Annotated in this window: 122 protein-coding genes and 1 tRNA gene (1 of these 123 running past the window's edge); 69 read left to right on the forward strand and 54 right to left on the reverse strand. The window is 56.6% G+C overall.

Translation table 11 applies throughout. From position 1 onward, the window contains the following. Nucleotides 1-340 precede the first annotated feature (340 nt). Nucleotides 341-1,255, reverse strand: coding sequence for a PRC-barrel domain-containing protein (locus RBB44_RS18715; protein ID WP_306156138.1), 915 nt, complete (start codon nt 1,253-1,255; stop codon nt 341-343). Between the two features lie 109 nt (nt 1,256-1,364). Then, nucleotides 1,365-1,550, reverse strand: a complete 186-nt coding sequence (locus RBB44_RS18720; protein ID WP_306156139.1) for a PLDc N-terminal domain-containing protein — start codon at nt 1,548-1,550, stop codon at nt 1,365-1,367. Between the two features lie 184 nt (nt 1,551-1,734). Here RBB44_RS18720 and RBB44_RS18725 point away from each other — a divergent pair, with 184 nt between their 5' ends. After that, nucleotides 1,735-1,905 (forward strand): DUF1328 domain-containing protein, encoded by a 171-nt coding sequence (locus tag RBB44_RS18725; RefSeq protein WP_306150585.1) that lies wholly within the window; start codon nt 1,735-1,737, stop codon nt 1,903-1,905. Between the two features lie 45 nt (nt 1,906-1,950). Here the strand turns inward: RBB44_RS18725 and RBB44_RS18730 are convergent, their stop codons facing one another. Genes RBB44_RS18730 through RBB44_RS18745 form a run of 4 tightly spaced genes read right to left on the reverse strand, consistent with a single transcriptional unit; the run spans nt 1,951 to nt 4,980 of the window. Next, nucleotides 1,951-3,255: a DUF2254 domain-containing protein gene (locus RBB44_RS18730; RefSeq protein ID WP_306150584.1), complete on the reverse strand. Its 1,305-nt coding sequence runs from the start codon at nt 3,253-3,255 to the stop codon at nt 1,951-1,953. A 17-nt stretch (nt 3,256-3,272) separates the two neighbouring features. Beyond that, nucleotides 3,273-4,154: a formate/nitrite transporter family protein gene (locus RBB44_RS18735; RefSeq protein ID WP_306150583.1), complete on the reverse strand. Its 882-nt coding sequence runs from the start codon at nt 4,152-4,154 to the stop codon at nt 3,273-3,275. Nucleotides 4,155-4,201: 47 nt separating this feature from the next. Next, nucleotides 4,202-4,762, reverse strand: a complete 561-nt coding sequence (locus RBB44_RS18740; RefSeq protein ID WP_306150582.1) for a sigma-70 family RNA polymerase sigma factor — start codon at nt 4,760-4,762, stop codon at nt 4,202-4,204. Next, nucleotides 4,759-4,980, reverse strand: a complete 222-nt coding sequence (locus RBB44_RS18745; protein ID WP_306150581.1) for a NepR family anti-sigma factor — start codon at nt 4,978-4,980, stop codon at nt 4,759-4,761. Before RBB44_RS18745 ends, RBB44_RS18740 begins: the two co-directional genes overlap by 4 nt. 179 nt (nt 4,981-5,159) lie before the next feature. Here RBB44_RS18745 and RBB44_RS18750 point away from each other — a divergent pair, with 179 nt between their 5' ends. Further along, a complete protein-coding gene (locus RBB44_RS18750; protein WP_306150580.1) occupies nt 5,160-5,963 on the forward strand; it encodes a response regulator in 804 nt (267 codons plus the stop codon). A gap of 53 nt (nt 5,964-6,016) precedes the next feature. Here the strand turns inward: RBB44_RS18750 and RBB44_RS18755 are convergent, their stop codons facing one another. Next, nucleotides 6,017-6,214 (reverse strand): CsbD family protein, encoded by a 198-nt coding sequence (locus tag RBB44_RS18755; protein WP_306150579.1) that lies wholly within the window; start codon nt 6,212-6,214, stop codon nt 6,017-6,019. 172 nt (nt 6,215-6,386) lie between these two features. On the opposite strand from RBB44_RS18755, the gene RBB44_RS18760 reads away from it, so the two are divergent. Then, complete coding sequence (locus RBB44_RS18760) at nt 6,387-8,189, forward strand: sensor histidine kinase (protein WP_306150578.1); 1,803 nt, start codon at nt 6,387-6,389, stop codon at nt 8,187-8,189. Between the two features lie 50 nt (nt 8,190-8,239). Here RBB44_RS18760 and RBB44_RS18765 read toward each other — a convergent pair whose 3' ends face one another. From RBB44_RS18765 to RBB44_RS18775, 3 genes are all read right to left on the reverse strand, one after another. Then, complete coding sequence (locus RBB44_RS18765; RefSeq protein ID WP_209180753.1) at nt 8,240-8,446, reverse strand: hypothetical protein; 207 nt, start codon at nt 8,444-8,446, stop codon at nt 8,240-8,242. Between the two features lie 98 nt (nt 8,447-8,544). Further along, nucleotides 8,545-9,054 (reverse strand): Dps family protein, encoded by a 510-nt coding sequence (locus RBB44_RS18770; RefSeq protein WP_306150577.1) that lies wholly within the window; start codon nt 9,052-9,054, stop codon nt 8,545-8,547. 53 nt (nt 9,055-9,107) lie between these two features. Further along, the gene (locus RBB44_RS18775; protein WP_306150576.1) at nt 9,108-9,293 is read right to left on the reverse strand and encodes a hypothetical protein; all 186 of its coding nucleotides are present in this window, start codon (nt 9,291-9,293) and stop codon (nt 9,108-9,110) included. Nucleotides 9,294-9,536: 243 nt separating this feature from the next. On the opposite strand from RBB44_RS18775, the gene gdhA reads away from it, so the two are divergent. The 7 genes from gdhA to RBB44_RS18810 all read left to right on the forward strand — a co-directional run bounded on the left by gdhA (nt 9,537) and on the right by RBB44_RS18810 (nt 14,343). Beyond that, on the forward strand, nt 9,537-10,868 hold the full coding sequence (gene gdhA / locus RBB44_RS18780) for an NADP-specific glutamate dehydrogenase (protein WP_306150575.1): 1,332 nt from the start codon (nt 9,537-9,539) through the stop codon (nt 10,866-10,868). A 34-nt stretch (nt 10,869-10,902) separates the two neighbouring features. Further along, nucleotides 10,903-11,148: a DUF2945 domain-containing protein gene (locus RBB44_RS18785; protein ID WP_306150574.1), complete on the forward strand. Its 246-nt coding sequence runs from the start codon at nt 10,903-10,905 to the stop codon at nt 11,146-11,148. Beyond that, nucleotides 11,145-11,405 (forward strand): Rho termination factor N-terminal domain-containing protein, encoded by a 261-nt coding sequence (locus tag RBB44_RS18790; protein ID WP_306150573.1) that lies wholly within the window; start codon nt 11,145-11,147, stop codon nt 11,403-11,405. The genes RBB44_RS18785 and RBB44_RS18790 overlap by 4 nt, the downstream gene beginning before the upstream one ends. Nucleotides 11,406-11,586: 181 nt before the next feature. Continuing rightward, nucleotides 11,587-11,931, forward strand: a complete 345-nt coding sequence (locus RBB44_RS18795) for a DUF883 family protein (protein ID WP_209176286.1) — start codon at nt 11,587-11,589, stop codon at nt 11,929-11,931. Between the two features lie 2 nt (nt 11,932-11,933). Next, nucleotides 11,934-12,353 (forward strand): hypothetical protein, encoded by a 420-nt coding sequence (locus tag RBB44_RS18800; RefSeq protein WP_306156140.1) that lies wholly within the window; start codon nt 11,934-11,936, stop codon nt 12,351-12,353. Further along, entirely contained in the window at nt 12,340-13,425 is a 1,086-nt protein-coding gene (locus tag RBB44_RS18805) for an AI-2E family transporter (protein WP_306156141.1), read from the forward strand. The genes RBB44_RS18800 and RBB44_RS18805 overlap by 14 nt, the downstream gene beginning before the upstream one ends. 549 nt (nt 13,426-13,974) lie before the next feature. Continuing rightward, entirely contained in the window at nt 13,975-14,343 is a 369-nt protein-coding gene (locus RBB44_RS18810; protein WP_306149358.1) for a response regulator, read from the forward strand. A gap of 23 nt (nt 14,344-14,366) precedes the next feature. On the opposite strand, the gene RBB44_RS18815 is transcribed toward RBB44_RS18810, so the two are convergent. Continuing rightward, nucleotides 14,367-15,113 carry a Crp/Fnr family transcriptional regulator gene (locus RBB44_RS18815; protein ID WP_306149357.1) on the reverse strand — a complete coding sequence of 249 codons (747 nt, stop codon included), beginning with the start codon at nt 15,111-15,113 and terminating at the stop codon, nt 14,367-14,369. Nucleotides 15,114-15,369: 256 nt separating this feature from the next. Here RBB44_RS18815 and RBB44_RS18820 point away from each other — a divergent pair, with 256 nt between their 5' ends. The 3 genes from RBB44_RS18820 to RBB44_RS18830 all read left to right on the forward strand — a co-directional run bounded on the left by RBB44_RS18820 (nt 15,370) and on the right by RBB44_RS18830 (nt 17,786). Further along, nucleotides 15,370-16,332: an amidoligase family protein gene (locus tag RBB44_RS18820; protein WP_306149356.1), complete on the forward strand. Its 963-nt coding sequence runs from the start codon at nt 15,370-15,372 to the stop codon at nt 16,330-16,332. Next, entirely contained in the window at nt 16,329-17,027 is a 699-nt protein-coding gene (locus RBB44_RS18825) for a gamma-glutamyl-gamma-aminobutyrate hydrolase family protein (RefSeq protein ID WP_306149355.1), read from the forward strand. The genes RBB44_RS18820 and RBB44_RS18825 overlap by 4 nt, the downstream gene beginning before the upstream one ends. Nucleotides 17,028-17,120: 93 nt before the next feature. Then, a complete protein-coding gene (locus RBB44_RS18830) occupies nt 17,121-17,786 on the forward strand; it encodes an FAD-binding oxidoreductase (RefSeq protein ID WP_306149354.1) in 666 nt (221 codons plus the stop codon). A 151-nt stretch (nt 17,787-17,937) separates the two neighbouring features. Here RBB44_RS18830 and RBB44_RS18835 read toward each other — a convergent pair whose 3' ends face one another. Together RBB44_RS18835 and RBB44_RS18840 are read right to left on the reverse strand one after the other, a co-directional pair. After that, a complete protein-coding gene (locus tag RBB44_RS18835; protein WP_306149353.1) occupies nt 17,938-19,947 on the reverse strand; it encodes an alkaline phosphatase family protein in 2,010 nt (669 codons plus the stop codon). A gap of 135 nt (nt 19,948-20,082) precedes the next feature. Continuing rightward, nucleotides 20,083-21,069 carry a LacI family DNA-binding transcriptional regulator gene (locus RBB44_RS18840; protein ID WP_306149352.1) on the reverse strand — a complete coding sequence of 329 codons (987 nt, stop codon included), beginning with the start codon at nt 21,067-21,069 and terminating at the stop codon, nt 20,083-20,085. A gap of 185 nt (nt 21,070-21,254) precedes the next feature. On the opposite strand from RBB44_RS18840, the gene RBB44_RS18845 reads away from it, so the two are divergent. The 12 genes from RBB44_RS18845 (at nt 21,255) to RBB44_RS18900 (ending at nt 31,450) form a co-directional block, all read left to right on the forward strand. Beyond that, nucleotides 21,255-21,422: a hypothetical protein gene (locus RBB44_RS18845; RefSeq protein ID WP_166672832.1), complete on the forward strand. Its 168-nt coding sequence runs from the start codon at nt 21,255-21,257 to the stop codon at nt 21,420-21,422. A 42-nt stretch (nt 21,423-21,464) separates the two neighbouring features. Further along, on the forward strand, nt 21,465-22,607 hold the full coding sequence (locus tag RBB44_RS18850; RefSeq protein ID WP_209176297.1) for a TRAP transporter substrate-binding protein: 1,143 nt from the start codon (nt 21,465-21,467) through the stop codon (nt 22,605-22,607). A gap of 123 nt (nt 22,608-22,730) precedes the next feature. After that, nucleotides 22,731-23,246 carry a TRAP transporter small permease gene (locus RBB44_RS18855; protein WP_306149351.1) on the forward strand — a complete coding sequence of 172 codons (516 nt, stop codon included), beginning with the start codon at nt 22,731-22,733 and terminating at the stop codon, nt 23,244-23,246. Between the two features lie 11 nt (nt 23,247-23,257). Further along, nucleotides 23,258-24,589 (forward strand): TRAP transporter large permease, encoded by a 1,332-nt coding sequence (locus tag RBB44_RS18860; protein WP_133952539.1) that lies wholly within the window; start codon nt 23,258-23,260, stop codon nt 24,587-24,589. An 8-nt stretch (nt 24,590-24,597) separates the two neighbouring features. After that, nucleotides 24,598-25,911, forward strand: coding sequence for a histidinol dehydrogenase (hisD, locus tag RBB44_RS18865; RefSeq protein WP_306149350.1), 1,314 nt, complete (start codon nt 24,598-24,600; stop codon nt 25,909-25,911). A 4-nt stretch (nt 25,912-25,915) separates the two neighbouring features. Beyond that, nucleotides 25,916-26,668 carry an SDR family NAD(P)-dependent oxidoreductase gene (locus RBB44_RS18870; RefSeq protein ID WP_306149349.1) on the forward strand — a complete coding sequence of 251 codons (753 nt, stop codon included), beginning with the start codon at nt 25,916-25,918 and terminating at the stop codon, nt 26,666-26,668. Further along, nucleotides 26,665-27,660 carry a zinc-binding dehydrogenase gene (locus RBB44_RS18875; protein WP_306149348.1) on the forward strand — a complete coding sequence of 332 codons (996 nt, stop codon included), beginning with the start codon at nt 26,665-26,667 and terminating at the stop codon, nt 27,658-27,660. Before RBB44_RS18870 ends, RBB44_RS18875 begins: the two co-directional genes overlap by 4 nt. Before the next feature lie 10 nt (nt 27,661-27,670). After that, a complete protein-coding gene (locus tag RBB44_RS18880) occupies nt 27,671-27,961 on the forward strand; it encodes a UxaA family hydrolase (protein ID WP_133952543.1) in 291 nt (96 codons plus the stop codon). Between the two features lie 13 nt (nt 27,962-27,974). Next, a complete protein-coding gene (locus RBB44_RS18885; RefSeq protein WP_306149347.1) occupies nt 27,975-29,156 on the forward strand; it encodes a UxaA family hydrolase in 1,182 nt (393 codons plus the stop codon). A 125-nt stretch (nt 29,157-29,281) separates the two neighbouring features. Next, nucleotides 29,282-30,292 (forward strand): Ldh family oxidoreductase, encoded by a 1,011-nt coding sequence (locus RBB44_RS18890; RefSeq protein WP_371932294.1) that lies wholly within the window; start codon nt 29,282-29,284, stop codon nt 30,290-30,292. 63 nt (nt 30,293-30,355) lie between these two features. After that, nucleotides 30,356-30,766, forward strand: coding sequence for a universal stress protein (locus RBB44_RS18895; protein ID WP_306149345.1), 411 nt, complete (start codon nt 30,356-30,358; stop codon nt 30,764-30,766). 93 nt (nt 30,767-30,859) lie between these two features. Further along, the gene (locus tag RBB44_RS18900; RefSeq protein ID WP_306149344.1) at nt 30,860-31,450 is read left to right on the forward strand and encodes a glutathione peroxidase; all 591 of its coding nucleotides are present in this window, start codon (nt 30,860-30,862) and stop codon (nt 31,448-31,450) included. Between the two features lie 7 nt (nt 31,451-31,457). Here RBB44_RS18900 and RBB44_RS18905 read toward each other — a convergent pair whose 3' ends face one another. The 3 genes from RBB44_RS18905 to RBB44_RS18915 all read right to left on the reverse strand — a co-directional run bounded on the left by RBB44_RS18905 (nt 31,458) and on the right by RBB44_RS18915 (nt 33,717). Further along, entirely contained in the window at nt 31,458-31,826 is a 369-nt protein-coding gene (locus RBB44_RS18905) for a thiol-disulfide oxidoreductase DCC family protein (RefSeq protein WP_209002587.1), read from the reverse strand. A gap of 95 nt (nt 31,827-31,921) precedes the next feature. After that, nucleotides 31,922-32,887, reverse strand: coding sequence for an isopenicillin N synthase family oxygenase (locus RBB44_RS18910; RefSeq protein ID WP_306149343.1), 966 nt, complete (start codon nt 32,885-32,887; stop codon nt 31,922-31,924). Nucleotides 32,888-32,979: 92 nt separating this feature from the next. After that, complete coding sequence (locus RBB44_RS18915) at nt 32,980-33,717, reverse strand: FadR/GntR family transcriptional regulator (protein WP_306149342.1); 738 nt, start codon at nt 33,715-33,717, stop codon at nt 32,980-32,982. A 162-nt stretch (nt 33,718-33,879) separates the two neighbouring features. On the opposite strand from RBB44_RS18915, the gene RBB44_RS18920 reads away from it, so the two are divergent. Genes RBB44_RS18920 through RBB44_RS18940 form a run of 5 tightly spaced genes read left to right on the forward strand, consistent with a single transcriptional unit; the run spans nt 33,880 to nt 39,083 of the window. Further along, nucleotides 33,880-34,668, forward strand: coding sequence for a DUF2182 domain-containing protein (locus RBB44_RS18920; RefSeq protein WP_306149341.1), 789 nt, complete (start codon nt 33,880-33,882; stop codon nt 34,666-34,668). Between the two features lie 11 nt (nt 34,669-34,679). Further along, nucleotides 34,680-35,306, forward strand: coding sequence for a DUF1326 domain-containing protein (locus RBB44_RS18925; protein ID WP_306149340.1), 627 nt, complete (start codon nt 34,680-34,682; stop codon nt 35,304-35,306). Nucleotides 35,307-35,318: 12 nt separating this feature from the next. Then, entirely contained in the window at nt 35,319-36,440 is a 1,122-nt protein-coding gene (locus RBB44_RS18930; RefSeq protein ID WP_306149339.1) for a dimethylsulfoniopropionate demethylase, read from the forward strand. Nucleotide 36,441: 1 nt separating this feature from the next. Continuing rightward, nucleotides 36,442-38,076, forward strand: a complete 1,635-nt coding sequence (locus tag RBB44_RS18935) for an acyl-CoA synthetase (protein ID WP_306149338.1) — start codon at nt 36,442-36,444, stop codon at nt 38,074-38,076. Between the two features lie 14 nt (nt 38,077-38,090). Further along, entirely contained in the window at nt 38,091-39,083 is a 993-nt protein-coding gene (locus tag RBB44_RS18940) for an MDR family oxidoreductase (RefSeq protein ID WP_133952553.1), read from the forward strand. A 14-nt stretch (nt 39,084-39,097) separates the two neighbouring features. On the opposite strand, the gene RBB44_RS18945 is transcribed toward RBB44_RS18940, so the two are convergent. After that, entirely contained in the window at nt 39,098-40,003 is a 906-nt protein-coding gene (locus tag RBB44_RS18945; RefSeq protein ID WP_306149337.1) for a LysR family transcriptional regulator, read from the reverse strand. Between the two features lie 98 nt (nt 40,004-40,101). Between RBB44_RS18945 and RBB44_RS18950 the strand changes: the two genes are divergently transcribed. Beyond that, complete coding sequence (locus RBB44_RS18950; RefSeq protein ID WP_306149336.1) at nt 40,102-40,587, forward strand: FMN-dependent NADH-azoreductase; 486 nt, start codon at nt 40,102-40,104, stop codon at nt 40,585-40,587. A gap of 241 nt (nt 40,588-40,828) precedes the next feature. Here the strand turns inward: RBB44_RS18950 and RBB44_RS18955 are convergent, their stop codons facing one another. Further along, nucleotides 40,829-41,458, reverse strand: coding sequence for a hypothetical protein (locus RBB44_RS18955; protein WP_306149335.1), 630 nt, complete (start codon nt 41,456-41,458; stop codon nt 40,829-40,831). Between the two features lie 472 nt (nt 41,459-41,930). Here RBB44_RS18955 and rpmI point away from each other — a divergent pair, with 472 nt between their 5' ends. Both rpmI and rplT read left to right on the forward strand, forming a co-directional pair. Continuing rightward, nucleotides 41,931-42,128 carry a 50S ribosomal protein L35 gene (gene rpmI, locus RBB44_RS18960; RefSeq protein ID WP_023002610.1) on the forward strand — a complete coding sequence of 66 codons (198 nt, stop codon included), beginning with the start codon at nt 41,931-41,933 and terminating at the stop codon, nt 42,126-42,128. A 27-nt stretch (nt 42,129-42,155) separates the two neighbouring features. Continuing rightward, a complete protein-coding gene (gene rplT, locus RBB44_RS18965) occupies nt 42,156-42,515 on the forward strand; it encodes a 50S ribosomal protein L20 (protein WP_133952557.1) in 360 nt (119 codons plus the stop codon). A gap of 178 nt (nt 42,516-42,693) precedes the next feature. Here the strand turns inward: rplT and cysK are convergent, their stop codons facing one another. The 3 genes from cysK to dut all read right to left on the reverse strand — a co-directional run bounded on the left by cysK (nt 42,694) and on the right by dut (nt 44,929). Further along, a complete protein-coding gene (gene cysK / locus RBB44_RS18970) occupies nt 42,694-43,653 on the reverse strand; it encodes a cysteine synthase A (RefSeq protein ID WP_306149334.1) in 960 nt (319 codons plus the stop codon). Nucleotides 43,654-43,795: 142 nt separating this feature from the next. Beyond that, on the reverse strand, nt 43,796-44,455 hold the full coding sequence (locus RBB44_RS18975; protein WP_306149333.1) for an HAD family phosphatase: 660 nt from the start codon (nt 44,453-44,455) through the stop codon (nt 43,796-43,798). 24 nt (nt 44,456-44,479) lie between these two features. After that, nucleotides 44,480-44,929 (reverse strand): dUTP diphosphatase, encoded by a 450-nt coding sequence (gene dut / locus RBB44_RS18980; RefSeq protein ID WP_306149332.1) that lies wholly within the window; start codon nt 44,927-44,929, stop codon nt 44,480-44,482. Between the two features lie 173 nt (nt 44,930-45,102). Between dut and RBB44_RS18985 the strand changes: the two genes are divergently transcribed. From RBB44_RS18985 to RBB44_RS18995, 3 genes are all read left to right on the forward strand, one after another. Then, the gene (locus RBB44_RS18985; protein WP_306149331.1) at nt 45,103-45,522 is read left to right on the forward strand and encodes a hypothetical protein; all 420 of its coding nucleotides are present in this window, start codon (nt 45,103-45,105) and stop codon (nt 45,520-45,522) included. 21 nt (nt 45,523-45,543) lie between these two features. Beyond that, nucleotides 45,544-46,125, forward strand: a complete 582-nt coding sequence (locus RBB44_RS18990; protein WP_306149330.1) for an OmpA family protein — start codon at nt 45,544-45,546, stop codon at nt 46,123-46,125. Between the two features lie 203 nt (nt 46,126-46,328). Next, nucleotides 46,329-47,114 (forward strand): class III extradiol ring-cleavage dioxygenase, encoded by a 786-nt coding sequence (locus RBB44_RS18995; protein WP_306149329.1) that lies wholly within the window; start codon nt 46,329-46,331, stop codon nt 47,112-47,114. Between the two features lie 44 nt (nt 47,115-47,158). On the opposite strand, the gene coaBC is transcribed toward RBB44_RS18995, so the two are convergent. Together coaBC and RBB44_RS19005 are read right to left on the reverse strand one after the other, a co-directional pair. Beyond that, on the reverse strand, nt 47,159-48,391 hold the full coding sequence (gene coaBC, locus RBB44_RS19000) for a bifunctional phosphopantothenoylcysteine decarboxylase/phosphopantothenate--cysteine ligase CoaBC (RefSeq protein WP_306149328.1): 1,233 nt from the start codon (nt 48,389-48,391) through the stop codon (nt 47,159-47,161). Between the two features lie 30 nt (nt 48,392-48,421). Next, a complete protein-coding gene (locus tag RBB44_RS19005; RefSeq protein WP_306149327.1) occupies nt 48,422-49,639 on the reverse strand; it encodes a penicillin-binding protein activator in 1,218 nt (405 codons plus the stop codon). Nucleotides 49,640-49,830: 191 nt separating this feature from the next. On the opposite strand from RBB44_RS19005, the gene rsmI reads away from it, so the two are divergent. The 4 genes from rsmI to RBB44_RS19025 all read left to right on the forward strand — a co-directional run bounded on the left by rsmI (nt 49,831) and on the right by RBB44_RS19025 (nt 53,496). After that, a complete protein-coding gene (gene rsmI / locus RBB44_RS19010) occupies nt 49,831-50,742 on the forward strand; it encodes a 16S rRNA (cytidine(1402)-2'-O)-methyltransferase (protein ID WP_306149326.1) in 912 nt (303 codons plus the stop codon). A 2-nt stretch (nt 50,743-50,744) separates the two neighbouring features. Continuing rightward, nucleotides 50,745-51,131 carry a YraN family protein gene (locus RBB44_RS19015; protein WP_306149325.1) on the forward strand — a complete coding sequence of 129 codons (387 nt, stop codon included), beginning with the start codon at nt 50,745-50,747 and terminating at the stop codon, nt 51,129-51,131. Nucleotides 51,132-51,239: 108 nt separating this feature from the next. Continuing rightward, on the forward strand, nt 51,240-52,184 hold the full coding sequence (gene gshB, locus RBB44_RS19020) for a glutathione synthase (protein WP_306149324.1): 945 nt from the start codon (nt 51,240-51,242) through the stop codon (nt 52,182-52,184). Between the two features lie 505 nt (nt 52,185-52,689). Next, a complete protein-coding gene (locus tag RBB44_RS19025) occupies nt 52,690-53,496 on the forward strand; it encodes an outer membrane protein (RefSeq protein WP_306149323.1) in 807 nt (268 codons plus the stop codon). A gap of 68 nt (nt 53,497-53,564) precedes the next feature. Here RBB44_RS19025 and hppD read toward each other — a convergent pair whose 3' ends face one another. Beyond that, a complete protein-coding gene (gene hppD, locus RBB44_RS19030; protein WP_209180290.1) occupies nt 53,565-54,677 on the reverse strand; it encodes a 4-hydroxyphenylpyruvate dioxygenase in 1,113 nt (370 codons plus the stop codon). 127 nt (nt 54,678-54,804) lie between these two features. Between hppD and RBB44_RS19035 the strand changes: the two genes are divergently transcribed. Next, nucleotides 54,805-55,272 (forward strand): Lrp/AsnC family transcriptional regulator, encoded by a 468-nt coding sequence (locus tag RBB44_RS19035; RefSeq protein WP_306149322.1) that lies wholly within the window; start codon nt 54,805-54,807, stop codon nt 55,270-55,272. A gap of 135 nt (nt 55,273-55,407) precedes the next feature. After that, nucleotides 55,408-56,163, forward strand: coding sequence for a tellurite resistance TerB family protein (locus RBB44_RS19040; RefSeq protein ID WP_306149321.1), 756 nt, complete (start codon nt 55,408-55,410; stop codon nt 56,161-56,163). A 30-nt stretch (nt 56,164-56,193) separates the two neighbouring features. On the opposite strand, the gene RBB44_RS19045 is transcribed toward RBB44_RS19040, so the two are convergent. The 3 genes from RBB44_RS19045 to gloB form a co-directional block, all read right to left on the reverse strand. Next, the gene (locus RBB44_RS19045; protein WP_306149320.1) at nt 56,194-56,637 is read right to left on the reverse strand and encodes a cupin domain-containing protein; all 444 of its coding nucleotides are present in this window, start codon (nt 56,635-56,637) and stop codon (nt 56,194-56,196) included. Between the two features lie 90 nt (nt 56,638-56,727). After that, complete coding sequence (locus tag RBB44_RS19050; RefSeq protein WP_133952573.1) at nt 56,728-56,946, reverse strand: hypothetical protein; 219 nt, start codon at nt 56,944-56,946, stop codon at nt 56,728-56,730. A gap of 140 nt (nt 56,947-57,086) precedes the next feature. Next, nucleotides 57,087-57,869, reverse strand: a complete 783-nt coding sequence (gene gloB, locus RBB44_RS19055; RefSeq protein ID WP_306149319.1) for a hydroxyacylglutathione hydrolase — start codon at nt 57,867-57,869, stop codon at nt 57,087-57,089. On the opposite strand from gloB, the gene RBB44_RS19060 reads away from it, so the two are divergent. The 4 genes from RBB44_RS19060 (at nt 57,868) to RBB44_RS19075 (ending at nt 61,836) form a co-directional block, all read left to right on the forward strand. Continuing rightward, nucleotides 57,868-58,797, forward strand: coding sequence for a class I SAM-dependent methyltransferase (locus RBB44_RS19060; protein WP_306149318.1), 930 nt, complete (start codon nt 57,868-57,870; stop codon nt 58,795-58,797). The genes gloB and RBB44_RS19060 overlap by 2 nt on opposite strands. 88 nt (nt 58,798-58,885) lie before the next feature. Further along, the gene (locus tag RBB44_RS19065; RefSeq protein ID WP_306149317.1) at nt 58,886-59,758 is read left to right on the forward strand and encodes a chorismate mutase; all 873 of its coding nucleotides are present in this window, start codon (nt 58,886-58,888) and stop codon (nt 59,756-59,758) included. Beyond that, nucleotides 59,755-60,897 (forward strand): histidinol-phosphate transaminase, encoded by a 1,143-nt coding sequence (hisC, locus tag RBB44_RS19070; RefSeq protein ID WP_306149316.1) that lies wholly within the window; start codon nt 59,755-59,757, stop codon nt 60,895-60,897. The genes RBB44_RS19065 and hisC overlap by 4 nt, the downstream gene beginning before the upstream one ends. 15 nt (nt 60,898-60,912) lie before the next feature. Next, a complete protein-coding gene (locus RBB44_RS19075) occupies nt 60,913-61,836 on the forward strand; it encodes a prephenate/arogenate dehydrogenase family protein (protein ID WP_306149315.1) in 924 nt (307 codons plus the stop codon). Between the two features lie 23 nt (nt 61,837-61,859). On the opposite strand, the gene RBB44_RS19080 is transcribed toward RBB44_RS19075, so the two are convergent. After that, nucleotides 61,860-62,765 carry a polyprenyl synthetase family protein gene (locus RBB44_RS19080; protein WP_306149314.1) on the reverse strand — a complete coding sequence of 302 codons (906 nt, stop codon included), beginning with the start codon at nt 62,763-62,765 and terminating at the stop codon, nt 61,860-61,862. 144 nt (nt 62,766-62,909) lie between these two features. Between RBB44_RS19080 and RBB44_RS19085 the strand changes: the two genes are divergently transcribed. The 4 genes from RBB44_RS19085 to RBB44_RS19100 all read left to right on the forward strand — a co-directional run bounded on the left by RBB44_RS19085 (nt 62,910) and on the right by RBB44_RS19100 (nt 65,859). Then, nucleotides 62,910-64,130 carry a cyclopropane-fatty-acyl-phospholipid synthase family protein gene (locus tag RBB44_RS19085; RefSeq protein WP_306149313.1) on the forward strand — a complete coding sequence of 407 codons (1,221 nt, stop codon included), beginning with the start codon at nt 62,910-62,912 and terminating at the stop codon, nt 64,128-64,130. Next, nucleotides 64,117-64,848: a monofunctional biosynthetic peptidoglycan transglycosylase gene (mtgA, locus tag RBB44_RS19090; protein WP_306149312.1), complete on the forward strand. Its 732-nt coding sequence runs from the start codon at nt 64,117-64,119 to the stop codon at nt 64,846-64,848. Before RBB44_RS19085 ends, mtgA begins: the two co-directional genes overlap by 14 nt. 181 nt (nt 64,849-65,029) lie before the next feature. Then, nucleotides 65,030-65,215 carry a 50S ribosomal protein L32 gene (gene rpmF, locus RBB44_RS19095; RefSeq protein WP_008193743.1) on the forward strand — a complete coding sequence of 62 codons (186 nt, stop codon included), beginning with the start codon at nt 65,030-65,032 and terminating at the stop codon, nt 65,213-65,215. 221 nt (nt 65,216-65,436) lie between these two features. Next, a complete protein-coding gene (locus tag RBB44_RS19100) occupies nt 65,437-65,859 on the forward strand; it encodes a hypothetical protein (protein WP_306149311.1) in 423 nt (140 codons plus the stop codon). A gap of 36 nt (nt 65,860-65,895) precedes the next feature. Here RBB44_RS19100 and RBB44_RS19105 read toward each other — a convergent pair whose 3' ends face one another. Both RBB44_RS19105 and RBB44_RS19110 read right to left on the reverse strand, forming a co-directional pair. Then, complete coding sequence (locus RBB44_RS19105) at nt 65,896-66,537, reverse strand: septation protein A (RefSeq protein ID WP_306149310.1); 642 nt, start codon at nt 66,535-66,537, stop codon at nt 65,896-65,898. A gap of 106 nt (nt 66,538-66,643) precedes the next feature. Further along, on the reverse strand, nt 66,644-67,468 hold the full coding sequence (locus RBB44_RS19110; RefSeq protein WP_306149309.1) for a methyltransferase domain-containing protein: 825 nt from the start codon (nt 67,466-67,468) through the stop codon (nt 66,644-66,646). Nucleotides 67,469-67,543: 75 nt separating this feature from the next. Between RBB44_RS19110 and RBB44_RS19115 the strand changes: the two genes are divergently transcribed. Beyond that, nucleotides 67,544-68,287, forward strand: a complete 744-nt coding sequence (locus tag RBB44_RS19115; protein ID WP_306149308.1) for a DUF3299 domain-containing protein — start codon at nt 67,544-67,546, stop codon at nt 68,285-68,287. Nucleotides 68,288-68,344: 57 nt separating this feature from the next. On the opposite strand, the gene phbB is transcribed toward RBB44_RS19115, so the two are convergent. Together phbB and RBB44_RS19125 are read right to left on the reverse strand one after the other, a co-directional pair. After that, complete coding sequence (gene phbB / locus RBB44_RS19120) at nt 68,345-69,067, reverse strand: acetoacetyl-CoA reductase (protein WP_055671741.1); 723 nt, start codon at nt 69,065-69,067, stop codon at nt 68,345-68,347. Nucleotides 69,068-69,224: 157 nt separating this feature from the next. After that, on the reverse strand, nt 69,225-70,406 hold the full coding sequence (locus tag RBB44_RS19125) for an acetyl-CoA C-acetyltransferase (protein WP_306149307.1): 1,182 nt from the start codon (nt 70,404-70,406) through the stop codon (nt 69,225-69,227). 314 nt (nt 70,407-70,720) lie between these two features. Between RBB44_RS19125 and phaR the strand changes: the two genes are divergently transcribed. Further along, nucleotides 70,721-71,305, forward strand: a complete 585-nt coding sequence (phaR, locus tag RBB44_RS19130) for a polyhydroxyalkanoate synthesis repressor PhaR (RefSeq protein ID WP_133952586.1) — start codon at nt 70,721-70,723, stop codon at nt 71,303-71,305. 63 nt (nt 71,306-71,368) lie between these two features. On the opposite strand, the gene RBB44_RS19135 is transcribed toward phaR, so the two are convergent. Beyond that, on the reverse strand, nt 71,369-71,800 hold the full coding sequence (locus RBB44_RS19135; RefSeq protein WP_306149306.1) for a heme-binding protein: 432 nt from the start codon (nt 71,798-71,800) through the stop codon (nt 71,369-71,371). A 136-nt stretch (nt 71,801-71,936) separates the two neighbouring features. Here RBB44_RS19135 and ggt (RBB44_RS19140) point away from each other — a divergent pair, with 136 nt between their 5' ends. Together ggt (RBB44_RS19140) and RBB44_RS19145 are read left to right on the forward strand one after the other, a co-directional pair. After that, entirely contained in the window at nt 71,937-73,532 is a 1,596-nt protein-coding gene (ggt, locus tag RBB44_RS19140) for a gamma-glutamyltransferase (protein ID WP_306149305.1), read from the forward strand. Nucleotides 73,533-73,640: 108 nt separating this feature from the next. Further along, a complete protein-coding gene (locus RBB44_RS19145) occupies nt 73,641-75,026 on the forward strand; it encodes a multicopper oxidase family protein (protein ID WP_306149304.1) in 1,386 nt (461 codons plus the stop codon). 12 nt (nt 75,027-75,038) lie between these two features. Here the strand turns inward: RBB44_RS19145 and RBB44_RS19150 are convergent, their stop codons facing one another. The 3 genes from RBB44_RS19150 to RBB44_RS19160 all read right to left on the reverse strand — a co-directional run bounded on the left by RBB44_RS19150 (nt 75,039) and on the right by RBB44_RS19160 (nt 77,182). Further along, the gene (locus tag RBB44_RS19150) at nt 75,039-75,353 is read right to left on the reverse strand and encodes a hypothetical protein (protein WP_306149303.1); all 315 of its coding nucleotides are present in this window, start codon (nt 75,351-75,353) and stop codon (nt 75,039-75,041) included. Nucleotides 75,354-75,578: 225 nt separating this feature from the next. Further along, on the reverse strand, nt 75,579-75,911 hold the full coding sequence (locus RBB44_RS19155; RefSeq protein ID WP_209002602.1) for a hypothetical protein: 333 nt from the start codon (nt 75,909-75,911) through the stop codon (nt 75,579-75,581). Nucleotides 75,912-76,225: 314 nt separating this feature from the next. Continuing rightward, nucleotides 76,226-77,182 carry a GlxA family transcriptional regulator gene (locus tag RBB44_RS19160; RefSeq protein WP_306149302.1) on the reverse strand — a complete coding sequence of 319 codons (957 nt, stop codon included), beginning with the start codon at nt 77,180-77,182 and terminating at the stop codon, nt 76,226-76,228. A 79-nt stretch (nt 77,183-77,261) separates the two neighbouring features. Here RBB44_RS19160 and RBB44_RS19165 point away from each other — a divergent pair, with 79 nt between their 5' ends. Then, complete coding sequence (locus tag RBB44_RS19165) at nt 77,262-77,930, forward strand: DJ-1/PfpI family protein (protein ID WP_306149301.1); 669 nt, start codon at nt 77,262-77,264, stop codon at nt 77,928-77,930. A 547-nt stretch (nt 77,931-78,477) separates the two neighbouring features. Then, nucleotides 78,478-79,305, forward strand: a complete 828-nt coding sequence (locus RBB44_RS19170) for a lytic murein transglycosylase (protein WP_306149300.1) — start codon at nt 78,478-78,480, stop codon at nt 79,303-79,305. Nucleotides 79,306-79,424: 119 nt separating this feature from the next. Here RBB44_RS19170 and acnA read toward each other — a convergent pair whose 3' ends face one another. Together acnA and trmD are read right to left on the reverse strand one after the other, a co-directional pair. After that, on the reverse strand, nt 79,425-82,169 hold the full coding sequence (gene acnA / locus RBB44_RS19175) for an aconitate hydratase AcnA (protein ID WP_306149299.1): 2,745 nt from the start codon (nt 82,167-82,169) through the stop codon (nt 79,425-79,427). 394 nt (nt 82,170-82,563) lie between these two features. Beyond that, complete coding sequence (gene trmD, locus RBB44_RS19180) at nt 82,564-83,274, reverse strand: tRNA (guanosine(37)-N1)-methyltransferase TrmD (RefSeq protein ID WP_306149298.1); 711 nt, start codon at nt 83,272-83,274, stop codon at nt 82,564-82,566. Nucleotides 83,275-83,448: 174 nt separating this feature from the next. On the opposite strand from trmD, the gene RBB44_RS19185 reads away from it, so the two are divergent. Then, complete coding sequence (locus RBB44_RS19185) at nt 83,449-83,973, forward strand: antibiotic resistance protein VanZ (RefSeq protein WP_133952595.1); 525 nt, start codon at nt 83,449-83,451, stop codon at nt 83,971-83,973. On the opposite strand, the gene rimM is transcribed toward RBB44_RS19185, so the two are convergent. From rimM to rplS, 5 genes are all read right to left on the reverse strand, one after another. Continuing rightward, nucleotides 83,916-84,476, reverse strand: coding sequence for a ribosome maturation factor RimM (gene rimM, locus RBB44_RS19190; protein WP_209176348.1), 561 nt, complete (start codon nt 84,474-84,476; stop codon nt 83,916-83,918). The two genes, RBB44_RS19185 and rimM, sit on opposite strands and share 58 nt — an antisense overlap. A gap of 44 nt (nt 84,477-84,520) precedes the next feature. After that, nucleotides 84,521-84,907, reverse strand: a complete 387-nt coding sequence (gene rpsP / locus RBB44_RS19195) for a 30S ribosomal protein S16 (protein WP_133952597.1) — start codon at nt 84,905-84,907, stop codon at nt 84,521-84,523. 19 nt (nt 84,908-84,926) lie between these two features. Next, entirely contained in the window at nt 84,927-85,250 is a 324-nt protein-coding gene (locus RBB44_RS19200; RefSeq protein WP_166672833.1) for a chorismate mutase, read from the reverse strand. Further along, complete coding sequence (gene ffh / locus RBB44_RS19205; RefSeq protein ID WP_306149297.1) at nt 85,247-86,779, reverse strand: signal recognition particle protein; 1,533 nt, start codon at nt 86,777-86,779, stop codon at nt 85,247-85,249. Before ffh ends, RBB44_RS19200 begins: the two co-directional genes overlap by 4 nt. 412 nt (nt 86,780-87,191) lie before the next feature. Continuing rightward, a complete protein-coding gene (gene rplS, locus RBB44_RS19210) occupies nt 87,192-87,668 on the reverse strand; it encodes a 50S ribosomal protein L19 (protein WP_306149296.1) in 477 nt (158 codons plus the stop codon). 526 nt (nt 87,669-88,194) lie between these two features. On the opposite strand from rplS, the gene RBB44_RS19215 reads away from it, so the two are divergent. From RBB44_RS19215 to RBB44_RS19225, 3 genes are read left to right on the forward strand one after another with little or no spacing between them, the layout of a single operon-like run. Then, nucleotides 88,195-89,184: an ImuA family protein gene (locus RBB44_RS19215; protein WP_306149295.1), complete on the forward strand. Its 990-nt coding sequence runs from the start codon at nt 88,195-88,197 to the stop codon at nt 89,182-89,184. Beyond that, a complete protein-coding gene (locus RBB44_RS19220; RefSeq protein ID WP_306149294.1) occupies nt 89,066-90,772 on the forward strand; it encodes a DNA polymerase Y family protein in 1,707 nt (568 codons plus the stop codon). The genes RBB44_RS19215 and RBB44_RS19220 overlap by 119 nt, the downstream gene beginning before the upstream one ends. Further along, complete coding sequence (locus RBB44_RS19225; protein WP_306149293.1) at nt 90,769-94,161, forward strand: error-prone DNA polymerase; 3,393 nt, start codon at nt 90,769-90,771, stop codon at nt 94,159-94,161. The genes RBB44_RS19220 and RBB44_RS19225 overlap by 4 nt, the downstream gene beginning before the upstream one ends. A 1-nt stretch (nt 94,162) precedes the next feature. On the opposite strand, the gene RBB44_RS19230 is transcribed toward RBB44_RS19225, so the two are convergent. The 3 genes from RBB44_RS19230 to RBB44_RS19240 form a co-directional block, all read right to left on the reverse strand. After that, on the reverse strand, nt 94,163-97,306 hold the full coding sequence (locus tag RBB44_RS19230; protein WP_306149292.1) for an efflux RND transporter permease subunit: 3,144 nt from the start codon (nt 97,304-97,306) through the stop codon (nt 94,163-94,165). Nucleotides 97,307-97,320: 14 nt separating this feature from the next. Further along, nucleotides 97,321-98,415, reverse strand: coding sequence for an efflux RND transporter periplasmic adaptor subunit (locus RBB44_RS19235; RefSeq protein ID WP_306149291.1), 1,095 nt, complete (start codon nt 98,413-98,415; stop codon nt 97,321-97,323). Nucleotides 98,416-98,539: 124 nt separating this feature from the next. Continuing rightward, entirely contained in the window at nt 98,540-99,103 is a 564-nt protein-coding gene (locus RBB44_RS19240; RefSeq protein WP_306149290.1) for a TetR/AcrR family transcriptional regulator, read from the reverse strand. Between the two features lie 115 nt (nt 99,104-99,218). Here RBB44_RS19240 and RBB44_RS19245 point away from each other — a divergent pair, with 115 nt between their 5' ends. After that, on the forward strand, nt 99,219-99,986 hold the full coding sequence (locus tag RBB44_RS19245) for an SDR family NAD(P)-dependent oxidoreductase (RefSeq protein WP_306149289.1): 768 nt from the start codon (nt 99,219-99,221) through the stop codon (nt 99,984-99,986). A gap of 47 nt (nt 99,987-100,033) precedes the next feature. On the opposite strand, the gene RBB44_RS19250 is transcribed toward RBB44_RS19245, so the two are convergent. Then, nucleotides 100,034-100,426 carry a YchJ family protein gene (locus tag RBB44_RS19250; protein ID WP_306149288.1) on the reverse strand — a complete coding sequence of 131 codons (393 nt, stop codon included), beginning with the start codon at nt 100,424-100,426 and terminating at the stop codon, nt 100,034-100,036. A gap of 105 nt (nt 100,427-100,531) precedes the next feature. Here RBB44_RS19250 and RBB44_RS19255 point away from each other — a divergent pair, with 105 nt between their 5' ends. Continuing rightward, a complete protein-coding gene (locus RBB44_RS19255) occupies nt 100,532-101,506 on the forward strand; it encodes an endonuclease/exonuclease/phosphatase family protein (RefSeq protein ID WP_306149287.1) in 975 nt (324 codons plus the stop codon). Between the two features lie 9 nt (nt 101,507-101,515). Here the strand turns inward: RBB44_RS19255 and RBB44_RS19260 are convergent, their stop codons facing one another. After that, nucleotides 101,516-101,863, reverse strand: a complete 348-nt coding sequence (locus RBB44_RS19260; RefSeq protein WP_306149286.1) for a c-type cytochrome — start codon at nt 101,861-101,863, stop codon at nt 101,516-101,518. A gap of 183 nt (nt 101,864-102,046) precedes the next feature. On the opposite strand from RBB44_RS19260, the gene ggt (RBB44_RS19265) reads away from it, so the two are divergent. Then, on the forward strand, nt 102,047-103,795 hold the full coding sequence (gene ggt / locus RBB44_RS19265; protein WP_306149285.1) for a gamma-glutamyltransferase: 1,749 nt from the start codon (nt 102,047-102,049) through the stop codon (nt 103,793-103,795). 69 nt (nt 103,796-103,864) lie between these two features. On the opposite strand, the gene RBB44_RS19270 is transcribed toward ggt (RBB44_RS19265), so the two are convergent. The 4 genes from RBB44_RS19270 to RBB44_RS19285 all read right to left on the reverse strand — a co-directional run bounded on the left by RBB44_RS19270 (nt 103,865) and on the right by RBB44_RS19285 (nt 105,858). Next, a complete protein-coding gene (locus RBB44_RS19270) occupies nt 103,865-104,374 on the reverse strand; it encodes a hypothetical protein (protein WP_306149284.1) in 510 nt (169 codons plus the stop codon). A 131-nt stretch (nt 104,375-104,505) separates the two neighbouring features. Then, nucleotides 104,506-105,066: a TetR/AcrR family transcriptional regulator gene (locus RBB44_RS19275; protein ID WP_306149283.1), complete on the reverse strand. Its 561-nt coding sequence runs from the start codon at nt 105,064-105,066 to the stop codon at nt 104,506-104,508. Further along, entirely contained in the window at nt 105,063-105,434 is a 372-nt protein-coding gene (locus RBB44_RS19280) for a hypothetical protein (protein WP_133952611.1), read from the reverse strand. The genes RBB44_RS19275 and RBB44_RS19280 overlap by 4 nt, the downstream gene beginning before the upstream one ends. 349 nt (nt 105,435-105,783) lie before the next feature. Next, a tRNA-Gly gene (locus RBB44_RS19285) sits at nt 105,784-105,858 on the reverse strand. Nucleotides 105,859-106,099: 241 nt separating this feature from the next. Here RBB44_RS19285 and RBB44_RS19290 point away from each other — a divergent pair. The 4 genes from RBB44_RS19290 to RBB44_RS19305 all read left to right on the forward strand — a co-directional run bounded on the left by RBB44_RS19290 (nt 106,100) and on the right by RBB44_RS19305 (nt 108,715). Beyond that, nucleotides 106,100-106,627: a prolyl-tRNA synthetase associated domain-containing protein gene (locus tag RBB44_RS19290; protein WP_306149282.1), complete on the forward strand. Its 528-nt coding sequence runs from the start codon at nt 106,100-106,102 to the stop codon at nt 106,625-106,627. A gap of 161 nt (nt 106,628-106,788) precedes the next feature. Next, nucleotides 106,789-107,733 (forward strand): thioredoxin, encoded by a 945-nt coding sequence (trxA, locus tag RBB44_RS19295; RefSeq protein ID WP_306149367.1) that lies wholly within the window; start codon nt 106,789-106,791, stop codon nt 107,731-107,733. An 88-nt stretch (nt 107,734-107,821) separates the two neighbouring features. Further along, nucleotides 107,822-108,499 carry an LON peptidase substrate-binding domain-containing protein gene (locus RBB44_RS19300; RefSeq protein ID WP_133952614.1) on the forward strand — a complete coding sequence of 226 codons (678 nt, stop codon included), beginning with the start codon at nt 107,822-107,824 and terminating at the stop codon, nt 108,497-108,499. Between the two features lie 24 nt (nt 108,500-108,523). Then, nucleotides 108,524-108,715 (forward strand): Trm112 family protein, encoded by a 192-nt coding sequence (locus RBB44_RS19305; protein WP_306149281.1) that lies wholly within the window; start codon nt 108,524-108,526, stop codon nt 108,713-108,715. A 43-nt stretch (nt 108,716-108,758) separates the two neighbouring features. Here the strand turns inward: RBB44_RS19305 and RBB44_RS19310 are convergent, their stop codons facing one another. Then, the gene (locus tag RBB44_RS19310; RefSeq protein ID WP_133952616.1) at nt 108,759-109,055 is read right to left on the reverse strand and encodes a YggT family protein; all 297 of its coding nucleotides are present in this window, start codon (nt 109,053-109,055) and stop codon (nt 108,759-108,761) included. Nucleotides 109,056-109,282: 227 nt separating this feature from the next. Here RBB44_RS19310 and RBB44_RS19315 point away from each other — a divergent pair, with 227 nt between their 5' ends. Both RBB44_RS19315 and RBB44_RS19320 read left to right on the forward strand, forming a co-directional pair. Then, entirely contained in the window at nt 109,283-110,086 is an 804-nt protein-coding gene (locus RBB44_RS19315; protein WP_306149280.1) for a MipA/OmpV family protein, read from the forward strand. Nucleotides 110,087-110,311: 225 nt separating this feature from the next. After that, entirely contained in the window at nt 110,312-110,593 is a 282-nt protein-coding gene (locus tag RBB44_RS19320; protein WP_306149279.1) for an SCP2 sterol-binding domain-containing protein, read from the forward strand. Nucleotides 110,594-110,693: 100 nt separating this feature from the next. Here the strand turns inward: RBB44_RS19320 and RBB44_RS19325 are convergent, their stop codons facing one another. Continuing rightward, nucleotides 110,694-110,930 carry the 3' portion of an MSMEG_1061 family FMN-dependent PPOX-type flavoprotein gene (locus RBB44_RS19325; protein WP_306149278.1) on the reverse strand. Its footprint extends 411 nt past the window's final position, so the window shows 237 of its 648 coding nt (coding positions 412-648); its start codon lies beyond the right edge, outside the window; its stop codon occupies nt 110,694-110,696.

Here is a 110,930-nt window from a genome sequence, read left to right on the forward strand (position 1 = left end):
AAATCAACCAACACGATGAGCCAATCTCTCCGTTAAATCACACGGCTATCTGTTCCAAATACCCTGACGACGGACACGTTCTCGAATGCGTTGGCTATGGCGTTCAGATAGGCTCTATGGCTGTCCGGTGGGCATTATACCTCCTATTCTTTACGCTAACAATACAGGAGTTCGTGGCGATATTCGACACCCTGTCAATGAGGGAGGGTTACATACTGAGACACTACCTGGTCTGCATACTCCTTGGAAGTAATGCTCAATAGAGTTTTCGAAGGTATGTTGAGGAACGGAAACGAAAAACGGGCCGCTTTGCGGCCCGCTCTTTCGCTAGTAATCTTGGTTATCCGTTCAGCGTTACAGCGTCGGGATTTTTCTTATAGGCGGCGGGTTCAAAAACCTTGGCCTTCTCAAGCTCAGATTTGGTGAACGGTGCCACGACCAAAAGCGCGCCGTTTTCAGTTTCATACATCTGAAGGCTGTCATAAGACACGGCAACAGGTTTCTCGTTGAACCCCAGAAAGCCACCAACGTCGATAACAACAGCGTCAGCCTTGCCGTCTTCGTTCAAAAGCACCTGCGATATCTCACCGATGTTCGCGTCTGCGCTGGAATGAACAGAGGATCCGATCAAGGCTTCAGATGACACCGTGGCGCTCTGGACACGGGTCTTTTCAGCCGTCCATGATGCAATCGTTTCGTTGAGACGTTTTTTCGCCGGATCAATCGCTTCGGTCCGGACCGTTTCATAGGTCTGTTTTGCGCTCTCGGAAATTTTGTCGATCTCGGTCTGAACCGCGGAAACCGTCATCCAGTCCGGAACGTAGTCCGGGCGCTCAAACCCATCGGCGTTCTCCAGTTCTGCGCGGGTTACGTCACTGACAACGTCAAACTCACCGTCTGATTTTGCTGTGAAAGACAGGCGATCATAGTCGATCGCGACATCTTTTTCGCCGAGACCGAGAAACCCGCCAACGCCGACAATTGCCGCGCGGATCGAACCATCACGGCTCAAGACCAGGTCGTTCACGGCGCCAATTTCAATCGCCTTACCAGTGGAGGTGTTCAAGACCGATTTACCAATCATGTTGGAGGCGAGAAAGCCTGTTGTCGTGTCCAGCTTCACTGTCGACACGTCAAATTCATAGATAACGCGATCGTTTTGAAAATCCTTTGAAGTAGTACCGGAGTCCTGAGCCAATGCTGGCGTAGTCAGAACGGCCAGAACAGCTGTAGAGGAAAGAAGGTTGCGGATCATAGTCTTCTCCTTCACTTGTAATAATGAGGTGGCCGTGATTAGCACCTCGTAAACATCATCAGTTGGGAATGGTTCCAAAAAAAACGCGCCGGTAAGGCGCGTTTTCTAATTAAGCAAGCTGTCCGCTGCCCCGGGGCCCTGCAAGCAGCCAGACAATGAAACCCACCACAGGGAAGATAAGGATGCCCAGGATCCAAAGGATCTTTGCGCCGGTAAAAGCGCCGCTCTGGATAATTTTTATGATCGCATAAATGTTCGCGATCAGGACCAGCAAACCGAGAAGACCATATTCCATGACTGAAACTCCTTGTTCTATTAAGTTGGAAACGGTCCGATAGAGGTTTTGGTTCCATTACACCTGTTGTTGGAAAGGAATCTCCGAAGCGGTTTGAGCAAGATGGGAACAAATTTCGAAAGAAGAAATGGAACTGAAGTCATTCCCGAACGTTGAAAAACTGTTACTCAAACAGGAGGATACAATGCTTTCTTGGGCACTTATGTTTCTCGTCGTTGCACTTGTTGCAGCAGTACTTGGCTTCGGCGGTATTGCCGGTACTGCGGTATCAATTGCAAAACTAATTTTCTTTGTCGCAATCGCACTATTTTTGATCTCCGCGATCATGCACATGGTTCGCGGAAGAAGCGCATAAGCAGAAACTGGGCGCCAATGGCGCCCTTTTTTGTGCCATTTATGATCATCGTGAAACACTCTGACTGAGCTGCTGTGCTCGCCAGAGGCTGGTTGCAATCTGGGATCTGTCGGCAGGGCTGTTCAACTCAAGATTTGCATCCCGGGCAATATCATAGAGTTGGCGTTTGATCAGAGCCTTGTGCTCTGGACGGCAGACGATTGCCATTTTCCCAAGCGCTGAAATGAGATGGTCCAGTACCAGGACGTTGGATCTTGCGCATTGGCGCAGCGGGGCCATCGCAGTGTGCAGGATGTCCTTCACGGAAATCAGATCCAACCACACACGCGGAGCGCCATCCTTATCGCACAAAAGGGAACTTGGCGCACCGCGTTGCAAGATACGCGCAAAACTCGCCGACAAGTGGTCGATCGCGCTGATTGCCGTGTAGGAATCATTGATGCCGGGAGACAACGCCCTGAGGCCAATTTCCACCAACAAATGAACTGAGAACTGAATATCTCCCTCCGGGGCCCGGGCTTTGGCGAATTGAAACGCCAAAAGAACGGGATCGGTGTCACAGACGTCCTCCTGACATCTCACCTCGGCGATCGGCATGCCCTCGATCACAAATGCTCCGGGCGTCACAAGCACCTCAATGAACCCGTCGTAATGCTTGGCTGTTTCGATCAGATAATCGATGTCAATCGCAGTCACATAACCGCTTCGTTTGCCGTGCACCTTGGTCACCGGCAAGTCCGGGATTTCCTGACGGTCTGACGGTTTTTCAGGTGGCTCATGGGCAAGAAGAGCGTCAATGGACTGGCGCAACGACGTTTGAATACGCCCAATCTCGGCATCCACCCGGATGCGGCCCGCTACGTCGTTTACAAAGTAAACCAGCCAAAAAAAGCTCGCCGCCGCCAGGAAAATTGACACACCAACTGAAAATCGAACTTCTTTCCCGTCCTCGACAACGAATAGTACAAGCAAGGCGTACAAAAAGGTGGCGCCCAAAAGACCGATGGTGATCTGGGTTGTGCGGTTGCTGGCAAAGGTCTCCAGCAAACGGGGGGCAATGTTGCCGGCCGCCAAAGTGAAGACCACCAGGGTCAGCGAATAGACCAAGCTGATGACCGACATCATCGCGCCGGCAATCGTCGAAAGAACGCTCCGCGCACCTTCGACACTCAGTGTATTGTACCGGAGACTATCGAACACTTTGGCAAGCAGTTCGTTATCATCGATAAACAAGGTAATTGGGGCAAGCACTGCGCCAAGAAGCGCAATGCAGACCGGTATGAAAAGAAACCCTTTGATCAGGCGGTAAAGCGCCTGCTCCTTCGCGTTGTTCTGGTAGGCAAGCGCCAAGCGATGTGCTCCTGATGTCAGATTTCTTTTCGGACCTGCGCATGCGCAATCAAAGCAAAGAGCGCTGTTCCACCAACGATGTTACCCAAGAGCGTCGGGATCAGGAAAGCTGCAACATCCAAAACACTTGAATGACCGATCCAGACGGTAAACACCGCCTCCACCGATCCGGCGACCACGTGTGTGAGATCAAGAGCTGCGATCAGCCAGGCCATGAGAAGGATGATGGCGACCTGCGAGTTTTCAGCGCTTGGCAGCAACCAGACCAAGGTTGCGACAATCCACCCGGCCAGTATGCCGCGCAGGAACATTTCATGGTGCGGGATTTCCATCATGTGTATGGAAAGAGATTCAACCGCATCATAAACTTGGGGCGGCAGAAAAAAGCCGCTTGCGATCGCGGAGCCGAAAACAAAAGTCCCGATCATATTCGCACAGAAAACGATGGCCCAAAGGCGGGCAACGCACAGATAGGTATGACGTTTGCCTGTGCTGATTGCCGGCAAAACCGCCGTTAGCGTGTTCTCGGTAAAGAGTTGCTGTCTGGCGAGGATAACGATCAGAAATCCAACCCCATACCCGAGATTTTCGACCAAATGGCGCCAAGGAGAATCAGGTAGATAGGCCCGGAACAATGCTTCGCCGAGCACGGAAAACCCGATCGAGAGACCGGCTGCAATGCCCGACCACCACAGGCTTTTCGGTCCCCGTGCGAGCTCTTCTTCGCCTTCTTGACGGATAATTTCGTAAACAACGGCGGCTTTCAAACGAAGCCGGTCATCTACCTCGGCAAGATCGTCCGAGGTGAGCCGCGTGCCTTCGTTGTCGAGCCTCTCTTCGGTAATCGGGCTTTTACTGTCTGCCTTTTTGCCGGCAACACGCTCCGGTTGGCGAGCCATAGCTTTCCTCCTGTCCGTAGCGCGAAGCTGAGAGAATTATTTTGAAGTTAGGGTTGGGCTGAGAGTGCGTTTTGGATCAGTTCGGCAGATTCAGCGACCGCGAGGTCCGAGCGCTCAAAGCTCTCCTGACCGCTCATCAATTCCTCCAGCCGAGCACGTGCCCGTGAGACCCGGCTTTTGACCGTGCCTTGCCTCACACCCAAAATGTCCGCCGCTTCTTCATATGAAAAGCCGCTCGCACCAATCAGAATAAGCGCCTCACGCTGATCATCGGGCAGGACCTGCAATGCACTCAGGAAGTCTTTCATCTCCAAATGGCCTGCCTGCTGCGGCTTTGATTCAAGGCTTGCGGCATGTTCGCCATCGGGATCAGCGACCTCACGCTGCATTTTCCGGCCAACCGAATAATACTGGTTGCGCAGGATGGTAATCAGCCAAGCCGTCAGGTTCGTGCCTTCGGTGAATTTGTCTTTGTTGGCAATCGCTTTGGCCAAAGTTTCCTGGACGAGGTCGTCTGCGCGGTCCCGGTTGCCACTGATGGAACGGGCAAACGCTCTCAGGCGCGGAATGGTGTCGACCAGGTCCTGCTTGAACTTTGCATTGTTCATTCCTGCGCCTCCCCACCGGAGTTGCCATCAGACTGATCGGCATCATCAAGCGCGGACAGGAGCTCAAGCATGTCATCGGGAACGTCTTCCGAAAGGGCTTCGTCGTAGACCTGTTTCAACTGATTACCGATCCAGTCTTCCTTGGTCTTTGCGCCCATGTTCGGCCGGATGATACCAGAGCCGGCAATCGCCTGATCCGGTAAGTTTTTGGTTGGCATGGCTAATTCCCGATATTTACAGCTTCAGTGGCATGTGAATTGTAGCAGAAACGTGTCAGGCAAAAAAAAGTTCCATCTGGCTGGAACTTTTTTTTGCCTAGCGCATTTTCTGGTTAAGGGGACGGTTCACGTCATCTGGATGGCCGCGTAGATGCGGCATTTCATTAAGGAAAAAATGAATGGCCACGAGTCTTTCTCAAGATATTGCACCTTTGCTGCCCTACCTTCGCCGCTATGCTCGCGCGCTCGCAGGAACCCAGCAAAGCGGGGATGCTTATGTTCGCGCATGCTTGCAGGCATTGGTTTCGGATCAAAGCATCATCGATACAGGCGATGGCGTGAAGATTGGCCTCTACAGGTTGTTCCATGTTCTGTGGAATGCGGCCGTCGTTCCGCCCCCAACCACAGACGGCGCGGCATCAATTTTTGAACAGACCGCACAACAGCGCCTTGCCAGCATGGCGCCGGAAAGCCGGCAGACCTTGTTATTGACGACACTCGAGGGTTTCTCGGTGCCCGAAGCCGCGCGGATTATTCAGAAAAGCCCGGAAGAGGTCACTGAACTGATCAAAGACGCCGTAGCTGAAATTGATCGTCAAACGAAAACAAATGTCCTGATTATTGAGGACGAGCCTTTGATCTCGATGGACCTCACCCAGATCGTTGAGTCGCTAGGCCACACTGTCCAAGGTGTCTCGCGGACCGCAGACGACGCCATAAAGGCAGCGAAGGCCAACGCTCCGGGGTTGGTGCTTGCCGATATTCAGCTGGCGGATGGCTCGTCCGGAATTGATGCGGTTAAGGCCATCCTGGGCGAGATGTCGGTCCCGGTTATCTTCATTACATCGTTCCCTGAACGTCTGCTGACCGGAGAGCGGCCCGAGCCGACGTTCCTCATTACCAAGCCGTTTAACCCCAATACCGTGAAAGCGGGCATCAGCCAGGCGCTGTTTTTCAAAGGAACAGATGCGGTTGCAGCGTAGGGCGGAATTTATGGAAGACAAAGGCGGGGAGTGTCCCCGCCTTGTCGAAGGGCTCAGTGCTTGGACATCCATTGGTCGACTTCGCGCTCAGCCTCTTCCCGTGTTTTGCCATACTTTTGCTGAATCAGACCTGCCAGTTCGGTTCGACGGCCGTCAACCCGGTCAATCTCGTCATCGGTCAACTCGCCCCACTGAGCTTGAGCCTTCCCTTTAAATTCTTTCCAGTTGCCTTCGATTTGATCCCAATTCATCTTCTGAAACTCCCTTTGGTGTCAGACAACTAGAAAACGAATTTCAGCTTGGTTGGTTCCCGAAGAAATCTGCCAACTGGTCCAAAACAGCACATGGCTGCGGCCGGTGTAGATCAAAAAGTTCCCAAGCCGGCGCTCCAGAAACATCCGGTGAACAAAACGGAAGCCCGACATGCAGGACATCATCAACTATCTCTTTGGGGCCGCATCCTTCATGCCTCATGGATATTGCCTCTTATGGCGGCCTGACCTGGTCGCACTGCATGCGATTTCCGATGGTCTGATCGCCTTGGCCTATATCGCTATTCCAATGGCGATTTTGACGTTCTTGCGGCAACGGCCGGATATCACGGGAACACCGCGAAAAACCGCCTATCTCTTCGTTGCGTTTATCTTGGCCTGCGCACTGACACATCTCACCGCTTTGGCAACGCTTTGGGTTCCGGCCTATGGCGCTCAAGGGCTCATAAAAGCGACAACAGCCATCATTTCGGTAGCGACAGCATTTGTAGTGTGGCGTTTGCTGAGCCAGTTGATCGACATGCCCTCGGTCAAACTGCTGGAACAAGCAAACGAACTGCTCGCAAAAGAAAACCGCGCGCTCAACACAGCTGTCGGCCGGACTAAGGCTGAGCTTGCCCGAACCAACGAACTCTTCGAAACGGCACTTACCGGAAGTAATATCTCGGTTTTTTCTCAAGACCGGGACCTCAAGTATACATGGATCCACAATCCGCGTTTCGGGCTTGAGAAGTCCGAAATTCTTGGCAAATCAGATGTTGATGTGTTGCCGGATGCAGCTGCCGACCAGGTCGTGCCCCTGAAACGCCGGGTCGTCGAAACAGGCGAACCCTCTTCAACCTATATCGGCATAGAGCGGGAAGACACTGAGCCCCTTTACTTCGATCTGATCGTCCACCCAACCTTTGGCGAGGACGGCAAAGTAGACGGCGTGTTGTGCACGGCCGTGGACATGACAGAGAAGAATTTTTACGAGATCCGGCTTGCGTCCATGGCCGCGCAATTGGCGGAAGCGAACAAACGGTTCGAGACAGCGTTGGATGGCTCAATCATCACCGTTTTCGAGCAGGATCGTGACCTCAAGTACGTTCATATGGTCAATCCACCGAACGGATTGAAAGAAGACGTTTTCATCGGCAAGACCGATGACGAGATCTTCAACGAAGACGATCAGCTCAAACTTATTCCGGTCAAGAAAAAGGTGCTGGAAACCGGAGAAAGTGCTGTTGTTGAAGTTGATATCGCGATGGACGGAACCGCGAAGTTCTACAATGTCCGCTTCGATCCGGCGCGGGACGCAGAAGGAGCAATAACGGGCGTGATCGGCACAGCGGTCGACCTTACCTACAAAAGGGACAATGAACGCCAGATGCACTTGGTCATGCGGGAGTTGACTCACCGGTCCAAGAACCTGCTTGCCGTCATTCAGGCAATGGCCCGGCAAACTGCCGCGAGATCCGATAACCCTGACGAGTTCGTCGAAGTGTTCTCTGCGCGCCTTCAGGCCATGGCCGCAAGCCACGATCTATTGGTTTCACAGTCCTGGTATGGGGCGGATATTAAAGAATTGATTGTCGCACATCTTTCTCAATCCATAGATCCACAAAGCCCGCAGATCATTCTTGAAGGCCCTGGAAAATCCATTACGGCGGATGCGGCTCAAAATCTGGGATTGGCCCTGCACGAACTAACTACAAATGCTGCGAAATACGGAGCATTGTCCGTGCTGGATGGGAAGCTGAAAGTGACCTGGGCTGAAAATGAGGGTGTGGTCGAACTCAAATGGGAAGAGACTGGCGGCCCGGAAGTTGTACCCCCAAAGCGGAATGGGTTCGGCCGTATGCTACTGGAACAACTCGTTGGGCCTGCGCTGGATGGGGAAGTTAAAGTCGAGTTTGCCCCGGACGGTGTAAAATGCACCATCACCTTCCCTGCCAAACAACTTGTCAATTGAAGTAACGAGCCGATTATGCTGACGCTGACGGCTCTGGCCGACTTACAGACCTACGTCTTCAGCCGCTGAAGCGCGTCTTCAATATCGTGCAGCTTTGCCTGACGGTCTGCGGCACCTTCAGTCATGTTGGGGGATTGCAGCAGTCTGGTCCGCCAAGACAAAAGGGCAGATTTCTTTTGAGCTCGGTTCAATCCCGGATCATTCAGAAGGCCTTCGACAGACCGGAAACCGGCGAAACGTTGGGGAACTGAATTCATAACATCGCACATTTGTTTGCAGTTCTAAACCGGGCCTGCCGCCACCCGGAAAAACGGATGGCGGCAGGGTTGTTATTCGTTCTATTTGAACGCACAACTCATTCGGTGATGAGTGCCCTCAGCATCCAAGCGGCCTTTTCGTGGAACGTGATCCGCTCCGTCAAAAGATCTTCTGTGACAACATCACCGTTGTCGCCGGCGTAAGTCGCCATGTCCCGCATCTCCGCGGAGATCGTTTCATGGCTCTCGACAAGGTCGGCAATCATGTCATGGGCGTCTGGCATGCCACCTGATGGCAACTGGATGGTGAGATTTAGTTTCCCATCCTGAACGTTTACCGGTGCGCGGTGCCCAAGGGCTCGAATGCGTTCCGCAAGCTCATCGGTGGCCGCAAACATGTCTTCATAATGCTCTTCCGTCAGGTCGTGGATCGACTTGAAGAGCGGGCCGACAACGTTCCAGTGATATAGGTGAGACTTCACCGTCAGCATGTATGTCTCCGCCAGCATCACCGACAAATGTTTAGCAAGTTGAGTGCGTACGTCAGCGGAAACACCGGTTTTGATGGGTTCGCTTTTCGGTGTTTCAACCTTCAATATGTTAGACATTAGATTTCCTTTGTAATTCAGTGTTCTAAACAAGATCGCAGCGGTTCTTTGCGTTAGTAGTTTTCTGGCGACTCAATGGCACCGATTGTCGGGACCACACCTGCGGTCTGAAGAATTCCAAGTCCGGCAAACGTCACAACAGCCAGGAACAGGCTTGCGGCGAGTACTTTTACGACCGGCCGCCCGCGTTCACCCTGACGGGCTTCTTCTGCAGTTCGCTTCGTGTGTTCTGTGACCATTTCGATCACCTCCTAAGCGTAAGTTTCAAGAACGGGCTCGAGGTGTAAATGCAAAGATACGAAAAGCGTTCCGGAAAAAATCTGAAGTGTTTTTGAATTCATATGAAAAAATATAGCTAGTTCGCGTCGAAAGAAGACGGTCTCCGCTGCGAATTACACGACATATACGCCGTCTCATTTAATGGAGATACGGAACCGGGAACAACTTCGTGCGTTCTTATATTTCAATGTACGGAGGTTAGATTGAAAAAAAGCAGTGTGATTGACGATTTGTTAGGTGAAATTACTAGCGCAAATCCTGACCAGCCAGAGTTCCTGCAGGCTGTCGACGAAATGGCTCAGTCCATCGGTGGCTGGTACGGAAAGCAAAAAGACTTTCGAAAATCACGAATTTTTCAGCGGCTCGCGGAACCGGATCGCGTCATTTCGTTTCGTGTTTCCTGGCGCGATGACAAAGGCGTGCTCCAGCATAACAGAGGCTGGCGTGTCCAGTTTTCTCACATTCTCGGCCCCTATAAGGGCGGATTGCGGTTCGCGCCGAGCGTTACGGAAAGTGTTCTGAAGTTTCTCGGATACGAGCAGATCTTCAAGAACGCCTTGACCGGCCTGCCAATGGGTGGGGCAAAGGGCGGCTCAAACTTCGATCCCAAAGGAAAAAGCCCGGCTGAAATCGAACGTTTCTGCCAATCCTTCATGACGGAGCTATCACGTCACATCGGCCCGGACATCGATGTGCCGGCGGGCGATATCGGCGTTGGTCAACGGGAAATTAGCCTGCTCTACGGCCACTATCTCCGCCTTTCCAACACATGGCATGGCGCTTTGACTGGGAAAGGCTGCAACTTCGGCGGTAGCGCTGTTCGAACGGAGGCGACCGGCTACGGCTGTGTCTACTTTTGCTGTGAGATGTTGACCCACAACGATATGGAGATCGAGGGCAAGAGGATCGCCATCAGTGGCTCTGGCAACGTCGCGCTTCATGCTGCGGAAAAGGCCATCGATATGGACGCCACGGTTTTGAGTGTGAGCGATTCCGATGGGGTGCTGGAATTCAAGGACGGCCTGACAAAAAAAGATCTCAGCAAGGTTAAAACCCTCAAAAGTAAGCGTGGACGTTTGTCGGATCTGTCTATTGGCAAGTTCCACAAAGGTAAAACACCTTGGAACCTAGAGTGCGACATCGCCATGCCCTGCGCAACACAGAACGAGTTGGACGAAGACGCGGCCAAGGCACTCGTAGAGGCCGGCGTTTCAGCCGTCTGCGAAGGCGCTAACATGCCTTTGACTGCAAACGCTTCGGAGATCTTTCGACAAAAAGGCATCCTCCACGCACCAGGCAAGGCAGCAAACGCGGGTGGTGTCGCAGTCAGTGGTTTGGAGCAGAGCCAAAATGCGATGCGGCAAAGCTGGAGTGCGGAAAAGGTCGACCAGGAGCTTCGGGACATCATGAAAAAAATCCACGGCGAGATCGTTTCTGCAGATACGGGCAAAAAGCAGCTCAGCTACGTCGACGGAGCCAATTTGGCTGCATTTAAACGTGTCGCACATGCGTTTCATTCATTCGGAAGTTTCTGACCCGGTGCGCCTGTGAAAAGGAGAGTGAAAAACAATGACTGAAAAGCACAACCCGTACTGCAAGGGAGACCGGGTCACTTGGAACTGGGGTGAGGGTACAGGTGAGGCCACGGTGGTCGACACGCACACTGAGGACGTCTGTCTCAGCATCAAGGGCACAGATGTGAAGCGGCGCGCGACCCCTGAAGACCCCGCCTACACATTGCGACAGGATGATGGCGACAGGGTTCTCAAATCCGCGAGTGAACTGACGCTGATCAAGAAAGGAGATGGAAAATGAGTAGCAAGGATCGCCCGAGCATAAAAGACGAAGAAACCTATGACGCCTTGCGGCGTGAGGGCTACGGAAAGTCAAAAGCGGCGCGTATCGCCAACGCACAGGCGAATGAAAACCAATCGCCTTCTGAAAAGGGTGGGTCACAGCCACCCTATGAGGATTGGACCAAGGAAGAGCTCTACGAGCGGGCGAAAGAACTGGAAATCGAAGGCAGATCAGAAATGTCCAAAGACGAATTGATTGGCGCCCTTCGGGATTGATTGGTGTTTCCAGTTGAATTTTCCCAAGTGCCGGGAACTTTTGTCTGCCCTCCAAGTTTACAGAGGGTTGGACCTATGCGCTCCAGCCCCAATCGAGCAGCACGGAGCTGCTTGAACACAACATTTCCCACCGGTTTCGGGGACATTTCCCGGGTTCTCCGGAGCAAATTGGAGGCATTTCATGGCAACTGCCAAAAGCACTTCCACTTCTTCGACCAAAGCTGCAAATGACGCGGTGAATGCCAGTGATATTGAAGCCGACATTCAGCGCATCCGCGAGGACATTGCCGCGCTTGCCGGCTCACTCAAAAATTACGGGTCTGGTAAAAGCCAGGAATACAAATCGCGTGCGACCGCGGCAGGTGAAGATCTAACGCAAATGTCTCAGGACGCGCTCGATGATCTGACCCGTGAATTGAAATCCTATGAGCGGGCCGTGACCGATGAAGTCCGCCGCCACCCCTTGCAGTCCCTGGGAATTGCGGCCGGTGTCGGTTTCCTGATTGCAGCTTTGATCCGCCGTTGATCATGCGGTCGGTCCCCCTCGCCTTCTCGGCGGCATCCCGCGACCTCCGCGGGATGGTGCGCCGGACGAAGCGCAACATCGTTATAATGGCGATTGCTGCTGCGTCTTTTGGCACGGCCTATCTGGCCGGTCTTGCCGCACTTGGCATTTATCTTTCTGAAAAGCTCGGAGCCTTGGGCGCTGCTTTGGTCATCGCCCTGGGAATGATTGGTGTCGGGCTCGGCCTTCTCATTGTTTTAGCGGTCTTGAAGAAAATCGATCAGCGGCGCAGCGCGAAACGCCGCGCGTCACAAAGGCTGGCCATAGCAGCAGCAGTTTCAGTCCTCCCACAACTGACCAATCGAAAGAGCATCATCGCCCTTGCCGCATTGGGCGGACTTGCACTTTTTGCAGCGCGGGGCGGCGGAGATGAAGGGACCTGATATGGCACACCACGCTCCACCCGAAGCTCACGTAAGTGTATCAACCTCACCAATAGCGATTGCAGATCCAGCCACGCGTATGTCCCTCGTCATACTTGCGTGTCTGGCTCTTGTGTTTGCGCTGGATGTGGGCAAGGTCATCCTTGCGCCGGTCTGTTTGTCGATCGTGGTCGGTTCCTTGTTCGGACCTGCGGCGGATCGTCTTGGCCGTCTTGGCATATCGTCATGGGTGTCGGCGGCCTTAATGGTGGTTTTGTTTATCTTGCTCATAACGACCGCCGGCGCAGCATTTATGGTACCGTTGTCTGACTGGCTCGATAAACTGCCGTTGATCTGGGCCAAACTGCAAAGCCAGCTCGTTTCCTGGCAGGGGTTGTTTGCCTCCATCAGCAGTCTGCAGGAAGAACTCCGCAATGCGATGGGCCAATCCGGAAACATGCAGGTTAGCGTCGATGAAACGTCGCCGGTGGAGAGCGTTTTCTACTTCGCCCCGACATTCATGGCACAGATAATATTGTTTCTCGCCAGCCTTTATTTCTTCGTCCTGACCCGGCCGCGAGCTTTCCGATCGACTGTCGATTGGTCAACTCCGGCAACAAAACGGTATCGCATGGCAATTGCGTTTCAACGCATCGAAAAGCGGCTCTCGACCTACCTGTTATCCATTACTTGCGTGAATGTCGGTCTGGCTGCCGCCGTTTCAGCGGCTCTTTGGCTGATCGGCGTGCCGTCACCGATCTTGTGGGGCGTTTTGGCAGGTGTGCTTAACTATGTAATTTACATCGGCCCGGCCATCATGGTGCTGATCATGACAGGTGTAGGGCTGTCGATCGGCAACTCAATTCCGGAAATTCTCCTGCCGCCACTGGTTTATCTGCTCCTCAATCTTTTTGAGGCGCAGTTCGTCACGCCAACGGTTCTCGGCCGGACAATGACGCTCAACCCGTTTCTCGTATTCTTGACAATCGCATTTTGGATTTGGCTTTGGGGTCCAATCGGTGGGTTCATTGCCGTTCCAGCCCTTTTGGCAGGGGTAACGCTATATGAAATTTCGAATGATCCGTCTGATTGACGGGCGGGTCGTTGCGATAAAAAAAAGCCGCCCGGACTTTTCCGGGCAGCTGTTTTTATGCGGTGTGCACGCAAATCAATCTGAGTTTAGCGCAATCATACCATTTGCAAGCGGCCAGCCAGTGCATGTTGTCTGCTGCATACTGGACACACAGCGGACCGGGCGTTTGTGAACATCGTCGAGGGAAATCTTCAAGTCACCTTTCCCATTAGAGAACGTGTCTTGCACCTCTGCAAGTGCCGTAACTGGCTTTGTATCGACACCCTCGTCCTCATACAGGTATTCTGTAGCAGCAAGAGCACTGGTGAATAGAGTTCCCGCGATAATTACAGGTGTACTGAGCGTAAGAACTCGCTTGCGAAAAGTAATCATATCACTACCTCCGCTTAGTAAACGCACAACTTAAGAAAAAGTTTCACTCAGATCACTCTGACACGCCATAAGTGGAAAAGAGGTGATTTATCAAGCGCATATAACTTATGTTAATGCGCGATATGAGGCATTGTGCAACGTTGCTGTCTTGGCAGCGGGCGTATGGCGAGCACATGAATGACCGATGAAATGATAGCACCTGACGTAAAGCCGAGCGGTGCAGCGTTGATTGTTGAAGACAATCCAATCATCGCGCTCGACACCCAAATGATGCTGGAAGAAATCGGCTTTGGGCCTGTGGTTGTGTTAAACAAATTGTCTGATGGCTTGGACGCGCTGACAGGCAACCTCTTCAGCTTCGTGATCCTGGACGTGCGTATGGGCGACGAAACGAGCCTAAAATTCGCCCGGCTTTTGATTGAACGTGGGACGCGGTTTGTTTTCGCTAGCGGCTACGGCGATACTGATACTCTGCCGCATGAGTTCAAAACCCACGCTCTTCTCAGCAAGCCCTATACAAAGGAACAAATTCTGGAGTTGCTGTAGGGCAAGCTGCAAGGGCCACTAAGTTAAATCAACGGCCGAAGTGTTTTGACATCGCGTTCATAGGCAGCGAGATCCTCTAAGCGTTCTCTGTCCAGAATACGGATCCGGTTCTGTTTCCAGCTGAAATAGTTTTCGCTTTGCAATGTTCGGATGGTCCGGTTGGTGTGGACCGGTGTAACACCGAGCGCATCTGAAAGGTGTGCCTGCGTAAAGGGTGCATCAAATGACTGGTTCTGAGCGTATCCGACTGTTTCTGCACGGTCGTGGAGATGCAGGAGCAAATAGGCGAGCCGTTCTTGAGCGTTGCGGCGACCAAGGCTCAGAAGGTGGCCGTCAATCAACTGTTCTTCGCGCGATGCCATCCAGGTCATGGAAAATGCAAGGCCGGGATAATCCTTGAAAACCGACCAGACCTTGTCCTTTTGAAAGACACACAACGTCGTGTCAGTCAGCGCCGTAACTGTGTGTTGCATTTCATTCAAGACCGCGAGCTGCAGCCCAAGAAGATCGCCTGGCAGGGCGAAATTCAAGACTTGGCGCCGACCATCTGCCAGCGATGTGTGCCGGAAGGCCCACCCTTCCAGGAGGGTGTAGATGTGGGGCGTCTTGTTGTCTTCCAAAATGATGGTTGAACCGGCCTCGACCTGAAGTTCGCCCGTTTTGAATTTGGTGACAAAGTCCAGTTCCTTGTCTTCAAACGGCCTGAAAACGTTCTTCTGCCTAAGGGGGCATGCGTGGCACTTTGTTTGAAAATTCATGCTGTCCGTCATTGGTTGGTCTCCGCATCCCGTGGATCGCGCCCCCACACCTTTATGAGTACCTTGACCGGTCATACGGCGCAGTCGGGATTGCGAATAGGTCAGTTAAACACCTGAAGAAACGGTCGGAAAGCATATCCGTTCCAGATTTTTCCGTCAGCAAAGCCCAAAACCTGCTCCATCCGAACCTGACCAAGCCAGGTCTCTTTGGAACCGAATCGATCCTCGCGCGTTAACTGGTCAAATGACGAAAGCGATGATGACAGATATGCGTGAAGACAATAACCATGATGCAGAGGCGGCTTTTGCCGAATTGAATTCAGGCGATCGCCGCGTAGGCGTCGAAATCGAATTCGGCGGATTGTCTGCCTCAAAAGCGGCAAAAGTGGTCCACGAAATCGTCGGCGGAGATACCAAGGAAGTCGACGCCCATCGATATAAAATCCATGGCACGTCTCTCGGCACCGTCACGATCGAGCTTGACAGCAAGTATGTCCATACCAGCCAAAACGATACGGACGCCCAGAAAAAGGCGCGCCAAATCGCTGGTGACCTCGGCACATCAATTGTGCCGACCGAACTCATCACCGCGCCCATCTTTCTTTCCGATCTCGGGACCGTGGATACGCTTGTACGGGCCCTCGCGGATGCAGGCGCAATGGGTAATGAGCAGCCGCACTTGGCTTGCGGATTGCACCTGAACATCGAATGGAAGAGCGAATCCGTCGAAGCCCTATTGAGGGTCCTGCAGGCTTACCTGCTTATGGCCCAGAAGTTGCGCGAAGAAATTGAGCCGGATCCGACCCGAAAGCTTTTGCCGTTCATTGCAAGGTTCCCGTCTGACTATGAGCGGACTGTTCTTGATCCGGCATATCAGCCGGACCTGAAAACATTCATACGCGACTATTGTGCAGCCAACCCCAACAAAAACAGAGAGTTGGATCTCCTGCCGCTTCTGGCGTCGCTAAATGCAGGATGCGTGGAGGAGGCGCTTGGCAAACAGCCGGAGGCCGTCCGTCCGGCATTCCATTACCGGCTGCCCGATGCGCGCATCGGAGACGCCACATGGTCCGTTGCCGAGGAATGGAAACGATGGAAGCGCGTTGAAGAGCTGGCAGCCGACCGGCAGGAGCTCTTGAATCAATTAGAAAATTGGCGTGCTGACAACGAACAGTTGGACGGGCTTCTGGGGGCTGCCAAACGATTGATCAGCCGGGTAAGGAGCTCATGAAACCACTCATCGGCGTATCGACATCGGCAACAGGCGGCTGGCGGTCCTATATTGCCATATCTTTCGCGATATGGCGGGCGGGCGGGCAATCTCTGCGGATCACCCCGAAAACCGGGTATTCGATCACTGAGCTGGACGGCGTAATTGCCGGTGGCGGCGATGATATCAGCGCCTCTGTCTATGGTGGGGAATTGCTCCCGAATGTGCGCCTGGATCCGGATCGCGACGCTTTGGAGACAGAGCTCATCCCCGAGGCTGTGAGACGGGAAATCCCGGTGCTCGGGATTTGCCGCGGCGCGCAAATGATCAATGTGAGTCTGGGCGGGACACTGCACACAGATATTTGGGAAGTCTTTGAGACTGCGCCCAAACTTCGCACGGTGTTGCCACGAAAGGAAATTGGTATTGCCGGAGATGCGTGGCTTGCATCTGTCCTGCAAACGCGGCAGTGCCGGGTCAATGCGCTCCATCATCAGTCCATAAAGAAGACAGGGCGCGGTCTGCGGGTTTCAGCCTTGGACGACCACGAGATCGTGCAAGCGATCGAAGCAACATCCGGTAAACCCGTGATCGGTGTCCAATGGCATCCGGAATTGATGCCGTTCTCGAAAACACAACAACGGTTGTTCCAATGGCTCGTTGAGGCCGCAAAAAATCGGAAAGACACCGGCGAACATTTCGAACTCGCGGCCTGACAGGCGCGCTTGGTCTGCAGGCAAACCATCTGAACCGAAACAAACACCTGCCTGGACCAGACCCACTCTGTCCAGGCATAGAAGGAGAATTTAATGACCGATAAGGTTGAAATCCTGGAGAAATCCAAAGTCACTCATGATGTTTGGGCACTCACGACAGCCCGCCCTGATGGGTTCTCATTTGAACCCGGCCAGGCGACCGAAGTGCGGATTGACCGTGAAAAGTGGCGGGAAGAACCGCGGCCATTCACCTTCACCTCCTTGCCGGACGACGACGTTCTGGAATTCACGATCAAGGCGTACCGGGACCATGATGGCGTGACCAACAAGCTCGATGATGTAAAAGTTGGCGAGAAACTTCTGATTGATGATCCATGGGGCGCAATTACCTACAAGGGACCAGGGACGTTCATTGCAGGTGGTGCGGGAATTACACCGTTCCTGGCGATCCTCCGGGACCTGAAGCAAAAGGGCCAACTGTCCGGGCATCGGCTGTTGTTCGGCAACAAGACGTCAGATGATATCATCTTGAGAGATGAACTGGATGACATGGCCGGTCTTGAGGTCATTTATGCGCTGAGCGACGAAAGCAAAGACGGCATGCGTGAAGGGCATTTCGACAAAGCCGCGTTGAAGGACATTCTCGGGACCACGGATCAAATGTTCTATGTCTGCGGTCCGCAGAAAATGGTCGACGCTGTAATCGAAAACTTGAAAGCACTCGGCGTCTCCGCCGACATGATCGTCACGGAAGATTGATGCTTGGCTGCTACAATAGCGCTTGGATAATAACGCGCTGCCGCCGGAGCTCCTGCTTGTCGGTCAGAGCTTCTGGTCTGCCGATGTAAATCGCACAAATCGTCGGTAACAATATGAAATCCGGTCGCTAGCTGGGGCAAAGTGTTCTGCCTCAACCGTAATGCGCTTCGTCTTCCCGGCGTTCAAAATCGTAGATTTCGCCCGTTGAGGCCAGCTGGCTGATCCGAACCGGTGCCCCGTCGTCACTGAGTTCAACCAAACCGATCCCCGGGGCGTTCAAAATGCGGCGTCCGTGCGGTGTGCCTTCCGGCTTGCGCGGGATGATGCGCATGCCGCGGCGCTTTGTCAGCCAGTTGAGCGGTGAGCGCGGTGCAAACGCCCAGCGGTTTCCATGATCCAGAACAGCGAGCAACCGGTCCGGCCACTTGTTTTTGATGCCGCTGGAACAGACTTGCCAGATCTCCGGATTCTGACCGGATTGCAGGGTGCGCGACTGCCGCCCGTTGCGCAACTCCACATCGTAAACAAAGGAATAGTGAACGTCTCCTGACAGAATGACGAAGTGTTTCGGCGTGTTCCGATGCTGAAAAATATTAAGGATCGCGCTCGCCGTGCCTGGATGGGCCATCCAATATTCCGCATCCACCATCAGCGGCTTACCGAGGAGCGTAAACAGTTTCTGGACCGACTCGATAAGCTTCACCCCGAAGATCGGCGCAGCCGACACCAGCAAAACAGCATCTTTGTTCCGAAGCCGGGCCTGTAGTTCCGTTGCTGCTTCCCAGTCAAGAAGTCCGGACGGAAAGTGGCTGTTGCGCTCAGAACGCCATCTGCGGGTCCGCGTATCCAACGCGATCAACGGCGGATCAGTCGGCCATTCGAAATCCCATTTCTCATAGTCGAGAATGTGGTCGATTGCAGCTTCATGATCATCGGTTCCGGGCCGCTGCAGGGCCGCCTCGAATACGGTCTTCAGATCTTCCCGAATGGTTTTCGGCCGGTTGCCCCAGCCCTGATTGATGCCATAGGCAATGAGCGCATTGCCGATGACTCGCCGGGCAAGCGGATGCCCGTAAGCGGCCTCTTCCCAGGCAAGCGAGAGGTTCCAGTCGTCGGTGACATCGTGATCATCAAAAATCATGGCTGTCGGAATGTGGGCCAGTAACCGGCGAACATTGCCAAGCCCGCTGACAAATCCATTAATATCCTGGACTTCCCGGTCATACATCCGCTGGTCTTTATCCGAGAGATCCTCTGGCGCGGCACGCTCCGGCAACACATCCCAGCAGGCCGGTGACCAGACAAGCAGGTACATCGCCAGCATTTCAGCCAGGGTCATAAGATGATTTCTAGCGTGCAGGGATGTGAAGATCGGTTTTTGCGTCCCACCAAACAGGACATCGAAGACCGAGGCATTCTGATCGATTTTCGGAAGAAGCTGGTCCCGCTTGTACAAAAAGCCGCCTTGATCCCGCAGATCAGTTCCACTAGCCGGCGCCACAGGCTCAATCCCGGGCAGGTTTTCATCGGGCAGGCCGAGGACGTGGACCAGCGCGGTGATGGCCTGCACCATCGGACCAGCAGCATCGTCCACATAGACCTGGTCTCCACTCAGGACCAACAACTCCGGCATGGGGTGTTGCGCCTCGTTGTCCGAAATCGCCTGCTCAACAGCCCGGTCGGCAGCAACCAGTCCGTCAGCACAGGAGCTGTGCGGTTTCCTGCATGAGCCGTGCATGACCGAAGAGACTTTCTTCGGGACCCGAATGAACGGAAGTTCGCGGCCCGGATAACAAATATCCTTTGCCCAATGCGTGTGGTCTTCCCATCGGGCGCCGTCGTCCACTGGGTTTTCTACAAAAAGGCTTAGCCGATAGGGTATCAACACCTCTTCCGGCAAGGGATCAGACAGGACGAGGTCGATAAGAAGATAACTGAGTTGTTCTCCGGCCCTTAGCCACAACAATTCTGGTGCTGACGGGTCCAATTCGAAAATCCGCGCGTCCATCTCTGGCGGGAAAAGCTCAAGTTTGACCGGGCCTTGCGCCCGAACTGCGAGCCAGATCGCCAACCGGTCTGATTGAATTCGGCGGATGATGGGTCCGGCTAATACAGTGGGAAGCACATCAAGTATCTGCGACTTCGGATCGCTCAACAACATTCTCCAAACTGACAGTCATTCCGTTTGCAACGCGCCGGCACGATCTACACACAGACTGGACAATTAGGGCTGCACGCCGGGATTTACAAATGTCAACGTATCTAATTGGAAACACATGAGATTAGCTGACCGGACTTACAAGGTGTCGCGATGGCGGACTTCCGTTGGCAGTTCGACGCTCTCCGGCGACCGGCCGTGCAATGCTTCGATCAGCGCGCGGGCCGCCAACTGGCCCATGCGCCGGTGCGGGACATGGACAGTGGTCAGCGGAACAGGCGCGACGAACGCCAGCTCGATATTGTCAAAACCTGTGATTGCGACATCACCGGGAACCTTGAGCCCAAGGTTGGCTGCGGCCCTCAGAGCGCCAACGGCCAACACATCATTGCCGCACATAACTGCGGTCGGAGGATTGGCGCCGGACATCAACTTTTGGAACGCCGCCTCGCCGTTTTCGATCGAATAGGCCGTCTCGACAACCTGCAGTGTACCTGGGTCAAGACCTGCATCCCGCATTGCGGCCCAAATGCCTTCCACGCGCTCCCGTGCTCTGTCGTTGGTCGCGGTATCTGCAGAAATGCAGCCGAGTGCCCTGTGCCCCTTGCCAATGACGTCTGAGGCAAGCTCCTTCATGGCCTTGCGGTTGTCAAAGCCGACAGACAGAAAGTCCTGCGAAGGTTCCGATGCCCAGGTCAGAACCGCCGGGATTTTGCGCTTTTTCAAAAACTCGTAGATCTGCGGATCCCGCTGATACCCAATCAAGAGCAAGGCATCCGCGCCGCGGGCGGTCAGTGTCCGGATTTGCTCTTCTTCGAGATCCTGCCTGTAGGAGGAGCTGGCAACAAGAAGCGTGCAACCGTTCTTTTGCAACTCTTCCTGAAAAGCCTGGATGCCGCGCGCAAAAATGGCGTTCTCCATCGTAGGAATGATAGCCCCGATCATGTTGGTCCGGCCGGCAGCGAGCGCGCGCGCACTGTAATTCGGCGCATAGCCAAGATGATTGACGGCGTCCATGACGGTCTTGAGCGTCTTTTCCGTGACGCGATCCGGTGTGTTCAGACATCTGGAAACGGTTGCCGTCGACACACCTGCTCTTGCCGCGACATCGGCAAGTGTTGGCACTGAAGTGTCAGGCGATTTTGAAATTTCTTCCATCGGTCAAACCGCTCGGAAACCGTTTAGTCACATAACGTTGGACCCGCCTTACAGGGCTTGCGCATTAAACAAAACCATTTTTGTGCTTGCAATGGAAAATGTAAGCGCTTACATTTTCTGAAGCCGGGTGAATTGGTCGTTGGGAGGTGATCATGCTTTTGGCGTTGGCAGGCGGTCTCTTTGCCGTCTTCGTGATCAATGTATCGATCGGTTCCTTTGGTGGAACACCGTTTTTCGGAAATGTCGGAGAAATGCTGTGTCTGTTCGCTGTCTCGGCGGCGTTCACCGCAGCTGTGCTCAAGAAGGAAGCAGAAAAGTAACCGGCATCATCAGGTTCAGACAGCATTTCTTGGGAGGAAATCATGAAAAAGACGGAAGACTTGGCCTCACATGAGCGCCGTAATTTCTTGAAGCTCAGTAGCGCTGGCGCATTTACCGCTGCGGTGGTGGCTGGTGCAGCAGGTACTCTCTGGTCCGACGAAGCTGTCGCCCAAACCGCGCAGGAGGAGCGCGAGCGGGAACAGGCCGCCGACCACACGATGACACTGGCAACCGCCTATGTTCTCGGCGCATCCCGCAGCTATCCGATCATGCAACTGGACCTGAAGGAAAATATCCAGAACGCTACAAACGGCAAAGTATACGTCAAACTCGCACCGGGCGGACAGCTCGGCGCTGGGGGCGCACTTGCCCAAGCGGTTCAGGGTGGCACCATCCAGGCAGCCCAGCACTCCTTGTCCAACTTCGCTCCGTTCGCATCCGCAGTTGACTTGATCAACATGCCGTATTTCTGCGGCTCCAACCAGCGCTTCACAAACCTCGTGACATCTGAAGCCTGGAAAAAGGAAGTCCACCCGAAGGTTGAGGCCTCCGGCTTCAAGGCTCTCTTCTACGTTGTGATTGATCCGCGGGTAGTTGCAGTCCGCAAAGGTGGAAACAAGGTCATCACACCGTCTGATCTGTCCGGTGTGAAGTTCCGCGTACCAGGATCAGCAATGTTGCAACAGTACTACCGCATGGTCGGCGCAAACCCGACACCGGTTGCCTGGGGTGAGACACCCTCTGCGATCAAGCAGGGCGTTGCCGATGCGCTCGACCCATCCGTCGGTGCGCTCTACGTCTTCGGCTTCAAAGACATTTTGAGCCATGTAACGTTCACGCAGGCTGTACCGGACAGTCAGGTGTACTCCATGAACCTGGAGTGGTTTAACTCCTTGCCGGCCGATGTTCAGCAAGGCATCGAGTTTGCTGGTGAAATCACGGCTCAACAGAACCTTGCAAAAGTTCCGGCAGCTCGCTCCTACGCAATGGCAGAACTGGCCAAATCCGGCGTGGAATTCCACTCGCTCACAGACGACCAGTTGGCCGAGTGGCAGGCCGCCGGCGGCTACCAGCGCGAGGAATGGGATCAGTTCAAGGTTGAACTGGCTGGGTCCATGGAGGCCTTCGGCCGCCTGGAAGAAGCGGCCAATACGCAAGGCCGCCTCTACGTCCACGACGCCTAAGGGCGAATTGCCTGCCGGCGCCACCAAGAGCGCCGGCGGCCCACACTGTGCGCTTTCCAATTCCCTGTTCACGCGACCACCGCATCAGGCATACCGCCTGATGGGAGCGGTCGAGGAGTGCCAATGTCATCTGTCCTTCAAGCTATAGACAAGAACGGCGAGCGCTGGCTGCTTCTCCTGTTCTACGTCATGCTGGTGCTGACCATGTTCATTGAAGTGGTCCGGCGCGAAGTCTTCGCCTACTCGTCCATTTGGGGCGAGGAGATCGTTCGCTATTCCTTCATCTACCTTGCCTGGATCGGGGCCGCGGCTGCTGTCAAGGAGCGCGGCCATATCCGCATCGATGTTCTGATGCAGTACGTTAGCCCCAAGGTGAAGGCACTGCTCTACATATTCGGCGACATTATCATGGCGATCGTTGCAGTGATTGCATTCTACTGGTCGCTGGAAACCGTGCTCGTATCGGCAAAGTTCGGATCGGTGACACACGGCCTGCGTATTTCGCAAGTCTGGTTCCTCAGCGCCGTGCCTCTCGGCTTCGCCCTCATCCTTTTCCGTCTCGCCCAGTCGTTCCTGCGCGATTTCCGCGACCTTCGTGATGGCAATCCCGTCTACGAAGGCGACAAACTCTTCGACTAAAGGGGGCGGCTATGCTTTGGCAACATATGCAACCGCAAACAATTGAGCTTGGCTGGGATTTCTACGGTCCGGTTCTCCTGTTCGTTCTGCTAGTCGCGCTTGCCGTACCGGTCTGGGCGGCCATCGGTGCCGCCGCGAGCCTCATGCTCGTCTGGTCGGGCGCACTTCCCCTGTCCCTGGTCGGCGAGAAACTTTTCAGCGGTATTGACGCCTTCGCTTTGACAGCGGTGCCACTATTCATCCTGACCGGGGATGCATTGGTCCGAACCGGGCTCAGTCGAAAATTTCTCGACGTGGCGGAAGCGCTCACGCAATTCGCAAAGGGTGGCTTCGGCTCCGCAACCGTCCTTGTCTGCGGCATGTTTGCGGCGATCTCCGGCTCGGATGCGGCAGGTGCGGCAGCTGTGGGCCGCATGACCATCGACCGGTTGGTGGAAAGCGGCTATCCGCGCCCCTATGCCTGTGCCCTGGTCGCAGCCGGTGCTTGTACCGGCATTCTGATCCCGCCGTCCATCGCGTACATCATCATCGGTTTGGTACTAGGTATCTCCGCATCGACGCTGTTCCTTGCAGCCGTTATTCCGGGACTTGCCATTCTGGTCTCGATCCTTGCCACCAACATCATCATGAACCGGCTCTATGGCTGGGAAGGTGGTGGCAACATCAGCATGAATGAGTATTTTTCCCGTTTGTGGGTTGCCATCAAATCGGGTTGGTATGCCTTCATCGTTCCGGTGATCATTTTCTACGGCATTTTTTCCGGCCGCTTGACCCCGACAGAAGCCGGCGCCACCGCTGTCGTCGTGACCATCGTCATGGGCTTTATCCTAGGAACGCTGCGGTTCTCGGACTTTCCGGCCATGCTGGTCAGTTCAGCCAAGGTTAATGGTGTGATCATTCCGATCATCGCCTTCTCCATCCCACTTGCCGAAGCCCTTGCCATCATTGGTGTGCCTCAGGGTTTTGTGGCGGTTGCCACAGGCATCAGCGATGAGCCTTGGGTGCTCATCATGATGATGATCCTCGTCTTGATCGCCGCGGGCTGCGTCATGGAAACCACGCCAAACATCGTGATCCTGGCGCCAATTCTGAAACCACTCGCCGACAACATCGGCATGAACGAGATCCAGTTCTGCATCATGATGATCACTGCACTCGGTGTCGGGTTCATCACGCCGCCGCTCGGTCTCAATCTGTTCGTCGTCTCCGGCCTGACAGGTGAATCGATATTGAAAATCGCCGCCCGGGCCGTTCCCTTCGTCCTCTTCATGCTCGCCGTGACCTTGCTGATTGCCTACGTACCGGCAATCTCAACCACGCTGCTGCCTGAAATTTACAAGTAGGCTCTGCCATGACCGTTGAATATCTGAAGAAAGCAGATCTCACCTCAAAAACCGATGCGTCCGAGACCACAAAGATCGTTCAGGAGATCCTCGATACCATTGAAGCTGGTGGCGACGCCGCTGCGATGGAGTATGCCGCCAAATTCGACAAGTATGACGGCGAAATCATCCTGAGCAATGCCGAGATCGAAGCCGCAAGCGCCAAGGTCCCGGAAAAGCTGAAACGCGACATCGAGTTCGCCCACGCCAACGTCAAGCGCTTTGCAGAGGCCCAGCGCGAGACCTGCCAGAACATTGAGGTTGAGGTTGTCCCGGGCCTCGTCGCCGGCCAGAAAAGCATCCCGGTCAACACGGCTGGCTGCTACATTCCTGGTGGCCGCTATAGCCACATCGCCAGTGCGATCATGACTGTTACGACTGCTAAGGTCGCTGGCTGTGAGAACATTGTTGCATGCTCGCCGCCACGGCCTGGCATCGGCATCAACCCGGCAATCATTTACGCGGCCCATGTGTGTGGCGCCGACAAGATTGTCGCCATGGGCGGGGTCCAGGGCGTGGCCGCCATGACCTTCGGCCTGTTTGGTCTGCCAAAGGCCAACATCCTTGTTGGTCCAGGCAACCAGTTCGTTGCCGAAGCCAAACGGATCCTGTTTGGCCGGGTCGGGATCGATATGTTTGCAGGCCCGACCGACAGCCTGATCCTTGCCGACAAGACAGCGGATCCGGAAGTTGTGGCCGCCGATCTCGTCGGGCAGGCGGAGCATGGCTACAACTCGCCGGTCTGGCTCGTCACCGACACACGGTCCCTGGCCGAGGAGGTCATGGCTTTGGTTCCCAAGCTCATCGACGATCTGCCGGAAGTGAACTGCCAAAATGCCGCCGCCGCCTGGCGTGACTATGCCGAAGTGATCTTGTGCGATACCCGCGAGGAGATGGCGGCGACGTCTGATGCTTATGCTCCCGAACACCTGACCGTGCAGGCCGAAGATCTGGATTGGTGGCTCGACCGTTTGTCCTGCTACGGATCCTTGTTCCTCGGCGAAGAAACCACTGTTGCCTTCGGCGACAAGGCATCGGGCACCAACCATGTGTTGCCGACTTCCGGCGCTGCGTCCTATACTGGCGGCTTGTCGGTCCACAAATTCATGAAGATCGTCACCTGGCAGCGGGCCACCCGCGACGGCGCCAAGCCCGTCGCCGAGGCAACGGCGCGCATTTCACGCCTCGAAGGCATGGAAGGACATGCCCGCACAGCCGACATCCGGCTGCGAAAGTACTTCCCAGGTGAGAACTTCGACTTGAGCGCGGAGGCAGCAGAGTAGGGCCATGTCCGGTCTGTTTGACGTATCCGGAAAAGTTGCTTGCGTCACCGGGGCCAGTTCAGGTCTCGGCCGGCGCGCTGCCACGGTGCTTGCTCAGGCGGGCGCATCCGTGGTTGGCGTTGCCCGCCGTGCAGCTGACCTTGATGAGTGGCGGCAGGAGGCTGGTGGCTCGACCGCAGCAGTGGCGGCCGATTTGAGCGATCGCGAGCGCCTTGCCAGCATTGTAGAGAGTATCGCCGAGCCATTCGGCCCGCCTCAAATTCTGGTACATGCGGCCGGGATCAACACCCGCGAAGCCGCAGATAATGTGACGGATGCCGGTTGGGACATCACCATGATGCTCAATCTGACGGTGCCTTTCTTCCTGAGCAAGGCCTTTGCGCCCGCCATGAAGGATAAGGGTTGGGGCCGGATCGTCAATTTCGCCTCGCTTCAGACAACACGGGCATTCCCGGGCGGTATTGCTTACGGAGCTTCCAAGGGCGGCATTGGCCAGTTGACCCGAGCCATGGCCGAAGCCTGGTCGAAGGACGGCATCACGGCAAACGCAATTGGCCCCGGTTTCTTCCCGACAGAACTGACGGCGGCCGTTTTTGGCGACGAAGAACGGGCCCGGCGCAATGCTGCCCAGACCTGCATCGGCCGCAACGGAGCGCTCGACGACATCGACGGCCCAATTCTCTTTCTGTGCTCAGATGCGTCCCGCTATGTCACAGGCCAAGTCCTGATGGTCGACGGGGGTTTCACCGCAAAATGAAAGCCCTTGTCTACACAGGCCCAGAAACGCAGGCTTACCGGGATGTTGCTGATCCGGCGCCGTCAGCAGGCGATGCGCTTATCAAGGTGGCCCACACCGGCATCTGTGGCTCCGACATGCATGCCTTCCTTGGTCATGATGAACGCCGCCCGGCACCGCTCATTCTTGGACATGAAGTTGCCGGAACCGTTGTATCGGGCCCGCTTGAAGGAAAAAGGGTGACCGTCAACCCGCTGGTCACTTGTGGGATTTGTGAAGCCTGCCGGTCTGGCCGGGACAATCTTTGCCCGGAAAGGCAGATCATCTCCATGCCGCCTCGCGAAGGTGGGTTTGCGGATTACCTCGCAATGCCGGAAGGCAATCTTGTCGTGGTGCCAGACAACATCACGGATTCCCAAGCGGCACTGGCCGAACCCATTGCCTGCGGCTGGCATGCTGTACGTCTCGCGAAACGGGCCTTGATATCAGATCCGTCAGAGGCAAAAGCGCTGGTGATTGGCGGCGGCGCTATTGGTCTTGGGGCCGCGCTTTCCTTGAAGGCGCAGGGCATCACTCAAGTCCGCCTGATCGAACCCAATGCTGAGCGGGCTCAGTTTCTCAAGTCATCCTGCGGAATTGAGGTTTTGACCCCGGATCAAGCTGAGACGAGCGGGCAGTATGACCTGATCGTCGACGGCGTCGGGTATGCCGCAACACGGGCAACGGCAACCAAACTGGCCAAGCCAGGCGGGGTTATCAGTCACATCGGGCTTGGGTCGTCTGACGGCGGTCTCGATATCCGGCGGATGACGCTGCAGGAAATCACCTTCATTGGCACCTACACATACACCGCTGAAGACTTCCGCGAGACCACCAAAGCCATGTTCGATGGTCGGTTGGGCGCACTCGACTGGACCGAAATCCGGCCGTTGTCCGACGGTCTCAGAGCTTTCACCGACCTGCGCCAAGGCGCGGTCGCTGTTCCCAAAATACTACTCACACCCGATAATTGAGGAGACAATTATGTCTGAAATTCCCCATCTTCTCGTCCACGAACATGCCGACAACGTCGGTGTGGTGGTTGTGGAAGGGCTGACGGCCGGCACCGACATGCTGTGCTGTGTCACCCATGACAATTCCACTTTCCGCCTGACCGCCGGCGCGGACGTGCCGATTGGCCACAAGATCGCGCTGAAAGATCTCAACAACGGCGACACCGCCATCAAATACGGCGAAGACATCGGCAAGATCATTGCCGACATCCCAAAGGGCGCCCACGTCCACACCCACAATTGCAAAACCAAGCGCTGGTAAGGAGCCGCCCGAAATGTCTACCAAATACTCGAACATGACGGTGAAGGCTTACCGGCGCGAAAACGGCCGGGTCGGGGTCCGCAACCACGTTGTCATTCTGCCCGTCGACGACATCTCCAACGCCGCTTGTGAAGCTGTTGCCAACAACGTCAAGGGCACGCTGGCTATCCCGCATGCCTATGGCCGTCTGCAGTTCGGTGAAGATCTTGAGCTGCATTTCCGGACCATGATCGGCACTGGCGCCAACCCGAACGTCGCTGCCGTTGTAGTCATCGGCATCGAACCGGGCTGGACCAAGCGCATTGCCGACGGCATCCGCGAAACCGGCAAACCGGTCGCCGAGTTTTCCATTGAACAGAACGGTGACTTCGAAACCATTCGCCGTGCCTCCTGGGCTGCCAAGGACTTCGTTCACAAGACATCGGAATATCAGCGCGAAGAGTGCTCCATCTCCGAGCTCTGGGTCTCTACCAAATGCGGCGAGAGCGACACCACCACCGGTCTCGGCTCCTGCCCGACCGTCGGCAACATGTACGACAAATTGCTGCCGGAAGGCATCACCGGCTTCTTCGGTGAAACATCGGAAATCACCGGTGCGGAACACATCTGCCAGAAGCGTGCGATCAACAAGGAAGTTGGTGAGCGCTGGTACAAGATGTGGAAGGCCTATCAGGATGACGTCATCTTCGCGCACCAGACGGACGACCTTTCCGACAGCCAGCCCACAAAGGGCAACATCGAGGGCGGCCTGACCACCATCGAGGAAAAGGCCCTCGGGAACCTGGAAAAAATCGGGCGCACCTCGCAGTACATCGACATCCTAGAGCCTGCAGAAGCGCCGAAGTCCGGCAATGGCCTCTACTTCATGGACTCATCTTCTGCCGCTGCGGAGTGCGTGACGCTGATGGCCGCGGGCGGGGCCGTGATCCATACCTTCCCGACCGGGCAGGGCAATGTGGTCGGTAACCCGATCGTGCCGGTGATCAAGATCACCGCCAATCCGCGCACGGTTCGCACCATGAGTGAACACGTGGACGTTGATGTCTCCGGCATTTTGCGCCGGGAAATGACCATCGATGAAGCCGGCGATGCGTTGATTGAAATGATCTGCCGCACCGCCAATGGCCGGAACACGGCTGCCGAAGCGCTGGGTCACCGGGAATTCTCCATGACCAAACTCTACCGCAGCGCTTAAATCCGACTGGTCTGGTGGCTGGAAACCAGCCACCAGATTCTCGGCCATGCGGCTAGGGCATCGCCAAGCCCTAAAAATTGAAATAAGTGTCGGCGATCTGTTGTCTTTTGAAAGCACACACACCGATGGAAGCGACCGAACGCCTCAGTCTTTGCAATGCAGAACTTTTGATCAAGTCCGCCTTCCTGGCCGTGGGTGTGCCTGACATAGCCGCGCAGTCCGTTGCGAATGCGCTTGTCGCCGCAGAAGCGGAAGGTCAAGTCGGGCACGGGTTCTCCCGCGTCGAAGACTATGCGGCGCAGGTTCAATCCGGGAAAATCGCTGCCTCTGCAGACGTTGTTATTTCTCAAAAGGGAACAAGCAGCCTCCTCGCAGATGCCGGTTTCGGATTTGCCTATCCCGCACTGGACGCTGTTATTGAAAGAGGCTCCGAGGTGGCGCTGGAACATGGCTGCGCAACCATGGGCATTACGCGATCCCATCACTGCGGCGCGCTCTCGGTTCAGGTCGAAAAACTCGCCAAACAGGGATTGATGGCAATCATGGTGGCCAACGCACCGGCGGCAATGGCGCCGTTCGGGGCGAAGGATCCCGTTTTTGGAACCAATCCAATCGCGTTCGCGGCGCCCCGGTCGGGAAAAGACCCGCTTGTCGTGGACTTGTCCTTGTCACGGGTGGCCCGCGGCAAAGTGATGAACGCGCGCAAAGCCGGAAAAGACATTCCGGAGGGCTGGGCCCTCGACAAGGATGGCAACCCAACCACAAGTGCAGAAGCTGCGCTCGAAGGCACCATGCTGCCGATTGGCGAAGCCAAGGGTACAGCGCTGGCCCTGATGGTAGAGATCCTGGCCTCGGTCATGACGGGTGCCTCGAAAAGCACCGAAGCCTCCTCGTTCTTTTCCGCCGACGGACCACCTCCCGGAGTTGGTCAGTTCCTGATCGCCATGAAGCCGATGGATACAGAACATTTCGTCGCCCGCATCGACGCTCTGCTCAGCCTGATCGAGAAAATGGAGGGTGCGCGCCTGCCCGGCAGCCGCCGCTCGGCCGCCATCGCCAAGGCCAGAACGGAAGGCATTGATGTACCGACCCGCTATGTCGATGCGGTCCGAAAACTTGCAGAAGACCATGCCTAACCCTGACCAGTGGCGGGTTCAGGCACGGCTGCAGAAGTTTCAGAAAGGGAGGATTTCGATCCGATGTACAAGCATGTCCTGATACCGGTCGCTCTTGATCATGAGACATTGATCGCCCGAAAGCTGGAAAACGCCCGCCATCTTTTGGCGGACGGCGGGCAAATCACGCTTTTAACCGTCCTTGAGAATATTCCGGGGTTCGTTTCTGAATTCGTGACCATGAAGGTCGACAATCATCTGACAACCAAAGTCGAAAACAAGCTGCGCGAGGCAACGGGTGGCGATGACAGCATCAAGTGCAAGGTCGTGAGCGGGAAGCCGGGGGTGCAGATTGCAGCTTTTGCCGAGGAAAACGATGTCGATCTCGTCATCGTCGGATCGCATCACCCGACAGCACAGGACTATTTCCTCGGATCAACCGCATCGCGCGTGGTTCGTCGGGCCGGATGTTCTGTCTTTGTGGTTCGCGACTGAGGCGCCCGCTACATCCGCCCGGTACGCTGAACAGTGAACTGTTAAACGCTCACCTCCGTAAGCAACAAAAGCAAATTGCTTCGGAGATCTGTAATGCCGCGTTTCGCCCCTGCCGCTGTTGTCATTTCCGGTATCCTCGCTGCAACAGGCCAAGCTGTCGCGGCTGATCCTGCGACACAGACGGGCAGCGCCCATGATTTCAGCTTTGAACTCGCAAACGGACTATCCCTGCCGTTGAAGGAATACGAGGGCAAGGTGGTCCTTGTGGTCAACACGGCGACGGCCTGCGGTTTCAGTGGCCAGTTGTCCGGACTTCAGGAGCTGCACGAGAGATACGCTGATCAAGGCCTTGTCGTGCTCGGCGTGCCATCGAACGACTTTGGCGGTCAGGAACCGCGCAAGGACGGCGAAATTGCCGCCTATTGCGAAGCGAAATACGGGGCAACCTTCCAGATGACTGCGAAGACGTCCGTGCGTGGGGACACCGCCCACCCGTTCTATCAATGGGCTGTTGAGGAGCTCGGCTCGCTCGCGCGGCCAAACTGGAACTTCCACAAATACCTTGTTGGGCCGGACGGGTCCTTGGTGTCCTGGTTTGGAACTCCGGCAAAACCGACCTCCAAGGCCGTCGTGGCCGAAATCGAGAAACATCTCGAACAACTTCCGGCTGATCAGAGTTCCTAATGGAGGGTCACGCTTTTTCCAAACTCGCTTGACAATGCGGGTACCGGTTGAAGCGGACCTTTGCAAACATGCGATAAAGAACGCCTGCAAGTTGGTATATCCCCGGAAGGGACACAAACCGGCTGAGAAGCGACCAGCCGGAGAATTGACGCCACAGCGCGATAAAGGCGTCAACTTCGGTCCGCATCACTCCCTCTGCATCTCGAACATGCATGAACATCAGAGCTTCTGCTTGGGAAACGCCCGTGCCTTCCAGCTGCGCAGGATCGTTGGCGATGTCGTGCCACAAAATCGGGTGCTTCGGGGTCCGCCGCTTGAAGAAATTGATTTCCTTGGAACACAAACCGCATTTGCCGTCGTAATAGACCGAGATCACCAAACCACTCCTTGTTTCTGGCTGATCTGTCTACGAGCTGAAAAACGAGATGGATTGGGACGAGCACAGGACACCGCCACCTGTGCGGATCCGTCTCAGCTGGTCTTCTTTGTATGTTCGTAAGTCGCATCCAGACGAGACCAGAGATAATCAGCGCCGGAGATCGGCGCATATCGGGGTGGCCTGTCGTCGCTCACGCATCCTGGAAGACAGGAGACTTCGGCATCCGGGTTCGGGTCGAGGAAAAACGCGATCGAATACCGCTCGCGGCCACTGCTGTTCACGACGCGATGCGGCGTAGAGACATAGACATCGTTGGTCCAGCGCATCAGGCAATCGCCAATGTTGCAGATGAATGCGCCGTCGATCGTCGGGGCTTGGATCCATTCACCGTCCCGGCGCCGGACCTGCAGTCCGCCAACCTCGTCGGGGAGCAAAATGGTGATGTTGCCATAGTCCGTATGGGTCCCGGCCCCAATTTGACCGGCCGTAGCATCAGCAGGCTGGGGCGGATAGTGAAGTAGGCGCAGGGTAGCCATTGGCGCGTCAAGCTTGTCTTCGAAAAAATCAGGTGACGCTTTCAGATCAAGCGCGATGGCCCTGTGGATCGTCCGGCCAAGCCCCCAAACAGCATTGAAGTATTTGAGGACCGTGTCCCGCCAGTCGGGTAGATCCGGCCATTGGTTTATTGCCCGGAAAGGCTCTCCGTCCAAAATACGCGGATCATCCGGCGCGAGTTCAAGGCCGACATTAAAAGCTTCCTTCAGATCCGCCGGTTTGGATGGATCAAGGTTTTCACCCTCCATCGGAACATAGCCGCGGTTAGTTTTATGGAAGTTCTTCGTCAGCGCCAGTTTGTCGACGTCAGGCAGAGTAAACACGGCGTGGGCAGCCACATTGATTGCGGCAATCAGGTCCGCTTCAATGCCATGGTTCTTAACATAGAAGAACCCAGTCTCCCGGGCCGCCTGGCCGATCTCTCGTGCGGCTTGCTCAAGCCCGCCGGGCGCACTGTCCACCAAACCGCCCAGGTCGATGATTGGAATATGCGCATTGTCCAAGAGGAAGTCCTTTCAGGAAATCGGCATGCCGGCGACACACCCCGTTCCCTGAACTTCCAACTCTGGCTCAATGGTCGTCAAGGGCATTCCGGTCAGTTTGCCGGCTCTTCCTTTGGAGCGCGCCGCAACTCCGCCAGTTGCCGGGTATAGGCAGCGATTTCTTCCAAAACCGTCTGCGCCGCCACACTATCACGATTGCCCAGCGCGTCGCGAAGGCGGTTATGAAGGCCGGCAATGTGCTTTTTATCTCGAAGCCGGTAAACCAGCATGTTCATCAAGGGCTGCATAGCCTCGATTGCGCCCGAGACCTGAAACATCAGCAACGGGTTTCCGGTTGCCTTGGCAATGACCGAGTGAAACCGGACATCTGAATCGCAGAAGTCTTCGTCCGACAGATCCCCGCTTTGAAGGCTGATCTCCCGAGCCATTGCGGTCAGATCCTCTTCGCTGCGGTTTTCGCAAGCGAGTGCCAGACAAGAAGACTCCAGAAGGTAACGGGCTTCGATGGCATCTTCGAACGGGATGTTGTTCATGCCGATGAGAAGTCGGGTCGTGCCCACCAGATCGCCGCGAGCTTCATCAAACGTGATGCGATTGACGAATGCACCGCCGGACGCACCCCTTTCTGAGCGAATGAGGTTCTGGGCCGCAAGCCGCTTCATCGCTTCGCGTACGGTTGCCCTGGACACTCCGAACCGATCAGCGAGCTCTGTTTCACTCGGCAAACGCTCTTCTACGCTCAACGCGCCATCGAGAATGGCCTTACGGATCGCATTGGCAATCTGGGTCGACAAACCCTCCTTGCGGATCGCCTGATACTCGATTGCCAATGGTGTCTCCTTTGCACGCACCCGTCCACGGTGCCTCTCTACAAGACTAGGCCCGGCTCTGGAACAGGGTCAATGCAAATATTTTAAATGTCAGACAATTAATTATTTGACTTTTTCAACAGATGCGCTCAGCCTTTTCTCAACGATATGGGAGGACATTGGGTGCAGATCGCCCTTCAATTAGTTGACCGGCGCCAAGCCGCCTGGATAGCGTTTTTTGTCGCGGTTCTTGGCGCGTGGGCAGCTCTTTTCCTGATGCAACCGGATCTCGATCTGCCCGCGGGCTGGCAAGCGCTTGGCCTGGATTACCTGGCATCTCTCTGCCGTCCGGCCGCAGACACAAGCCTTGCCGGATTGATCGCAATGTGGGGCTTGATGTCCCTTGCAATGATGGCGCCAACCGTTGCGCCCGCACTGAAAACCTATCTCGACCTCACCCATACGCAAGGCGCCACAATCACCGGTTTCTCAGCGCTGCTTGCCGGCTACCTGCTCGTCTGGATCGGCTTTTCAGTTCCCGCAGCTCTTCTGCAGGCTGCGCTGGACACACAAGGCTGGCTGGACCCCTTCGGCCGCAGTTCCGAAGTCTATTTGACCGCGGGCCTTTTGGCGCTTGCCGGAGCGTACCAGTTCAGCCGACTGAAAGAAGCCTGTCTCAACCAATGCCAGAGCCCGCTGATGTTCTTTATGGGCAAATGGCAAGATGGGCCTTCGGGCGCTTTCCGGATGGGATTGCACCTTGGCGCGATCTGCCTCGGCTGTTGCTGGGCCCTCATGCTGTTGGCCTTTGTTGCCGGCACCATGAACCTCGCCTTCATGGGCCTCGCAATGGTGCTGATGACTTTCGAAAAACTCCCACAGCTCGGACGTTACCTGACCGTGCCTGTCGGTTTTGCACTTCTGGGATCTGCATCTGCGATCCTCATTATCGAACTCATAAAACATCTATAACGGAGACAAGAATGACTGGATGGGCCATCCGAGGGGAATTGATCCTCAACTGCAATTGCACCGTTTTCTGCCCGTGCGTCGTTTCGCTTGGAAAACACGCGCCGACAGAGGGCTACTGCCAGGCCTGGGCTGGTGTCCGGATCGATGAAGGTCATTATATGGGCGAAGATCTGTCCGGTTTGAATGTCGGCCTTGTCCTCGAAATCCCTGGTCTGATGGCCCGCGGGAATTGGAAAGCCGCTGCCTATATCGACGAACGCGCTTCGGAAGCCGCCTATGATGGCCTTTTGAAGATCTTCTCCGGTCAGGCCAAGGGCACAACAGGTCTCTTCAAGGTCCTGGTGAGCGAATTCCTCGGCGCTGAACGCGCGCCCGTGACTTACGAAAACGAAGGCAAGAAGCGCCGCCTGATTGTTGGCAAGGCAATCAAGGGCGAAGTCGTTCCGGTTGGCGGATCTGATCCGGACCAGGATATCGTGGTCACAAACACCGAGTACTGGATGGGCTCGGACATCACGGTCGCAACCGCCACTCAGGGCCGTGTCCGTGCCTATGGCCGTGTTTGGGACTTTGACGGCCGCAGCGCCGAAATCTGTCAGATCGACTGGTCCGGCCCAGCCGTCGAACAGGGCGCATAGGGAGGACCCGGCATGCAGGTCCCGTCTCTGTCCATCTCCCGGCGCACGCGCAAGACACCGTTTTCGCGCCGTGTCCAGGAAGCCGGTGTTAAAGCCTACACCGTCTACAACCATATGCTTCTTCCGACTGTCTTTGATTCGGTGGAAGAGGACTATAAGCATCTGAAATCAAAAGTTCAGATCTGGGACGTGTCCTGCGAACGCCAGGTCGAACTCTGGGGCCCGGACGCCGGGCGTCTGGCGCAAATGCTGACGCCGCGGGACCTGTCGGACATGGCACTCAACCGATGTTACTACACGCCGATGGTCGATGAGACCGGGGGAATGCTGAACGATCCGGTCACAACGAAACTCGCCGAAGACAAATACTGGGTTTCGGTTGCCGACAGCGATCTTCTGTTCTGGATCAAGGGGCTTGCGCACGCGTTCCGCCTGGAAGTTGATGTCGATGAGCCAGACGTTTCCCCTTTTGCCATTCAGGGACCCAAGGCTGAGGACCTAGTCGCCCGGGTCTTCGGAGAACGCATCCGGTCCATCCGGTTCTTTCACTATGACTATGTGGAATTTGAGGGGCAGCGCATGGTGCTGGCGCGCTCTGGCTACTCAAAGCAGGGCGGGTTTGAGCTCTATGTCGATGGCAGCAAATGGGGCGAACCCGTCTGGGATGCCTTCATGGAAGCGGGAGCGGACATGGATGTCCGGGCCGGGTGCCCCAACCTGATCGAGCGGATCGAAGGGCAATTGCTGTCCTACGGCAATGACATGACCCGCAACAACACGCCGCATGAGTGCGGACTTGGCAAGTTCTGTCAGACACAGCAAGCGATCGGCTGCGTCGGCCGGGACGCGCTGCTCCGTGTTGCGGTCGAAGGACCTGTCCGCCAGATCCGCAGTGTGGCGATTGATGGCGATCCCGTACCACCTTGTAACGAGTTATGGCCCATCATCGGTGGTGGCCGGCAGGTTGGGACGATCAGTTCGGCCGCCTATTCCCCGGATTTCAGAACCAATGTCGCAATCGGCATGGTCCGCATGACCCATTGGGACGACGGCACGAAGGTTCAGGTCGATACGCCGCACGGCATGCGCAGCGCGACCGTTTGGGAAACCCCGTTCTGCAACCAGGGGGACTAGGGTGAGAGACCATTACGAGGCCCTGCCGCCACAAACAGCCAACCACGTGCCGTTGTCACCGCTCTCTTTTCTGGAGCGGACAGCGGCATTGTTCCCGGACCGGCTGGCTGTTGTCTACAACGACCGCCACTACACCTGGTCCGATGTTCTGGAGCGGGTACGCCGGATCGCTTCGAGCTTAAAGCAGCGCGGCATCGGGCTTGGCGACACAGTCTCTGTGATGGCGGCGAACACACCCGAGCTGTTTGAGCTCCACTATGCAGTCCCGTTGACCGGCGCGGTGCTGAACACGATCAACACCCGCCTCGAACCGGAAACAGTCGCCTATATCCTTGAGCACAGCGATGCCAAACTGGTGATCGCGGACACCGCCTTTTCCGGCGTGATCTCTCAAGCGTTCGACATAAACGGCAAGGCTCTGCCGATCATCAACATTGCCGACCCGGACGGCCCCGGCGGCCCGTTGATCGGCGACGAGGTATTCGAAGATCTGGTCCAAAGGGGCGATCCGGCGTTTCCCTGGCAAGGTCCGGCCGATGAATGGCAAGCGCTGGCGCTAAACTACACGTCCGGCACGTCAGGCCGACCGAAAGGCGTCGTCTACCACCATCGCGGCGCTTATCTCATGGCGATGGGGACGCCAATCGCATGGGAGCTACCGCGCCATCCGGTCTATCTCTATTCCGTGCCCATGTTCCACTGTAACGGCTGGTGCCATGCCTGGACCATGACTTTGATGGCCGGCACGATCATTTGCATCCGGCAGGTGACTGGCGCTGCAGTCTTCGACCTGATCGCCAAGCACCAAGTGAGCCATTTGGGCGGTGCGCCCATTGTGCTCTCCATGCTGGTCAACACACCAGAGGCAGACCGGAAACCCCTGCCTGGCCCAGTGAAAATCATGACCGCCGGCGCTCCGCCGCCAGCAGCGGTTCTGGCCGCCACCAAGGCGCTCGGTTTTGAAGTGATGCAGGTCTATGGCCTTACCGAGACCTATGGTCATGTCGCCCAATGCCTGTGGCGGGAGGAATGGGACGACCTTTCCTCCGACGAACAGGCCGAGCTTCAGTCCTGGCAAGGCGTTGGCTTCCCAATGACCGAGAGCGTGGATGTCATTGATCGCGAGACCGGCGAACCGGTGCAATGGGATGGGGAAACGCAGGGCGAGATCGTCATTCGCGGCAACACGGTCATGAAAGGCTACTACAAGAACCGGGACGCGACGGATGAGGCCTTTTCCGGCGGTCATTTCAAGTCCGGCGACGCCGCCGTACGGCACGAAAACGGCTATGTGCAGATCCGTGACCGACTGAAGGATGTCATCATTTCAGGGGGCGAAAACATCTCGTCCGTCGAGGTCGAAGGAGTACTGCACCGCCATCCGGATGTGGTCCTTGCGGCTGTTGTCGCCTTGCCCGACGAGAAATGGGGCGAAGTCCCTTGCGCCTTTGTCGAGCTCAAAGAAGGTAGCCAGGCAACCGAAGACAGCCTGATCGCCTTTTGCCGGGAGAACATGGCCGGGTTCAAGCGGCCCAAGAAAATCATCTTTACGGAGTTGCCGAAAACGGCCACCGGCAAAATCCAGAAATTTGTCCTGCGGCAAGAGGCCCGGACACTCTCAAGTGAAACCGCATAACAGGGATATTTCACATGACTTTCAAAGCACTTGTTGTCGACAAGAACGAAGACGGCAAAACCAGCGCCGCCGTCAAGGAAATCGACGAGAACCAACTGCCGGACGGCAATGTCACGGTTGCGGTTGAGTACTCGACCCTGAATTACAAGGACGGCCTTTGTGTTGGACCGGGCGGCGGTCTGGTCAAGGACTATCCGCATGTCCCGGGTATCGATTTTGCCGGCACTGTCGAAGAGTCCTCTGACGAATGGTACAAGCCCGGCGACAAGGTCGTTTTGACAGGCTGGCGTGTCGGAGAAGTCTGGTGGGGCGGCTATGCTCAGAAGGCCAGCGTCAAGGGCGAATGGCTGGTGCCATTGCCAGATGGCCTCACCACTCGCGATGCAATGGCGGTCGGCACAGCCGGTTTCACCGCGATGCTTGCTGTCATGGCACTGGAAGACCATGGCCTGAAACCGGAAAACGGACCGGTTCTGGTCACCGGTGCTGCGGGCGGTGTCGGCTCTGTTGCGGTCGCGATCTTGGCCAACCTCGGCTATGAAGTCCATGCTGTCACCGGCCGCGAAAGCACCTGGGACTACCTGAAATCCCTCGGCGCCAGCGCCATTGTTCCGCGGGATGATGTCGCCGAAACCATCAAGCGACCATTGGAGAAAGAGGTCTGGGCCGGCGCGATTGATGCCGTTGGGGGTGAAATGCTCGCCCGCATCCTCGGCCAGATGAAGTACGGCTGCTCGGTCGCCACCATCGGTCTTGCCGGTGGGGCAAACCTTCCAGCCAGCGTCATCCCGTTCATCCTGCGCGGTGTAAACCTCCTCGGCATCGACAGCGTCATGCGTCCTTATGATGACCGTGTCCGCGCCTGGCAAAGGATCGCCAAGGACCTGCCGCTCGACAAGCTGCACGGAATGATCCACCCGGCGACCCTTGAAGACTTGCCGGGCCTCGGCAAGGACATCCTGAAAGGCCAGGTCAAAGGCCGTGTTGTCGTCGACGTGAACGCATAAGAGACATCGGGCGGCTAGGTTTCTGGCCGCCCATATTTCTCCCGTAGAAAGTCGATCATCACCCGAACCTTTTGAGGCAGGTACGAGCGACTCGGGTAAACCAGCCAGGCCGCTGTCTCAAAGGATGCCGCTGCACAGGCATAGTCAGGAAAGAGATCGATTAGGCTCCCCCGCTTCAAGTCTCTCTCAACGAGCATGATCGGCAACAGCGCGACCCCCATTCCAAGACGTGCTGCAGACCGAATCGACAAGGCATTTGAGATCACCGTTGCACCGCCAACCGGCACATTGAACGGCTCATCGTTGCCTTTTTTGAATTGCCACAACGTGCGGAAACCGGGAATAGCGAACCGAATACAATCCCGGTCGGAGAGATCGTTTGGATCATCAACGCGCCCCTTACGTTCCAGGTATTCCGGAGACGCAACGACCCGGTAGCGTGTCGTCATCAACTTGCTGACAATCCAGTCGCCCTTAGGCATGGATCCGAACCGGACGGCCAGATCAATACTGTCGGCACGAAGATCCAGATTGGCGTCAGAAGCCAGGAGTTCGATCTCAATATCAGGAAATCTGTCCCGAAACTCCGGGAGAACCGGCACCAGGCACTCTTGTACGAACGAAATACTTGCTGTCATTCGCAAAGTGCCACGTGGCGACAAAGCGGTTGTCCGAGCTTCATCGCCTGCTGCCTCCAACTCTTCAACCAGTGGCGCGATTCGATTGAGGTAGAGTTCACCCTCACCTGTTGCCGCGAGACTGCGGGTGCTGCGCTGGAACAAACGGAATCCAATATCCTGTTCCAGCTGGGCAATGACACGAGAAACGCTGGAGGCGTCGAGATCCAAGATCCGTGCGGCGGCTGCAAAACTTCCTAGGTCCCGAACGAGCAATGCGGTTTTAAGGGCTGCAAGATCCATTCATGCACAATACGCACGACTTCAGTGATCAGCGACCTATTTTTCGAGTTGGCGCATGAAATTAAGTCTCCTTTGCCAGACAAGAAGGAGGCAAAGTCATGACACAATTGCTCCGCATCAACTCCAGTTCACGCTTAACCGGTTCTCATTCAGCCGCGATAGCAGATGCATTTGAAGCCGGTTTTCGCGCAAAACATCCGGCCTGCACTGGCATCACAAGAAATGTCGCAAATGGTTCCATTCCTTTCATCGCCCAATCAACCATAGAAGGGTTCTATGCTCCTCAAGAAAAACTGTCGGGAGACCAAAAAGCGGCGACAGCCTTGTCTGATAAGCTGATCGCCGAAATTCAAGCATCGGATACGCTGTTGCTTGCGGTTCCGATATACAACTTCACCATTCCGGAAGCCCTCAAGGCTTGGGTGGACCAGATCTGCCGCATCGGACACACATTTGCCATGGACGAAAACGGATTCCAGGGATTGGTGAAAGCAAGACGTGCGATTGTTGTCGCACATACGGCGCGGAAGGCTACCACTCTACTGAACCGTTCTGAGTTGCGAACTTCGTTCAGCCCCATCTAACACTCCTGCTGGCATTTCTGAGATCTGAAGATGTCGAGTGCATAAATGTCCAAGGCACAGCAACAAGCGCTCCTGGCGATGTCGAAGAGCGATAAAACAGCGCCAGGATACCATGCACGGTATTGTCTAAAACCCAAGCTGGTCCCAAGTCTTTAACAACTCTTCGCAGCAATTACATTTTTGCTGGAAAGTCGCAGGAAGACGAGCAAACTTTCAACTGCTAATGCCCAACCCATTAACCTCAGGCGGCAAGTTTTTGAGTGTCCATGAATTCGTCATACGGTTTCGGCCGATACCCAAAGAAGAAATAATCAGCCTTAAAATGGTTCACTAAATACCAGTACAGATCTTCTCCAAGCTCAACTGGCTCTGAGTTCTTGCCCGAATTTTCCCATGGGAAGGGGCTGGAAATGCTAAAACGCTCGGCGATCTCGCTAACATCCAGATCTTCAACTCGCAAAACATAGTCTGGCTCTTTGTTCGATCCAAAATGATGAGTGTATTTGTATTGCTTGGCTAGAAACAGTCGCTGACGGGCCAATATCGTGGTGAAAAAAGTTAGCGGATCATAGGAATGGATGTCGGGGAACGCCTTTAACATTGTTCCTTGATATGATTCATGCGTCATAAATTTATAGAGTGACAATGCACGTTTTATCGGTTCACGGACGCATACAATTACTGTGTATTCGTCCCAAAGATTGACCGGTGTGTCATAACTCGGAAACCCATGATTTATTCGCCCCTCAAACCCCAACCACTTTCGAAAACTTTTCCCTGCGGCCTTTGGGTTATGGACAAAAATCAGTTTTCGTTTGTCACAGATGTTTGGATTTCGGAGTGATTTAAAGGCAAGTGTTGGTTGCGGCATATCTATGAATCACCAATTTGATCAACATGCGTACAAAATACAATTAAACACTATCTATGATAGATTTTTTCGCCAATATAAACAACTTATAGAAGAATAAATATCATAATATTGATATTAATTACAATATTACGAAATATCTGAACACTCGATCTTTTCAACTATGTGTAGAGTTCTGCTCTCCGATTTGGCTATCGCTAGTCTCTTTCTGTGAAAAGTTGTGGCCAAGGTACGTGACTGCGTTGGCACAAAAAGTCCTCGCCGGACTTGCGAAAACAGCAACCCTTTCCGGTTGCTTTTCCCAGAAACCTCCCATATAAGCGCTCGGTCCAGAGTCGTCCGGCTCGTTTTGGACTGGATTTTTGCGTTCATGCGCAGGACCTTTCAAAACAACCAAGGGCATGCCGTGTCGGCTCTGAATGCACCAACAATGAAGTGTCTGCTTGCAGGCACACCAAAGAAAGGATGCAAAATGCCCAAGTTGAAGACGAAGTCCGGCGCTAAAAAGCGCTTCAAGGTGACTGCAACCGGCAAGGTGAAAACCGCACAGGCCGGCAAGCGCCATGGCATGATCAAGCGCACGAACAAATTCATCCGGAACGCCCGTGGCACCACCACGCTGAGCGATCAGGATGCAAAGATCGTGAAGCAGTTTCTGCCATACGCCTAACGCCAGCCTTTTAAGGAGATCACCTAGATGTCACGCGTCAAAAGGGGCGTTACCGCCCACGCTCGTCACAAAAAAGTTTTGAAGGCTGCTAAAGGTTACTACGGCCGCCGCAAGAACACCATCCGCGTCGCCAAGCAGGCCGTCGAGAAAGCGGGTCAATACGCTTATCGCGACCGTAAGGCCAAGAAGCGCAATTTCCGCTCTTTGTGGATCCAGCGCATCAACGCGGCAACCCGCCAGCACGGCATGACCTACGGCAACTTCATCAACGGCCTGAACAAGGCTGGCGTAGAAGTCGACCGCAAGGTTCTGTCCGACCTCGCCATCAGCCAGCCGGATGCCTTCAAGGCACTGGTTGACAAGGCTCAGGGCGCCCTGGCTGCATAAGTTCGATCGAACTTAAACGGAATAAAAAAAGCGCGGTCTTTCGGGACCGCGCTTTTCTTTTGAAGAAAAGCCTCATTCCTCTCCGCGTCATCCTCGGCAAAATGCCGAGGAGCCATGTTTCGGATAACTTATGGATGTTCGGAACACGTCCCGACATGACGCTAAAGGGGCGCTACGCTCAAAGCCCTTCAAAAAGCGCAGTTGAGAGATAGCGTTCTGCAAAAGAGGGAATAATGACAACAATGGTTTTGCCAGCCATATCATCCCGCTGACCGACCTTGATGGCTGCAGAGAGTGCCGCGCCGGAAGAGATGCCGACCGGAATTCCCTCGGTTTTCGCGACTTCGCGGGCCATGGTAAAGGCGTCCTCATTACTTACTTTGGCAATCTCATCGAAGACACCGGTATCCAGCACACCCGGCACAAAACCCGCACCAATTCCCTGGATCTTGTGCGGACCCGGCTGGCCTCCGGAGAGGATCGGGCTGTCTTCCGGCTCGACAGCCACCACATGAAGGTCCGGCTTGCGTTCCTTTAGGGTCTGCGAAACCCCGGTGATAGTGCCGCCGGTTCCAATTCCGGAAACAAAGACATCAACCGTGCCACTGGTGTCGTTCCAGATCTCTTCCGCCGTGGTGTTCCGGTGGATTTCCGGGTTGGCCGGATTCTCGAACTGTTGCGGCATGACAGCACCATCGATCTCGGACAAGAGTTCTTCCGCCCGGGCGATCGCACCCTTCATGCCCTTGGCCCCTTCTGTCAGTTCCAGCTCAGCGCCCAGGATCTTGAACATCTTGCGGCGTTCCACAGACATGGTTTCCGGCATGACCAGGATAAGCCGATATCCCTTGGCCGCCGCCACAAAGGCGAGCGCGATCCCGGTGTTCCCGGACGTCGGCTCCACAAGGGTCGTCTTGCCCGCTTCAATCTTGCCGTTGCGTTCCATAGCATCGATCATCGCAACGCCAATACGGTCTTTGACGCTGGCGATCGGATTGAAGAACTCCAGCTTGCCGAGAAGAGTTGCCTTGACACCATGAGCATCCGCCAGACGATCCAAACGAACCAACGGCGTGTCACCGATGGTGTCCGTGATCGAGGAGTAGATCTTACCGCGTCCGTGCGTCTTGATTGTCATGGAAGTCTCCCAGCTAAAACGAATGCAGTGCCAATCGCACCTTTCTAAATTGTGACTTCAAGATAGTACGGCACCGCGGGAGATATAAGGGGAAGAACCCCTAGAGAGCGCGCCCTCCGTAAAATGCCTTTTCACGAAAGGCTCACGGCTTAGAAAACAGCAAACCCGGAAGTGCGGCCATGTCGTCGAAGAGATGCGCACCGGCATCAGACAGCGCTTCACGGTCGCAGGCTGGATCTTCGACATACGCATAAACAGCCATACCGGCGGACCGCGCCGCCTGCACGCCCGGCAAACTGTCTTCAATGACAACACAGTCTTCCGGCGGATATCCCATCGTACTTGCTGCAAGAAGAAACACATCGGGTGCCGGTTTGCCGTTGACGCAGTCTTCTGCGGAAAACAGCTTGCCCTCAAGACGGGGCAACAGCCCTGAACTGCCAAGTGTAGTCCGCATCTTGGCGTATTTGCCGGACGAGCCGACACAAAAAGGCAGGTTGCGCCGGTCCAGCTCGTCCAAAACATCAGCGACGCCGGTGATCGCGGGAACGCCCGCCGCGAATACTTCCAGATCGCGTTTTCGCACCTGATCGGGCCAATCGTCTGGCAAGTCACGGCCGATCAAAGCCTCAACCATCTCTTTGACGTTTTCCAGGGTCCGGCCCATGAAGCGCTGCTGGCACTCTGGACCGGTGATCGGAAACCCGAGTTCCGTCACCATCTCCGCAAGACTGGCATTCACCATCCGCTCGGTGTCCACCAGAACACCGTCGCAATCGAAAATGACAAGTTTCGGATTCATGGTGAAGTCCCTTGTGTCTCAGTCCTAGCGCTGTCCAGTCGACCCGAAACCACCGGTTCCCCGGCTTGTTTCGGACAGGATCTCGACTTCTTCAATTTCAGCCTGCAGCACGGGCGCGATCACCATCTGGGCTATGCGATCACCACGCGAAATCTCAAACGCCGTATTACCGAGATTGATCAGGATCACTTTAACTTCGCCGCGGTAATCCGCATCAATTGTACCCGGTGTGTTCAGCACCGTTACGCCGTTTTTCGCGGCAAGACCGGACCGGGGACGAACCTGGGCTTCAAAGCCGGCCGGCAATGACATCGCCAGGCCCGTCGGCACCAGCGCCCGGTTTCCAGGTTGCAGCGTCAGATCGTCGTCCACGGCTGCAAGCAGATCCAGGCCTGCGGCCAAATCACTTTGATAGGCCGGTAGGGGCAAATCCTGCCCATGATCGAGGCGTTTGATTTCAAGCTTGATGGTCATGCAGCCGTCCCATTTCGTTTGGCAACGGTTGACGACATTCGCAGGAACCTGTCAAGCACAGCTCGGCCATGAAGCGGATAAGCGAAAAATATCAAAAGGCTACTTGAAGCCGTCACGCTGTCCTGAAACTATCTGCCGTATCGGAAAGTTTTTCGAGCTGGGAGACCTTAAGAATGAAGTATTTGCTAAGCGCGATTGCCGCGGGAGTGATTTTCGCCGCCGGCATGACGGCACAGGCGCAGACCGTCGGGTTTGCCGATGCCATCAAGATCCTCGCCGTCAGCTGCGGCGCAGACATCGACAAGTATTGCAAGTCTGCGACCCTTGCCAACAACGGAATTGGCCAGTGCCTTGATCAAAACCAGGCCAAGGTCTCGCAAAAATGTAATGCAGACCGGGCCGTTGTGGCCGGCCTTATTGCAGAACGGCTGGCCGCTCAAGCCGCTGCGCCGGAGATCTGCGCACGCGATGCCACCCAGTATTGCAAAGGCGTCAAACCTGGTGCCGGTCACATCCTGCGCTGCCTACTCAAGGCACAACCATCGGTCAGCGAGAAGTGCAACACCGCGATTGACCTCGCCGGATACCGCTAAGCCGGGTTAAGGAGATTTTTCATGAAAAACCTGTTTTTTGCCGGCGCGGCTGCATGTGCACTTTGCTTCTCGGTAACAGTTGCCAGCGCTCAAACTGAACTAAGCCGCAATCAGATCATCAACTCGCTTCAAGGCGCCCAACAGAAGGTGGAAGTGAGCGCGGATGCGCTTCAGCGCGCCGCTCTGGAAAACATCCAGAAGTATCCGGGTGCGGATTCACCGCAAACCATCCCGATGTATCAGCAGCTCGCGTCCTTGCGTCAGTTCAACATCGAAATCACGTTTGACTTCGATTCTGCGCGTATCCGGCCAGAATCCTATGAGGCCGTCGGATTGATTGCCGATGCACTGCATACGCCGTATCTCCAAGGCCAGACGTTCTTCATCGTCGGACATACCGACGCCAAAGGGGACCGGACATACAATCTGGAACTATCTCAGCGGCGCGCCCAAGCCATTCGTGAGGCCCTGGTGACGACATTCCAGGTACCGGGCTCCACCCTCTTCTCGGTTGGTCTTGGCGAAGAGCAATTGCGCGATCCGGCAGACCCGTTTGCCGCCGTGAATCGCCGGGTGCAGCTCATCAATATGGGCTATAACTAAGTTATAGTGGTGCGGGTGCTCAGCGCCCGCACTACCATGTGCCGCACGTCTGATTACGTCATTCAAAATATCTAATTTCGATATTTCGCGCTCGTTGTTTGACTTTAATGAACAATGTGTCAAGCAGCTCTGATCTTCAGAAAAGGCTCGAACGGTTTATTTCTATGATGAGGCCAACATGGCCGTAAGCATGGAGTAGACCAATGCCGGATCATCAAACGCCAATACCTCCTGTTTTCTTCGCCCATGGCGCGCCGACACTGGCCGTGCGGGACACACCGGCGAGCCGCTTCTTGAAGAGTTTCGGCAAGAACATGCAACAGCCGCGCTTCATTTTGATCCTGTCCGCGCATTGGGAAACCGAAGGACTCAAGATCTCGGCTCCAGGACCCTTGCGCACTTATCACGATTTCCGAGGCTTTCCGGACGAGCTTTATGAAATCTCCTATCCTGCATCAGCGGATGCCAGCGCAGTTGAAGAGGTGATTTCTGTCCTAAAGACTGCCGGACTGGAGCCTAAGCAAGACGCTGAAAGGGGTCTTGATCATGGGGCATGGGTGCCGTTGTCGCTGGCCTTCCCTGACGCAGACATCCCGGTTGTTCAAATTTCACTTCCAAACAACAGTTCTCCGGAAACCATCTACGCACTCGGAGCAGCCGTGGCGCCGCTGTCGGAAAAAGGTGTCTTGATCGCCGGATCTGGCAGCACCACCCACAACTTGAGAGCCATTGGGCCGGATGGATCGCAGGTTCCCAACTGGGCAACGGGGTTTGATGCCTGGCTCGACAAGGGACTGGATGCAGGGCAATTGAACTACTTCGACAACCTGGAAGCAGCGCCGGATTTTCGGCAGAACCACCCGACAGAGGAGCACCTGTTGCCGCTGTTCTTCCCGTTTGGCGCTGCCGGCGAAGGAAAAAAACCAGAGCTCCTGCACCGGAGCTACGAATACGGCTCAATCAGTATGAGTTACTATCGGTTCCAGTGATCCGCCCACGACACAACCGCACTTGAATAGAGCTACCGCCGCACTCACTCTGGCTTTAGGCCAAGCGTCTCCGCAGCCCTGGCAATCAGCTGGCGGGCAACCTCTTTCTTGTCCATCGCCGGCCAGTCTTCCACACCGTTGGCGCTGACCAATCTGATTGTGTTGGCGTCGCCGCCCATGATGCCCGTTGCAGGGCTGACATCATTGGCGACGATCCAATCGGCCCGTTTTCGCTCCAACTTCGAGGTTGCGTTTTTGATGAGATCCTGGGTTTCGGCGGCAAAGCCGATCAGCAGAGATGGCCGCAGCGTTTCGTGGTGCCCGACGGTCATTAAAATGTCTGGATTCTCAGTGAGTTCCAAGCCAGGCGGTTTGCCACTGCCATCTTTCTTGATCTTCTGATCGCCTTCCGAGACTACACGCCAGTCAGCTACAGCTGCCGCCATGATTGCGATATCCGCAGGCAGGTTCTGCTCAACAGCTGCCATCATCTCTGCCGCGGATTCAACGTGGATCGTCGTAACATGGTCCGGGTCGGGGATCGTCACCAGACCGGAAACCAGTGTCACCCGCGCCCCGGCTGCGAATGCGGCTTCGGCAAGCGCATGACCCTGCTTGCCCGAAGACCGGTTCGCGATATAGCGCACCGGGTCGATCGGCTCATGTGTCGGCCCGGACGTGATCAGGACATGCTTCCCCGCCAAGGGCAACTTTCCGGCTGCAATCGCCTGATCTCGTAACAGAAGCTCAGCTGCTGCTGCGATGTCCAGAGGCTCGCTCATGCGGCCGACCCCGGCTTCTCCTTTCTCCGCCATTTCACCGCTGGCAGGGCCGATGAACGCAATGCCGCGTTCCCGCAAGGTATCGGCATTTTTCAGTGTTGCCGGGTTCTGCCACATCTTTGGGTTCATCGCCGGGGCCAACAAAACCGGTTTGTCAGTTGCAAGTAAAACGGCTGTTGCGAGATCATCGGCAATGCCATGGGCCATCTTGGCCATCAGATTGGCAGTTGCGGGCGCGACAAGGATCAGATCATGATCCCGGGCAAGACGAATGTGACCCACATCATGCTCGGCCTCCCGGTCGAATAGGTTGGTGAACACCTTTTCAGCGCTCAAGGCGCCCACCGCCAGCGGCGTCACGAACTCCTGCGCACCATCCGTCATGACCGGGACAACCCGCGCCCCACGCTCCTTCAGCCGCCGGACCAGGTCCAGAGATTTGTAAGCAGCGATACCGCCGCTAATGATCAGCACAATCTCTTTGCCGGCAAGCATCGGAACTATACTCCCAGGAGGCGGTGGAGGTCAGAAACCGGAACGGAAATCGCGCGGTGCAGCGGACACAACCTGACTACCGGAGCCTGTCACCTGATATACCGCAAGCCCACGTTCATTGAGACCATTCGGCTTGAAGCGGAACAAGCCGTCAATTCCAAGGAACCCGTCCCGGTTTGTCAGGATGCTCTGCTGGAACCGTTGCGGCCCGGCGGAGCGGATCAGGCCGGCTGCCAATGTAACACCGTCATAGACAAGACTGGCGTTCCGCGGCGGTGGCGCGCCGTAGGTCTGTTGATAGCGCTGCGCAAACCCGCGGAACCCGCTGTCTTCAGGGCCCGCAAACCAGGACCCGGTCAGAGTGGGGTTGTTTTTCACCTGCGGCGTATCCCACTGGCCCGAGCCAAGCAGCTTGATGTTGCCGATCTCTGCATTCAGCCCCATCAGGGTCTGCATCACCAGGCCAGGCACAGGTCCGCCCGCCGGGACAAAGAGAGCGTCGATGCTAGTCAAAGACGATTGAAGGGCGTTGGCCTTGGCGACCAGGTCAGACGTGTCCGAACCACTGACGTTGTAGCGCTGGATCGTTGCAATCCGTCCACCGGTGCGGCCAACTTCCTGACGGAACGCCGCCTCAACCACACTGCCGTAAGAATCGTTCGGCAGGAGCGCTGCATAAGACCGTTTCTGCTGGCTGCTGGCATGACCAATGATGCGCTTCACATCACTTTCCGGAAGGAAGCTCAACAGGTAGATGCCGCGCGCGGCGACTGACGTATCTGTCGAAAACGCAATAACCGGAACACCTGCCGCCCTTGCAGCTGAACCGGCACCTGACACTGCCGGGGCAAAGACGGGACCAAGGATCAGCTCGGCGCCTTCAGAGATCGCCTGCTGCGCGGCAGCACGGCCCCCTTCCGTCGTCCCTCCGGTGTCTTTCACCAGAAGCTGCACATCCGAATTTGGAAAGTTTTGAAGCGCCAGCGCAGCGGAGTTTTTGAAAACGGTTCCAATCGACGCATTGCCCCCACTTGAGGACAGCGGCAGCATAAGTCCGACCCGGACCGCACCAGTGCCGATTGTTTCACCGGTCACCTGCGGTTGGGCGCCCGGCTGGATTTGTTCGCCGGGCAACGTTCCTAGGGATGAGCCCAAACAGCCCCCAAGCGCCAGTGTGCTGGCACCGGTCAAAGCGGTTTTCAAGAATGTGCGTCGGCGATGCCGAACAACGGCGTCCGTTTCGTCCATGTGTCTGATTTCCATCCACCCTTTGCCCCAGACTTAAGGATTAACGAATGCGCTGTCCAGTTTTCAGCCGCGCAACGCGGTATGAATGGTGGATTTGCCTTGCATTGCGTGTTTCTGACAGGTAGCGCAAGAAAATCGGGACATCCTTGAGATCGGAACCGAGTGTTTGAATTGAGGTGAAGGGATCCGTGATGACAGAGCCAGGTGGCGGACAAACAGGTTCCAAAAACCGTTACAGCTTGTCGGAACACGCCTTCACGGCGCCCAATCTAGAACCTGCGCTCTATATTGTCTCCACGCCGATCGGAAACCTCGGTGACATCACCGTGCGCGCGCTGGAAACTCTCGCGGCCGCGAGTATGATCGCGTGTGAAGATACGCGGATAACGTCGACGCTTACGCAAAAATTCGGCCTCAAGACGCCGCTTCTTCCATACCACGAGCACAACGCCGATAAGCAGCGGCCGAAAATTCTCGGAGAACTTGAAGCTGGCAACGCGGTTGCTCTTGTATCCGATGCCGGCACGCCGCTGGTGTCTGATCCGGGGTACAGGCTGGTCCGCGACGTTGTGGCAGCCGGATACAAGGTGTTCCCGATCCCTGGCGCTTCCGCCCCACTTGCAGGTCTCGTTGCATCCGGGCTCCCCAGCGACACGGTTCTGTTTGCAGGTTTTCTACCGCAAAAAGGCGGCCCCAAGACCAAGCGCCTTGAAGAGCTTGCCAAAACACCGGCGACACTGATTTTCTTTGAATCGCCCCATCGGACTGCGGCAACCCTGGAACTCATGGCAACGGTTTTTGGCGGAACGCGAGAGGCGGTGGTCGCCCGCGAGCTCACCAAACGCTTTGAGACCTTTGAGCGTGGAACACTGCAAGAGCTTGGCAACCGGTTCGCAGATCAAACCGTGAAGGGTGAGATCGTCATTCTGGTGGGACCGCCAGAGGAAAAACCGGAAGCAGATGCAGAAGACCTCGACACCCTTCTCCGGGAAGCGCTCTCGGACATGCCCGTCAGCGCAGCCGCTAAACAGGTTTCCAAGGCAACGGGTCTGGATCGCAGCGAGGTCTACAAACGGGCGCTCGAACTCAAGGCTGGCACCTGACCATGGCAAAAGGCGACAGCCACACGACCGAACGCCGCCGCAAGGCTCATACCCGCGGCCTTTCCGCAGAGACTTATGCGGCCTGGTATTTGCGCCTGACCGGCTGGCGCATCCTGAAGCAGCGCTACAAGACGAAGGCGGGCGAAATCGACCTCATTGCCAAGAAACGCAAGACTGTCGCCTTTATCGAGGTCAAGGCCAGAAACTCACGGCAAGCGGCACTTGAAGCCGTGACACCGGCCAGCCAAAAGCGGATTGTCCGGGCCGCAAAGATCTTCGTTGCCGAGCATCCGAAAGCAGGCTTTTTCACGCTGCGGTTCGACGTCATGATCATTCGCCCGTGGACCCTGCCTGAGCGGATCGTGAACGCCTTTGAGGCAAGAGACTGACACCAGGCCTCTGGACAAACCCTGTCCCGGACCGCATATCTGCCGCGAACAGTCTTTTGCCCCAAGCGCACCGTTTCAAACGGACCGCGCCCCGCCGGGAGTGGCCTCATGCCGATAAAAGTCGCGGTCCAGATGGACCATATCGAATCCATCAACATTGCCGGCGACAGCGCCTTTGCGATGATGCTGGAGGCCCAAAAGCGCGGCCACGAGCTCTATCACTACACACCGGACCGGCTGGCCATGCGCGGCGACGAAGTGTTTTGCGCGTTGGAGCCCGTTACGGTCCGCGATGAAAAGGGCAACCATTTCGAGCTCGGAGAGCGGACGCGCACAAACATGCGCGAGATCGATGTGGTGTTGATGCGGCAGGACCCGCCGTTCGATCTGTCCTATATCGCGGCAACGCACATCTTGGACAAGATCCACCCGGACACTCTGGTGGTGAACGATCCAACGGAAGTACGCAACGCGCCGGAAAAACTGTTCGTCACCGAATTTCCGGATTTGATGCCGCCGACCCTGATCACCAAGGACCGGGCGGAAATCGATCTCTTCCGCGAAGAATACGGCGATATCGTCATGAAGCCGCTCTTTGGCCATGGCGGCGCGGCGGTGTTCCGGATCACAAAAGATGATCTGAACTACGGATCGCTGTACGACTTCTTTGCCGCCACCTTCCGCGAGCCCTGGGTCATTCAGCAGTTCCTGCCGAACGTGAAACATGGCGACAAACGCATTCTCCTGGTCAACGGGGAGTTTGCCGGTGCGGTGAACCGTGTCCCGGCGGCTGGCGATCTGCGGTCCAACATGGTGCGTGGCGGCGCGCCGACAGACAGCGATCTGACAGAGCGGGAACGGGAAATCTGCGCCCGCCTCGGGCCGTCTCTGCGCGAAAAAGGCCTGCTCCTGGTCGGCATCGATGTGATCGACGGCATGCTGACGGAAATCAACGTCACCGCCCCAACTGGCATCCGCGCGATCCAGAACCTCGGCGGACCGGATGTCGCGGCAAAGGTCTGGGATGTCCTGGAGCAGAAAATCAAGGACTGAACCGCAGTCCGGCTGCAGCAGCCAGAAAAAAACCCTCACACCGAGGTGTGAGGGCTGAAGTGTGTGCTTAGACAATGCAATAGAGGGCCTGTTCAGGAGCCTCTGTGTTTAAAACACCCGGATAGACCCGATCTTCCGCGACTGTTTCAAAAAATATTCTAAACCTTCAAAAACAGTCTCAAGCCTCCTCTGCGAGCAAAAGTTATTTGGCGTGACAAACGCCGAAATCCTCAAGACAAGAACTGCAGCCTCAAACAATAACCACAGCTTCAACGGTATTTAGGCACCCAATAGAAATTGGTTAACAATTGATTACCACATTCGAACCTTAACCAATTAAATCACTGAGGATATTTTCTTTTCAAGACCAGTCTTGCGGCTCCCCTCAGACGTATAGCAATTCGTTAACCAAGAAAAAGTAGCGTCTTTTGGAATAATAACGCAAAGGAAGTTTTGCATTTCTTTGGCTTGGGAGACACCGAATTCACCGACTATTGGAGGCACCATGCCCAGCCATTATCCCTTGAAAGTTATGAGCGCCGCAGTCGTCGGCATTGGCTCCCTACTGCCACTCACCGCAGCAGCTGCAGACCTGCCAACACTCGATCCGATTATTGAAGCACGCCCCGTCAGCAGCTGGACTGGTTTTTATGCTGGCGCGTTCTTGGGCTGGGGATGGTCCGATGACGATGCGACCACAACGGGCACGAGCGGCTTTCAATCCCTCGGCAGTACGATTGTCCCATCGTCCCTCGACCTCTCGGGAAATGGGGTCCTGGGCGGCCTCACCGCTGGATATGATCATCAGATCAACAGCTTTGTGGCCGGCCTTGAAGGCGACATTTCCTGGGCTGACATCAACAAAAGCAGCTCGTTTACAGGTGCTGCGGTTCTTGGAACCCGCCTTACCACATCCGCAAAGAAACGGATGAGTTTTTTCAGCACCGTGCGCGGACGTCTCGGCTATGCGGCGTCCGACCGCTTTATGGTCTTTGCAACAGGCGGCCTGGCCATGGGTCAGGTTGAATTGGAGACGTCCGTCAACGGTGTCGATGCACCCGCACTTGCATGGAACGGCAGCGATGATGAGTTGAAATTCGGCTGGACCCTTGGCGGCGGTGCGGAAGTCAAAGTCACCGACAACATCTCAATGAAGCTTGATGGCCTCTACTATGATCTGGCAGACAGCAATGTCACAGCCACCGGGAACGCGGCCGTGCGTTCGGTCGGCGCACTGGATGGCATCGATTATGCTGCAGAATCCGACAACACAGGTTTTCTCGCGCGCCTCGGCGTGAACTACCGTTTTTGATTGGATATCGGACTAGGAAGCCCCCCTCAGGCGCTCGGCCTGAGGGGGCTTTACTTTAGGTGCCGCCGTTATTCTGCAGCGTCTGTTGCCAGCACGCCCCGGCGGATCTGATCTTCCTCGATCGACTCAAAAAGTGCCCGGAAATTTCCTTCGCCGAAGCCTTCATCGCCTTTTCTTTGAATGAATTCAAAGAAGATGGGTCCGATGACGGTTTTGGAGAAAATCTGCAGTAGGATCTTGGTCATGCCGCCATCGATGACACCTTCGCCATCGATCAGGATGCCGTGACGCTTCATCCGCTCGATCGGTTCATCATGACCGTGCACCCGGTCACGGGACATCTCGTAGTAAGTGTCCGGTGGGCCCGGCATGAATTTCAGCTCGTTGTCCGCCAGCTTGTCCGTGCTGGTATAGATGTCGTCCGAGCCGACCGCGATGTGCTGAATGCCTTCGCCCTTGTACTTGCGCAAGTACTCTTCGATCTGGCTGGTATCATCCTTGGACTCGTTCAGCGGAATGCGGATCTTGCCGCAGGGCGAGGTGATCGCCCGGCTGACAAGGCCTGTTATCCGGCCGTCGATGTCGAAGAAATGGATCTGTTTGAAATTGAAGAGATCCCGGTAAAAATCCCACCACTTGTCCATATTGCCGCGGTAGACGTTGTGCGTCAGGTGATCCAGGTAATAGAAGCCAACCCCTTCCGGTTTCGGATCCACTTCATCCAGCCAATCGAATTCCGCCGAATAGGCGGACCCCTTGTCGCCGTAGGCTTCGATGAAATACAGCAGCGAGCCGCCGATGCCCTTGATGGCGGGAACGTTCAACGTCTTGTCATTGTCCGCGTAGGGCTCCGCCCCTTTGGAAATGGCGTGATCATAGGCCTTTTGCGCATCGACCACCCGCCATGCCATGGACGGGGCACACGGTCCGTGATCTTCAACGAAACGCATGGCATGACTGCCGGGCTCCGCATTCAGAACATAGGTGATGTCACCCTGCCGGTAGAGCGTGATCTCTTTGGTCTTGTGTTTCGCGACCGGCACATACCCCATCTTGCGGAACAGGGCATCGAGCTTCTCCGGTTCCGGATGGGCAAACTCGACAAACTCGAAACCGTCCGTGCCGGCCGGGTTCTGTGGGGTGATTTGCGCTGGCGGCGCGTTATGCGGGAACGGTCCCATGGCGGATCCTCCTGAAAAGTGCGAAGTTTGCGTCTAGAATGCCCGGAGCCGCGCGCAGGGTGTGTGCAATCTGCGTGATTTACCGTATAGTGATGCATATTCCGTGCGCAGATAGAGAATATTCAGCATGCAAATTGCATTAGACAGCTTTGATGTGAAGTTGCTCGCCGCCCTTCAGGAGAATTCCGCAGCAACCAATGCAGAGATTGGTGAAACGATCGGCTTGTCCGCCAGCCAGGTCTCCCGGCGCCGGCAGAAACTGGAAGACAACGGCACCATCCGCCGGTACCGGGCAGCTTTGGATCCTGAAGCCCTGGGCTTTACCGTGACAGCCTTCGTTGGGGTGACCTTGGGCGCGCACAGCCGGGAAAACGCCCGTAAATTCAGAAATATGGTCACCGCCATGCCGGAGGTTCAAGAAGCACATACGCTGACCGGCGACGTCGATTACATGCTGAAAGTGGTCGTCCGGGACCTGAAAGCGCTCAGCCGGATCGTCAACGACGAGCTCTTGCCCCAAGAAGCTGTCCAGCACGTGAAGTCCTCCATTGCGATGGACACGTTGAAGGACGACAATTTGCTGCCTTTGACGTGAATATATACACGGCGGTCGCTACCCAAACTGTTTGATGAAAAACCGTCATGAATCACGGCATAACCTTGCGACCGGGCGCAAAAATCCCATCTGAAGAACGATGATTTCGTCCTCGGCGGACATAGGGAGCCAAACATGTTTGATGCAAAATCCTTGCTGGATCAGTTTTTGGGTAGCCAGGGCGGCGCCCCCGGCGGGCAAGGCGGCCAATATCCTGGTCAGAACCAGCGTGGCGGATCCGGTGATCTTCTCTCCCAAGGCAAGGATTTTCTGTCCTCACAAGGTGGCGGCCTGGCACTTGGCAGCCTTGCCGGTTTGATGCTTGGTTCAAAATCCGGCCGGAAGATCGGTAAAAAAGCAGTCACCTATGGCGGTTTGGCGCTGGTCGCAGGTCTTGCCTACAAGGCTTATCAGGGCCATCAGGCCAACAAGCAAAACGCGCCACGCCCGCACTATCCGCAAGACGAGCCGATCCCGCTGGAAGCCCCGCGCGGCACCGCCTTTGACCCGGCGCAGCAGCCGGGCGGCGAAAATCAGTTCGCAGTCAACCTTCTCACCGCCATGATTTCCGCCGCCAAGGCTGACGGTCATATCGACCGGGACGAGCAGGACCGGATCTTTGAAAAGATTGATGAGGCCGGTCTCGACAGCGAAGCCAAGGCGTTCCTGATGGATGAGCTGCGTTCGCCGCTGGATCTCGACAAGGTCGTTGCCAGCGCAACTTGTCCGGAAACGGCCGCCGAGATCTACGCCGCGTCCCGGCTCGCCATTGACCCGGACCATCCGGCGGAAAAAGCCTATCTCCAGATGCTGGCCGCCCGGCTTGGCCTCGAAGAGGGTCTGGTGCAGGAAATCGAAATGGCAGTCCGCGAAGCGGAAATGGCTGGTTAAGACCTTAAGCTCTGGGATCCGGGATCTGCGTTACGCCCCCGGCTCCCAGCCTTCCGGCGCCATTTCAAATCCTTCGAACTGAAATCCCGGCGCAACGGTGCAGCCGACAAGCGTCCACTCTCCGAGTGAGCGGGCTTGCTGCCAGGCCTCACGCGGCACGATTCCTTGCGGGCGCTCTCCGCCAACCAGGTCATTGCCGACGCGGACCACCTGCGTACTGGTGCCATCCGTGCTGATGGACAATTCCAGCGCCGCACCGGCATACCAGTGCCAGGTCTCTACGGCGTCCACCTTGTGCCAGCGTGATACGATGCCGTCCGACAGCAGGAAATAGATCAGCGTGGAGGCCGCACGCCCCTGCGGGTCCGTCACATCATCGCGAAAGGTTTCTGCATAAAACCCGCCCTCCGGATGCGGCTGCATCTTCAGGAGTTCAACGATGTCGTCGGCGGAAAGAGTTGGATCAACCGGCATACTTGTCCCGTGGTCTAAGGCGATTGGAACACCTGAATAACAGGTGTTTCCAATCCGCGCCGGAGAATTGTTGGGAGTTGGACAATAATGTCAGTGATTGGGTTTGGACTCGGTGCAAAACGCGATGTCATCGACGGTTTCCCGGAGAGCGGCGACGATTTCTTCGTAGAGCACTTGCATATCGAGGCGGTGGCCACCGCCGTGGGTGAGTGGAATGGGTTCGGCCTGGCTTGCAATTCTCTGCACCACATCCTGGGCGCGTTGTTCCGGAGTCCGTCCGGATGGGTCTAAAGACCTGTCAGTCGTCATGGTTTCTGCCCCTTACAGGATCATAACGACTTGGATATAGGAGCGGTTGGCCTGCGTTTTTAGCGGTCCAGTCAAAGTTTCTTGATCGAGCCGCACCATCAGGCGGGTGGTGAATGCAGCGTCAAGACACTGCACCACGATCAGGCATTGTCTTTGCGCGTGCGGATTTCAGTGAACACAGCCTCTGCCGGCTGCCCCGCCATGCCCAGCGCGTCCGCGACCGACGCTTCACCTGCGCGAAGAAACGGGTTGGTTGCCTTTTCCGCTGCCATTGTCGTCGGCAGTGTCGGCTTGCCCAGAGCGCGGATGTCGGCAATTGCCTTCGCACGCGCCTGCAAGGCTTCATTGCCCGGCTCGATGGTCAAGGCAAACTTCGCATTGGCCTCGGTATATTCATGTCCACAGTAGATCGTGGTGTCGTCCGGCAGCCGGTGCATAAGATGCGACAGCGAGGCCCACATCATCTCCTTGTCGCCTTCAAACACCCGGCCGCAGCCCAGCGCAAACAGTGTATCGCCGGTATGGGCAACCTTGATTGAGGGAATGTACCAGGAAATCTGATCCAGCGTGTGGCCAGGCGTGGCAATGGCCTTGACCTCATAAGGCCCGCACAAGACATCATCGCCGTCCTCGACGGTCCGATCCAGCTCGGAGATCTTTTGACGTGACCGCTCAGGACCGATCACCACCGCACCGGTTTTGGTCTTCAACTCTCCCAGCCCCTGCACGTGATCCCAATGATGGTGGGTGATCAGGATATGGCTGAGTTTCCAGCCGGTTTCCGCCAAGGCCGCCTCATAGGCTGCGGCATCCGGCACATCGACAGCCACGGTCGTGCCGCTCTCTCGGTCATGTATGAGAACACCAAAATTGTCGTCCAGGCAGGCAAACTGATGAATTTCGGTGGTGTCGCTTAAAGACATGAGAAGCTCCTCGGCCGGGGATCGGAATGCGCGCCACAGTGGCAAAGACCGGCGCTGCGGGCAAGCCATTGAGGTGTATCCGCTTGGCGGGATTTCAAGTCTTGCGCTCCACAACAGTTCCCTGTTCAATCGCCGTCCGAGCTTCCACCAGGCGAATTTTATGTATCTCGACGTCGTTCATTTGCGAGCCTTTTACGATCTTCCACTTGGGCAGTTGCTGCGAGGCTTGATCGGCGCACCGGTCGCGCAGATGTGGCCGGATATTCAAGGTCAAAGCCTGTTGGGTCTCGGGTATGCCGGTCCGTTCATGCGCCGGTATCATGGATCGGCCGAACGGGTGATCTCCGCCATGCCAGCCCCCCAAGGAGCCATCCACTGGCCGCGGGAACATGCCAATTCCTGCGCCTTGGTCGAAGATGAGGCTTTGCCGTTTTCCGACGCGACTTTCGATCGGATCATGCTGGTGCACGCGCTCGATCATTGTTCCGATCCATCCGCAATGCTTCGTGAGGTATGGCGCGTGCTCGCCCCGGGCGGCCGCGTGATCGTTGTTGTGCCCAATCGGCGCGGTTTGTGGGCCCGCTCGGAACTCTCCCCATTCGGCTATGGCCGGCCGTATTCGGGAAGCCAGCTGAAGGAACTCATGAAGAATTGCCAGTTCAATGTCCTGAGCGATTCTGAAGCCCTCTTCATGCCGCCATCGCGGGCGGTCAGCATCCAGCGAACGGCGCGGACATGGGAGAACCTTGGGCGCCGATTCTGGCCGGCATTCGCCGGCATCCTGATCCTTGAAGCAGAAAAACTGGTGTTCCGGAGCTTGCCGGTCGATGGCAAGAAGAGCCGCCTCCGGGTTCTGCGTCCCGTGTTTATTCCAGATGGTGCGGCGACCGGGCTGAAGCCAGTGCGCCGGGAACAGTCGGAGCAGTAGCGCCAGGTCCGGAATTCTTTTGCCTTTTTGCGACCGGATACATATGACTAGGCCGCGCCTGCACACGCTTGTTTTGAGGAATTTTTGAATGACCCGGAGCCCGGATAACGGCGCATCAATCGATACCGCCCGCGCCCGTCTCGCCGAAATCGATGCGCGCATTCACGATGCGCTGGTGGAACGTCACCAAACAGAGACCAATCTCGCCGCTCTGCACGAGGGCGCAGACACCTCCTCCCGAGCCCCAGACTTTGACCGTAATACCGACCTTATCCGGTCATTGGCAGAGCTCAATCAAGGCGCATTGCCGTTGGTTGCTCTTGAAGAAATCTGGCGCGCAATCCTCGCAACAAGCCTAAACCCGCCCGCTGGGTCCGCGATCCATCTGGACGGCAGCGGTGATCTCGTGGGCATGCTGGATCTTGCCCGTTATTATTTCGGGTTTTCGGCGGACCTTGTGCCGGGAAGCGATGCCGCGGATGTTGCCGGTGCTGTAAGCGATGCCGTCTCAGACATTGGACTAGTGGCCTTGACCGACCGGGCGGATTTGCCTTGGTGGCGCGGGCTGAATGAGAGCGGTGCTCAGATCCGGGCGCGCTTGCCCCTCGTTCTTGTTGATGAACGACCGGCAGATTTGCCGGCGCTGGTTCTTGCCAAATCCGACAGGATCATCGACAAGCCGGAAATTGCGGTTTATGACGCGCGTTGGTCTGACCGTTTGCCAGGCAAATTGATGGACCAGGGGATCGAAGTTCTGAGCTTCTACCGCTCGGCGACCGGTGTAGATGCACTGCTTGCCGTTTCCGGCGATCTGCCGGAGGACGCTGTCCTGGCAGCTTGCCTGGAAGCAGGCGCCGCACCAGACGTATTGAGAGCAGTTGGTGGTTATGCAGCGCCAATTGACGGGGCCAGCGATCCAGATGATGTGTTTGACCCTGCAGATGCAGGGGACTTGGGATGAATGACATGACGATTGCAGTGACTGAAGTCGATCAGACGGCCGTTCAGAGCCGCCCGCAGCCGAAACAAGGCGTGTTGGATATTGCCCCCTATGTTCCGGGCAAATCCAAGGGCTCTCATGGCAAGACGCTTCATAAACTCTCGTCAAATGAAACGCCGCTTGGTTTCAGCGACGCGGTGTCCGCAGCAATCGAAGGCGTTGCAAAGTCTTTGGAGCTCTATCCAGACGGCGGGGCGACCGAATTGCGGGCCGCGATCGGGGATGTTTACGGCCTCAATCCGGATCGCATCATTTGCGGTGCAGGTTCGGATGAAATCCTGAGCATGCTCGCCAACACCTATCTCGATGAAGGTGATGAGGCGATCTATTCGGAGCACGGGTTCCTCGTTTACGAGATCGCCATCCGCGCCGCTGGGGCGACACCGGTTGTTGCGCCGGAAAAAGACTTCACCACCGATGTGGACGCGATCCTGGAACGGGTGACCGGCAAAACAAAGATGGTTTTCCTGGCCAATCCGAACAATCCGACCGGCACTTACATCCCGTTTGAGGAAGTCAAGCGCCTGCACCAGGCTCTGCCGCCGCATGTTCTGCTCGTGCTAGATGCCGCTTATGGCGAATATGTCCGCCGGAACGATTATGAGAGCGGGATCGAGCTGGCCGCGACAGCCGACAACGTCGTCATGACCCGGACCTTTTCGAAGATCTATGGCCTTGCCAACCTGCGTCTTGGTTGGGGCTTCGGCCCAGCGCACGTGATTGATGCCATGAACCGCATCCGCGGGCCGTTCAACGTCTCCGGTGTTGCGATTGCCGCAGGCGCCGCGGCTGTCCGCGACCGGTCCTTCGTCACCGCATCGGTTGAACACAACGAAAAATGGCTGCCGTGGGTGACGTCCGAATTGGAAAAACTCGACCTGACTGTCACTCCTAGTGTTGGCAATTTCGTTCTGGTCCATTTCCCGGACGTTGATGGCAAACGGGCAACAGATGCGGATGCGTATCTTCTGGAGCGCGGCTGTGTTCTGCGCTTGGTGGGCAATTACGGCCTGCCGAACGCGATCCGTATGACCATTGGCAGCGAAGAAGCCAACCGCACCGTGGTTGCGCATCTGAAAGATTTTCTGGCGCAAGCCTAAAAACAAAAAGACCTTATGACCAACGCCCCCATTTTTGAGCGCATGGCCCTGATCGGGATTGGCCTGATCGGGTCGTCCCTTGCCCAGGCTGCCCGCCAGCGCGGCCTTGTGAAAGAAATCGCCATCTCCACCCGCTCCGAAGCGACGCTACAGCGGGCTGAGGAGTTGGGGCTTGGAGACAGCTATTCGGTCGATGCCGCTGTTGCGGTCGAAGGGGCAGACCTTGTCATCCTCTGCGTGCCGGTTGGGGCAAATGAAGCGATCGCAAAATGGATTGCTCCCGCCTTGAAAAAGGGGGCAATCCTGACAGACGCCGGCTCGACCAAAGGATCCGTTGTCGAGCAGGTCGCGCCGCATGTGCCGGAAGGTGTGCATTTCATCCCGGGCCATCCGATCGCGGGTACCGAACAGTCCGGACCGGATGCTGGCTTTCCAACGCTGTTCGACCAGCGCTGGTGCATTCTAACGCCCCCGGAAAACACCGACCCGGACGCGCTGGAAAAGCTGAAGGCTTTCTGGCAGGGCTGCGGTTCTGATGTCGATCTGATGGATCCCAAGCACCACGACCTCGTGCTCGCGATCGTGTCTCACCTGCCGCATGTCATTGCCTACAACATCGTTGGCACGGCCGACGATCTGGAAGCGGTTACGAAATCGGAGGTAATCAAGTATTCGGCCTCCGGTTTCCGGGACTTCACACGTCTTGCAGCGTCTGACCCGACCATGTGGCGGGATGTGTGTCTGAACAACAAGGACGCCATCCTGGAGATGCTGGCACGGTTTTCGGAAGATCTGTCGGCCCTGCAAAGGGCCATCCGCTGGGGCGACGGCGACAAGTTGTTCGATATGTTTGAGCGAACCCGCAGCATCCGCCGCTCAATCATCGAGGCAGGTCAGGAAACCGATGCACCAGACTTCGGTCGCCACTCAGGCGACTGATTGGGCTTTAGGGTCAGGACCCATTAATTTGAGCGCGTGACGATGTAGTCCGCCAATGCGTTAAGCGCAGTGGCCTTGTTCCCATAAGGCGCCATCAGACCATTGGCTTCCTCAAGAAGCACCTGCAGCTCTGCACGGGTCTTCTCTATGCCCATCAGACCGACAAGCGTTGCCTTGCCCGCTTCTGCGTCCTTGCCCGTTGCCTTGCCCATGGCTTCCGGACTTGCCTCAACGTCAAGAAGATCATCTGCCAGCTGGAAGGCGAGGCCTATGATTTCTCCAAAGCGGGTCAAGCGGTCCACATCGGCATCTGAAGCATCGCCCAAAATGGCGCCTGCCCGGCATGCATAGCGCAAAAGCGCACCGGTCTTCATCGATTGAAAGTGGCGGATCTCGGCCTCGGACCGGTCCCGGTGCTCCGATTCCAAATCCAGCATTTGCCCCCCGGCCATTCCGCCAATGCCGGACGCCCGGGCAAGCTCCCGGCATAATCTTAGCCGGGTTCCTGCCTGCGGATGCACCGACTCATCGGTGATGACATCAAAAGCCAGCGTCAAAAGAGCGTCACCTGCAAGAATGGCGGTCGCATCATCATAGGCCTTGTGCACCGTCGGTTGCCCACGGCGCAGATCATCATCATCCATGGCTGGCAGGTCATCATGTACCAGCGAATAGCAATGGATGAGTTCCAGGGCACAGCCCGCCTGCACCACCCCGTCATCTGCCCGGCCGAAAAGCCCTGCCGCATCCATGACCAGCACCGGGCGCAGACGTTTGCCGCCGTTAAGCGCGCCATGACGCATGGCATTGATCAACCGCTCCGGACGGGAAATTTCACCATCGCTCGGGCAGTTCTCAAGCAGGCTGGTAAGAGCCGTCTCGATGCGTCCGGCCTGCGCCGCCAGATGGGATTTCAGGTCAAATGTCACACAAGGGCTCCCGAGCCGGGTTTACAGTCTTTGCCAATGGGGTTTCCCTGAAGCGAAATCGCTGTATCGTCAAGACTTGTCTTTGGAATTAGTCCGCTTCTGCCTACCCGTCGCACCGGCTGTAATCCCTTGGAGAATTGACATATGAAATTGCTGTCCAGCTTGCTCCGCACCTTCATCAAGAACGGACGGATGTGCGTTTATGATGTGTCCGGTGCGTTGCATGAATTCGGATCCGGCGAGAACGGACCGACTGTCACAATCAGGCTGCATGACAAAAAACTTTACACGTCGCTGTTTCTCAATCCGGAGCTGGCAGCAGGCGAAGCCTACATGGACGGCACACTCACCATGGAGGAAGGGTCGACCTGCTACGATTTTTTGTTTCTGTTTTCGATCAACCGGGCACCATTGGGAGCGCATCCGGTCCAGGGGCTCCTTCGCAAGGGCTGGAAGGCTTTCCGCCGCCGCCAGCAAGCCAACAGCGTCGACAAAGCCAAGAAACAGGCGCGGCATCACTATGATCTCTCAACCGACCTCTACCGCCTGTTTCTCGATGACGGGATGAATTACTCCTGCGCCTATTACACAAGCCCGGACGACAGCCTTGAGGACGCCCAGGCGGCCAAACTGACACATCTGGTCGCAAAGCTCGACTTGAAACCGGGCATGGAAGTTCTCGAAATCGGCGGCGGCTGGGGGTCGCTCGCGATCCAAATGGCGAAGGCTGGCGCCAAGGTCACCTCGCTGAATGTATCGCCTGAGCAGGTAAAGATCGCCGAGGAACGCGTTCGCGAAGCCGGCGTTGAAGACAAGGTCACGTTTGTCCTCAAGGATTACCGGGAATTTGAAGGCCAGTTCGACCGGGTGATTTCCGTCGGCATGATGGAGCATGTAGGAATCGGTCACCAGGATGAGTATTTCGCCAAGGTGAAGGACTGCCTGACCGACAACGGCTTTGCCGTGATCCACTCGATCGGCCGCATGACCCCTCCAGGAACCACCGGTCCGTTCTTCCGCAAGTACATTTTCCCCGGCGGCTATGTCCCGGCGCTCTCGGAAGTCTTTGCATCGACCGAACGCCTTGGGCTATGGGTGTGCGACGCAGAAATCCTGCGCCTGCATTACTATTACACCTGCCGGGATTGGCGGGTCCGGTTCCTGGACAAGTGGCAGGAGGCAGCCGATCTTTATGATGAACGCTTCTGCCGGATGTGGGAATTCTATCTGTGTGCGGCGGAGCTCGGGTTCCTGCACGGATCGAACATGGTGATGCAGTTGCTTTTGTCGAAAGAGCGCGACGCCGTGCCGATCATCCGGGACTTTATCGTCGACAACGAACGGGAAATGAATGCCACGGGCTGAGGCCAAACCGGACAAGACCCGAAGGTCCAAACATGGGATCTTGACCTGGAAGGGTTTCCGCAGGCGGCTGGTGCAGCTTCTCGTGGTTCTCTTATTGGTGCCGCCGATCCTGACCGTGGTCTACTCTGTTGTGCCACCGGTCAGCACCTTGATGCTCGCCCGTTATGTGCAATTTCTCTGGGTGGACAGGCAATGGGTTCCGCTGGAAGACATATCGCCCAATCTGATCCGCTCGGTTATTGCGTCGGAAGACGGCAGGTTTTGCATCAGTCACGGGGTGGACTGGGGCGCCTTGCGGGAACAGGTCGAGGCGCTGAGTGAGGGTGAGCGTCCGCGTGGGGCCAGCACCATCACAATGCAGACCGCCAAGAACCTCTTTTTGTGGAATGACCGGTCCTACATCCGCAAGGGGATGGAAATTCCGCTCGCGCTCATGCTGGACGCGATCCTGACCAAAAAACGGATCCTGGAAATCTATTTGAATGTCGCCGAATGGGGTGAGGGGATATTTGGCGCCGAAGCCGCTGCCCACGCCTGGTTTGGCAAACCTGCCAAAGACTTGACCAGCCGGGAGGCAGCCCGGCTGGCAACTGCTCTACCCAATCCGCTTGGCCGCAACCCGGCCAAACCGTCAGCAGGACACCAGCGCCTGGCGTCCAAGAACGTCGCCCGCGTCCGCAGCGCCGGGCCAATTTTCGAATGTGTTCTGGGGAAATAATCACAAGCCCCTATCCGCTGGCCGGCATCCCGCCTATCAGGTCAAAAGAAAATTTCATCAATGGGGTGGCAAAACGCCGGCGTTGCCTGTATAACGCCGCGCATTCGAACACCTGCGTGCAGCCACGCCCCGGGCTTTCCCGGTCCGGGCCGCATGGGTATGGACCACGGAGAAAAACAAAATGGCCGTTCCAAAGAGAAAAACCTCGCGCATGAAGCGCGGTTTTCGCCGTTCTTCGGACGCCCTGAAACAGCCGACCTATGTCGAAGACAAGGATTCGGGCGAACTGCGTCGCCCGCATCACGTTGATCTGAAGACTGGCATGTACCGGGGCCGTCAGATCCTGTCCGCTAAGGACGACGCCTAAGACGGACATGCTTTCGGGCTGGTCCTGAAAGCAGCCGTGATCAGGTTGGATCGCCGTATGGCAAAACAAGATTGAGGCTGACCCTGTTCCGGCAGGTCGGCCTTTTTCTTTTTGGGGTCGAATAAGTGCCTCGGTTGGCTGCAGACTTCCACAGAGACTTTCCGGGCCGAAGTTGCTAGACCTTCTGCGAGGATTTTCTTGTTTCACACCGGAGTCGCCTGATGCGCCTGTTATCCGCTCTTCCGTTCACGCTGTTCGCTCTTTTGATCTACAACGGCTTTGCGTTCACTGCAGGCGCTACAGACCCTGATTTCTGGTCAACGCCGGTCCTCTCGATCGCAATGGTCTCCGGTGCCGACTTTCAGCTGCTCGCCAGCGATCTCCTGATCACGGCGGGCCTGTTCTTCTTGTTCATCGAAATCCTGAAAGCCACAAGGATCGGCAAGGCCGCGGTTGTCGATCACATGCTGTCCGTGCTGGTGTTCGTTGCCTTCCTGGTGGAGTTCCTGATTATTCCGCAGGCGGCAACGTCCGTGTTCTTCATCTTGATGGTGATTGCCCTGATCGACGTGATCGCAGGCTTTTCAATCTCGATCACCGGCGCCCGCCGCGACGTCGCCTTCGGCCACGGTGAGATGCATTAATTCAACTAGAAACAGCAGCGATTATCGAAGGCTTGATCAAGCCTCTTCTTCGTCCTCGACAATCGCATGTTTCTGAATCAGGGGAAGCTGGGTAAGGGTAAAAATCAGGGTGATCGGCATGACCCCGAAAACCTTGAAGCTGACCCAGAAGTCGGTCGAGAAACTGCGCCAGACGATCTCGTTGATCGCCGCCAGGACAAAGAAAAAGACACCCCAGCGGAAGGTCAGCTTGCGCCAGCCTTGGTCGGTCAATTTGAACGCGCTGTCGAACACATACCCGAGCAGGGCCTTGCCGAAGAACAGACCGCCGAGCAGGATGGCCCCGAACAGGCTGTTGACGATGGTCGGCTTCAACTTGATGAAAAGTTCATCGTGAAGCCACAAGGTCAGTGCGCCAAACACGATCACGACCACGCCGGAGACCAGCGGCATGATCGGCAAACGCTTCGTCAGAGAGAGTGAGACAACCAGCGAGATGGTGATCGCCACCATGAATGCGGCCGTTGCCAGAAAGATCGGTTCACCCACCGCTTTGAGGACCGGAAAACTCTCCGCAATTTGCTCACCCTTGGAATTGAAGAGAAAGAAAACGCCGAGCGGTCCCAACTCCAAGGCCAGCTTCAAGAGCGGCGACAGTTCCTTGCGGGACGGGTCATTCGGGGCGCGTTCCAATTCCATAAAGTCTCTCCGGTGCTCAGCTGTCCCGGAAATAGGGATAACCGGGGCGGCCGGTCAAGGCTTGGGGCTCGATAAAGCGCTCAAACCGTCCGGAAAGACACCATGGTCAAGGTTTTCGCCCCGAAACCAAATGGATATTCAAGTTGGCAAAACACCGGCCAGCACGGTCCCGCTCTTCAAGATCCTGCCAGAACCTTGCGTTTTCCGGTGACGTGATGACGCCTGCTTCGACACTGCGGGCCGTAATATCGCCAAGGACGCACATGCGGTTGAGGTCGGCCAAACTCTCGAACAACAGGGAATGCACACTGTGGTGGGTCAACTCCGTTTGCGTTCCGATCAAATCCACAAGGTCCCGGCCAATCCGCGGATTGACCAGGGCACATGCATAAACTGCGGCAATCTTTGTTGCGATCTCCGGGGCGCTCGAGGCAATCACAAAACTTCCCCAATCCGGCTCGGCCGCGCAGAGGATGCCGCCGGGCCTGACGATCCGGAGCATCTCGGCAATCGCCACCTCGGGCTCCGGGATGTGTTGCAGAGACCGGTCAATGCGAACGGCATCAAAGGCACCTGTGTCAGCGGCCAAGGCCTTGATGTCGCTTTGCTGGAAGTGGATGGAGGCATCGATGCCGCCTGCTGCGGCCTGAATGCGCGCCCTTGCCGAGGCAAGAAACTTGGCGCTCAGGTCAAAGCCTGTCACAGCCCCTCTTGGAACCAGCGCTTTCAGGTGCGGCAGGTCGAAACCAAGGCCACAGGCAACATCTGCAACGTGGCTCTCGGGCGACAGCTCCAATAGTCCATACGAGACCTCCTTGTAGGCCTGAAAACCTGGATGCGCAGCCATCAGGTGTAAGAGGCCTTCCAGATTTTCCAACTCCGAACCGGAAAACGCGTCTGCATTCTGGTAAGCTTGCGCAAGGAATTTCATAAATCACCGCCGCCCATAAAACGTATAAGGCAATCATTGCAAGTGAGAGTTGCGCGCGCAAGGGATTATCTTCTTATGGCTGGGAGCACGCCAACAGGTTTGCGCCGCCCTGCAACTGCCTTTGTCTACGCGGCGCTGACTTTTGCGATTGCGGTCGGTCCGGCAGCGGCCGTCACACCGATTGACTGGCCTGATCTCAAGGACCCGGCTGCCGCCCGGTATGAGGACCCTTTCGAAGCGCTCTACCTTTCCGAACTCAGGTCACTTGCAGCAGTTTACAGGATCCGAAATGGGCTGAAGAGCGGTGGGCTGACCCTTGAGGAGCGCGCCAAGCTGGAGCGCCGCCTGAAGGATGAGGAGGCCAAACTTGCCGCCGCAGGGATCCAGACCGATCAGCTTCTCGCCCAGCGCGATGAGGTCGCCAGGAAAAGAGCCGAAGCGCGTTTGAAGGGCAATTCGGATCTCGCAGGCAAAGATGTTGCAATCACCGGCTACATGATCCCGGTCTTGGATGAAACGGGCGCTGCGAAATACGGCTATCTCGTCTCTGGCTATGGCATGTGCAGTCATGTCCCGGCACCTGCGCCCAACCAGATCATCTTCTACAGGCTCGAAGAAGATTGGGCAGAGGCCGAACTCTATAAACCCGTTCTTCTGCAGGGCCGCCTGGATCTGAGTGTCTCAAGACAGACAATCAATCTTCTGGATGGCGATGTGACAATCACCGCATCCTTCGACATGGACGTCAGCGATATCCGGGCGCTGGAGCCGCAAAAAAGAGATGTCGGGGACCGCGGCTTCCGCTCCTTCACACGGTAGCCTTAACAGCAAAAAGGCGCCCGCAGGCGCCTTTTCGTCAGATTGAACCGTCAGGCTTTAAGCCATGTACTGGCCACCGTTGATGGTCATAACAGCGCCTGTCATGAAACCGGCCTTGTCGGAAGCCAGATAGACAACTGTCTCTGCAATTTCTTCCGGTTTGCCAAGTCGGCCAACCGGGATACCGCCAACGATGGATTCCAGGACCTTCTCCGGCATGGCTGCAACCATGTCGGTGCCGATGTAGCCCGGGCACACGCAGTTGACGGTGATGCCCTTGAAGGCGTTTTCCTGAGCCAGCGCCTTTGTAAAGCCGATCACACCGGCTTTTGCGGCGGAGTAGTTGGTCTGGCCCATCTGACCCTTTTGGCCGTTGATGGACGAGATGTTGATGATACGTCCGGAGCCCCGGCTGCGCATGCCGTTGATCACCGGGTGCGTCATGGTGAACATGGAATCAAGGTTGGTGGACATCACGGCCCGCCATTGATCGAAGTCCATCTTGTGGAACATGCCGTCACGCGTGATGCCGGCGTTGTTGACCAGAACTTCAACTGGACCGAGATCGCTTTCCACCTGGGCAATGCCGGCAGCGCAAGCGTCCGGATCGGAAACGTCCCACTTGTAAACATGAATGCCGGTCTCTGCCTTGAAGGCTTCAGCCTTCTCGGTGTTGCCGGCGTAAGTGGCCGCCACGGTGTAACCCGCTTCCTTCAATCCGCGTGAGATTGCCTCGCCAATACCGCGGGTGCCTCCGGTAACCAATGCCACCTTGCTCATGTATTCCCCTCCTGGTTTCCCCTCTACGGCCTTTCCGGCACGTTTGAGTTCATTACAAGTCTATTCCGGGATGTAGTCATGGCAGGGCGCCTCCTGCCCAACCATGACCAATGTCAAAGAAACCTCTCTATGGTTTCAGACTTTCGGGTAAGCCGTCTTAGCGCTCCAGGCACATGGCAACGCCCATGCCGCCGCCGATGCAGAGCGTGGCAAGGCCTTTCTTGGCGTCGCGGCGTACCATCTCGTGCAGCAAGGTGCAGAGAATGCGGGCACCGGACGCTCCGATCGGGTGACCGATCGCGATGGCACCGCCGTTGACGTTGACGATGTCCGGGTTCCAGCCCATGTCCTTGTTGACCGCACATGCCTGAGCAGCGAACGCTTCATTGGCTTCCACCAGATCCAGCTCTTCCGCGGACCAGCCGGCTTTTTCCAGCGCTTTGCGCGAGGCCGGGATCGGACCGGAGCCCATGATGGTCGGGTCAACACCGGCTGTGGCCCAAGAGGCGATCTTGGCAAGCGGGGTGAGGCCGCGCTTTTCAGCTTCCGCAGCGCTCATGACAACAAGGGCTGCGGCGCCGTCATTGATGCCCGACGCGTTCGCAGCGGTCACGGTGCCTTCCTTGTTAAAGGCCGGGCGAAGCTTTTGCATGGCGTCGATTGTCGCCCCATGGCGGATGTACTCGTCATCCTCGACAACGATGTCGCCCTTGCGGGTCTTCACCGTGAACGGGGTGATCTCGTCCTTGAACTTGCCGGCCTTCTGGGCAGCTTCCGCCTTGTTCTGGGAGGCAACGGCGAACTCGTCCTGCTGCTCACGCGTGATCTGCCATTTCTCGGCAACGTTCTCTGCGGTCTGGCCCATATGGTAGCCGTTGAACGCGTCCCACAAGCCGTCCTTGATCATGGTGTCGACCATCTTGTAGTCGCCCATTTTGTAGCCGGCACGCATCGGAGCGCAGTGCGGCGACATAGTCATGTTTTCCTGACCACCTGCGATCATGACGGTCGCATCACCGGTCTGGATTTGCTGCGCTGCAATCGCAACGGTGCGAAGACCTGAACCGCACACCTGATTGAGGCCCCACGCTGTTGCGCCGTCGGGAATGCCAGCGGCAATCGCAGCCTGCCGCGCCGGGTTTTGGCCCTGTCCGGCGGTCAGAACCTGTCCGAACACAACCTCATCCACATCCGCGCCATCGACCTTGGCCTGCTCCAGAGCAGCCTTGATGACATGCGCTCCAAGCTCATGTGCTGGCGTGTTTGCGAAAGATCCATTGAAAGACCCAACCGGGGTGCGGGTCGCACTGACAATAACAACGTCGGTGGAAGCGCTCATATTACTCTCCAAACTTCTGGCCGTCTGTTGGCCTTGGATGGGTGACCTCTTTCACGGCCTCCCTGAACCGTGACGATGAAGGGACTAGAACTTGCAGCGGGTAGTGTGTCAACCGTGACAACCCCTATGACGGTGTTGTTTTCGCTGTTGCGGCATTATCCTTTCGTCACTGCACATAAAAAGGCTGGCACGAGACAATACGATTGGCTTAGTCTCATAGTCGGAGGAGATGACAGGTCTGCGAAGACATTGTCGTCAATAGATAAACAGCCACTGCAGGCGCGCAGCTGCGGAATGAAAGGCGGAACCATCCGATGGCCAAGACCAGCGAGCCGACAATCATCAAGAAATACGCCAACCGGCGGCTCTACAATACCGGCACCAGCACCTATGTGACCCTTGAGGATCTTGCGGTGATGGTGAAGGGGGAGGAAGATTTTGTCGTTTATGATGCCAAGTCCGGGGACGACATCACCCGGTCTGTTCTGACCCAGATCATATTTGAGCAAGAAGCAAAAGGAACGAACCTTCTGCCTGTATCCTTCCTTCGGCAGCTGATCGGATTTTATGGAGACAGCATGCAGGGCCTCGTGCCCAGCTATCTGGAATACTCCATGACTTCGCTGACCAAGGAACAGGAAAAACTGCGCGCCCAGATGAGTGAAGCTTTCGGCGCGACCGCCTTCGACGCCATTGAAGATCAGGTCAAGCGCAATACGGAAATGTTTGAGCGGGCGATGAAAATGTTCATGCCGTTCCCAACCGGTGAAGGTTCGGCAGCTGCAGCGGCGGGTTCAGACAAGAAACCTGCGCAGCCAGAATCCAGCGACCTGGACGACATGAAACGGCAGCTGGAAGAAATGCAGAAGACGATCAGCAAACTGACTGACAAGCCCTGATCGGATCTCTTTCTGAAACGAAAAAGCGGCGGTCCATCTGAACTGCCGCTTTTGCTTATCTGATCAGCCGCAGTCTGCGACAAGTTTGACGGCCTCAATGCCGGCGACCGCACAGGCTTCATCGTTTTCGGACGTATCACCGGTGATGCCGACGGCGCCGAGGGTTTCACCGTCTTCGTTTTTCACCAGCACGCCACCCGGCACCGGAATGATCGCTCCGCCGGAGGCCCCGTTCAGGGCATTCACAAAATGCGGACGGGTTTCTGCGTTGGCGTTGAGCCAGCGTGTGCCTGTGCCCACCGCCAGTGCACCAACCGCTTTGCCGGTTGCGATCTGCGGACGCATGATGGAAGATCCGTCCTGGCGTTTCAGCGCAATCGCATGACCGCCCGCATCCAGAACCACCACCGTCAATGGCTTCAGGCTAAGTTCTGCTGCTTTTTCGAATGCGGCAGAAATGATGGTCTCTGCGGTTGAAAGTGTGAGTTTGCGCATTGAGCTCGTTCTCCTTAAGGTGCGGGCCAAGATTGCCAGCTTGCTAACAGAGCAGCCCGGCATGGAATAGAGTGTTTATTCAACAAGCATTTGCGGCCAATAGGAAACAATCGCCAGCCGCCATGGGGGGAATTCAGTGAAGCGGGACTTTCAAGCACCAGGCAGATCACCGGTATTTGCACGAGAAGCTGCTGTTGCGACCTCCCATCCGCTGGCGACTAGCGCCGCGATCGAAGTACTGCAAGATGGTGGCAATGCCGTTGATGCAGCCATTGCGGCTGCGGCCGTACAAGCTGTTGTTGAACCACATATGACCGGTATTGGCGGTGATTGCTTTGCACTCGTCACCGAGCCGGACGGCCGGCTCACCGGCTTCAACGGTTCTGGCGCGGCGCCGCGCGCCGCCAGCCCTGAAAAGCTTGCAGAGCTGGGCGTTTCTGAAATCACCGACACCTCGCCGCATGCAGTCACGGTACCGGGCGCAATCCGGGCTTGGGAAACGCTGCTGAAAGCGCATGGCACCCGCCAGTTCAAATCTCTGTTTAAACGCGCGATCGATTACGCGCGGGATGGCTTCCCCGTCGCACCGCGCGTTGCAAGCGACTGGCTAAAGAACGTTGACAAGCTGGCCGCTGATCCGGTCTCTGCAGCCCGGTACCTGGTCAAGGGCGCGGCGCCCGAAATTGGTCAGGTTCTGAAATACCCGCATCTTGCGGCGACACTCGAAGCTATTGGCGATGAAGGGGCAGACGCCTTCTATTCCGGCGCGATTGCAGAAGACATCGTTAGTGCGCTGGCCGCCAAGGGTGGCATCATGACAACCGATGATCTTGCTGCGTGCCATACAACGGCTGTTTCTCCGGTTGTCCGCGACTACAAGGGCCACGCGATTGCAGAGCTGCCGCCCAACGGTCAAGGCGTCATCGCGCTCATCATGTTGGGCATTCTGGAGCGCTTTCATCTTGAAAATCTCGACCCGTTCGGGACCCAGCGCTTCCACCTGGAAATGGAAGCCGCTCGCCTCGCCTATGCGGTCCGTGATCACTATGTCACCGACCCGGGCTATATGGACATCTGCCATACCCGGTTGATCGGCGAAGACTACATCGATCAGCTTGCGCAGCGCATTTCCATCGACAAACGGCAGACCGACATTGCCGAAACCAGCCTCGCGCCACAGACAGACACGATCTACCTCAGCATTGTCGACAAGGACGGATTGTCGGTCTCCTTCATCAATTCCCTGTTCAGCGATTTCGGCAGCGGCATCGTCGCACCGGTAAGCGGCGTCCTTCTGCATTGCCGAGGCCGCTCGTTCAAAGCGCAACCAGGCTTTGCCAACTCCATCGCTGGCGGCAAGCGTCCGATGCACACGATCATTCCAGCGGTGGCCTTGAAAAACGGCGCTCCGTGGCTCTCCTTCGGCGTCATGGGCGGCCACTATCAAGCCTGCGGTCATGCGCATTTGCTGACCAACATCATCGATTACGGCATGGATGTGCAGGCAGCGATCGACTTCCCCCGCATGTTCTTCGATCTGGAAACCCACGCCTTGCAAGCCGAACGCCTTGTTCCACCGTCCACCATTGAGGGTCTGAAGGCGCTTGGACATACGGTTGTACCAGCGCAGGGCGCGATTGGCGGAAGTCAGGCGATCATGATCGACAAGGCACGCCATGTCCTCACCGCAGGATCCGATCCGCGGAAAGACGGTCACGCGGCAGGGTATTGATCCAGAACATGTCTCTGGGCGGCCTGCGTCAGTAAATCTCCTTGAGCGAAACACGGTCCGGGTGCAGAAATGCACCTGGACGCGCCGATGACTTTTGGAGAATCTAAAATGTTGGGACTTTCCCGGCGCGAGCTGCTGGTTGGATCAGCGGCGACAGGTGCGGCCTTTGCAGCTGGCGGACTGGCAGCACGCGCTTCCAGCAGCCCAGATCACACGCTGACCATCTCTCCCTATGAACACAGCCTTCTGCCGGGAACCGTCACCCGTGACATGATGAGCTTTGCTCCAGACGGTCCGCCGCCTGTCTTGCGGATGCGACGGGGCGAGAAGGCCGTTGTTGACGTCCAGAACACTTTGGATGAGCCAAGCGTCGTGCACTGGCACGGCCTCAGGATCGCTAACGCGATGGACGGTGTGCCCTATCTGACCCAACATCCAATCGAAGCCGGGCAAACCTTTCGATATGAATTTACCCCGCCGGATGCAGGCACGTTCTGGTACCACCCGCATTGCAACACATTGGAGCAAATGGGCCGGGGCCTCACCGGTGTCCTGATTGTTGAAGAAGTCGAAGACCCGGGATTTGATCTGGATCTTCCGCTCAACATCCGGGATTTCCGTCTTGGCGGTGATGGTCAATTCATCGAAATGTTCAAAGCCCGCAACGCCGCGCGCGGCGGCACCTACGGGACAGTCTCCACGGTCAATTGGCAGGTTGATCCGGTCTATGAGGTGCCAGCAGGCAGTCTGGTGCGACTGAGATTGGCCGTGACCGATGTCACGCGAGTCGGAACGTTCGGCGTTGAAGGCGGTGTGACTCAAGTAATCGCGCTTGATTCCAATCCGCTCCCCGGACCAATGTCCGCAGAAAATATTCTGTTATCTCCCGGTCAGCGGGCTGACGTCGCCCTAAAAGTACCCGATGATGAGGGCCAAGACGTCACGGTGTTCCTGCGCCGGCCAAATGGCGACAAGGCACTGGCGCGTTTCAGGGCGACGGGCACAAGCGCCAACCGCCAACTGGCAGATCTCAAAGCTCTTCCAGCCAATCCGGTTCCGAGACCGGACCTTGCCAATGCAGAGGTGATCGATTTTGTTTTTGGCTGGTCGCCAGAAGGAGATGCCCCTCAAGCCAGTATTTGCGGATCTCTCGGCTATACGTTCTGGTCAATCAACCGCGAGGCCTGGCCAGGCGATGTGCCGGGGCCGCTTGATCCGCTGGCCCGGATGAAACTTGGCAAATCCTATGTCTTGCGGTTGCGCAATGAATCGCCCAATGCGCATCCGATCCACCTGCACGGCGTCTCGTTTCAGCTGCTTCGATCCAACAAACGCAAACTGCCGCCGCTCGTCACAGACACGGCTCTGTTGCTTGAGGAAGAAACGATGGAGGTCGCGCTTGTCGCGGACAATCCCGGCGACTGGGCCTTTCATTGCCACGTGATCGAACACCAGAAAACCGGGCTTGCCGGCTTCTTGAGAATTCAAGACTAGGTCACTGAAAGATCAGACAGAAAAAGAGACGCTCGGCACCGAACGCGCGGAGCGGTTGGCGGCGGCATAACTTTCCATCTGGTTCGACCGGTCAAGCGCTGTTTGGGCATATGCCTGATGGGTAATCAGCAGATGCGCGGTGCGCTCGGAATAAGCATGGGGCCTGGTTTCGACCGGTGTGGCAACAGCCGCTGGCGTAGCTTCTGTGCTGGTTGGAACAAATTCCGGCTGTGCGCGTGTTTCGCTATCGCCAACTGAGGGAACATCCGCCGCCGGACGCTGGCGGATTTTCGGTGGCCGAATGGCGATGATCGGTTGAACTTGCATTTGCATCTTCTCCGGTTTGGGCCAGTCCATGGCCAATCTGTTCGGAGGTCCGGGCTCTGTCCGGAACCAAGGTCACAATAGACCCTGTCCCGAAATGAAACTGTGTTTTCAGTCACAGTTTACCGTTCTGCTGAGATCCACACGCACGCGCTCCAAAAACGAAAAAGGCCCGGAGCAAAAGCTCCGGGCCAAGGTGTCCAGTGGTACGTCTGGAAACGTCGAACCTCACCGCTCCGTCTTCAGGACGTGACCGGCCCCCCGCTGGCGGGGAAGGGCAGCGGTCGCCCGGTAGGTGTTGACCCCGGTGAGGGGTTCTGTCTGCCTGCCGGACCTTGCCTGAAGCTCACCATCGCGGGTGGCGATCAAGTGAGCGAGAAAAATCGAATTCGGGCGATACCGGCCCGCAAAAGCATCCTGCTTGCGTTCAAGAACCGGCTCGAGCGGAACCGGCACATGCGAAGAAAAGGCCGTTCTGCGTTCGCTCTCCGTCTCACCGACAGAGGGACGCTTGCGCCTCACATTGGCACGGCCGGTTGATGTAACAGGGTTCACTCGCACGTTTTGACGCCTCATTGTGTCAGAATGGCACGCTTACCGCGGCTCTCCCTCTGACCTCGCAACTCATGTGCCAGTTTAACGAGACGTTAACCTTTTGTCCGCAGAAATCGGCCATTTCCGCCCTCAAAAAGTTAACAGCTTGATCAAATTTAGGACATTTCAGGCGAAAAACGGGGATTGTGGTGGAAACAACAATCTCGTCTTGAAACTTTGCGTTTCGATTTTCCGGTAGTGATTCCCAAGTTGGAAAACCATGTGTTTCCCGAATTCACCCGGTCATGTTTCCATGATTGTGGCCAAAGCGTCCCGGTTGTTTAGCCCGAAAAACGCTCCCGGTAGGCCTGGGGACTGACACCAAACCGGCGCTGGAACGCCTGCCGTAGGGTTTCTTCCGTACCGAAACCGCTGCGGCTTGCAGCTTGCGCAACCGGGCGGTCCTGCTCAAGCAGCTGACGGGCCTGATCGAGCCGCAACTCTTCTAAAGTGCGCATCGGGCTGCGGCCGGTTTCCTTTTTATAGTGACGGGACAGTGTGCGCGGGCTCATGACCGCCTGTTCGGCCATGTCATTCAGGGTAATAGGGTTCTGGAGGTTCTCGATCATCCAGGAATGCAGCTGATCAAAGCGGCCACTGTCGTTTTGAAGTGTTAACGCGGCACTGAATTGGGATTGCCCGCCAGGACGTTTCAAAAACACGACCAACTGCCTGGCAACTTGCAGTGCCAGTTCCCGGCCGAGATCTTCTTGAACCAGAGCAAGGGCAAGATCTATTCCGGCCGTCACGCCTGCAGACGTCCAAATGCTGCCGTCCTGAACATAGATCGGATCGGCTTTCAGCCGGACTTCCGGAAACCTACGTTTGAACTCGGCACACCGCTGCCAATGCGTTGCGGCCTGTTTGCCATCTAGAAATCCGGCTGTCGCCAGCAGAAACGCACCACTGCACACGGAGGCAATCCTCCGGGCATTGGCGGCCCGAGCGGTCAGCCAGCCGAGAATATCCGCGTCTTCACACAGGCGGTCGATCCCGTATCCGCCTGGAACCAGAAGCGTATCGATGGCGCTGACGTCTTCCGGCAACGGATTTGCGAGAAGAGCAAGACCGCTGGAACTCTTCACCGGAGAAGTCGCCGACACCGTTTCAATTTCATAGGCTGCGGGTTTTCCGGCCGCGACCAGCTGTTCATTGGCCGAGGCAAACACCTGCATCGGCCCGGTGATGTCCAGCACCTGGACCGCGTCATAAGCAAGGATTTCAATGCGGCGTGTCATTTGGCGTAATCCTTGGGGTAATTGTCCAGATCGCCAGATGGTGGGCTGCTATCACGGGCCTGTCAACATGGAGGCTCTCATGACCCTGTCTTTCGGAATTCTTATCTTTCCAAATGTTCAGTTGCTGGATGTTGCGGGACCAAACGATGCTTTTGCTGCCGTGCCGGGCGCGAAAGTTCATCTGATCTGGAAAAACTGTGACCCGGTGACAACGACCAGCGGTATGGAAATCCAGGCCAATACAACGTTTTCAGAGTGTCCGGACCTTGATGTCCTGTGCATTCCGGGCGGCGGCGGCGTCAACCCGTTGCTGCAGGACGAAGAGGTGCTCGGCTTTGTGCGCGGCGCGGCGGCAAACGCGCGATACATAACCTCCGTTTGCACCGGATCGCTGGTTCTTGGCCGGGCCGGGCTTCTGAAAGGCAAACGCGCCACAAGCCATTGGAACGCGGTCGACTTCCTGCCGCAACTGGGCGCCATCCCGGTCCGGGAACGGGTGGTGAAAGACGGCAACCTCTATACGGCCGGCGGCATCACCTCAGGAATTGATTTCGGACTGGAAATCCTTGCCGAGCTTCTCGGAGAAGAAGAGGCACGCACCGTCCAGCTCGCGATTGAATACGCCCCGGCCCCGCCCTTCTCATCCGGCACTCCGGACGAAGCGGCACCGGAAGTCATTGCCGAGGCACGAAAGCGCATGGCGCACTCCCGCCAAGAGCGGCTGGACCTTCTTGGCGAACCAGCCTGACGGTTGTTTTGGCCTTTAAACACATCCGATCTGTGCTTTTGCCGTCCCGGACCCGATCCGGGATCAGCCCCCTAAATTGGTCCCGGCTCGAGGTCCAGACAGCAACGGCACGACCATAACGATCAACCCAACTATAATCGCTCCTGCGAGCCGCTCCTGCATCCGCCTGATTGGAAGAATGCGATCTGATTCGCGTAACTTTTAGAGTATTGCTCGGAGTGAACAGCGGTATGTGTCCCCTGATCTGGTCAAAAACCGGCAGGCACCGGACAGCTCCTGCCGATTTTAACCAACGTCATCCCGACGTTGCGAAAGACACCTAAGTATCTGTATCCAATGAACAGATCGGTGTGTTTCCGTACTCGGCAGTCCGAAAAAATACGTCGGCTCTCCGACGATCGAGGAACATCGCAAATAATCGATCGCCAATTGTCTCCTGTCAGACTTGGGTAAGTCAGCTTCAAGTATGGTATCAGTGATATTTATGCGATGACGTAAGCGTGTTTGGCAGTTTGACCTTGGATCATTCGGATTGATGGAGATTGATATGACACCAAAACGGGCCGCACTGCGAATGGTGGCGATTGTTGCCGGTGCGATGATGGCAACACCGGCCTTGGCCGCATCTTGTATCACCAGCAAGGGGCAATTTGGCGCCTACAAACAGCAACTCGCCCAACAAGCTGCAGCGTCAGGTGTCAAGAAACGCGGTCTGCAAGCGCTGCAACAGGCAAAGCTGTCCGGTATCACATGGCGGTTTGAATCAAACCCAGCGTCACAATCCAGCATGCGCTATCGCAGTCCTGAACAGTTCCTGAAGAGCCGCTTCTCAAGCGTGAATACGTTTGTTTCCGGCGCCAAACGCAAACTCCAGCAGAACGCCAGACTGTTTAAGTCTATTGAGCAACGTTACGGGGTCCCGGGATCTATCCTCGTTGCAATCTGGGGATATGAAACGAATTGGGGCGGGTATACCGGCAACACACCTATTGTCAGCGGCGCTGTTACCCTCGCCTCCTATTGCCGTCGTCATCCGCGCTTTGAGGACGATGCCATCGCTGCGCTTCAACTGGTTGATCGGGGCTTGATCACCGGCAACAGCCGCGGCGGACCGTCGGGTGAACTCGGGCACATGCAGTTTCTGGCGGGCAACTGGGTACGCTTTGCCGTCGACGGAAATCGCGACGGCCGTGCAGATCCCAACAATGCAGCCGACGCGCTTGCAACGGCAGCAAACATGCTTCGCCGCAATGGGTGGCGGGCCGGACGGTCTTTTGCGGACGGGTCTGCCAATTTCCGGGTTCTCTCAACCTGGAACGACAGCGGCAACTATCAACGCGCCATCGCCTATGCGGCTGGCTTGATCGACCAATAAGCCTGGTTCTGACGCAATAACCCTCAACAAATAAAACCGGGCGCTTAAAAGCGCCCGGTTTTTCATGTCCGATTTATGAGAGCCGGAGCGACCCTGAGATCGCTCCGGATGCAGATATCTCAGTTTGTTACCAGGTTCCGCAGGACATAGTGCAGGATACCGCCGGCCTTGATGTATTCCAGCTCGTCTTCGGTATCGACGCGGCACAGGCATTCGATGGTTTTGCTGGTGCCGTCCTCGTAGGTCACTTCCACATCCATCATCTGACGCGGCTGGATGTCGGCTATGCCCTTGATCGTCACGCTTTCCTTGCCGGTGATGTTGTGCGACTGCCAGCTTTCTCCCTCTTTGAAGGTCAGCGGGATGACGCCCATTCCGACAAGGTTGGAACGGTGAATGCGCTCAAAGGACTGGGCGATGACGGCACGCACACCTAATAGCTTGGTGCCTTTCGCGGCCCAGTCGCGGGATGAACCGGTGCCGTATTCCTTGCCGGCGAACACCACCAGCGGACGGCCCGCTTCCTGGTATTCCATGCAGGCGTCGTAGATCCACTTTTGCTGACCGTCCTTCATGGTGACGCCGCCTTCAACACCCGGAACCATCTGGTTCTTGATCCGGATATTGGCGAAGGTGCCGCGCATCATGACCTGGTGGTTGCCGCGCCGCGAGCCATAGGAATTAAAATCCTTGCGGGCGACCTGATGCTCGGAAAGGTACTGACCTGCCGGGCTGTTTTCCTTGATAGCACCGGCCGGTGAGATGTGGTCGGTTGTAATCGAATCCAGGAACAGCCCCATGACCGCCGCGTTCTCGATGTCCTCAAGCGGCTTCGGCTCCATGGTCATGCCTTCAAAATAAGGCGGGTTCTGCACATAGGTGGACCCGGCCGGCCAGCCATAAGTCATGCCGCCTTCGACCTTAATCGCCTGCCAGTGCTCGTCCCCCTTGAAGACGTCGGAGTAGCGTTCGCGGAACATCTCTTCGGTGATCGAAGAGCGGATTAGCGCGGTGATCTCTTCCGTGGTCGGCCACAGGTCCTTGAGATAGACCGGGTTGCCGTCGCGGTCTTCACCGAGCGGGTCCTCTGCCACATTGATGTGCATAGATCCGGCCAGTGCGTAAGCGACCACCAGCGGCGGCGAGGCCAAATAGTTGGCGCGCACATCCGGGTTTACCCGGCCCTCGAAGTTGCGGTTGCCGGACAGAACAGAACAGGCGACCAGGTCATTGTCGTTGATGGTCTTGGAAATCGCCGGATCGAGTGGGCCGGAGTTGCCAATACAGGTGGTGCAGCCATAACCGGTCAGGTTGAAGCCGAGCGCATCCAGGTCCTTCTGGACATCGGCCTTTTCCAGATAGTCGGTGACCACTTGCGAGCCCGGGGCCAGCGAGGTTTTTACCCACGGCTTCACCTTGAGACCTTTTTCCAGCGCCTTTCGGGCAACCAGCCCAGCGCCGATCAGAACAGATGGGTTGGAGGTGTTGGTGCAAGAAGTGATCGCGGCAATCACCACATCGCCCTCAGCGAGGCCATGATCTTTACCCTCGACGACATAACGCTGGTGCGCCTTGTCGAGAACGCCTGTTGCGCCCTCGTCGACAAACCGGGATTCTGGTGTGGATGCTGGCACTGCGCCAGCACCGCCGGTCCCCTTAATTTCTTTCAGCGCCTTGGCAAACTCCGGTGCGGCTTCAGACAAAGTTACCCGGTCTTGCGGACGCTTCGGGCCGGCAAGCGAAGGCACGACGGTAGAAATATCGAGCTCCAGGGTGTCCGTGAAGGCCGGTTCTTCCGAGCCCTCGCGGAACATGCCCTGGGCTTTGGCGTATTCTTCGACCAGCGCGACGCGGTCCTTGTCACGGCCGGTCGCTTCCAGATATTTCAGCGTGTCACTGTCCACGGGGAAGAAGCCGCATGTCGCGCCGTATTCCGGCGCCATGTTGGCGATGGTCGCTGCATCTTCCAGGGACAAGTTGTCGAGGCCTGGACCATAGAATTCCACGAATTTACCGACCACGCCCTTGGCGCGCAGCATCTGGACGACTGTCAGAACCAGGTCGGTGGCGGTAATACTCTCGTTCAGCTTTCCGGTCAGCTTGAAGCCTATGACTTCCGGGATCAGCATGGAGATCGGCTGGCCGAGCATAGCCGCTTCCGCCTCGATGCCGCCAACGCCCCAGCCAAGGACTGCAAGGCCGTTCACCATGGTGGTGTGGCTGTCTGTGCCGACCAGCGTGTCCGGATAGGCGATCTCCTCGCCGTTTTCCTGTTTCGTCCAGACGGTCTGGGCGAGATATTCCAGGTTCACCTGGTGGCAGATACCGGTACCCGGTGGCACAGCGCGGAAGTTATCAAACGCGGATTGGCCCCAACGCAGGAACTCGTAGCGTTCGCCATTGCGCTCGTATTCCAGTTCCACGTTTTTCTGAAACGCGTCGCCGGTGCCGAAATAGTCAACCATGACCGAGTGGTCGATCACGAGATCCACCGGCACCTGCGGATTGACCTTCTGCGGATCACCGCCAAGCTTCACTGCCGCATCGCGCATGGCGGCAAGGTCAACGACAGCCGGAACACCGGTAAAGTCCTGCATCAGGACGCGCGCTGGCCGGTAGGAGATTTCGTGCGTGGAGTTGCGCGTCTTAAGCCACTCGGCGCAGGCCAGAATGTCGTCTTTCGTCACCGTGCGCCCGTCTTCAAAACGCAGCAGGTTTTCTAGAACAACCTTCAGTGAAAACGGCAACTTGGATACACCCTCAAGGCCGTTTTTCTCAGCCTCGGGAATGGAATAATAGGTGTAGTTCTTGCCACCGGCTGTGAGGGTTTTCTTACAGTTGAAACTGTCGAGGGACTGGGTCACGACGTGTGGTCTCCTTCGCATCCATGGCAGCCTCGCCGCGTCTTGCCGGCCGCCGGTCTACACATTTTGCAGGCCCCTTGAGAAGAAAAGCCATTTCATCCCAAAAGGTTCCGCAATGGACGCGAACAGAGCCTCTCCCCCATTCTTGTCCCTAAGAAACTCGCGAGAGTCCTATACAAAATTCCGAGCGCTTTCACCAGAACAGGCGCAACACCCAGGGCAATAGACGGCTTCAAAAATGCATTGTCTCCACCCGGCGGACCCTTTTAGGAAACAGGACCTTGTTTTCGATTGAGATGTATATTCATTATGGAATTACAAGGGCTTCTACACCGCAAAGGCATTTGGGGTATCTATCGGCAGACACCAGTGACTTAACCTCCGGAAGCACCACTCAATCCACGTCGTCATCGTCAGACATGTAAGCATCCCAAAGATCCGGTCGCTGTTCGCGGGTCAAGCGTTCAGCTTCAGCGAGACGCCATTCGTGGATTTTCTTGTGATTGCCAGAGGTCAGGACATCCGGGATGGTCAGCCCTTCGAACTCCGCCGGGCGTGTGTAGTGGGGATGCTCCAGAAGACCAGTTTCGAAGCTTTCCGTATCCGCGCTTTCCATGTTACCCATCACACCCGGGATCAGGCGAACGATCGCATCCAGCATGGTAATGGCACCGATCTCTCCGCCCGACAGGATGTAATCCCCGATGGAGATTTCCTCCAGGTTCCGCGTATCGATGACACGCTGATCAATACCCTCAAACCGGCCGCACACGATGATGGCACCAGCCCCTTCTGCCAGCTCATGTGCTTTTGCTTGCGTAAACGGTTTTCCGCGGGGGCTCATCAGAATGCGGGGGCGCGGATCTTCAGCCGGAGCCGCGGCATCAATGGCTTTCGCCAGAATGTCGGCCCGCAGCACCATGCCGGCACCACCACCTGCAGGGGTGTCATCGACGGACCGGTGTTTATCGGTCGCAAAATCCCGGATCTGGCTGGTCTCAATGTCCCACAGACCTTTCTCCAACGCACGGCCGGACAGGCTTTGTCCAAGTGGCCCTGGAAACATGTCAGGGTAGAGCGTGAGAATGGTTGCCTTGAAGGTCATGGAAGCACCGTGTGTTTGCCGCAGTGGGTCAAGATTACACCGGGTCAGCCTTAACGATCCATTTACCAAGTAAATTGGTAATTCTGTTGCTGTTTGCCCGCTTTAGGAGTTTGAAAGCTCTGATTAATCGTCCTTGTGCTAAGTGACAAGGAGATAACAATCAGGTGGTCTGTCGTGCGCCGTTTTCCGAGGATAAAATTCAAGCTTCCAGACATCTTTCTTCTTCGGGAAGACCCACATTTTATTGAGCTGTCTGTCGGCCGGGTTCTCCCGCTTGCAGCTCTGATTGCTTTTGGTGTTCTGGTTGGTCTCGTCTTTGAGACCGGCGTTAGTCACCCGTACGATAAAGTTCTCCACATCGCGTTTTTCGCGCTTTTGACCCTATCGATCCATGCCCTGTTTTGCTGCCGGCTGCGGATCTCCGCTTTCATCGCGATGAGCCTCGGCATCCTGGGCGAAATCGTGCAGGGGATGCTGCCGCATCACCAAATGTCGGTGCCGGATATTGTCGCAAACGCGATCGGCGTGTCGCTCGTGGTTGCTCTGATCGCACTGATACGCTCAGAAACCCGGCAGGCGTTGAGTGACGAAACCGATGACATTGATCTTGGGGAAATGGGTTTGAAACCCGTGCCGACCCGTTATCTGTCAGGCGAATCGGTTGATGATTCTGGATCCGGCTTTTCATCCGACAAATAATCTTCCGGAAGATCGGCAACCACAAAGCCGCTGTCTAGATTGATCTCCGGAACAAAGTCCTTGGTGAAGGGAATATAGAAGGTCTTGCCGCGTTTCGGCCGGATCTCCAGGAGATCGCCTGCGCCAAAATCCTGCACCGCCACGATCTTGCCGAGCGGCTCACCCTGTGGGTCCTTCACATCCAGCCCGTTCAGGTCGGAATAATAGAACTCGTCTTCGTCTGTCTCGGGAAGCTGGTCCCGGTCGATGTAAAGCTCGGTACCGTTGAGCTCTTCCGCCCTGTTGCGGTCGGTCACTTCCTTGAATTTTGTGACGACAACCGTCTTTTGCACTCGCGCACTCACCACTTCAAAGGACTGCTTGCCGTCCTTTGTGGTCAGCACACCGTAGTCGGTGAAGGAAAGCGGGTCATCGCCGAACGGCTTGACCCGCACTTCCCCGCGAACGCCATGCGCCGCGCCGATTTTGGCCATCAGCACCTTTTGTGTCTCTTTGGAGCTCATCTCAAAAGGCCCTCAAGCCGGATATCTACACGGCGTATGCAGTCTTACTCGGCAGCAGCTTCTTCTGTAGCTTCAGCAGCAGCGGCAGCAGCTTCTTCTTCAGCAGCCTTCTTCTCGTCGAGACGCTCTTGCGCCTTACGGCCGAGCTGGGCCTTTTTCGGGTTGTTGCGCGGTTCGCGCTTCAGGAGACCGGCAGCATCAAGGAAACGGTGTACACGATCGGTCGGCTGTGCGCCGTTGCCGAGCCAGTACTGGATCCGCTCAACGTTCAGCTGAACGCGCTCTTCGGAATCCTTCGGCAGCATCGGGTTGTAGGAACCGACTTTTTCGATGAAGCGGCCATCACGCGGAGCGCGGATGTCAGCAACAACGATGCGGTAGTACGGGCGCTTCTTGGAACCGCCACGTGCAAGGCGAATTTTCGTAGCCATTTTATTTCTCCAGTGTGTTTCAGTTGCCGGCTTCAGCGGCAATGGCTTCATGGTGCCGGATCACTTCGCGAACGATGAAGTTCAGAAATTTCTCGGCAAAGTCAGGATCGAGATTGGCGTCGGCTGCGAGTTTCCGCAGCCGCTCGATCTGAATTTTTTCCCGCGCCGGATCAGCCGGCGGCAGGTCGTTTGTGGCTTTCAAGACACCCACCTTCTGGGTGCACTTGAAACGCTCTGCGAGCATGTGAATAAGCGCCGCATCGATGTTGTCGATCGAACCGCGCAAGGACTTCAGCTCATCGAGAGCCGCGCTTTGTCCCAGTTGGGTTTCAGCCTGGCTCATCGTTTCTTACCCTTCCCCATGCCGGGAAGACCCGGCATCTTCGGACCGCCAAGGCCTGGCAGGCCCGGCATTCCTGGCGGCAGGCCCGGACCACCGAGACCCGGCATTCCCTTTGGCAGGTCCATGCCACTTGGCATCTGGCCGGACTTGGCCATCTCTTCCAGCTGCTTCGGATCGACATCCGGCATACCACCGCCCATGCCGCCCATCAGCTTGCCGAGCATGCCTTTGCCCTTGCCCATCTTTTTCATCATGTCCGCCATCTGGCGGTGCATTTTCAAAAGCTTGTTGACCTCGGCCACCTCAACCCCGGAACCACTGGCGATGCGCTTTTTCCGGCTGGCCTTGAGGAGATCAGGCTTCTTGCGCTCGGTCGGGGTCATCGATTGGATGATCGCGATCTGGCGCTTGAACATCTTGTCGTCGAGACCGGCGGCGTCGATCTGCTTTTTCATTTTGCCGACGCCCGGCAACATGCCCATCATGCCGGACATTCCGCCCAGCTTTTCCATCTGCTTGAGCTGCTCGGCGAGATCTTCCAGGTCGAAATGACCCTTCTGCATCTTCTTCGCCATTTTTGCGGCTTGTTCCGCATCAATGGCTTCGGCTGCTTTCTCGACGAGCGAAACAATGTCGCCCATGCCGAGGATCCGGTCGGCGATCCGTTTTGGGTGAAAGTCTTCCAGTGCGTCGGACTTTTCACCCGTACCGATCAGTTTGACCGGCTTGCCGGTGACCGCCTGCATGGACAGGGCCGCCCCGCCGCGCCCGTCACCGTCCATACGGGTCAGAGCAATACCGGTGATGCCAACGCGCTCGTCAAAGTTTTGGGCCAGATTGACGGCGTCCTGACCGGTCAAACTGTCGGCAACAAGAATGATTTCATGCGGATTGGCGGCGGCCTTGACCTCGGCCATTTCCACCATCAGCGGCTCGTCGATGTGGATCCGGCCTGCGGTGTCGAGGAGAACCACGTCATAGCCGCCGAGCTTGGCTGCGGACATGGCCCGGTTGGCAATCTCGACCGGGCCCTGGCCTTCGATGATCGGCAGGGTGTCGACGTCGTTTTGCTCACCCAGGATTTTCAGCTGCTCTTGCGCGGCCGGACGGCGGGTGTCGAGCGAGGCCATCAACACCTTGCGCTTGTCGCGCTGGGTGAAACGGCGGGCAATCTTGGCCGTAGTGGTGGTTTTACCGGAACCTTGAAGGCCGACCATCATGATCGCGACCGGCGCCGGTGCATTCAGGTCAATCGGTTGACCTTCTTCACCGAGCATTTCGACAAGCTGGTCGTGAACAATCTTCACCACCATCTGACCTGGGGTGACTGATTTGACGACCTCCGCGCCAACAGCACGGTGACGGACCTTGTCGGTGAAAGAGCGAACGATCGGCAGTGCGACGTCGGCCTCGATCAGCGCGCGGCGAATTTCGCGCAACGCTTCGTTGACGTCGTTTTCCGACAGCGCACCGCGGCCGGTGAGCTTGTCGAAAATACCGCTTAGTCGATCGGACAGGCTTTCAAACATCAAAGGGTCCTTGGCTCAATTCGTTTCGGGAAATCTCCCGAACCATATGGGGAACCATCATTGAAATCCAACCGAATGCGAGGGCGCAAAGCAGTTTAACACCCGAGGGCGCATCGCGCTGTCGGGTGGGAACCTCCGGGCGCTCTTTATACCTTTGCGGGTCCCGGTCGGCGGATTGAAATGTCAGTCACTCATATGGAGTTCGCGGGCTTATGCCGGAAAGAAGAAAGAGAGTCAAGGAAGGCTGCGGATTTCTGGTCTTTATCAGCGCCAGACACCGTCTGCCTTTCCGGCATCAAGCTGCTCTGGACAAAGAAACACCACGCAACAAACCGCCCCATGGCTTCAAAACAACAAAACGGCTCCTGGATCACTCCAGAAGCCGCCTTGCGAAACGGGTCTTGAGAGCTGCTTATTCGGCAGCGGTCTCTGCAGCAGCTGCTTCTGCTTCGGCCTTTTTGGCTTCAGCCTTGGCTGCCTTTGCAGCAGCAGCTTCCGCGCGGGCGTCTTCGTTGAGGCGCTTGGAGCGGGCGTTGGTGTTCTCTGTGATACGGGCAGACTTACCGCGGCGGTCGCGCAGGTAGTAGAGCTTCGCACGACGGACCTTACCGCGGCGGACAACCTCTACGCCTTCCAGCATCGGAGAGTAAATCGGGAAGACACGCTCAACGCCTTCGCCGTAGGAAATCTTGCGGACGGTGAAGCTTTCGTTGATGCCGCCGCCGGAACGCGCAATGCATACGCCTTCATAAGCCTGTGTACGGGTCCGGTTGCCTTCGGTGACCTTCACCAGAACGCGGACGGTGTCGCCCGGAGAAAATTCAGGAAGCTTACGCTGAGCTTCGATTTTCGCCATTTCTTCAGCGTTCAGCTGCTCGATGATATTCATGGCATGTTTCCCTTTTCAATTACAAAGCGGTCAGAGCGTCCTTGGGATCAAAGGTGCCAAGAACGGGTTCACCAGCTTTGGGCCATGTTGCATATCCGCCGGATTTTATGGAGTTCGGTGCCCGGTAAAAGCATCGACCAGAACACAAGGCTTCCTGCCGGAAGACAAGCATTCATCCAACTTGGGCGGGCGTATACAGGATTTTCGGGCCGTTGTCATGCGGATTCTTGCCGTTTGTCTTGGAAGAAGCCCGCAGAGGTCTGCGCTTTGTACCCCAGAGGAGCCATCTGTCCGGAATACGCGATCTTTGGTGATCACATTTGAGGATCACTCACCACTCGACAATGCGGCGTCACTAACTTGCGTGTTTCCGGACCTTCAGGACAACACAAGGCGCTGAAAACTAACGCAAGGTCAAAGGACACACACAGCTTTTCAAAAAGCTGCTTGACTCTCTGACTGTTCTCCGGAATCAATAAGAACAAATAGAGAACAAAAACCAGTGTGATTGGAATCAACGTGCACAATGTCCGCCGCATCCGAACATAGCACATCTCTTGCCGAGCTGCGTCGCCGCATTGCGGATCTTGAGGGTCGCCTCCCCTTTAAGACGCAGTTTGGTCCGGCCCCTGCGACCGCCGCCAACCCGCAGGGGCCGGACAGTTTTTTGAAAGACCGTCCGGCGGACGGCAAGACGCAGGCTGAGGCCTTCGAAGCTGAACCGCCCGGAAAGGGCGAACCAGATGACCTCACCGCCCGGTGCCCCTTGGGACTGGAGACACTCGACCGGCTGTTTCAACCCGGCAACAGCTTGTCGGACAGCGGACTGAAACTGGGGGCCTTGCATGAGGTGGTCAGCTCCGAAAGCCGCAATGCCGGGGCACTCAGTGGCTTCGGCCTTGCGCTTCTTGCACGGCTTCTGGCCATAAGGTCCGGGCCGGTTCTGGTGGTCCAGGATATCCGGGCCACTCAGGAATCCGGCCGGCTTCATGGCGCCGGGCTGCTGGACTTCGGCATTGATCCGGCCCGGCTGATCGTGGTGCGGGCGAGAAAGCTGGAAGACGTTCTGTGGTGCCTTGAGGAAGGCGCGTCCTGCAGTGCCCTTGCCGCCGTTGCCGGCGAAATCCAGGGCGGGGAACGTCTCGTGGATCTCACGGCAAGTCGCCGTATTTCCCTGCGGGCCAGCCGCAGCACGGTCCCGGTCATCTTGCTCCGTCATGGGGCAATACATGAACCGACCGCAGCCGTCACCCGCTGGCAGATTTCTCCGGCCGCCTCAAAGGCTCCGGAGTTCTTGGAAAAAGCACCCCATGCGGGCCTTGGAGCGCCAGCATGGCACATCGACCTGACGCGGAACCGGGAGGGCCGTCCCGGCCGCCTGACCGTGGAGTGGGACCATGCGAGACAAACATTTGCCGCACCAGCGCATCCTCTCGCTCTGGATCGCGGATCTTCCCTGCGACCGGATCCTGCGCCGGCTGCGGGTCAGCTCCACACCCTCCGCCCGGCAGGCTGAACCGCCGCTCGCCGTTTTGGAAAAAATCCGGGGTGCCCGCCGGATTGTCTCCTTGAATGAAACCGCAAGGGCCTGCGGCTTGCGTCTCGGCGAGGCGGAAGCCGATGCGCGGGCCCGGATCCCGCATCTTTTGTGTGAAGACGCCGATCCGGAAAAGGACGCTGCCTTGCTGGGCGCTGTCGCGGATTGGTGCGCCCGCTACACGCCTTTGGTGGCGCTCGACGGCAAGGACGGGTTGTTTCTGGACATCACAGGCTGCGCGCACCTCTTCAACGGAGAAGAGGTCCTTTTGAAAGATGCCTTGGAAAGGCTTCACCGGCAGGGGTTTTGCGTTGCCGGTGCGATCGCCGGAACCGCAGGGACGGCTTGGGCGCTCGCCCGCTTCGGTTCCGGCGGTGTTTTGGCGGACAGCCAAGAACGGCAAGCCCTCGCCCCCTTGCCCCTTGCAGCTCTTCGGGTGCCTCCTGAAGCTGTCTCCGGCCTGAACCAGGTTGGCTTGAAAACCATTGGTCAGCTGTATGACCGGCCGCGCGCGCCGCTCACCAACCGTTTTGGCGCAGACCTCATCCTCCGGCTTGATCAAGCGTTGGGGCTTCAAGGAGAAGCGATTTCTCCCCGGTTCGAAGCTCCGCTGATTTCCGCAGAGCGACGGTTCTTCGATCCCATCTCACAACTCGATGACGTCAAGGCGGTCGCGCTTTCTCTGGCCGGTCAGGCCGCCAAGGCGCTGGAACGCCGGGTCGAAGGCGGCCGCGTCTTCGAATTGAGCCTGTTCCGGGTCGATGGCGCGGTTCAAAAATTCCGCGTCGGCACCAGCAGCCCGCTGCGCGACCCCAAGCGCGTTCTCCGGCTGTTTGCCGAAAAACTGAAGGCAGATGAAGGGGCAATTGATGCCGGCTTTGGCTACGACCTTGTCCGCCTGGATGTTCTGGTCGCCGACAAGGCCCCGGCTGTTCAATCGGCGCTGACAGCAAACGGTGCGGCGGAAGCCGATGCCAGCCTGGACGATCTGGTGGACCGGTTGGGTGCCCGCTTGGGCCCTGAGCGTGTTACCCGGCTTTTGCCGGTCGACCGGCATCTGCCGGAAAGCCAGACCGGGTATGTACCGGCAGCCTTCGCCCAACAAGACGCGCTCGTCTGGTCCGGATTTTCAAAAGGCGCGGCCGCTCCCGATCTTCACCGCGCGCACCCCTCATCCAGTCCTCAACTCGGGTTTGCTGAAGACACCCGTCCGGCTGGCGGGATAGAGACCTCCAGCTGGCAGGAAGGTCTGGTGACACGTCCCTTGCGGCTGATCGAACCGGCAGAAGAAGTCGAGGCTCTGGCCATGGTGCCGGACGGACCGCCGCTAAGGTTCCGCTGGCGCCGTGGCATCTACCAGGTCGTCCGCTCAGAAGGTCCGGAACGCATTGCCCCGCCCTGGTGGATTGGCGCGCACGACCGGCCCTCAGAGGCCAAGGAGGGCGTGACCCGGGATTATTTCCGCATTGAAGACACCGAAGGCCGGCGGTTTTGGCTCTACCGGGAAGGTCTTTATGAGCGCGAGACCAGCCGCCCGCGCTGGTATCTGCAGGGTCTGTTCGCATGACATGGCGCCCTTCAATCACTGAGCCGCCCGCTTATGCGGAGCTGTGCGCTGCGACCAATTTCTCCTTTCTTCATGGTGCCTCCCATCCAGAAGAGCTGGCACTTCAAGGCGCGCACTTGCAACTGGCCGCCCTTGGCATTTGTGACCGCAATTCCATGGCCGGTGTGGTCCGGGCACATATGGCGGCAAAAGAGACCGGATTGAAATTCGCGCCCGGTTGCCGTCTGGCGTTTCTCGACGGCACGCCGGATCTTCTTTACTGGCCGAAAGACCGTGAGGCCTATGGCACCCTGACCCGGCTTTTGACCATCGGCAACCGGCGGGCGGAAAAGGGCGCCTGTCATCTGACCCTGGATGACGTGAGCCTGCTTTGCCCGGGCTCTCCGGCCGCCCTGATCCTGCCGCCGGGATTGCCGGATCCGGCCCCGGTCCTGCAGGTACTGGAACAGCTGAAAGGCCACTTTGAAGGTACGCTCCGGCTTGCCGTCGCCCTCCACCGGAAGGCGGAAGACCGGCGGCGGCTCGCCCTTGCCCGCAACATAACGCAGACGGCGGGTGTGCCGATGCTCGCCATCAACGACACGCTCTATCATGCGCCGGAACGGCGCCCCTTACAGGATGTTCTAACCTGCATCCGCCTGCATGAGCGGCTGGAGAGCGCCGGCCGCCAACTGCAGCAAAATGCCGAACGTCATTTGAAGCCGGCAGAGGACATCCTGCGTCTTTTTGAAAACGATCCGGCGCCTTTGCATGAAAGCCTGAAGATCCTCCACGAGGTCCGGTTCTCGCTGGATGACCTTCGCTATGAGTATCCGGAAGAACCAGCCGGGGAGAGTGCCAGCCCGCAGGCCGAACTGGAGCGGCTGACCCTGGAAGGTGCCAAACGGCGTTATCCGGAGGGTGTTCCGGACAAGATCCGGGCGACCATTGATCATGAACTGAAACTGGTCGCGGACCTCGACTACGCGCCGTATTTTTTGACCGTTTACGACATTGTCCGGTTTGCCCGCACACGCGGCATCCTGTGCCAGGGCCGGGGATCAGCCGCCAACTCCGTAGTCTGCTTCTGCCTTGGCATCACCGAGGTTGACCCAACCAGGGCAGATCTCCTGTTTGAGCGTTTCATCTCACCCGAACGGCGCGAGCCGCCGGACATTGATGTCGACTTCGAACACGAGCGGCGGGAAGAGGTCATCCAGTACATTTATGCCAAATACGGCCGCGAACGCGCCGGACTTGCGGCCACTGTCATCACCTATAGGTCCCGCTCCGCCCTTCGGGAAGTCGGCAAGGTGTTCGGCCTTTCCGAAGACGCGATAGCGTCCCTTGCCGGGACGGTCTGGGGGCGCGCGTCGGCCGGAACCGAAGAGGCCCAAGTGCGCGAGGCCGGGCTGGATCCGTCAGATCCCTTAATCACACAAATGCTGGAACTGGCCCGCACGCTGATCGGTTTTCCCCGGCACCTCTCCCAGCATGTTGGCGGTTTTGTCATCACCCGCGGCCGGCTCGACGAGGTCATTCCAATCCAGAACGCGGCCATGGAAGACCGCACTGTGGTGGAATGGGACAAGGACGATCTGGATGCCCTCGGGATCCTGAAAATCGACGTCCTTGCGCTTGGCATGCTGACCGCAATCCGAAAAGCCCTCACAATGTTGTCGGAAAACTATGGCCAGGATCTCACCATCTCCACCATCCCGGCTGAGGAGGCACCCGTCTATGACATGTTGTGCCGGGCCGATTCCGTCGGTGTTTTCCAGGTGGAAAGCCGGGCCCAGATGACCATGCTGCCCCGGCTCAGACCACGGGCGTTCTACGATCTCGTCATCGAGGTTGCCATCGTCCGGCCCGGCCCGATCCAGGGTGACATGGTCCACCCTTACCTGCGCCGCCGTCAGGGCAAGGAGCATGTCACTTACCCGAGCAAGGAGCTGGAAGCCGTGCTCGGCAAGACCATGGGCGTGCCGCTGTTTCAGGAACAGGCGATGAAAATCGCCATTGTGGCCGCCGGGTTCACACCCGGCGAAGCCGACAAACTGCGCCGCGCCATGGCGACCTTCCGACGGGTCGGCACGATCGGCACGTTCCAGACCAAGATGATCGAGGGCATGGCAAAAAACGGCTACGACCGGGACTTTGCCGAACGCTGCTTCCGCCAGATCGAGGGCTTTGGCGAATACGGGTTTCCCGAAAGCCATGCGGCAAGTTTTGCGCTGCTCGTTTATGCCTCGTCCTGGATCAAGGCCTATTACCCGGATGTCTTTTGCGCCGCGCTTTTGAATTCCCAGCCCATGGGGTTTTATGCCCCCGGACAACTGGTCCGCGATGCGCGCGAACATGGTGTGGATGTCCGCGAGGTTGATATCAACCTTTCCGATTGGGACGCAAAACTGGAACCTGGCTGGCAGGCGGCCCGGCACCTCCACCCCCGTCACCGGGATATGAGAGAGATCGTGCGTACCGATCATGCGGTCCGGCTCGGCTTCCGGACGGTCAAAGGCCTTAAACAGGACGATATGGACAAGCTGATCGCGCATCGCGACGACGGCTATGACAGCATCCGAGATCTTTGGCTGAGATCCGGCCTCAGCCGCCCGGTGATCCTGCGCCTTGCCGAGGCCGATGCGTTCCGCTCGCTCGGCCTTGACCGGCGTGCGGCGGTCTGGGCGGCGCAAGGTCTGGAAGCTGGCCATCAGCGCGACCGGCTGCCGCTGTTTGATGTTGCCGATTTTGGGGACTTGAGGCCAGAACCGGACGCAGAACTGCCGCCGATGTTGCCGGGCGCCCATGTCATGGCCGACTACCAAAGCCTGAGCCTGTCCTTGAAAGCCCATCCGGTTGCTTTTGCCCGGCCTGCGCTCGCTCGTCAGAATGTTGTGCCCTGCATGCACCTGCCGGATATCCGCCAGGGCCGCCAGATTTCCGTGGCCGGACTGGTGCTGGTCCGCCAACGGCCCGGCTCGGCGAAGGGCGTCATTTTTCTCACGCTGGAAGATGAAGGCGGCATCGCCAACATTATTGTTTGGCCAAAAGTGTTTGAAAAATACCGGCCATTGGTAATGGGAGCCCGCTTCTTGAAGGTTTCAGGACGCGTCCAGAATGAAGCCGGGGTGATTCACGTGGTGGCTGATCATGTCGAGGACGTCACCGCGCTGCTGTCCGATCTGTCCGACAAGTCTCTGGACGATGCCGGCCTGGCCCGTGCGGATGAGGTCAAGCGCCCCGTGATTGAATTGACCGAAAAGATCAAGCCGGCCAGCCGCCTGGTCCAACTGATCCGCGATGTTCCGGAACTTCGAAAGGATGTCGCACATATCAAACCACACAAGGCCGCCGCCCTTGAACGGCAAACAGTGAAAGCCCTGCCTGGCGGGCGGAATTTTCACTAGATCAGGCTGGTTCCTTTTTGAGAGAAGGCTTGCCGCGAAATCCTGCGATCCGCTCACTGATCGACTGGAAGACAACATAAAGAACTGGGATCATCAAAAGCCCGAGGGTGCTGTCGATGATCATCCCCACGAACACGGGAAAGCCGATCGACACACGCCCGGCAGCTCCCGCGCCGCTAGCCAGAACCAGCGGGAGAACACCAAGAATGAAACACAACCCTGTCATGGTCACAGGCCGGAACCGCATGTGAGCTGCCTGAATCGCAGCCTCTTGAATGCTATGCCCCTCTTCCCGAAGGTTCTTGGCGAACTCAACCACCATGATTGCCTTCTTCGCAGCCAACCCGATCAGCAACACCATGCCGATCTGGGCGTAGATGTTGTTGTTCAGGTTAGGGATAAATTGCAGCGGGATCAGAGCGCCGAACACTGCAAACACGGTAGATGCCATGACAGACAGAGGCAACACCCAGCTTTCATATTGGGCGACCAGGCAGAGATAGGCGAAAATCACCGCCAGGATCAGAATATACGTGACCAAACCACCGGCATCGACCTCCTGAAGCGTGATATCCGTCCAGTCAAAACCGTAACCTTCCGGCAAGGATGTTTGGGCGACCTCTGCGAATTTCTGGATGCCAGTGCCGGAACTGAAGCCCGGTTGAAGCTGGGCGTTGATCGAAGCCGACGTAAAAAGATTGTATCGGTAGATCGTCTGGGCGCCCAACACAGGCTCCGCTGTGATGAAGGTCCGCAGCGGCAACGCTTCACCGGCCGCATTCTTCACGTAAATGCCCCGGACCTGGCTGGTCGTCTGCCGGAACTGCGCATCAGCCGACATCACCACCCAGTAGACGCGGCCGTCCTTGACGAAATTGTTCACATAGAGAGAACCAAAGCTCGCCTGCAGCGCCGTAAAGATATCGCTGACCTTGACCTGCAGGGCTTCGGCGCGGTCGCGGTCGATCGTCAAACTGTATTGCGGGGCCGTGGCAGAAAAGCTGCTGAAAGCCGACTGGAATTCCGGCTCCTTCATCAACGCCGACAGAAATGCTGTCTTAACGGCGTCAAAATCCTCAATGTTGTTGGCCTTGTAGTCCAGCAGCTGCGCCGACAAACCGCCGCTTGACCCAACGCCCTGGATCGTCGGCAATGGGAACACAAAGGACGTTGCTTCCGGGATCGCGGCCAGGGACCGGTTCAAGGACATCATGATGGCCCACCACTGGGTCTCACGGGTCTTGCGTTGATCCCAAGGGTCCAGCAACAACACCAGAATTCCGACGTTCGACCTGTTGCCGGCGAGCAAACTGAACCCTGCGACAGACGTAATGGCTCCAATGCCCGGCTGCTTTTGAACCTGTGCGCTGATGTTTTGCACCACCTCTTGGGTCCGCTGGAGCGAGGCACCCTCGGGCAGTTCAATGCTGACAAACAACACGCCATTGTCTTCCGGGGGAATGAAGCCGGTCGGCGTGGTTTCAAACATGTAGATCGTAGCAGCGATAACGCCCGCCAACACAGCCAAAGAGACCGGAATGAACCGGAGCATGAGCCTGACAATGGCAACGTAGCCATCTCTCAGTTTGTCGATCAGCTTTGGTATCAGGCGGAAAAGGCCTTTCGGATGCCCGGTCCGGCGCGACAGAAACAACGAACAGAGCACCGGCCCAAGCGTCAGGGCATTGATGGCAGACAGCGCGAAGGCAAATGTGATCGTCAAAGCGAACTGAAGATAGATCTCGCCCGTGATCCCGGGAAAGAAACACACCGAAACAAACACCGCCGCCAGAACGAATGTGGTTGCGATGATCGGCCGCGTCACCTGGCTCATCGCCTTCAACGTGGCTTCGCGCGGCTCAAGTCCATCCTCTTCCATGATCCGTTCGGTGTTTTCGATGATGACAATCGCATCATCGACCACCAGCGTGATCGCAAGCACAATTGCAAAGAGCGTAATCATGTTGGCGCTGAACCCGATGACGTAGATGAGCGCCATGGTCCCAAGCAGAGAGACCGGAATCGCGATCGCCGGGATCAAGGTTGCCCGGATGCTAAGCAGAAAGAAAAAGGTGACCGAGATGACCAGGGCCGCCGTTATCGCCAGGGTCGATGCGATCTCTTCGATTGATTTTCGAACCGCTGTGGTCACGTCATAGGCAAGGACATATTCCATGTCCTCCGGAAACTGTTTTGAAAGCTCCTCCATCTGGGAGCGGACGGCGTCCGCAACATCCAGGGCATTTGCTCCGCTTTCCTCGAAAATCGCAATGATCGCAGACGGTTCGCCGTTATAAAATGATGTCGCCGCATAACTCTCAGCGCCCAGCTCCACCCGCGCGATGTCCTTCAGCCGGATGAAAGAACCGTCATCCTGCGCTCCCAGGATGATTTGCTCAAACTGCTCTGCAGTCTCCAGCAGCCCTTGAGCGTCCAATGTGAATTGAAAAGACGTCTGTGCGTCGCTGAAAGGTGGGGCTCCGATCTGACCTGCGGCAGCTTCGACATTTTGCGCCTCGATGGCAGAGGAGACGTCCGACGCGGACAGGTTCAGCGCCGCCATTTTTTCCGGGTTCAGCCACACCCGCATGCTGTAGTTCAGTGGCCCAAACTGATTGACCAGCCCGACACCATCAATCCGGCTGAGCGGATCCTGAATGAAATCAGCCGCATAGTTGCTCAAATAGAGCTGACTGAACGTCTTGTTCGGTGACAGCAGATTGATCACCTGCAGCATGTCGCTGTTCTGCTTTGACGTGGAAATGCCAAGCTTTGTGACGGCTTCGGGCAGCAGGGGCGTGGCGAGCGCCACCCGGTTCTGGACATTGACCGCGGCAATATCAGGATCTGTGCCGATGTCGAACGTGACCGTCAGCTGATAAGTGCCTTCACTGGACGATTGGGACGACATGTAAATCATCCCGTCGACACCATTCACCTGTTCCTCGATCGGTGTTGCGACGGCATTTTGAATGAGGGCTGCGTTGGCGCCCGGGAAACTCGCAGTCACCTGAATTTGCGGTGGCGCAATGTTTGGAAACTGGGCGATTGGCACAAACCGGATGGCGAGTGCGCCAACCAGGACCGTGAGGACCGCGATGACGATGGCAAAGTTGGGCCGATCGATAAAGAATCTTGCAAGCATCGGACCGCCCCGGTTCAGGATTGCGTTTCAGTCGGGCTGACTTTGACGCCCTCATGGATCTTTTGCAGTCCCTGGATGACCACCGGATCTCCGGCCTGCAGGCCTTTGCTGACGACCCAATCCCGCCCGATCTGATTGCCGAGGGTCACATCCCGCCGTTCAACGACATCGTCTTTTCCAACGACAAACACAAAGTGCCCCTTTGCATCGAGCTGAATTGCCGTTTGCGGAACAACGACCACTTCGCTTGCATTCGGGTCCTCGAATGTCACGGTAACCACTTGGCCGGGCACCAGAAGGGCATTCTGGTTGTTAAATGCGGCGCGCATTTCAACCGTGTCGGTGGATGTTTCGACTTCGTTGCTGATGTAGTCGATCTTCCCGGCAGCCGGGTAACTGGCGCCATCTGAGAGCTGCAATTTCACATCAAGTGTCGAAGAGTTTTCAGCAACGAGACCTTCCTGACGCTTCAGAATCAGGTCCCGCTCGCTGATAAAAAACTTCACATGGATCGGGTCTATGCTGGTGATCGTCGCGAGAACACCGGTGTTCGACGTTATGAGGTTGCCCACATCGACAGGCGAGTCGGAGATCCGGCCATCGATCGGACTGGTGATCGTCGTGAAGCCCAGATTGATTTTGGCTGTATCGAGATCTGCTTGAGCCTCTCCGACTGCAGCTTGATCACCCTTGTAATCCGCTTCGGCCGAATCGTAGACCGCCTGCGAGACATCGCCCCGATCCAGCAGCTGTTTTTGCCGGTCGAGGTTGATTTTGCCGTTCAAGGCCGTGGCCTTCGCACCGTCCAAAGTCGCCTGTGCCTTGTCGGCACTTGCCTGATAGAGATCCTTTTCAATCTGGAAGAGCACATCGCCCTTTTTGACGAGCCCCCCATCGGTGAATTTCTGGCTTTCCAGAACACCTTCGACCCGCGCTTCCACTTTGACGGTGCTCACGGCTGCGACGCGGCCAACATAAACATCGGCCATTCCAGGCTTGGTGTTGGACGCCCGCTCCACCAGAACCGCAGGCGCCGGATCGTCGGCGTGAGCCGGGATTAAACCAATTGCGAAAATAAAAAAAACGAAAGCTGAGGCGAAAAACTTCATGAAGTCAGGCTCCTGCCGTTTGGCGGCTTGAACCTAGACTTGCACCCATTTGCAGACCGGTCAAATGTACGACTTAGGAAGCACCACGGAATTACTAGGCAGGCGCGCCATCCATCTTAATGGATCACCTTGCGAGCTTCGGTCTCAGCGTTGTCAGAAGCGCCGGGTCATTTCGAACCCGCGCAATGATCATGCCTCCCTCAAGAAGTGCCAGAGCTGACAAGGCCTCTGCCTTAATCTCTTCTTCTGACCGATTTTGGGCCCATTCGGTTCTGCTCAGGCTCACGGTCATCCAATCTGAAACACGGTCAAAAAACGACTTGGCCTCCGAGACAACACTTTCCGGCAGCCCTGCGGATTCTGCTGCCAGAATTCCGCAAAGACACATTTGCCCATCTGAACCAAGCGCGGAGACAAACAGGCCGTGAAGCTTTTTAACTATTTCAGACGCGGTCGCTGGCCCATCTTCAGGATCACCGAGCGCGTTTAAGAAACGGTCCGTATAGCGGCGCGCCACCTTCGCGCCGAGATCTTCTTTCGTCGGGAAATAATAATGGACACTTGAGCTCTTCACCCCAACGCCGGACGCCAGGTCGCGGAAACTCACACCGTTATAGCCATTCTTGCGAATGAGGCTCTCGGCGAGGTCCAAAATTTTTCCTTCTGTTTCAGCAGCATTCCGGCTCATGACACCCTCATTATCTATCAATCAGTAGATAGGACTTGACACCAGCTTCTGCAATCCCGATATCCCGGTCATCGTAATCTACCTATCAGTAGATAAATATCATGGAGAAGCTGAAATGACAGAAACCGTAGCAATCATTCAAGGCGGAACGTCCGGCATGGGCCTTGCCACTGCGAAACGGCTGGCCGCCAGGAACGTGCCCCTTGTTCTTATCGGGCGGAACGCGGACAAACTCTCAACCGCAAAGGCAGAAATTGAGGATGCATACAAAGTCAGCGTTCAAACATGGCAATCCGATGTGACCGATCAAAAGGACGTTGCCGACCTTGTCGAGCGCATTGCGGGTCTGCAAGCACCGATCGGATATTTGGTCAATGCAGCTGGTGCCTTCAGTCCGAAACCGTTCCTCGACCACACACCGGAGGACTACGACCTCTATCACGCGTTCAACCGCGGCACGTTTCAGATCACTCAGGCCGTTGCGCGGAAAATGGTGGAGCGGGCAGCCGGATCTATCGTCAATCTCGGCTCGATGTGGGCACACCAGGCTGTGAAGGCGACGCCGTCTTCCGCCTACTCCATGGCAAAGGCCGGCTTGCACGCTCTCACACAGCATTTGGCCATGGAGCTTGGAGATAATGGGGTCCGGGTTAATGCCGTTGCCCCGGCTGTTGTCGAAACGCCGATTTATGGCGCGTTTATCCCGGAGGACCAGATCACGCAAACTCTGAAGGACGGCTTCGACGCATTCCATCCGATCGGACGGATCGGCACGGCGGACGATGTTGCCGCGACCGTAGACTTTCTGTTGTCCGATCAGGCCGGTTGGGTGACCGGAGCAGTCTGGGATGTTGACGGCGGTGTTATGGCCGGCCGGTGCTAAGCGTCAACTGAAACACAAGGGGCCACCCAAATCGGGTGGCCCTGTTTTCAGATCGCTTCCACATAGTACCAGCGGCCGGATTTTTTCCGGAACCGGCTGTTTTCCCGGTGGGTGTGCAGTGTTCCGCCAGACAGATACTTCGCTTCAAAGAGCACTGTCCCGTCGCGATCCGCTTCGCTTCCTTTGCCGGTCTCAAGAACGCTCAAGCCCGTCCAGTGGTTTTCCGACGCCCACCGGGCCGTGGCCGCAAAATCGAACCCTGCCTGATATTTCGGCCAAAGTGTCTCTTTCAGATACGCAATGTTCTCACGCACGTATGCTGTGTACCGCGACCGCATCAAGGCCTCTGCGGTCTTTGGCGTTTGGCGTCCATCCAGATAAAGACCGCAACAGGCCGAAAATGCCGCGCCAGATCCACACGGGCAAACTGTATCCGCCATATCCAAGTTCCGTTCCAATTCACTCTATAGATCGCAGTCTCTATCACCACCTGTGACAGGACGCTATGCTGCTCCCAACTTGATCAGAGCGACTGCGGCGGCGGCATGAAACTTGCGACGTTTAACCTGGAATCCTTTGGGACAGACAAAGTGGATGAAGATCTGCTTGCCCGGCGGATCGACGCTCTGCGGCCAAAGCTTCTGGAGCTCGAGGCTGACATCTTATGTCTTCAGGAAGTCAACGCCCAAAAAATCAAGGGCCAGTCCAGCCGGCAGTTTCACGATCTTGAACGTCTGATTGAAGGCACGCCTTATCAGGACTTTTTCATGTCCGGCAGCTTGCGCCCATCCGGCAAAGGACCTGGCGACCGGCACAATCTTGTTGTGCTCTCGCGGTATCCGGTTCTTCTGGGAGAGAGCCTTTACCATCGTCATGCGGAGCCCCCATTGTGGCGGCCTGGAACCGCCGATCCAGGATATGACGAGCCACAGGCAACCGCTTTCGACCGGCCGGTTCAGCAGCTTCAAATCGATATTGGCACAGGACGCCCCTTGCACGTGTTCAACGTGCATCTGCGGGCCCCGATCGCGGCCCAAATCCGTGGCGGGAAAGACGCGGAGCACAATTGGGCCTCTGTCTCTGCCTGGGCAGAGGGGTATCATTTGTCGGTCCTGAAACAGACAGCGCAAGCACTTGAACTCCGGCTTGGGGCGGAGGCTCTGTTCGATAAGGATCCGGACGCTCAGATCATTCTGACCGGCGACTTCAATGCAACCGGCGAAACCCGGGCGCTGCGGCTATTGCGGGCGGACCCGCACGATACCGGCGTCCCGGGCCTTGGCTACCGGCAGCTTTATCAACTGGATGCAGCCCTTCCTTTGGAGCAACGGAAAACCGTGCTTCACAAGGGCCGGGCCCAAACCCTGGACCACGTACTTGCAAGCCGCTCAATGACAGATCGGGTTGCGCACATCAAGGTGTTCAATGCGGCTCTGCCGGATGAGATCCTCGAAGGCGACAATCCCGATTATGCCGGCTCCTACCACGCTGCAATGTGCGTGGACTTCGACATGTCGTAAGAGGTTCGGTTATTCGTTTGCCAACGACTGAATATACCCGGCGAGATTGGCAATCTCGATGTTGCCGAGTGTCATGTTTGGCATTTGCGGATGGGGATTGGCGAGAAAGGTCGCCAGTTTCGATGCATCCCAACTCTGATCCTTGGCCATGTCATAAAAACTCGGCAACGACACACTGGACGCCGTCGCCTGATCGTTGGAGACGAGATGACAGGACGCACACCATTGAAGCGCCAGATCTTTTCCCGCGGCGACATCGGCCGCAACCGCCGACGACACAGGAGCGACGGCCGCTAGGCTGAAGCCCAAAAAGAGCGCTCGAAAACCTCTCCGCCACATTTTGGACCGTTCAACCATTTTCGCTCTCTCCACATCTCAATCTCGGTTCACAGTCTGTCTGATCGAACCGGCCTCTTCCTTGTCCTGCATCAAATCATGCTCATGAGCCTGTCTGCAACTTTTCAGAAAACCCCATTGCCGCATCCGGCATCCTCGTCCACAGTCTGAAGTTGAAAACCTATAAGATAATCGGAGATCTGGATGATTCACCAAAGCCTGATCCGCGCAGCCACGGCGGTGAGCCTGAGCTTTGCGCTGGCCCTTGGCGCAGGCGCGCCGACACTTGCGCAAGAAACGCCGATCTATTCCGGTAAAGATCGGTTTCACCCGGTCACAGCCGCAAATGGCATGGTGGCCAGCCAGGAAGCCGTCGCCACGCAGGTAGGCGTCAGTATACTTGAAAAAGGCGGCAACGCCGTCGATGCAGCGATCGCAACCGGGTTTGCCTTGGCGGTGACCTTGCCCCGTGCTGGCAACCTTGGTGGCGGCGGCTTCATGATGATCCACAAGGCTGACACCGGCGAAACCGAAGCGCTGGATTATCGGGAAAAAGCACCAGCCGGCGCAACTCGTGACATGTTCTTGGGACCAGACGGCGAACCGGACAACGACAAGTCCCGTTTTTCGGGATTGGCTATTGGGGTTCCAGGCACGGTGGCCGGCTTTGCGGCTGCATTTGAAAAACACGGCAGCGGAAATGTGACGTGGGAAGACCTGGTTGCACCTGCAATTGCGCTCGCAAAAGACGGCATTGAAGTAACACCGGACCTCTCGGCCTCATTGGCGGCCCGCATCGCCCGGCTGAGCAAAGACCCGGCAACGGCAGCCATCTTCTTCAAGGCCGGTCTGATCCCTTATGTGCCCGGCGAAACACTGAAACAGACCGATCTGGCGGCAACGCTGCGTTTGATCGCCGACAAGGGCGCTGCGGGGTTTTATCTGGGCGATGTTGCCGAAAAGATCGCATCCAAGGTTCAAGAAGCTGGCGGCAGCATGACAACGGCGGACCTTGCCGACTACAAACCCGTCTGGCGGGATCCGGTGACCGGCAGCTATCGCGGATATGAGATCGCCTCCATGCCGCCTCCATCCTCCGGCGGCGTTCATATTGTGCAGATCTTGAACATGCTGGAAGCCTATCCGATGGCCGATTTCGGCCCCAACTCTGCCGATGCAATTCATGTAATGGCCGAAGCCAAACGCCGTGCTTACGCCGACCGGTCCAAATATCTCGGAGATCCGGATTTTGCTGAAGTTCCAGTAAAAGGCCTGACCGATCCAGCCTATGCAACAAGCCTCGCAGAAACTATCAATATGGAGACCGCCACCGATTCAAAGGACGTTGCGCCTGGCAACCCCATTCCCTACGAAAGCAATGAAACGACCCATTATTCCGTTGTAGACAAGGACGGCAACGCAGTTTCGAACACCTACACGCTGAACTTTTCCTATGGCGTTGGTCTCACCGCCGACGGCACCGGCGTTCTTTTGAACAACGAGCTGGACGATTTCTCCGCAAAACCCGGCGCACCGAATGCCTATGGGTTGATTGGCGGAACAGCGAACGCGGTCGAAGGTGGCAAACGGCCCCTATCTTCCATGAGCCCGACACTGGTGTTTAAGGACGGCGACCTGTTCCTTGTCACCGGCTCGCCGGGCGGCAGCCGGATCATCACGACAACGTTGCAGGTCATCCTGAATGTGATCGACCACCAGATGAACATCGCCGAGGCAACAGCCGCACCGCGCGTCCACCATCAATGGTTTCCGGATGAAATTCGAATTGAAGAAGGTTTGTCCCCGGACACAATCCGGCTTTTGGAAGCGCGTGGCCACAAGGTCGAGGTCAAGAATGTTATGGGCTCAACCCAATCAATTATGAAGGTGGGCGGTCTTCTGGCCGGTGCTTCCGATCCACGCCGGCAAGGCGCACTGACAGCTGGCCACTGAAACAGGGGTGAGGGAGACCGATGACTTTTCATCGGTCTCATCGCTCCGGTCCAAGCTGCTTCCGCAGAATTAATTCGGCTCTGGTGGATAGCGGCGGTTGATCGTGCTGTCGCCGTCCAGATCCTTGAGGTGCTGAAAGAAACTTTCAGCTGCGACCGCAAGGAAAGAAACGAGCAGGACGCCAACATAAGTCGAGTGCTCCAACAACTCAGCCCTGTCGCCAACGACCACATCGAAGATTGCAAATCCGAGAAAAACGGCGATCGACACTGCAATCGCAAGGTCGGTCCGGTAGGCAACACCCGGCTGGTTTTTGACAAGCCGAATTCCGGCCACCAAAAACAAAGCGGCCGCAAAAAACTCGACAATGCCCGCGAATACGAGCGTCGCCGTTACGAAACCTGGATCGATGTCCAGGCGATCAAAATACATGGTGAACTTTTCGACGCGGTGATTGCCCCACCAATGGACAAACCCGATGTCCTGACGGGCAAAAAATTTATCGAGGCCGTTCAGAAGCCAAAAGCAAAACCAGAAAGCGATCACGACGGCGGTAACGGGTTGGCGCAAAATAGCCATATCTATCTTCTGTCTTGAATGTCGGAACTATCGTCAATTCATACAGGGCGAGTCCTTGAAAACTGGTTACATTCAACGCGCAAAACCGGTCCGTAAATCCACTTATCAAAGATCGCTGAAGTCAAACCGCTCTATTTCTGAGGCTGTTTCGTGCCGCGAGAGACAAGGTCTGCAAACTGCTGATCTAGTTTGAGGCGCTCTTCGGCAGTCATTTCCGGCCAGATGATCTGAGCGCCGACAAAGGCAGCGTATTCAATTTTCGCAACGCTGTTTGCAGTGGCATCATCCAGCCCTTGCGCAAGATACAACTGAACAATGAACTGGGTTCGGAGATCATCGACCTCGCGTACGGTTTGCCGGGCCGTCTGGTTGATCTGCGCAAACTGGCGCATGGCACGGTCCAGGTCATGATCGAGTTGAGCCGCCTTCAGTGCCAGCGTGCGCGCCTGGTCTTCGGGCGCACTCGCAAGCGTTTCTTCGGCAACATCAAGTGTGTTTTGTTTCTTCCAGGCATGAGCCAAAGCGGTCAGGAATGCATCATGATCCTTGAAGTGATGATAAAAAGAGCCTTTGGTCCGCGACGCCGTCTGGCACAGCGCATCGAGGGTCAGCCCCCCGATGCCCTCTTTGACGAGTTGCCCAAATCCGAGCGTAATCCAGTCCGCTTTACCGAACCGCTTCTTCTCGCTCATAGGCTGCCGCCCAACACACCAAGGATGACGATCGGTAGGAACAACCACCCTTGCGGCATATCTTTAAATGCCTGGTTCTTGAAGACCGGAACGGCTAGGCCGAGCACGCAGTAGCCAAACGTCAATATAGTTGCCACCCACCCGAGATCTGTTCCGCCAGTATAAAGCGCAGCATAGCCGAACATCCCGGCAATGACTGCGAGTGTGATGGTGACGATGTGCCAACAATAGTAGGTCGTAAGTTTGGGAACGGGATGCAGCCCGGGCGCGTTCAAAAGCGGCTCAGCGATCGCCCGGCCGCCCAAGAAGGTATGGATCAGGCACACAATGGCGGCCAGTGCTCCGGCACTCGCAAAATAAACGTTCATTTCAATCTCCGAATATACATACCATACGTTATGGTATGGACTGATATTTGAAATAGCAAGTGACAATTCCTGTGCCGTTCAAAGGAGCCCAAATTCACAAAAAAACAGCGGAACCTGGTGGTCCCGCTGGAAAAGTCACTGAAGCAGTCGCAATCGCGTCTTGGGACGAAATACTGACAATTTCGCCATCCGCAGTTTGCACAGGTAGATTAGTAGCCGGGCAATAACGCTAATATAAAGTTGCAAGGCTGATTTATTTCAATCATAGGGAAAATTGTCGCAAACGATCAGCGCAACAAAAAAGCCAGTTGCTTTTCTGCAACTGGCTTTTAGCACCGTTCGGTGAAATTGGAGCGGGCGATGGGATTCGAACCCACGACCCCAACCTTGGCAAGGTTGTGCTCTACCCCTGAGCTACACCCGCATAGTGTTCCAACTCGGTGGCGGCTGCCTCGTCGTCGGTGGCGCAGTATATGAACTAAGCCGAAACAGAATGCAACACCGAAAATGCAGAAATTTTTTTAGCTGTCTTTTTGTGGATTTCACAGCTTCGACACCCGTAAAAACCGCAGAAAATAGCCGCTCCATGGGCAACACTCGCCTTGCGGATCAGCATCAAAACACGCTAGAGAGCTGCAAACAGTCAAATTTTTTCAGGAAAAGTCATGCCAGCCACCCGCGACGAGCTCATGGGCTTCTTTCAGGATCTGGGGATCTCTGTCACCACTGTGGATCATGATCCGGTGTTCACAGTCGCCGAATCCGGCGACCTGCACGACCGCATTCCAGGTGGCCATACCAAGAACCTGTTCGTCAAAGACAAGAAGGGCCGGTTGTTTCTGATAACAACCCTGCACGATGCCGAAATTGATCTGAAAAAAGTGCACCAGGTGATTGGCGCTCAGGGACGGGTGTCGTTTGGCAATGCAGACCTTCTGATGGAAGTGCTTGGCGTGGAGCCCGGGTCCGTCACCCCGTTTTCCCTGATCAACGACCGCGAAGCGCAACGTGTCACGCCCGTTTTTGATGCAGCAATGATGGCACATGACGTCCTGAACTATCACCCGCTGAAAAATGACGCGACGACGGCGATTTCTTCCAGCGATTTGCTCAAGTTTGCGAAGGCCTGCGGTCATGATCCGCAAGTGCTGGCAGTCAGTGCGCAGGCACAGGCAAGCGAAGTACAGGGTTGAGAATTGTAATCCGATTGTAGCCGCGCCATGTTAGGTGCGGTTTTTCCAGCGAGACGGCCAACAAGGCCAACGTTCACAGCAGCCGAACAGCAAGAGGCAGATTAATGAGCAACGGCGACTACAGCATTGGCGGTCAAGTCGGTGGCGGTTTCGGCGCCAGCATGGGTGGCGGATATGGTGGCCAAGGCGGCGGTTTCGGCGGCGGTGGTGGCAACGGCTCTGGCGGCGCGCCGGATGGCGACCTGATTTTCGACGTCACCACACAGACATTTATGGCTGATGTGATGGAGGCCTCCCGCCAGCAGCCGATACTCGTGGACTTCTGGGCGCCTTGGTGCGGCCCTTGCAAGCAGCTGACACCGCTGATCGAGGCCGCTGTTAAAGCAGCTGGCGGCACGGTGAAGCTTGCCAAGATGAACATTGACGACCATCCGGAAATTGCCGGCCAGATGGGAATTCAATCCATCCCGGCCGTGATTGCCTTTAAGGACGGTCAGCCGGTCGACGGCTTCATGGGCGCTCAGCCGGAAAGCCAAATCAAGGCGTTCATCGAAAAGCTTGGCGGCCCGGCTCCTGCCAATCCTGCCGAAGCTTACCTGGAACAAGCGAACGCGTTATTGGCCGATAAGGATTACGGGCAGGCCGCTCAGCTGTTCGGGGCATTGATGCAGGCGGAACCGGATAATGTTCAGGCCATTGCGGGACTGACCCAGTGCTACCTCGGCGCCGACGACCTGGAACGCGCCAAACAGGCACTGGAGCTCGCACCGGAAGAAAAACGCACGGATGAAGCTTATTTGGCAGCCAAAGCTGCTGTGGACCTTGCCGAACAAGCCGCATCCCTTGGAGACTTGGCTGGTTTTGAGGAGCGCATCGCCCAGAACCCAGACGATCATCAGGCCCGCTTTGATCTTGCGCTCGGGCTGAATTCAAAGGGTGCCAAAACAGCGGCCGTTGACCAGCTCATAGAGATCGTCCGCCGCGACCGCGAATGGAACGAAGACGGCGCCCGCAAACAATTGCTGCAGTTCTTTGAGGCCTGGGGTTTCAAGGATGAAGCAAGTGCCTATGGCCGGCGCAAACTGTCTGCCGTGTTGTTTTCTTGACGATAGGCCACTCGCGCCACACATACCCACTTATGCGGTACAACCGCACAAAGCGGTTGGTCGAGAACAACAACACAAAGGCCCACTCATGCAGGCTGGTAACGCCATTTACGAGACGATTGCTGATCTTCCTCCGGTCTTGCCTGTGTTCCCCTTGTCCGGTGCGTTGCTGCTTCCCAGAACGCAGCTTCCGTTGAACATTTTTGAGCCGCGCTACATCGACATGATTGATAGCGCCTTGGCGGGCAACCGCCTCATTGGGATGGTGCAACCGTCGGGACGGCAGAACACGAAAGACCCGGATCAACCCTTGCTGGAAGGAGTTGGCTGTGCGGGTCGTTTGACCGGGTTCCAAGAAACCGGCGACGGCCGGTACCTCATCACACTCCAAGGTGTGACACGGTTCCGTGTCGCGCAGGAACTGACCGCATTGACGCGCTTTCGGCAGGCAGAAGTCGATTTTGCTCCGTTCGCTGCCGATCTCAGATGTGGTCAAGGCGAAGACGACGTCGATCGGAACGGACTTCTAACAACCTTGAGGGCTTATCTGGACGCCAATAATCTGGAAGCAGATTGGGACAGTGTCAAAGAGGCTGAGACAGAAGTTCTGGTAAACGCATTGTGCATGATGTGCCCCTACGGTCCGCAGGAAAAACAGGCACTGTTGGAAGCGCAGGACCTCAAGACCCGCGCCGAGACCTTAATTGCCATTACCGAGATGGACCTCGCCAGAAACGACAATGACGGCGGCGCAACTCTTCAATGAGCCAGAACTGGCGGAAACTGGACAATGACAGAAACAACCGACCGGCCAATCGACCGGAAGCTATTGGAACTGCTGGTGTGCCCTGTGACAAAGGCAACATTGGAATATGACGCGGAAGCGCAAGAACTGATTTCCCGGACAGCCAAACTGGCATATCCGATCCGAAACGGAATTCCGATCATGCTGCCGGATGAGGCACGAAACCTCGAAGACTGATACTGAAAAACCCGGGCTGAGACCCGGGTTTTTGTTTGCGCGCCTAGAAGCCGCGGAACAGAGGCATCAGGTTGTTCTGAATAATCATTTGAATGAAAATGATACCCAGCAGTAAAACGACCGGTGAGATGTCGACACCGCCGAGATCCGGCATGAAACGCCGGATGGGCCGGAGCACGGGTTCAGTGAGGTTATAAAGGACCTGCCCGATCATGCCGATTATCTGGTTTCTCGGATTGACGATATTAAAGGCATAGAGCCAGGAGAAAATCGCACTCGCGATCACCACGTAGGTATAGAGTTGCAGTGCGATGAGGATCACTGTGAAAAGGGCTGTCATTGTGCGGTCCGTTGCCTTTTGAAGCAGGTGTTGTTCTTCATGTAGCTTTCTGTACCGCCGCCTGCAACCCGCTGAGCGCAGGCGGTTGGCAAACAAGAAGACTCTAGTCCCCGGTTACGCAGATGCGAAAATGCAACAGTCTGGCAAAACCCGACTCTCTTAGCCTTTGCGTTACCAGTCTTCGTGCTATCTTCGCGATCGAAAAATTCCATACGTATGTGGGTCTCATGAGAAAAATCATTTTGCGCGCTGCAATTGCGCTTTTGGCCGGTTCATTGCCAGGCACAGCACTAGCGCAGGGCGGGAGCCTGTCCGCTGAGGATGCAACGCGGCAATTCGTGATCGACCTCGGCGTTGGGGCCATGGTGAAGCCGCGTTATGAGGCTTCCGACTCCTACCTTGTTTATCCCTTCCCCCTGATCCAGATGGGACGTTTCTATGTTCCCGGCCTCGGCCAGGTCGTTGAAGGCCGCGGACGGACGGGTGTTTTCTTCTATCCGTCATTTGGCTTTGTCGGAGAACGCAAGGCGAGCGACACAACCGATCTCACGGGCACCGACAAGATTGATTGGGCCTTAGAGCTTGGTCTCGGCGGTGGTTTCCGGACCCAGCATTGGCGCGCATTCGGCGAAATAAGGCAGGGCATCAACGGCCACGATGGTCAGGTCGGTCAATTCGGTTTTGATGGCATCCTTTATCCGGGCGAGAAGTGGGAGCTAAGCTTCGGACCTCGCGCAGACTTTGCATCTGGCAGCTACATGGATACCTATTTCGGCGTTACCTCCACTGAGGCTGCGGCGAGTGGTGGTCGCCTCAGCGAGTATAACCCGAGTGCCGGCTTCAAATCTGTCGGCTTGGCAGCCCGTGTCAGCTACGATCTCAATGACGATGTGCGCCTGCACCTTCAGGGCGGATATGACCGCCTCGTGGGCGACGCTGCTGACAGCCCGATCGCAAAGGTCGGCAGCGAGAACCAGTTCAATGTCGGCCTTGGCTTCACGTATCGGTTTGCGTTCGACGTATTCAAATAAAGTTCGCCAGAAGCTGTAACTGTTTTCACAACACGGGGCTCAATCGGGCCCCGTGTTTTTTGTCATTCTGCAAGCACGCCTGTTGGAAGGTGTTGGGGGGTATGAGAGAGCAAAAATCGACTGAAGAAGATATAACGGAACGGATTATTTCTTGACGGTTACGTAAACGGCATGCTTCAAAGGGGCAACAGACGGCTTCGGCCTCATTCAATGGGAGAAAACATAATGTCCTTGGAACAGCTCACCAACGATATCCGTGACAAGGTTTCTGGCGGCGGCATCGCAGAAAGCGTCAAATTTGACCTTGGCGATGACGGTACGATCTTTTTGCAGGGTTCTGAAGTCAGCAACGACGATGGCGACGCAGACTGCACCATCAAAATGTCAGCCGAAGACCTGGCAGACATGCTCTCCGGCGATCTCAACCCGACGGCCGCGTTTATGGGCGGCAAAATGCAAGTTGAAGGCGACATGAGCGTTGCCATGAAGCTTGGCAGCGTCGTCTGATTACATCTCTTCCCAAAGAAGCAGATACCTCGCAGTCGGCCTTTTCGAAGGCCGGTTTTTTTGTGGGCGAGGACCCGGGTTCTCATTTGAAAACGACCGGTCACCAAAGATCGAGCTCACCTTTTTCTCTTAGAGTTTCGAACCACTCTTCCGGACTAAGCCCGATCTTGGCGTGCTTGACCATCGCTTCGTTCATGTCCGCCATGCCGTCGGTATTCGGCCAGGCATCGGGCTGCCACAGGCCGGACCGGAAGACACATTTCGGACAGTGCATGAAAGCGGATTGAACATGGACGGCCAAAGCAAGCTTGGGAGACTTGCCCTGAACAGACAGGCT

It is taken from the genome of Roseibium sp. MMSF_3247 (genome assembly GCF_030733765.1).
Taxonomy (GTDB): Bacteria; Pseudomonadota; Alphaproteobacteria; order Rhizobiales; family Stappiaceae; genus Roseibium.

Coding starts and splice junctions, on each gene's coding strand:
- RBB44_RS18715 (WP_306156138.1), bottom strand. CDS start 1,255: ATGATCCGCAACCTTCTTTCCTCTACAGCTGTTCTGGCCGTTCTGACT.
- RBB44_RS18720 (WP_306156139.1), bottom strand. CDS start 1,550: ATGGAATATGGTCTTCTCGGTTTGCTGGTCCTGATCGCGAACATTTAT.
- RBB44_RS18725 (WP_306150585.1), top strand. CDS start 1,735: ATGCTTTCTTGGGCACTTATGTTTCTCGTCGTTGCACTTGTTGCAGCA.
- RBB44_RS18735 (WP_306150583.1), bottom strand. CDS start 4,154: ATGGCTCGCCAACCGGAGCGTGTTGCCGGCAAAAAGGCAGACAGTAAA.
- RBB44_RS18740 (WP_306150582.1), bottom strand. CDS start 4,762: ATGAACAATGCAAAGTTCAAGCAGGACCTGGTCGACACCATTCCGCGC.
- RBB44_RS18745 (WP_306150581.1), bottom strand. CDS start 4,980: ATGCCAACCAAAAACTTACCGGATCAGGCGATTGCCGGCTCTGGTATC.
- RBB44_RS18750 (WP_306150580.1), top strand. CDS start 5,160: ATGGCCACGAGTCTTTCTCAAGATATTGCACCTTTGCTGCCCTACCTT.
- RBB44_RS18755 (WP_306150579.1), bottom strand. CDS start 6,214: ATGAATTGGGATCAAATCGAAGGCAACTGGAAAGAATTTAAAGGGAAG.
- RBB44_RS18760 (WP_306150578.1), top strand. CDS start 6,387: ATGCAGGACATCATCAACTATCTCTTTGGGGCCGCATCCTTCATGCCT.
- RBB44_RS18765 (WP_209180753.1), bottom strand. CDS start 8,446: ATGAATTCAGTTCCCCAACGTTTCGCCGGTTTCCGGTCTGTCGAAGGC.
- RBB44_RS18770 (WP_306150577.1), bottom strand. CDS start 9,054: ATGTCTAACATATTGAAGGTTGAAACACCGAAAAGCGAACCCATCAAA.
- RBB44_RS18775 (WP_306150576.1), bottom strand. CDS start 9,293: ATGGTCACAGAACACACGAAGCGAACTGCAGAAGAAGCCCGTCAGGGT.
- RBB44_RS18785 (WP_306150574.1), top strand. CDS start 10,903: ATGACTGAAAAGCACAACCCGTACTGCAAGGGAGACCGGGTCACTTGG.
- RBB44_RS18790 (WP_306150573.1), top strand. CDS start 11,145: ATGAGTAGCAAGGATCGCCCGAGCATAAAAGACGAAGAAACCTATGAC.
- RBB44_RS18795 (WP_209176286.1), top strand. CDS start 11,587: ATGGCAACTGCCAAAAGCACTTCCACTTCTTCGACCAAAGCTGCAAAT.
- RBB44_RS18800 (WP_306156140.1), top strand. CDS start 11,934: ATGCGGTCGGTCCCCCTCGCCTTCTCGGCGGCATCCCGCGACCTCCGC.
- RBB44_RS18805 (WP_306156141.1), top strand. CDS start 12,340: ATGAAGGGACCTGATATGGCACACCACGCTCCACCCGAAGCTCACGTA.
- RBB44_RS18810 (WP_306149358.1), top strand. CDS start 13,975: ATGACCGATGAAATGATAGCACCTGACGTAAAGCCGAGCGGTGCAGCG.
- RBB44_RS18815 (WP_306149357.1), bottom strand. CDS start 15,113: ATGACGGACAGCATGAATTTTCAAACAAAGTGCCACGCATGCCCCCTT.
- RBB44_RS18820 (WP_306149356.1), top strand. CDS start 15,370: ATGCGTGAAGACAATAACCATGATGCAGAGGCGGCTTTTGCCGAATTG.
- RBB44_RS18825 (WP_306149355.1), top strand. CDS start 16,329: ATGAAACCACTCATCGGCGTATCGACATCGGCAACAGGCGGCTGGCGG.
- RBB44_RS18830 (WP_306149354.1), top strand. CDS start 17,121: ATGACCGATAAGGTTGAAATCCTGGAGAAATCCAAAGTCACTCATGAT.
- RBB44_RS18835 (WP_306149353.1), bottom strand. CDS start 19,947: ATGTTGTTGAGCGATCCGAAGTCGCAGATACTTGATGTGCTTCCCACT.
- RBB44_RS18845 (WP_166672832.1), top strand. CDS start 21,255: ATGCTTTTGGCGTTGGCAGGCGGTCTCTTTGCCGTCTTCGTGATCAAT.
- RBB44_RS18850 (WP_209176297.1), top strand. CDS start 21,465: ATGAAAAAGACGGAAGACTTGGCCTCACATGAGCGCCGTAATTTCTTG.
- RBB44_RS18855 (WP_306149351.1), top strand. CDS start 22,731: ATGTCATCTGTCCTTCAAGCTATAGACAAGAACGGCGAGCGCTGGCTG.
- RBB44_RS18860 (WP_133952539.1), top strand. CDS start 23,258: ATGCTTTGGCAACATATGCAACCGCAAACAATTGAGCTTGGCTGGGAT.
- hisD (WP_306149350.1), top strand. CDS start 24,598: ATGACCGTTGAATATCTGAAGAAAGCAGATCTCACCTCAAAAACCGAT.
- RBB44_RS18870 (WP_306149349.1), top strand. CDS start 25,916: ATGTCCGGTCTGTTTGACGTATCCGGAAAAGTTGCTTGCGTCACCGGG.
- RBB44_RS18875 (WP_306149348.1), top strand. CDS start 26,665: ATGAAAGCCCTTGTCTACACAGGCCCAGAAACGCAGGCTTACCGGGAT.
- RBB44_RS18880 (WP_133952543.1), top strand. CDS start 27,671: ATGTCTGAAATTCCCCATCTTCTCGTCCACGAACATGCCGACAACGTC.
- RBB44_RS18885 (WP_306149347.1), top strand. CDS start 27,975: ATGTCTACCAAATACTCGAACATGACGGTGAAGGCTTACCGGCGCGAA.
- RBB44_RS18890 (WP_371932294.1), top strand. CDS start 29,282: ATGGAAGCGACCGAACGCCTCAGTCTTTGCAATGCAGAACTTTTGATC.
- RBB44_RS18895 (WP_306149345.1), top strand. CDS start 30,356: ATGTACAAGCATGTCCTGATACCGGTCGCTCTTGATCATGAGACATTG.
- RBB44_RS18900 (WP_306149344.1), top strand. CDS start 30,860: ATGCCGCGTTTCGCCCCTGCCGCTGTTGTCATTTCCGGTATCCTCGCT.
- RBB44_RS18925 (WP_306149340.1), top strand. CDS start 34,680: ATGACTGGATGGGCCATCCGAGGGGAATTGATCCTCAACTGCAATTGC.
- RBB44_RS18930 (WP_306149339.1), top strand. CDS start 35,319: ATGCAGGTCCCGTCTCTGTCCATCTCCCGGCGCACGCGCAAGACACCG.
- RBB44_RS18940 (WP_133952553.1), top strand. CDS start 38,091: ATGACTTTCAAAGCACTTGTTGTCGACAAGAACGAAGACGGCAAAACC.
- RBB44_RS18945 (WP_306149337.1), bottom strand. CDS start 40,003: ATGGATCTTGCAGCCCTTAAAACCGCATTGCTCGTTCGGGACCTAGGA.
- RBB44_RS18950 (WP_306149336.1), top strand. CDS start 40,102: ATGACACAATTGCTCCGCATCAACTCCAGTTCACGCTTAACCGGTTCT.
- RBB44_RS18955 (WP_306149335.1), bottom strand. CDS start 41,458: ATGCCGCAACCAACACTTGCCTTTAAATCACTCCGAAATCCAAACATC.
- rpmI (WP_023002610.1), top strand. CDS start 41,931: ATGCCCAAGTTGAAGACGAAGTCCGGCGCTAAAAAGCGCTTCAAGGTG.
- rplT (WP_133952557.1), top strand. CDS start 42,156: ATGTCACGCGTCAAAAGGGGCGTTACCGCCCACGCTCGTCACAAAAAA.
- cysK (WP_306149334.1), bottom strand. CDS start 43,653: ATGACAATCAAGACGCACGGACGCGGTAAGATCTACTCCTCGATCACG.
- RBB44_RS18975 (WP_306149333.1), bottom strand. CDS start 44,455: ATGAATCCGAAACTTGTCATTTTCGATTGCGACGGTGTTCTGGTGGAC.
- dut (WP_306149332.1), bottom strand. CDS start 44,929: ATGACCATCAAGCTTGAAATCAAACGCCTCGATCATGGGCAGGATTTG.
- RBB44_RS18985 (WP_306149331.1), top strand. CDS start 45,103: ATGAAGTATTTGCTAAGCGCGATTGCCGCGGGAGTGATTTTCGCCGCC.
- RBB44_RS18990 (WP_306149330.1), top strand. CDS start 45,544: ATGAAAAACCTGTTTTTTGCCGGCGCGGCTGCATGTGCACTTTGCTTC.
- RBB44_RS18995 (WP_306149329.1), top strand. CDS start 46,329: ATGCCGGATCATCAAACGCCAATACCTCCTGTTTTCTTCGCCCATGGC.
- coaBC (WP_306149328.1), bottom strand. CDS start 48,391: ATGCTTGCCGGCAAAGAGATTGTGCTGATCATTAGCGGCGGTATCGCT.
- RBB44_RS19005 (WP_306149327.1), bottom strand. CDS start 49,639: ATGGACGAAACGGACGCCGTTGTTCGGCATCGCCGACGCACATTCTTG.
- rsmI (WP_306149326.1), top strand. CDS start 49,831: ATGACAGAGCCAGGTGGCGGACAAACAGGTTCCAAAAACCGTTACAGC.
- RBB44_RS19015 (WP_306149325.1), top strand. CDS start 50,745: ATGGCAAAAGGCGACAGCCACACGACCGAACGCCGCCGCAAGGCTCAT.
- gshB (WP_306149324.1), top strand. CDS start 51,240: ATGCCGATAAAAGTCGCGGTCCAGATGGACCATATCGAATCCATCAAC.
- RBB44_RS19025 (WP_306149323.1), top strand. CDS start 52,690: ATGCCCAGCCATTATCCCTTGAAAGTTATGAGCGCCGCAGTCGTCGGC.
- hppD (WP_209180290.1), bottom strand. CDS start 54,677: ATGGGACCGTTCCCGCATAACGCGCCGCCAGCGCAAATCACCCCACAG.
- RBB44_RS19035 (WP_306149322.1), top strand. CDS start 54,805: ATGCAAATTGCATTAGACAGCTTTGATGTGAAGTTGCTCGCCGCCCTT.
- RBB44_RS19040 (WP_306149321.1), top strand. CDS start 55,408: ATGTTTGATGCAAAATCCTTGCTGGATCAGTTTTTGGGTAGCCAGGGC.
- RBB44_RS19045 (WP_306149320.1), bottom strand. CDS start 56,637: ATGCCGGTTGATCCAACTCTTTCCGCCGACGACATCGTTGAACTCCTG.
- RBB44_RS19050 (WP_133952573.1), bottom strand. CDS start 56,946: ATGACGACTGACAGGTCTTTAGACCCATCCGGACGGACTCCGGAACAA.
- RBB44_RS19060 (WP_306149318.1), top strand. CDS start 57,868: ATGAGAAGCTCCTCGGCCGGGGATCGGAATGCGCGCCACAGTGGCAAA.
- gloB (WP_306149319.1), bottom strand. CDS start 57,869: ATGTCTTTAAGCGACACCACCGAAATTCATCAGTTTGCCTGCCTGGAC.
- RBB44_RS19065 (WP_306149317.1), top strand. CDS start 58,886: ATGACCCGGAGCCCGGATAACGGCGCATCAATCGATACCGCCCGCGCC.
- hisC (WP_306149316.1), top strand. CDS start 59,755: ATGAATGACATGACGATTGCAGTGACTGAAGTCGATCAGACGGCCGTT.
- RBB44_RS19075 (WP_306149315.1), top strand. CDS start 60,913: ATGACCAACGCCCCCATTTTTGAGCGCATGGCCCTGATCGGGATTGGC.
- RBB44_RS19085 (WP_306149313.1), top strand. CDS start 62,910: ATGAAATTGCTGTCCAGCTTGCTCCGCACCTTCATCAAGAACGGACGG.
- mtgA (WP_306149312.1), top strand. CDS start 64,117: ATGCCACGGGCTGAGGCCAAACCGGACAAGACCCGAAGGTCCAAACAT.
- rpmF (WP_008193743.1), top strand. CDS start 65,030: ATGGCCGTTCCAAAGAGAAAAACCTCGCGCATGAAGCGCGGTTTTCGC.
- RBB44_RS19100 (WP_306149311.1), top strand. CDS start 65,437: ATGCGCCTGTTATCCGCTCTTCCGTTCACGCTGTTCGCTCTTTTGATC.
- RBB44_RS19105 (WP_306149310.1), bottom strand. CDS start 66,537: ATGGAATTGGAACGCGCCCCGAATGACCCGTCCCGCAAGGAACTGTCG.
- RBB44_RS19110 (WP_306149309.1), bottom strand. CDS start 67,468: ATGAAATTCCTTGCGCAAGCTTACCAGAATGCAGACGCGTTTTCCGGT.
- RBB44_RS19115 (WP_306149308.1), top strand. CDS start 67,544: ATGGCTGGGAGCACGCCAACAGGTTTGCGCCGCCCTGCAACTGCCTTT.
- phbB (WP_055671741.1), bottom strand. CDS start 69,067: ATGAGCAAGGTGGCATTGGTTACCGGAGGCACCCGCGGTATTGGCGAG.
- RBB44_RS19125 (WP_306149307.1), bottom strand. CDS start 70,406: ATGAGCGCTTCCACCGACGTTGTTATTGTCAGTGCGACCCGCACCCCG.
- phaR (WP_133952586.1), top strand. CDS start 70,721: ATGGCCAAGACCAGCGAGCCGACAATCATCAAGAAATACGCCAACCGG.
- RBB44_RS19135 (WP_306149306.1), bottom strand. CDS start 71,800: ATGCGCAAACTCACACTTTCAACCGCAGAGACCATCATTTCTGCCGCA.
- RBB44_RS19145 (WP_306149304.1), top strand. CDS start 73,641: ATGTTGGGACTTTCCCGGCGCGAGCTGCTGGTTGGATCAGCGGCGACA.
- RBB44_RS19150 (WP_306149303.1), bottom strand. CDS start 75,353: ATGCAAGTTCAACCGATCATCGCCATTCGGCCACCGAAAATCCGCCAG.
- RBB44_RS19160 (WP_306149302.1), bottom strand. CDS start 77,182: ATGACACGCCGCATTGAAATCCTTGCTTATGACGCGGTCCAGGTGCTG.
- RBB44_RS19165 (WP_306149301.1), top strand. CDS start 77,262: ATGACCCTGTCTTTCGGAATTCTTATCTTTCCAAATGTTCAGTTGCTG.
- RBB44_RS19170 (WP_306149300.1), top strand. CDS start 78,478: ATGACACCAAAACGGGCCGCACTGCGAATGGTGGCGATTGTTGCCGGT.
- trmD (WP_306149298.1), bottom strand. CDS start 83,274: ATGACCTTCAAGGCAACCATTCTCACGCTCTACCCTGACATGTTTCCA.
- rimM (WP_209176348.1), bottom strand. CDS start 84,476: ATGAGCTCCAAAGAGACACAAAAGGTGCTGATGGCCAAAATCGGCGCG.
- rpsP (WP_133952597.1), bottom strand. CDS start 84,907: ATGGCTACGAAAATTCGCCTTGCACGTGGCGGTTCCAAGAAGCGCCCG.
- RBB44_RS19200 (WP_166672833.1), bottom strand. CDS start 85,250: ATGAGCCAGGCTGAAACCCAACTGGGACAAAGCGCGGCTCTCGATGAG.
- ffh (WP_306149297.1), bottom strand. CDS start 86,779: ATGTTTGAAAGCCTGTCCGATCGACTAAGCGGTATTTTCGACAAGCTC.
- rplS (WP_306149296.1), bottom strand. CDS start 87,668: ATGAATATCATCGAGCAGCTGAACGCTGAAGAAATGGCGAAAATCGAA.
- RBB44_RS19215 (WP_306149295.1), top strand. CDS start 88,195: ATGTCCGCCGCATCCGAACATAGCACATCTCTTGCCGAGCTGCGTCGC.
- RBB44_RS19220 (WP_306149294.1), top strand. CDS start 89,066: ATGCGAGACAAACATTTGCCGCACCAGCGCATCCTCTCGCTCTGGATC.
- RBB44_RS19225 (WP_306149293.1), top strand. CDS start 90,769: ATGACATGGCGCCCTTCAATCACTGAGCCGCCCGCTTATGCGGAGCTG.
- RBB44_RS19230 (WP_306149292.1), bottom strand. CDS start 97,306: ATGCTTGCAAGATTCTTTATCGATCGGCCCAACTTTGCCATCGTCATC.
- RBB44_RS19235 (WP_306149291.1), bottom strand. CDS start 98,415: ATGAAGTTTTTCGCCTCAGCTTTCGTTTTTTTTATTTTCGCAATTGGT.
- RBB44_RS19240 (WP_306149290.1), bottom strand. CDS start 99,103: ATGAGCCGGAATGCTGCTGAAACAGAAGGAAAAATTTTGGACCTCGCC.
- RBB44_RS19245 (WP_306149289.1), top strand. CDS start 99,219: ATGACAGAAACCGTAGCAATCATTCAAGGCGGAACGTCCGGCATGGGC.
- RBB44_RS19250 (WP_306149288.1), bottom strand. CDS start 100,426: ATGGCGGATACAGTTTGCCCGTGTGGATCTGGCGCGGCATTTTCGGCC.
- RBB44_RS19255 (WP_306149287.1), top strand. CDS start 100,532: ATGAAACTTGCGACGTTTAACCTGGAATCCTTTGGGACAGACAAAGTG.
- RBB44_RS19260 (WP_306149286.1), bottom strand. CDS start 101,863: ATGGTTGAACGGTCCAAAATGTGGCGGAGAGGTTTTCGAGCGCTCTTT.
- ggt (WP_306149285.1), top strand. CDS start 102,047: ATGATTCACCAAAGCCTGATCCGCGCAGCCACGGCGGTGAGCCTGAGC.
- RBB44_RS19270 (WP_306149284.1), bottom strand. CDS start 104,374: ATGGCTATTTTGCGCCAACCCGTTACCGCCGTCGTGATCGCTTTCTGG.
- RBB44_RS19275 (WP_306149283.1), bottom strand. CDS start 105,066: ATGAGCGAGAAGAAGCGGTTCGGTAAAGCGGACTGGATTACGCTCGGA.
- RBB44_RS19280 (WP_133952611.1), bottom strand. CDS start 105,434: ATGAACGTTTATTTTGCGAGTGCCGGAGCACTGGCCGCCATTGTGTGC.
- RBB44_RS19290 (WP_306149282.1), top strand. CDS start 106,100: ATGCCAGCCACCCGCGACGAGCTCATGGGCTTCTTTCAGGATCTGGGG.
- trxA (WP_306149367.1), top strand. CDS start 106,789: ATGGGTGGCGGATATGGTGGCCAAGGCGGCGGTTTCGGCGGCGGTGGT.
- RBB44_RS19300 (WP_133952614.1), top strand. CDS start 107,822: ATGCAGGCTGGTAACGCCATTTACGAGACGATTGCTGATCTTCCTCCG.
- RBB44_RS19305 (WP_306149281.1), top strand. CDS start 108,524: ATGACAGAAACAACCGACCGGCCAATCGACCGGAAGCTATTGGAACTG.
- RBB44_RS19310 (WP_133952616.1), bottom strand. CDS start 109,055: ATGACAGCCCTTTTCACAGTGATCCTCATCGCACTGCAACTCTATACC.
- RBB44_RS19315 (WP_306149280.1), top strand. CDS start 109,283: ATGAGAAAAATCATTTTGCGCGCTGCAATTGCGCTTTTGGCCGGTTCA.
- RBB44_RS19320 (WP_306149279.1), top strand. CDS start 110,312: ATGTCCTTGGAACAGCTCACCAACGATATCCGTGACAAGGTTTCTGGC.